This is a genomic window from Acinetobacter sp. YH12241 (assembly GCF_013417535.1).
In the GTDB taxonomy this organism is placed as follows: domain Bacteria; phylum Pseudomonadota; class Gammaproteobacteria; order Pseudomonadales; family Moraxellaceae; genus Acinetobacter.
In genome coordinates, this window is sequence record NZ_VPDQ01000009.1 from 1 (window position 1) to 115343 (window position 115343).

Below are 115343 nucleotides of genomic sequence, written 5' to 3' on the forward strand. Positions count from 1 at the left end.
AAGTGAAGGTAAAGAATGTTGAAGGGTGCAATCTAAATTTTCAGATAAAGTCATAAAAAAATGAGCGTATTTACATACACTCATTTTTACTACATTTTACTAATATTTGCTTAACTGACTGGCATTACCCATTAAGGGTGCTTTTTTATATAGCTTAAATTAACCCGCAGCAGCGTCAACTACTGGAATTTTGCCAATTTTCGCTTGCCAGATTTTTGGAGCAGTCGCATGTACAGATGTACCATTTACGTCAACTGCTACAGATACAGGCATATCTTTCACTACAAACTTGTAGATCGCTTCCATGCCCAAATCAGCAAATGCAACCACTTCAGCTTCACGGATTGCTTTAGATACGAGGTATGCAGCACCACCAACCGCCATGAGGTAAGTCGCTTTGTTGTCTTTAATTGCTTCAACAGCAGCAGGACCACGGTCCGCTTTACCAATCATGCCGTAAAGACCAGTTGCTTCTAATACCTGGCGAGTGAATTTATCCATACGAGTTGCAGTTGTTGGACCTGCAGGACCTACAACTTCATCACCCACTGGATCAACAGGACCTACGTAGTAGATAAATTTGCCTTTCAGATCAACAGGAAGTTCTTCACCGTTGTTCAGCATATCTACCATACGTTTGTGTGCAGCATCACGGCCAGTATAGATTGTACCGTTTAGAAGCAGCGTATCACCTGGTTTCCAAGAGTTCATTTCTTCTTGAGTGATGTTGTCGAGGTCAACACGTTTAGAAGATGAAGAATCCCAAGTAACTGATGGGTAGTCTTCAAGGCTTGGTGCTTGAATATGCGCAACGCCTGAACCATCAAGTGTGAAGTGTGCGTGACGGGTTGCAGCACAGTTCGGGATCATGCCGACTGGTTTGCCCGCAGCGTGACAAGGGTAATCTTTGATCTTGATGTCTAGAACAGTGGTTAAACCGCCAAGACCTTGAGCACCAATGCCCAATGCGTTTACTTTCTCAAAGATTTCGATACGAAGTTCTTCAAGTTTGCTTTGTGGACCACGACGAAGCAATTCGTCCATGTTGATCTCTTCCATCAATGCTTCTTTGGCAAGCATCATGGCTTTTTCAGCAGTACCACCAATACCGATACCCAGCATACCAGGAGGACACCAGCCTGCACCCATAGTTGGAACAGTTTTTAATACCCAGTCCACGATTGAATCAGACGGGTTCAACATTGCCAGTTTAGATTTGTTTTCTGAACCGCCACCCTTAGCAGCAACAGTGATGTCTACTTTGCTACCTGGAACAAGTTTGTGATAGATCACAGCAGGCGTGTTGTCTTTGGTGTTCTTACGGCCAAAAGCAGGGTCAGCCAGTACAGATGCACGAAGTACGTTAGAGTTTTCAAGATAACCTTGGCGTACACCTTCGTTGATCGCATCGTCCAGGCTCATGGTTAAATCAAATTTAACGTCCATGCCCACTTCAACAAATACGTTGACGATACCAGTATCCTGGCAGATAGGGCGGTGGCCTTCTGCACACATGCGTGAGTTAATTAAGATTTGCGCGATCGCATCTTTCGCAGCTTTGTTCTCTTCACGGTCGTACGCACGGCTCATCGCTTGGATGAAGTCTTGTGGATGATAGTAAGAAATGAACTGAAGCGCATCTTTAACCGATGTGATCAAGTCATCTTGCTTGATAATAGTTGTCATACAAATATCTCTTGAGCGGGCTGTTAGCTAGCGGGCTAAATTATAAGACAAATGAATCCGGTTGTGGGCGTTTTGCAGGGACATTGGCCAAAAGTTTATAGTTTAAGCAATAAGGAAAATTACTTTGGCTGAAAGATTGGTTAAAAATGACAGGTTTTTGTCATATTTACTGTCATATTTCAGCTTAAAATTTATTGGAATATAATTAAATATATTCTAAATATATGATTTTTATTAATTAATTAAAATTATGAAAATTTCATCATTGTCATATAACTGTCATAAAACTTTTACATAATGCGCTTATCAAATGAATGATGAGTTTTCTTTATGACCCTGACTAGTGTATTGATGGTAATTGCTTTTAGTCTTTATATCGCTGCTACTTGGTTCTACGGCCAGAAAGAAGATCAAGCTTAAGCTTTATCTTCTTTTTTACATTTTAAGAGCTAAAAAATTAGCCTATCTTCAAATCTTCAAATCTTCAAATCTTCAAATCTTCAAATCTTCAAATCTTCAAATCTTCAAATCTTCAAATCTTCAAATCTTCAAATCTTCAAATCTTCAAATCTTCAAATCTTCAAATCTTCAAATTACCTTAATAAAAAAACAATATTTCAATCATCTTGGCCTTGCCACAACACGCCTGTGACACAGTTATTTTTCTTCATTACATTATTAACCCAGAAAAACCCAAAGCCTGAAAACCCTTACACACAGCCAATTTTTTAGGGCTTAGACTGAGGTCTCTCAACTTCTATAAATAGGGCAATTGGAATGAGTAACTTTAATACAAATGACATCAAAGAACATGCTTCAGTAATTGCTTCAGATGGTACTCAAGTTGGTAAAGTGGATCATTTAGAAGGTCAGGACAAGATTAAATTGACAAGAAGTGATGACGAGAATAATGAGCATCATCTGATTCCGGTCAGCTGGGTAAGCGAAGTGAAAGATGACAGCGTGATCTTGAATAAAACAGCAGAAGATGTGCACAAAGAATGGACCACGGTATAAGCATGATCGTTGCCTGACTTGTTCTGGTTTGGCTTAAATAGTCAAACTGGATGCAAGCTTAAATAGGCACTCTGATCTGTTAAAGTGGTAAATGCCAGCCTGTTCGGCTGGCATTTATTTTGTATCATCAATCTTTTTATTTTAGTTTTATTTACTCATAGCGCGGATTACGAACCTGCATAATTTTTTGAGCTAGACGATCTGTAGATGATAGAACGCCTAATGATTACTGAGAAAACTTATAAATAGATCAATAAAAAAACCACCCGATCTTTTGACCGGATGGTTGTGGAGTAAGTAAAGAAAATTAACTAGCTTGCTGATCTGCCTGAATCGCAGTTAAGGCTATAGTAAATACAATGTCATCGACCAGCGCACCACGTGACAGGTCATTCACCGGCTTGTTCAAGCCTTGCAGCATCGGACCGACACTCACGACATTTGCCGCACGTTGTACCGCTTTATAAGTGGTGTTACCAGTATTTAGATCAGGGAAGATAAACACATTGGCACGACCAGCGACTTGTGAATCTGGTGCTTTCTGACGCCCTACACTTTCAACTGAAGCGGCATCGTATTGCAGTGGACCATCAATCAACAGATCAGGACGACGCTGTTTCGCAATCTCAGTCGCTTTCGCCACTTTTTCTACGTCTGCACCTGTGCCTGAAGTCCCGGTAGAGTAAGAAATCATGGCAATACGTGGATCAATGCCAAAGGCTTTTGCAGAGTCAGCAGACTGAATTGCAATTTCAGCCAGTTGTTCAGCATCCGGATCTGGATTAATCGCACAGTCACCATAAACATAGACCTCATCTGGCAGCAGCATAAAGAACACAGAAGAAACCAGTGAATATTCAGGCGCTGTCTTGATCAACTGGAAAGCAGGACGAACGGTATTGGCAGTCGTATGTACTGCACCAGAAACCAGACCATCCACCTGATCAAGTGCCAGCATCATGGTACCGAGTACGACAGTATCCTGTAGCTGTTCACGCGCCTGCAATTCATTGATTTTGCCTTTACGCAGTTCAACCATTTTTTCCACATAATTCTCGCGAATCAGGTCTGGATCAATAATTTCAAGATCGTGCGGTAATTCAATATTGCGTGCTTTAGCAACTTCAACCACTTCTTCCGGTTTTGCCAGCAAGATACAGTACGCAATCCCACGAGATTGACAGATCGCAGCCGCCTGAATGGTACGTGGCTCATCACCTTCCGGAAGCACAATACGTTTTTTCGCAGTAATCGATTTTTGTACCAGTTCATGACGGAATGCAGAAGGAGACAGACGTGGCTTATAAGAACCATTGATTAGCTGTGCAATCCATTCTTCATTTAAATGACTGGACACAAAACGAGTGACCTGTTCAGCACGTTCAGTATCATCACATGGAATTTCATTGCTTAAATTGGCCAGACTTTGGGCAGTTTCAAAAGTGCTAAGTGGCGTATGCAGAATAGGCAGACCATGTTTAATCGCTGTCTGGCAGAACTCCAGTACAGCCGAATTTGGCTCATAATGTTCAGTCAGTACCAGACCTGCCAATGGAATGCCATTGCTGCTCGCTAAGCTACTTGCCAGCAAGACATCAATACGGTCTGATGCACTAATAATCAGTTCGCCAGCTACAAATTTATGCAATTCATGTTCAATGTTGGACGCAATTAAACTGCTGTGTAAGACACGGCGCTGTTTTGCTTCACCCAAGTTCACCCAGTCTGCTGAAATATGCGCTGCCAGGTCAGAAATACGTGGCACACTTAAAGTATTACTGAATGGAACCAGACCAATGACTGGAAGCTTTTCAGACCCAATATGGGCATGAGTTTTCTGAATAGCTGCTATAAATTTGTTGGTATCACTAATCAGACGTAAACTAGGATCAATGGTCACCGGGATCTGTGCAGAATCTTCCGGTAAGCCTTTGGTGCGCATAAACAATACGCCAGCCATACGAGTAGAAGAGGACCCACCCAAATAACGTAATTGGCTTTCAACTTTTTCAGCTGCCACTTCAGGCTGGTTGATATCAGCATTGCTGACAATGATGACTTTGGCATCGAGTGCCTGCGCCAAGGCTGCATTAAAGCTTGGCGCGAAGGTATCGCGGCTATTGGGCACCAAACCTTCAACAATAATCAGGTCGTGATTTTTGGCAATCTCACGATGCAGGCGTACTGCATCTTCAAGCAATTCATCTGTTTCACCAAGATTAAAGCGCTGAATCAGACTTTCATAAGCAATCGGTTCAACGGTTTCACTTTGGGATAAATGACGATAGAGTGCTGTAGTGCGATCTGTATCCTGACTTTTTTCCTGTGAAAAAGGTTTCACAAAGCCTGCCTTTACCCCTTGGCATTCTAAAGCATATACCAAACCTAAACAGGCTGAAGTTAAGCCAACGCCTTCCCCGGTCGGCACCAATAAAATCGTTTTCATAAGTAATATCAGTCGCGCAATAATAGAAATTAGGTAAAAGGGAACCGGGCTTGCTTATGCAAGCGCAGCTTCAGGTTCAGACTTTTTTGCAGTGGCTTGCTCCACTTCATTCTCTACCACAGAATGAGTTTCTTTCGCGATTCGGCCTTCTTCATCAGTCGGAACTACCCAGATTTGTGGGCCTGTACCATTATCGATCCGGCCTTCAGTACCGCGCTTCAAACTGCTATTAGCGTCTTTATCCAGGTTGAAACCGAAATGTGGTAAATAAGCCATAGTTTTTTCACGGATATAAGCCGAGTTTTCACCAATACCACCGGTAAAGAACAGACCATCAATACGTGGCAGACCACAGCTTAAAGCAGCTAAAGATTTCGCCAGACGGTAGCAGAATACTTCAATCGCAAGAGTCGCATCTTCATTGCCTTGTTCTGAGGCTTCAATCAGAGTACGCATGTCATTAGACAGGTTGTCAGATAAACCAAGCAAGCCACTTTCTTTGTTGAGCATCTTGTCAATTTTATATACATCCCAGCCTAAGTTTGCAGCCAGGAAGCTATGCAAACTTGGATCAACATCACCACTACGAGTTCCCATCACCACACCTTCAAGTGGCGTCAGACCCATTGAGGTATCTACACTTTGGCCATTCCACACCGCACAGGTCGAACTACCATTACCGAGATGCGCTGTTAACCAGCCACCTTGCTTAAAGCTGCCCGCAAGTTCAGAACCGCGATCGGACACATAAGCATGGCTGGTGCCATGGAAACCATAACGACGTACGCCATATTCGGTATAAAGGAATTTAGGCAGGGCATAACGGTAAGCATATGCCGGCATGGTTTGATGGAAAGCAGTGTCGAATACTGCGACTTGTGGCAAGTCTGGGAATAAACGTTTAGTCGCTTCGATCCCGATCAGGTGAGCCGGGTTGTGCAAAGGCGCAAGTGGAGTTGCTTCGCGAATTTTTTCAATAATCTCGTCAGTAATTAGTTCAGCTTTGGTCAGGCTGCCGCCATGTACCACACGGTGACCAATCGCATCCGGCTTGTAGTTCGCCAGACGCTCTAAACCTACTTCTAACGCTTTTTTATGATCTGCAAAAGGAATATGAATATCGACTGGTTCATTGCCGACAGTCACACCTTTAATACGGGCATTTTCTGTGCCTAAGTTCTCAGCTAAGCCGTGAATACGGAAATTCTTTTCTTCAAGCAATAGGGCAAACTTGATTGAAGAAGAGCCACAATTAATAACTAATACTGATTTAGACACGATTGTTTACCCGATTCTAATTAAAATTCTCATCCATTTCGTTGACCTGTCTGCTGGCAAAAGCGACACAAGATAGGTCTGTGATCATGTTTTAACATGGGTTTTTTTACTGTCCTAGATAGACTTTAGCCGATTAGACTTAAGCATTATCGACCACAGCGACAATAATAATTAAAATTTATCAGTTCATAGTTTTCATTTATAAATAAAATACTGCTAAAAAATGATCTATTAAACTGTAGCTTATATTTCTTAAAAATAATGTTTATTTATTCTATCTTTTAGGTATGGATATGAAGAAATTATATGCAATTTTATAAAGGCTGCATATTTACTTGAGCATGTCTTTTATTCATTCAATGCATAAAAAATCAGCCTTGCGAACAAGGCTGATTTTATTATCTATTTACTGGCGAATCTGACCATCACCGAAGACTACCCATTTCTGGGAAGTCAGGCCTTCTAGGCCAACCGGGCCGCGGGCATGAATCTTATCCGTCGAAATACCGATTTCCGCTCCTAGGCCATATTCGAAGCCGTCAGCAAAGCGGGTAGAGGCATTGATCATGACTGAACTCGAATCTACACCAGCTAAAAATTCACGAGCGATACTGTAATTTTCAGTGATGATTGAATCGGTATGATGCGAGCCATATTTATTGATATGTTCAATGGCTTCCTCAACACCCGATACGATTTTAACTGCCAGAATCGGACCTAGATACTCGGTGTACCAATCTTCTTCTGTTGCGGCAACTACCTGATTGCCCAAGATACGCTGGGTTTCACGACAACCACGAAGCTCTACCTGTTTTTCCTGATACAGCTCAGCAATTCGAGGCAGGAAATCTTCAGCAACTTTTTCATCAACCAGCAAAGTTTCCATGGCATTACATACGCCATAACGATGGGTTTTGGCATTCAAAGCAATGGGTAGGGCTTTGAGCAGATCAGCCTGTGCTTCGACATAGACATGACAATTCCCGTCCAGATGTTTAATCACAGGTACACGCGCTTCTTCAGTAATGCGTTCAATTAAGCCTTTACCACCACGCGGTACGATCACATCGACATATTCAGTCAGGGTAATCAGCTGGCCAACCGCAGCACGGTCAGTCGTATTGATCACCTGAACTGACGCTTCAGGTAAGCCTGCCACTTTTAAGCCATGCTGGATGGCAGTCGCAATGGCCTGGTTAGATTCCAGAGCTTCTGAACCGCCACGCAGAATAATCGCATTTCCAGATTTCAATGCCAGTGAAGCAGCTTCCAGAGTTACATTGGGACGTGATTCATAAATCATACCCACTACGCCCAAAGGCACACGCATCTTGCCAAGCTGAATGCCTGTAGGACGATAAGCCATATCGGTGATTTCACCAATTGGATCTTTCAGGCTGATCACATCTTTCAGGCCCTGTAACATACCTTTAAATCGTGCGGGGTTGAGTTCTAAGCGATCAAGCAGGGCACTGTCCAGATTGTTCTGGTGAGCTTTATTCATATCAATCTGGTTAGCAGCCAGAATAGCAGCCTGACTGTTTTCTAAAGCGGTATAAATTGCTGACAATGCACTGTTTTTAGTTTGGGTAGACGCACGAGCCAAAATGCGAGAAGCCTGGCGTGCCTGCTGTCCTACCGTTTGCATGTATTGTTCAATAGACTCTTGCATAGCGGTTCAATCACTTAGAAATTTCACTTTGATATTAACAGTCTGATGCCGGACAATGAAGCCCAACACTTAAAAATCATAAGCTTTTCACTGTTTCTAAACATTTTGAAATTGTTTTATCTTTAAAAGCAGATAAGTGGTTGTAGAATCAGTTGCTTGTGAAAAGCCGCTCTGTATAGAATGAAATGTAGCGACATAGATGTCATTGATATAATTACTACAGCGCAGGATGCGTGTTCAGGATAATCGGAATAATCCTGAAGCATAAAATCTGTAAATAATGACTTGCACAATAAAAATAAGGCAAGGACGGAGGAAAGGAATATGAATTCCATTATCCAGATGGATGCCCAGGCATTGGACCAACATAGCCATTACGGTTTTTTTGATCTTTATGATAAGCACAGTTTTAAGCAACCAGCACGTACGACATGGATCGATGGCTGGAAAATCGAGTATATGGCCATTGCGCGTCCTGATACTTTGCATATGCGCCCAATGGTGATTATTGGGGGAGCTTTTCAGAACTTTAATTCTTACAAATATTGTGTAGAACAGTTATTTGATGCGGGACCTATTATTTTAATTGATTTACCTTCCATGGGGGCCAACCAGCAAATTACTAACGTTGATACCGGCTTATCCGCAGGAACACTTGAACTTGAAGATCTGGCAGCGATGCTAGGCCAATGGCTGGAGCAGATGCAACTGCCTAAGGTGGCTATTCTGGGAATGTCTCTGGGTTCAGTGGTGGCTTCCTGTCTGGCAGATCAGCGTCCTGAACTGGTAGACCGTATGATTTTAATGGGTGTGATGCAAAAGACCCGCAAAAGCTGGCGCATGCTGCTGGAAGAATCTCTGCATTTAATGAAAGAACAGCGCATGGATGAATTCGGCCAAGCGGTGATTCTGTATCTGGTCAATCATGCACGTTTAAAAGAAACCCGCATGTCGCCAACAGCAAAACGGCTGTTTTTTAAACAGATGTCCGAGTTTACTGCGACTGAGCAGGACCGCTATGATATCAACTGTAACCGTCTGTTACGACTGACCAATGTGCCAATTCCTCAATGCAAAGTTTTGGTGGCTTGTGGGCAATATGATAGCTTTACCTTGCCACATGAAAATGCCAATTTTGCCCTGCAATGTCCAAACATGCAGTATGTGCAGATTGCTTCTGCAGATCATGTGCCTCAGTTACAGCGCCGTAAAGAAACCATGCATCTATTTGCAACTTTCCTGCGTGATGAACCGGTTGATCAGCTCGAAGGTATTATCCCGTTCACCCGTGAACAGATGCAGCAGATCGAACGACGTGGTGAAGAACGGATTACGGTTCAGGATCCACAGCGTTATTTAAGTCATCGCCATTCTGATCTGGTGCTCAAGGCAGAAATTGTCGATATGAATTTCTTTGGAGTATTGCTGGAATTGGAGCCTGGATTAACCGATCAGGCAGCCGCATATCCACGTGATCTGGCTTTACATTTGGAAGATGAAGAAGGCGAGTTTAAGATCGAATGTTTAATCTTCGAGCATGATGGCACTCAGTTACGTGCTTTGTTCAAGCATGGCAGTTTTGATGTAGCAGAGCGTTTACTACGTTTTGTCCAGAAAGAGAAAGCACTTCAACAGGCTGAAGTATTCGATGCAGTCATCTAAACAATAAAATTCATAAAAAAAACAGCGTGATTAAACGCTGTTTTTTTTCACCGCATGAATCATCCAGACCAAATCGCCTAGATGTTCATCCTGTTCATAATGAGGATTCTGCTGTCGAGGTTCTGCAAAATAACGTTGTGGCTGTTCGACCTCCACCTGCATAAACCCAGCTTGCTGAAAAAACTGCTGTAGTTCTTGAGGTGATTTAAAATGAAAGGTAAATGCACTGCGTGACATGAATTTTAGCAGACGGCTACAAGCCCAGATAAAGCTTGCCAGTTTATTTTTGACCGGTTCAGGATAAATATCACTAAGATAATGCACTTCACTGAAACCTTGACCATATTCGTTAATACCTTTGAGCAAGGTAAACAGCATTTTTTGATCAAAGTAATTGATCAGGCCTTCACTAATAATGACTAAAGGCTGCTGCGGGTCAAAGACTTTAAAAATATTCGCCAGTTCTGCACTAAAAATATCGCCGCTCAATACTTCCGGGGCATCCTGATCAATCTGCTGCAAAGCATTAGTTTTGATCTTGGCCATATCGGGCAGATCCAATTCCCGATAATTAATCCCGGGAAATTTCTGTCTAAAATTCCAGCTGCGTGGAGAAAGACCGCTGGCAATTTCCAGTACCTGTAATTGAGGATATTCACTAATTAACTGACCTAAGTGTTCGTCAATCATTTGATGACGCTGTTTCAGGGTGGTGCGCATACTGCCACCTACATGACGCTCAGCCCATGACTCCAATGGATGAACCAGTTTGGCAAGGAATTTACCTTTAGAGGTGGCAAATACCGGATGTGAAATCCCCATTTTGTACCAGATATAGCCGGTATAGTGTGCAGTAAAAGAAATATGGCGATGTTGTGAAAGAGATTCTGTCATGTCGTCCTGACCTTATTGTTGTTTTAATTCAATGCTGCTCATCAATATAGCAGTCTTTTCAACATGATAATAAAAAAGGAACACCTTGTCGTGTTCCTTTGTCGTATTCAGATCATTTAAAAATTACAGAACCTGATCTTTAAACTGGCTGATTTCATCACGGATCTGGCGCCATTCATCTCCAATATCCAGTTCAGTGCCGATCTGAATCTCTGGAATTTTTCCGCGCATGCGTTCCAGGCGCTGCTGATTGGGCAATGGCAGATCCTGAATACCCTCAAGTGCAATACACTGTGCTGCGCGATCATTACAGACTAATCCCATATCACAACCTGCTTTTAATGCCGCCTGAATACGGGCATCAGCACCGCCAGCCACACAGGCAGCCTGCATGCTTAAATCATCCGAGAACAGTACGCCGTCGAAGCCAAGTTCTTGACGTAACACTTTCTGAATCCAGAATTCTGAGAAACCGGCTGGATTTGGATCAACCTGACTATAGATAACATGGGCAGGCATAAGCGCATCCAGTTGGGATTGTAACTGGATAAAAGTCTGCATATCCTTTTGCTGGATTTCTTCATAGCTGCGCATATCAATGGCAGCGGCCACATGCGAATCGGCCTTAACCGAACCATGTCCCGGGAAATGCTTACCGGTCGAAGCCATACCAGCACGTTTTATACCTTTCAGGAAAGCACCAGCTAGTGGAATAATATCCTGAATATTTCTGGCAAAGCTCCGGTCGCCAATTACATCGCTAATATCATTCAGATCCAGTACAGGCGCAAAACTGAAGTCAATTCCGACAGCCAGTACTTCAGTCGCCATCAACCAGCCACATTTCTCGGCCAGTTCCAGCGCTTTTTCACGATCCGTCTGATAAAGCTCACCAAATTTGCCCATGGCAGGCAGCAGGGTAAAGCCCTGTTTCAGGCGCTGTACCCGGCCACCTTCCTGATCCACCGCAATCAGAATATCTGGACGGACCTGACGCATATGATCAGTCAAAGCGCGGACTTGGGCAGGAGATTCAATATTGCGACCGAATAAAATTACACCACCGACTTGTGGTGCACCCAAGAGTTCAATATCTTCTTGAGTAAGGGTAGTGCCTGCGATGTCGAGCATCAATGCGCCAATCATATGCGGAATCCATTTTAGAATTTTCGGGGAAAACAATACCTGAATTCTGCAATGATTTGCTACACTTTGTCAGCACAGAATATGATAAAACTACACGACATAAACATATTAAGTTGTTTAAGATGCTGAATACTTTAAGTTCTGCTCGAAAAGCAACACGGTCAAATTGGTCTTGAGGCCAAGGAAGTACGAATTATTTATGAAATTTCAAACAATAGCTTGTGCAGTTGCGATTGCGACAGGCGGATTATTTTTTACCCATGTGGTGAATGATGCAATTGCAGCTGATGGTAAAGAAGTAGTCAGCAAAGCAGTGCTTCAACCTTCTCAAGAACAGGCATTGGTATCCCGACAACTGGCAACTCTCGTTGATCGCCAACATTATTTGAATATGCGTCTGGATGCTCAGACTTCACAGCGTATCTTTGATTTTTATATTGATAGTCTGGATGCAGATCACAGTCTTTTTCTGGCATCTGAAATAGAAGATTATAAAAAACGCTATGGCGCTACTTTCGGTGCCAATCTGAAAGCCGGCAATTTGTCTGGCCCTTATGAAATTCATGCGCAGTATCGTGAGCGTTTAGCCCAGTTCTATACCTTTATGCTGGAAGAACTGAAAAAACCGCAAAACCTGAATCAGAAGAATGTATATATTGAAACGGATCGCGAAAAAGCGCCATTCTTTAAAACTCAGGCTGAACAACGTGCTCACTGGTCAAAAATGCTGGTTTCTCAGCTGATTAACCTGACGATCAGTAAGGAAGAAGAGCAAGCTAAGCAGAATGCACTCAAAGCCAATCCAGAACTGGCAAATGGCCAGGATCTGACTGGGCCGGAAGATTTAACACCTGCTCAAACTCTGACTAAGCGTTATACCCGTCAGTTAGAACGTCTCAGCCGGATCAAGAGCGATGATGTACTGGACAAAACCCTCAACGCGATGATGCTGACTTATGATCCGCACAGTAATTATTTCCCGCCTGTAGATGCGATGGAGCTGAACCGTCAGACTACATTGCAGCTGGAAGGGATTGGAGTGTCGATTCGTCCGGAACGTGGTAATGAAGATTACACCAAGATTGAAACCATTGTAGAAGGTGGGCCTGCCAGCAAATCAGGACAGGTAAAATCAGGTGACCGTATTGTTGGCGTTGCTCAAGACGGCGAACAGATGGTTGATGTAATCGGCTGGCCGAGCAATGAAATTGTTGGCCTGATTCGTGGTAAGCGCGGCACCAAAGTAACGCTGAAGTTATTAGGCCCGGGTGCGACCATGGGACAGGCGCGTAATGTTAGTCTTGTACGTGATGTGATTCAGGAAGAAGATGCCGGGGTTAGAACCCGTACCGTTGAAATCCAGCGTGATGGTAAAAAATATCAATATGGTGTGATTGAAATTCCATCTTTCTATCTGAACTATCGTGCCCGTCGTGCGGGTAACGACTACCGTTCCGTATCAGAAGATACCAATAAGGCCCTGAAAGAGCTGGCTGCGAAGAATGTTGCCGGTATTATTGTAGACTTGCGCAATAACCCGGGTGGTTCACTTGAAGAAGTGGCACGTATGCTGGGACAGGTGATCAAGTCAGGTCCTGTGGTTCAGATTCGTGATGGTAACGGTAATGTCAGCGTCTTTGAAGATGATGATGGTGGTGCACAAACTTATGCCGGTCCATTGGCAGTAATGGTGAACCTGGCTTCTGCATCTGCAAGTGAAATTTATTCAGCAGCAATTCAGGATTATGAACGCGGTATCGTGATTGGTAGTACCACAACAGGTAAAGGAACTGCGCAGGTTCAGCTAGATAGCTTGGCACATGGTCAGGCAACGCTGACTCAGCGTAAGTTCTACCGTGTGACGGGGGGTAGTACCCAAAACAAGGGCGTGATTCCGGATATCAAGCTGGTCGATATCTATAACGAAGAGTTTGGTGAACGTAAGGCTAAAAATGCCCTAGAGTGGGATACGATTCCAACTGCGCCATTTAAACGTGAAGGTGTGGTACAAAAATATGTACCGGAACTGGCCAAGTTATCTCAACAGCGTGTCGCTCAGAATCCTCAATTCAAGTATCTGGAACAGCGTACAGCGGCTATGAAAAAAGTCGAAGACCAAAAACGTGTAGTTCTGGATCTGGAACAGCGTAAAGCTGAGTTGCTGGATATCGAGCGTAAAGCTTTAGAAGCTGAAAATGCCCGCCGTGCTGCAACCGGCTTAAAACCTTATCCAAACTGGGAAAGTTATCAGGCATCTCTGGATGCCATGGTTGAAGCCCGGGCGAAAATGAAAGCCAAAGAACGTCCGGCATTACCGGAAGAAGAAGCTTTTGTGCTGGAAGCCGCACATGTCTTGGCTGACTATGCTCAAGTACAGTCAAAACAGTAACTTTAACATAAAGTAATATAAGTTCTAAAAACAGCCTATTTCGATAGGCTGTTTTTTTGTGCAAATAAAATGCAATATCAATTAAATATAAAGTGCTATGTAACTAAATAAAAAAGAAAAATTTGTGATTTATGTCGAATAAAAAAGCTGGAATATTAAATTTAATCAATTGATAAAATCTCAAAGACTTCTAATATATAAGCTGAATTTTTTATTTTATCGATTCAGGGCAATTTTAAACTCCACTCCAGCTACTGAAGAGATAAAAATATTGCAATAAATTTTGTATATAGCTTCAAGTTTGAAGCAGTCGGGATGAACTCTGAAAAGAGTATTTTATTTTTTATAGGGCGTAAATTTAGCGGGGAATCGTGCGAATACAGCTGCGCAATAAAATAAAAATGATCGCCCAGATGGAACATTTTATATGATTCATGCTCATCATGATGTCAGTCTGCTCATTGGATCGATGGCTGTGGCATTTATTGCCTGCTATTTGACGCTTACGCTTGAGCAGATGCTATTTCGTAATGTATCGCTAAGGTTGAAAACCCTTATTTTACTGTTCAGCGGTGGCTTGCTGGGGCTAGCAATCTGGGGAATGCATTATGTCGGCATGACGGCAGCTCATTTTCCTGATGCTTATGATATAGATACTGCACTCACCTTAAGTTCTTATGTGATTGGCTTTGTGGGAGCAACCTTTGCCATCTGGCTCACCACCCGTAAAACTTTGCCTTGTGCCCGTCTGATTCTAGGGGCTGTCCTGATGGGGCTGGGTATGTCAGGAATGCACTATGTGGGCATGCTGGGCCTGAATGTTAAAAATCATGTGACTGCCTATCACCCTTTATTAATGATCTGTTCGATTCTGATTGCGACAAGTGGGGCTGGACTCAGTTTCTGGGTGGCATTCAAATATCGACAGGCAGTGCAAAGTACGATCCGGATGAAGCTCGTGGTCGCAAGTATGCTCACGTTGACCATTGTCGGGATGCATTATACGGGAATGGCGGCACTCAGTTTTTATGAAAATGCCCATCCATTGAGCAAGATCAGTCATTCCCACTATGACTTGCTATTTTCAGTCATCCTGATTAGTTGTCTGGTACTGGTGACTGCATTTGGCGTAGCCATGCTGGAGTTACGCTTTGAATCACGTAACCGTCAGCTGATGCTGGCCAATAAAGAGCTGGCGAATCAGGCGATTCAGGATAATCTCACCAAACTGCCAAACCGTTTATATCTGGTCAAATATGCACAATTGCTGTTTTCTGGCCGGCAGCAAGATGCTCAGCATGAAATCGCTTTTTTATATATTGATTTGGATCGCTTTAAAGCCGTGAATGATGTGTTTGGCCATCACGTTGGGGATCAGCTACTGATTCAGCTGGCTTATCGTATTCATCAAATTCTGGGAGATGATTCCAAACTGCTGCGTATCGGTGGCGATGAATTTCTGCTGGTGCTGGAAAATACTACAGTAGAACAGGCCTCGAAAATATCAGAAAAGATTCTGGAACTGATTCAGGAAAGTTTCCAGATCAGTGGCAAGACCATCAATATCTCGGGCAGTATCGGGATCGCCATGTATCCGAAGCATGGCCAGAATCTGCAGGATCTGCTGATCAATGCAGATGCCGCCATGTTGACTTCCAAGTATCAGGGACGGAATACCTATTCTGTTTTTAATTTCTCGACCGATCAGCATGAAAGCAAAAGCCAGAGTAAACTGATCAATGATCTGTATAAGGCAGTAGAAGAACAGCAATTTATCTTGGTTTATCAGCCAAAATTTACCCATGATGAGCAGATCTGTGGTGTAGAAGCGCTAATCCGCTGGAAGCACCCATTGCATGGTTTGCTGGGTCCGAATATGTTTATTCCCGGAGCAGAAAAAACCGGTTTGATTATTCCGATGGGCTACTGGGCTCTAGAGCAGGCCTGCAAACAGATTCAGCTCTGGGAAGCTGATCATGCTGATTTTTTCCCAATCGGCGTCAATTTATCTGCGGTTCAGTTTGAGCATAAGCATCTGATCAGCACACTGGAACAACTTCTGAATCAATATAAAATTGATCCTCAACATTTGATGATCGAGATTACCGAATCGACTGCCATGCATCATATTGATTCGAGTATCCGGACTTTGCAGCAGTTGCGTCAAATGGGCATCCAGTTGGCGATTGATGATTTTGGTACCGGGCATTCTAGCTTCCTGTATTTAAAAAACCTGCCTGTCGATGAGCTGAAAATTGACAAGGAATTTATTCAGGGTCTGAGTGCAGGTTCCAAGGAAGAAATGATTCTTGAAAGTATTATTCAGCTGGCCATTAAACTCGGTTTAAAAGTGACAGCTGAAGGAATTGAAACTGTGCAGCAGGCAGAAATTTTAACCCGTTTGGGCTGTCAGCAGATGCAGGGCTATCTGCTGGGTAAACCGATGGATGTCGAGCAACTTGAAGCTAGGGCCTTTGTTTCTTGAACCCGGTAAATCACTATTTAGAATTTTTTATGATTAAACTAATCAATTGTAAATTATAAAATTTATGTGGTTATCGATTTATAATTTCTAGATTGGGTAGTGAATTAAATCCGTTAAATCGACGAGCCAAAAAAATATCAGTTCAACCAGAAAAGAGAATGGGAAACTGCGATTTCTCCAGTTTATAGGGCTGCTTATTGGCTCTAGAAATCTGCTACAATATCGTCAATTTTTCATATTGATCGTATTTGATCTTGAGCACTGCGGTTCTGCAGTAGGTATTTTCCATGAGTTTTAAAGATGAGTTAGCGGCACAGGTCGCTCAGCGACGTACATTCGCCATTATTTCCCACCCCGATGCCGGTAAAACCACCATGACAGAAAAACTGCTGTTATGGGGTCAGGCCATTCAGGTTGCAGGTATGGTGAAAAGCCGTAAATCGGATCGTGCAGCCACTTCTGACTGGATGGAAATGGAAAAAGAGCGTGGGATTTCGATCACCACGTCCGTCATGCAGTTCCCGTTCAAGGACAAGATGATTAACCTGCTCGATACCCCGGGACATGAAGATTTCTCGGAAGATACTTACCGTACCCTCACTGCGGTAGACTCAGCGCTGATGGTGATTGACGGTGCAAAAGGTGTCGAGGAACGTACCATTAAATTGATGGAAGTGTGTCGTATGCGTGACACCCCCATCATTTCTTTCGTCAACAAAATGGACCGTGAAATCCGTGAGCCTTTAGAGCTGCTGGATGAAATTGAAAATGTCCTGAAAATTAAATGTGTGCCGATTACCTGGCCACTCGGTACAGGACGTGACTTTGCAGGTGTCTATAACCTGCTCGAAGAAAAGTTCTATGTCTATAAAGCCGGTTTTGGTTCAGTGATTACTGATATCGAAGTTCGTGATGGCTATGATCATGCAGACTTACGTGAAAAAGTCGGAGAGCTGGCTTGGGCGGCATTTGAAGAATCGTTGGAACTGGTACAAATGGCGAATGAGCCATTAGATCGTGAAGAATTCCTGGCAGGCCGTCAAACTCCAGTGCTGTTCGGTACTGCTTTGGGTAACTTCGGTGTCGACCATGTTCTGGATACATTTAGCGAATATGCACCACCTCCAAAAGCGCATCCAACTCAAGACCGTAAAGTAGAGGCGGATGAAGAAGGTTTCACAGGCTTTATCTTCAAGATTCAGGCCAATATGGACCCGAAACACCGTGACCGTATTGCTTTCATGCGAATCTGTTCAGGTAAGTATGAAAAAGGCATGAAAATGAAGCATGTGCGTATCGATAAAGATATCCGCATTAGTGATGCCTTGACCTTCCTGGCCGGTGACCGTCAGCATCTGGAAGAAGCATGGCCGGGCGATATTATTGGTCTGCATAACCACGGTACCATCCAGATCGGTGATACCTTCACTTCAGGTGAAAAACTGCAATTTACTGGTATTCCGCACTTTGCACCGGAAATGTTCCGCCGTGTCCGTCTGAAAGATCCATTGAAGTCAAAACAGCTGCAAAAAGGTTTGAAAGAGCTGTCTGAAGAAGGTGCAACTCAGGTCTTCATGCCACAAAACAGCAATGACCTGATTGTCGGTGCTGTGGGTGTGCTGCAGTTCGAAGTGGTAGCGTATCGTCTGAAAGAAGAGTACAAGGTGGACTGTATTTATGAGCCGGTGAGCATCAATACAGTACGTTGGGTATCTTGCGAAGATGAGAAGAAATTTAATGAATTCAAGAAAAAAGCCCATGACCAGTTATCTGTTGATGGTGGTGGTCATTTGACTTATCTTGCACCAAGCCGAGTAAACTTACAGCTGATGCAGGAACGTTATCCGGATATCGTATTCCGTAACACACGCGAACACTAAGCCTTCAGGCTTGGAAAATGTTAAACAGCTTCTCCGGAAGCTGTTTTATTTTGTGCTACATTTAGACGACTCATTACTTATATCTCTAAAAAATCATGAAGTTTAGTAAGGAAATCCTGCTCGGTTCAGTCATGGGCTGTAGTTTGTTACTTGGTGCATGTGATAAAAATGAAAAAGAACAGCCAGTGATAGAACAGAAAAAATCTGCAGCAGTCACCCCTGAAGAAAAAGCCAAAGTTTTGCCTTATCTGAATATTCAGGAGAAACCGGCCGATATTGCCTTGCCATTTTGTGAAACTAAAAACTGTATTAATCTGGATATTCAGACCTTAAAGACAGCCGATGCCTGGCTAAACCAGTCTATTGAAAAGCAGCAGGCGAAAGTGATTCAGGATCAAATTGGCCTAAAGCAGGATATGAGCCTGCAGCAGGCGGTTAATGCCTATGTAAAAAAATCCGATGCCTGGCAAGCCCAGCTCAAACTGAATAAGGCCTACGAATTATCTCTTTATACCCGTATTCCTTATCAGCGCAATCAATTTGTGTTAATGCAAATTGGGGTAGACAGCACTCAGGAAAATATCCGTGTCAATGAACGCTATTATTTCTTTGTGGCTGATCGTGTGCAGCAAAAAATACTCAGTCCTCTGGATATTATCAATCCTGAACAGCAGTTGCAGATGGACCAAATTGTGCAGCAGGCTTACCAAAAATGGTTAAAGGACAATAATGCGGAAGTCCAGCAGAAAGCTCCAAAAAAACTGTATTGGGGGCAGGCGGACTGGTTCTTTGATCAGGAAGGAATTGGTCTACATTATCGGAGTCAGGAAATTAGCAAAGATGCCAAACAACTGGACATCTATTTAACCAAAGAACAAACACAACAAGTCTTGAAAGTGGATATTTATCAGAATATGTTCTAACAGGTAGGTCCTGCAAGGATAAATGATGATGTTGAATAAAGGTTAATGCATGTCAAATTATAAGAATGTTTTATGTCTGTCAGTATTGGCATCAGCAGTTTTGCTGAGTGCCTGCCAGCCTAAGGAAAGAGAGCCGAAAGAACCTGCTGCACCTGAAGTGGTACAGGCTCAGCCTGAAGTGCTGAAGCTGAGCGGTGATACTGAGAAGCTGAAACTGGCCTTGCCTGAATGTGAAGGAAAAAACTGTCCTGAGATTTCTATTGAGCGATTGAAAAGCAATCAGTCATTTATTGATGAATGGATAGATCAGCAGATTCTGCAGCAGCTACAGGGTATTTTGTCTATTGATGCGATCGAACCGGCGAAAGCATCGGCTGCCAGTGAAGCTGAAGCCGCTGCTTCCGAACCGCAAACTGCATTAGCCAATGTCCAAACTCCGAAACAGCAGCTTGAACAGCAGATTCAGCCGCATATGCAGACTTTCCTGAATCTGGATAAGGAGTTGAAAGCACTCAGTGCCAGCCATAGTATCAGCCTGATGATCAAACCGAGAATTCTGCAGTCTGGTGATCCACTCGCGACTGTGGTCTTAAACAGTACCCATTATCTGGGTGGTGCGCATGGCGCTTCTGCTCAAACCTACTACAATTTTGATCTTGAGCAGAAAAAGCTGATTAAGCTGGACGATATCATTCTGCCTAAACAAAAGGCTCAGCTCGAAGCCAAAGCTTATGAGGCTTTTAAAACCTGGGTGATGGAATCTAAACTGGCCAATGATGTAGCCGAATATGAACAGGCCTGGAAATTCAAACTGACGGATAATTTCTATCTGTCTAAACAGGGACTGGCGCTGCAATATGCTGAATATGAGATTGGTCCTTATGTGGTCGGTTTGCCACGTCTGGTCATTCCTTATGAACAGTTGAATGGCATTTTGAAACCTGAATATCTGCCTCAAACAGAGAACGCTGCTTCAGAAGCCGAGCCTGCAACTCCTGCCAAAGCACGCTGATGGTTTCGTTATTTGATACCCATACCCATTTTGATGTTCCCGATTTTGATCATGATCGGGAACAGCTGGCTTATGCATCCAAAGCAGCAGGGGTGGAGCATCTGGTCTTAATTGGTTTTTTACAGAGCCGGTTTAAGGATTTATTGCAGACGCATCATTTTATTAATGAGTTGGCCAATGCACCACAAAGCCATCTGGCACCCGGCCTGCATCCATTCTATATTGAGCAGCATCAACTAGAGCATTTACAGGATCTGGAGCAGTTATTAAACACAGAGCCTTGTATTGCGATTGGTGAAATTGGCTTGGATACTTTTGATAAGCGGCATAAACAGCCGGAACTTTTTCAGAAACAGAAGGATTTTTTTGCTGCACAGCTGGAACTGGCGCAGCAGTTTGATAAACCTGTGTTACTGCATATCCGTAAATCCCATGCCGATGTTTTACAGATTCTAAAACAGCATCGGTTTAAGCAAGGTGGTATTGCCCATGCCTTTGGTGGCGGGATTGAAGAGGCGAAAGCCTTTATTAAACTGGGCTTTAAGCTTGGAATAACAGGGCAAATTACCAATCCGAATGCCAAAAAACTGCATCAGGTGGTACAGCAGGTAGGACCGGAACATCTGGTACTTGAAACCGATTGTCCGGACATGACGCCCTTATGTTGCCAGCATTCGACAGAACAGCGGACTCGCAATACGCCTGCCAATCTGCCTTATGTTTTGCAAGGCTTGGCCAAGAGTCTGCATATGGATCAGGATGAACTGGCACAGCAGCTCTGGAAAAACACCCATCAGGCTTTACATCTGGCGATCTAAGATAAAACCCTACATCGGTCGGAAAGCGTATTTCAATGTATGATCCAGTGAAAAAAGGTGCATTATGCAATTTCTAAAATGCTTGAGACTTGGCATCATGCATATAAATTATTTTGAGTGAGATTCACATGGCACAAGGACTATTGGCGGGTAAGCGCTTCTTGATCGCAGGTATTGCAAGTAAATTATCAATTGCTTTTGGTATTGCTCAGGCATTACATCGTGAAGGTGCAGAACTCGCTTTTACTTATCCAAATGAAAAGCTGAAAAAACGTGTAGATGATTTTGCTGCACAATTCGGTTCGGAATTGGTTTTTCCTTGTGATGTGGCCGTAGATGCTGAAATTGACAATGCATTTGCAGAACTGGCAAAACACTGGGATGGTCTGGATGGCGTCGTACATTCAATCGGTTTCGCACCAGCACATACCCTAGATGGTGATTTCACTGACGTGACGGATCGCGAAGGCTTTAAGATTGCCCATGACATCAGTGCTTACAGCTTTATCGCGATGGCACGCGCTGCGAAGCCATTACTGGCTGTACGTCAAGGCTGCCTGTTAACGCTGACTTATCAAGGTTCTGAGCGTGTGATGCCAAACTACAATGTGATGGGTCTGGCGAAAGCTTCTTTAGAGGCAGGTGTACGTTACCTGGCATCTAGCTTGGGCGCAGAAGGTATTCGTGTCAATGCGATCTCAGCCGGTCCAATCCGTACATTAGCAGCGTCTGGTATTAAATCGTTCCGTAAAATGCTGGACCTAAATGAAAAAGTGGCTCCACTAAAACGCAATGTGACCATTGAAGATGTCGGTAATGCAGCATTGTTCCTGTGCTCACCATGGGCGAACGGGATTACTGGTGAAATCATGTATGTCGATGCGGGTTATAACACAGTAGGTATGAGTGCTGAACTGATGCTGGATGCAGAATAAGTCGCTTTAAAAGATTAATTCTCAGCAGAGAAAAACCCTCAAGTTTTTGAGGGTTTTTTTATTTTTAACTCTAATTGTTAATGATGTAAGTCTGATGACAAAGGATACAAGAATTTGGATCAAAATAATTTATCTTTCAGGACTTTCCCACTAAGATGCTTAATATAAAAACAATACAGGACAATTAAGGATGTTTAAAAATTTTTTAATCAGCATGATTTTTGTGATGGGAACTGTGGGGATCACCACGTCGGGCATGGCAGCAGACAATCACTATCATGACAATATGCATGAACTTGACCATCATTTAAAAAATTTCAAATCTGCCAAGGATAGCAAAGAGGCGCGGGCAGCATTGCAAGGCATGCAAAAATCTGTGGAAGTCTGCCAGAAAAATTTACCATCAGGTCTACAAAAGCTAAAATCCAAAGATGCAAAAATTACGGCTTATCAGGGATTGTTAACTGACTTATTGAAAGAGATTAAACAAGCTGAGCAACTTGTTGCAGCCAATCAGCTAGCCAAAGCACAAACATTGACAGAGAAAATGGATCAGATTAAAAAGCAGGGGCATCAAGCCTTTAAATAAGCCATAAAAAAGACCGCAATTGCGGTCTTTTTTAACTTCAAGATCAAGTGATTAAGCTTGACCTTCAACAGCAGCAGCTTGCGCACGTTGCATGTTCGCTTCAAATTCAGCATCGAAGTTGATTGGAGTAAGCAGCAATTGCGGGAAGCTACCTTTAGTGACCATATCATTCACCGCTTCACGAAGGAACGGGAACAGAATATTCGGGCAGTAAGCACCAAGAATGTATGGCAGACGCTCTTCTTCCACGCCATCAATCAGGAAAATCCCTGCTTGAGTCACGTCAACGATAAACGCTGTATCACCTTCATTGGTTGCTTGAACCACAACTTTTAAAGCCACTTCAAAATGAGTCGGATCAATTTTTTCTGCAGAAGAAGAAAGGTTGATGTTTAACTCAGGTTGCCATTGCTTGGTAAAAACTTGTGCCCCAGGAACTTCAAAAGAAATATCTTTAGTGTAAATACGCTCTAATGCCAATTGTGGTTGAGCTTGTTGTTCTTCACTCATTCTTTAATCCTTGATATGAGGTAGGTTTTAGTAAATTAAGCCAATAATTCGTCTAGTTTGCCTTCACGCTCTAGGGCATAAAGTTGATCAAAACCGCCGATAAATTGTTCATTAATAAAAATCTGTGGCACGGTACGATGATTGGTGCGTTGCATCAATTCAAGACGCACTTCAGGGGCTTCATTCGATAAATTAATTTCTTTGAATGCAACACCTTTGCGCTCAAGGAGCTGTTTTGCACGGATACAATACGGACATACTGTCGTCGAATAAATAGTAACTTCAGCCATGATCAATCTCCTGTTCGCAGATTATTTGCTTTTCACCAAAGGTAAACCTTGAGCTTTCCAGTTTGTAATGCCGCCATCCAGACGGTAGGCATCTGCATGACCTACCTGTTGAAGCGCAGAACCTGCAACTTGCCCAAGATTACAAATGAACACCAACGGGCGATCAGATGCTTTTAACTCATCAACGTGTTTTGTAATTTGGCTATATGGAATGTTACGGCTACCACTGATGTGACCTTCACGGAAGTCTTTGGCATCACGTAAATCAATCAGCATGGCATTTTTTGCTTTAACTAAAATTCCCAGCGATTGCGGAGAGATTTTGCGACCATTACGTTGACCTTCGATGATGAAGAAGACAACCACGAGTACCGCGAGTGTTCCAAACAAGAAGGGGTGATTCCCCATAAACTCGAACCAACGTTCCACAATTCACCTAATTACAATTTTAAAATTGCCAAGAGTATAGCTCATAAATATGGTGATCAAAATCACCGCTTCAAGGGCTAAGCCTTAAGAAAATTAATTTTTTTGCTGTGCTTCGTTAATTTCGCCGATTAAACGTAAATAGCTTTCCAGTCGGCGCGGCAAAATTTCCCCTGTTGATGCTGCCTGACGTAAGGCACACTGCTTTTCATGCTTATGTGTGCAGTTACGGAACTGGCAGTGACCGAGCAAGTTTTCAATTTCCGGAAAACCACTTTGGACTTTATCCAAGGTCAGATGCCAGAGACCAAATTCACGAATCCCTGGTGAGTCGATGAGAGCAGCGCCATCGCCAAAGGAAATCAGACGTGTGGAGGTCGTCGTATGCTGACCCAGTGCCGAGTTTTCAGAAATGACATTAGTTTTCTGTGCAGCATCCGGGACGATGGCATTGATCAGCGTACTTTTACCTACACCAGACTGACCGACAAACGCTACAGTTTCCTCATTCAGACGAGCGGATAGTTCTGTCAGATCGCCATCGGACTGGGTTTGCATGACTTCATAACCCAAATCTTTATATTCTTTAAGCAGATCAAGAATCGGATCATTTTCCTTGAGCAAATCTGATTTATTGAGCACTAAAAGTGCTGGAATCTCTGCATCTGCACAAGCCACCAGATAACGGTCAATCAAACCTGGTGCTGGTTCAGGCAATGGCGCGAACACAATCACAATCAGGGAAATATTGGCGGCAACCGGTTTAACCTTGTGGTAACGGTCAGGACGGGTCAGCAAAGAAGTGCGCGGATGAATCGCTGTAATAATGCCGAGTCCGGTATTGGGATCAGCCTGCCATTTGACCCGGTCACCTGTTACCAGCAATTCCAGGTTAGTTCGGGTATGGCAGCGCCAGACACTCCCTAGTTCAATCGGTTTCCAGAATGGCTCAGGTTCACCTTCAGCCACGACCGGTTTTTCAGGATGCTGTTCAGGTACAGACAAGGCCTGGACTTCAAGCTGGCGGCCATAATGCTGCACGACCAGTCCTTCCAGGTCTTGAGAGGTATCGATCTCTTCCTGACGCGTTTTGTGCTGTTTTTGAATACGACGTTGTTGTTGTTCAGTTAAACGACGTTTACGTATTAAAGCCATTCAAATCCTAAAAAACCATGGGAGCGAGATGGCAAAAATAGCATGAAGCAGGGTGTCAGTTACAGCATCGACGTAATAAATTTGCTACTATAAATGTTTTATAGCCTAATAAGATTGCACATTTATGAGCAGCACCCCGGATAGCCGCCTGATTTGGATTGACCTGGAAATGACAGGTCTGGATACAGATAATGACCAGATTATTGAAGTTGCCACGATTGTAACGGACGATAACCTAAATATTCTTGCCGAAGGGCCCGTGCTAGCTGTGCATCAATCTGACCGTATCCTGAATGCGATGGACGAGTGGAATACTCGCCAGCATGGTCAGTCTGGCCTGATTGAGCGTGTACGCCGCAGTAAATTGACTGCTCAGGATGCAGAACGTGAAACGATTGAATTCCTGAAAAAATGGGTCAATCCAAAAGTATCGCCGATGTGTGGTAACTCGATCTGTCAGGACCGTCGCTTTCTGCACCGTTTAATGCCTGAACTGGAACAGTATTTCCATTACCGTAATCTAGACGTATCTTCAGTAAAAGAGCTGGCAAAACGCTGGCGCCCTGAAATCATGAGTGGTCTGAAGAAAAATGCTTCGCATCTAGCGATGGATGATATCCGTGATTCGATTGCTGAACTGAAATATTATCGTGAATATTTCTTCATTATGAATAAATAATCCGAGCAAATAAAAAAGAGGCGAAAGCTTCTTTTTTATTGCTTGGCAGAAAGTTTCTTGTGATAAAAGTTTTCACTGCTTTCAAACAGTACCCAGGTCAGAAGCACTAGAGCAAGATGGGTCTGGGTTTCATATTGATCCAGGATAATCAAGGCAAATAATCCCAAAGTCAGGATACGGATCATAATACTGAGATAATAATTTTTCTGCTTTTTAAAGGTTAAACCGTAAAGATAGAGCAGGAACAGTAAAACCATCAGGGCAAAAAGGGCGTTAAATAGCATACTGATCTGACTCCCTTTAGGACAATAATAATTGAAATATTGTGAAGTTTGTGCTGGTTGTAATTTGATCGATTTTACGTGTATTAGCGATGGCACAAGAAAGCTTTTTTGACTGATTTTGTATCTGGATTTTAGTGGCAGTAAAGTGCCCATGATTTTGCTAAAATGCTCTGGTGTTTTTCTTGCTATTGATGACCTATGACTGATCTGCTTCAAGATGATGAGTATGACCGCCGTTTTGCAGGTGTAGCTAAAATTTATGGTGACGATAGCTTTCATCATTATGAAAACAGTCACGTGATGGTGATCGGAATTGGCGGTGTTGGTTCATGGGCAGTCGAAGCATTGGCACGTACCGGGATTGGTGAGCTCACACTGGTCGATATGGATGTGGTCGCAGCATCGAATATTAACCGTCAGTTACCAGCTATGACGGCGACACTAGGATGTGAAAAAATCGAAATCATGGCAGAACGCTGCCGTTCGATTAATCCACGCATCAAGATCAATCTGATTGACGATTATCTGACGCCAGAAAATGTGAAAGAAATTCTGTCAGGAAATCCTGACATCATTCTGGACTGTATCGATGACGTCAAAGCAAAGTTTGCCCTGATGTTGCATTGCCGTTTTAACAAGATTCCATTGATTGTATCCGGTGGAGCAGGCGGTAAACTGGATCCTTTAAAAATCCGGGTAGCGGATTTATCCAGAACCGAACAGGATCCAATGCTGGCAAAATTACGTGCGCAATTACGTGCTAAAGGCATCTGTAAAAAGCCAAAAGAAAAATTTGGGATCACTTGTGTCTACTCTATCGATAATCCATTCTCGAGTGCGGATGTTTGTGCAAGTGCGGGTCTACGCTGTGGTGGTTATGGTTCTGCAGTGGTAGTGACCTCTAGCTTCGCCATGGTTGCGGTATCGGAAGTATTGAAAAAGCTTGATAGCAAAAGACTGAAAGCCTGATTGAGTCAACAAAAAAAGCACACGATCTGTGCTTTTTTTTATGCTAAGTTTAAAATGAATTTTTAAACATATAACAAAAACAATCTTTTGGTTTTGGAGCAGCTATGTGGTTTTTGCTAGTGCTGGTTTTGGGGATTGGGGCTTTAGTAATCTGGATGTGGAAACGTCCTGATCCGGTGAAACGTGATCAGGCCAAAGCCGTGCATCATGATCTATGGATTGAACAGATTGATGCTCAATTGAAGTATGCAACCCGTCTAAGTACGGATCCGCATCACCCGGACTATGGACGTGCCTATCAAATTTATCAGGGGCTGGCCCAGCAGCAGGAATTGCCACAGGCTTATGTAGGTATGGCCTTGATGCACTTAAACGGACAAGGGCGTGAGCAGAGCATAGAAAAAGCCATAAGCTTTCTTGAAAAAGCTTATAGTTTAGGTGGTGAGGATGCAGCCTATCATTTAGGCCAGATCTATGATGGTCATCAATACCAATTAAATGATCCTGAAAAAGCCTTGTACTGGTATCGGCATGCGGTCGCGCGTGGTCATCTGGATGCGCAGTATCGCATCACTGAGCTGGCTGAATCTGACCATGACACTGCAGAACAGCAACGTCTGCAACTGTTAATTCAAAATGCCGAGCAGGGACATGCCAATTCACAGTATCAGTTAGCCCAATATTATTTGGCGGATGGTACAGCGCAAGATTTAAGTCTGGGTATTCACTATCTGTTTCTGGCAGCACAGCAGGACCACTTGGCGGCCAATCAGGATATTGCCGAAGCCTATGCAAATGGCAAAATCTTGCCCAAAGATCAACAGCAGGCTTTGAGTTTCATTAAACGCTGTATTCATCTCGGTGATCAGAGTGGTTTATATGATTACTATGCCGGCGTGTTACTCGGTACTATTGATCCTGATCAACGTCAACGGGTGTTTAAGCATCTATTACAGCAGTCCAAAGAACATAAAGATGCACAGGCCAAAACCCTGATCGGTCTGGCTTATTTTCATGGCTGGTATGTACAAAAAAATGAAACCATGGCATTTCGCTACTGGTCTGAAGCAGCACAAACCCAGCATCCACAGGCCTTGAGTCTGATTGCCGCACTATATTTTGAATCCTATCTGGTCGCACATGAACCGCAGAAAGCATTTGAACTCTATCAACATGCCTTGCAAAGCGATCCTGATCATCGCTTTAGTCAGATGGGCCTGGCACTCTGCTATTTAAACGGAGTAGGTATAGCCAAAGATACGGCTAAAGCTACCCAAATGATTCAGGAAATTGCACAGCAAGAGCAACTTGCAGCACAGTCTGAAGCTGATCTGATTTATATAGTGGGACGTTTTTATGGCTTGCCTGAATATCCACTACCGACACGAGAAAAAGCAATTCAATATTTGAATCAGGCGGTGGCGAAAGGATCAAGTAAGGCTGCCTGGTATCTGTATCAAGCATATTCTGGTTTTTATCCAGTCTTTGAAGTGAATGAGGAACAGGCCAAACGTTATCTGCATCAGGCAGCTCAATTGGGCAATGCACAAGCCCAGACCGAATTAGGCTTAATGTATTTAAAGGGCAAGAAGGTGGAGCAGGATACGGCTTTAGGACTGAAATATCTGGAACAGGCTGCGAGCCAGCATAATGGTCTCGCACTAAATGCTTTAGGTGAGGCTTTGGAACAAGGAATTGGCATTGAAGCCAATTTGGATCAGGCAATCCAGTGCTATCGTAAAGCGGCTGCGCAGGTGAATGCTGATGCTTATAGTCATCTGGGGCGCTTATATACCAAAGGCATTGGTGTAGAACGTGATATTGCAATTGCCCGTCAATGGCTGGAAAAAGGCAGTCTGTTAGGACATGAGCCTTCTATTGAACAGCTCAACAATGTAAATGCTTATCTGCATATGTAAACTTCAAAAAAAAACCGCTGACTAACAGCGGTTTTTTATTGAGCTAAATACTTAAGGCAGTTGTTTGATCGGGCTACCACCCAAAGCTTGCATTAGGGTCACATAAGCATTGTATTGGCTTTGGCGGGTTTGCACTAAAGACAGACGGGCATTCCGCGTGGTTTCCTGTGCATCCAGCAGATTTTTCAATGCTACTGCACCATTACGATAACGTACTTCAGTCAAACGCTCAGTACGTTCAGCCAGTTCAACGTTACGCTGTTGTAACGCAACCTGTTTGGTGAGTTCAGTACGATTAGACAAGGCATTCTCTACATCGGCAAAAGCTTCGTACATGGTTTGACGATACTGGATAATCGCTTTTTCATATTCCAGCTCATTCACTTGCAAATCACGTTTCATATCATTCCATTGTAGGAATGGCAGGCTGAGTCCAGCACCTAAGGTCGCCACCGGATTTTTAAGTGCATCTGACAATGATGAACTGGTGCCCACGCCGGTACTTAGGCTGCCAGTCAGGCTGATCGAAGGATAATAACTGGCCTTATTGGCATCCTTGTTGGCCAAGGCTTTACGCAAACGCAGTTCAGTGGCTCTCAAGTCAGGACGACGGGAGAGAAGGCTAGCAGGCAAGCCAGCTTCAATTGCGGGCAAGGCAATATTCGGTAAACGTTTCGGTTCCTGAATCGAAAGCTGTTGCACAGGCATATTCATGAGTACTGCCAGCGCCGTACGCGTTTCCACACGCTGCTGCTCAATCTGACTTAAGGTCGCTTGCTGGCTTTGAATGGCTTGTTCAGCTTGGGTTAAATCTAAACCAGAGACAGCACCGGCACGATACTGGACATTGACCAGATCATAGGTACGCTGTGCAGTCGCCAGGTTTTGTTGAACCACGCTATAACGTTCATTTAGATAACCCAGCTGCCAGTACAGTTGAGCAGTCGTACCAATCAGACTTTGTGCAGTCGCTTGCAAGTCTTCTTCAGATGCCAGGGCTTCCCAGCGTGCTGCTTCAGTCTGATTGGCCAGTTTACCGAACAGATCCAGTTCATAGCTTAAGCCAGGGAAATTAACCCCAAAGCCGGATGAACTGCTGCCATCTTCCAGATCAAAGCTTCTACGCGTGGTTAACCCCGCATCACTGATACGTACACCTTGCTGGCTTTGTGTTTGTCTGGCCTGAATACGGGCTTGCTGTAAATTGATCCCGGCAACGGCCAGATCACTATTGGCTGCCAGTACGTCATTCACCAGATTATTCAATTGCGGATCTTTAAATAGAGTCCACCATTGATCTGCCAGAATATCAGCATGGATTTGCTGGCTTACAGCTTTACTGTTTTGAAAGTTGTTAGGCACCTGTACAGCAGGTTGTTCATACGGCGTTTTCACCACGGCTGCACAGCCGACCAGTGAACTCCCGAGGAGTAGGGCACTGGCAAGTTTGGTAAGAGTATGCATATCAGATTCCTTATTCTCGAGAAAGTGCATCGACTGGATTCAAACGGGCTGCATTACGTGCCGGGATAAAGCCGAACACAATACCGATCAGGCTTGAGCAGACAAAGGCCGCGACAATCGATGTGGTCGAGTATGCCATCTGGAAGGTTCCTCCAGCAAAATGGGTAATCAGCTGACCGATACCGAGTGACAGCAATACGCCTAAAATACCGCCCAGAATACAAACCAGAACAGCTTCAATCAGGAACTGCTGCAGAATGTCACTTTGGCGCGCACCGACCGCCATCCGTACTCCGATTTCCTGAGTACGTTCAGTCACGGAAACCAGCATAATATTCATTACGCCGATACCACCGACGACCAGAGAAATCACCGCAATCGCAGAGATCAGCAAGGTCATGGTTTGAGTCGTTTGCTGAATCGTTTCACGGATACTGTCTGCATTTTGCGTAAACACATCCTGCGCACCGTGACGTTGGACCAGTAAATTCAAAATGGCATTTTCCGCGGCTGCGCTTGGATATTCATCCTTAATACGCACAATGATCTGACGCACATTCGGTTGACCCAGCATACGGCTCATGACGGTAGAATAGGGCAGATAGACATTCAGGCTATCATTGTTTCCCATCATGCCTTTTTGCGCATCAATGACGCCAATCACCCGGCTTGGTACACTGCCTAAAAGCAGTACCTGACCGACAGGATTGGTGCCATCTGCAAAGAAAGTATTTTGGGTGTTGGTATCAATCACCACATCCTGCGCCTGCTCAGTAATACTTTCTTTATCAAATGGCTGACCTGATTTAAAGGTCATACCTTTGACATAGAAGAAGTCTTCACTGACGCCGTTGACGGTAGTTGATGCTTCAATCTCTTTGAAGCGTCCAGTGACACTGCTGTTGACCGATGGGCTGACCCCATCCACATAAGGCTGTTCTGCCAGTGCATCGGCATCAGCGGGAATTAGCGTCTTGGATTGGGAGGAACGTGAATTATCCCCGAAGCCCCGGCCCTGGAACACGGTAATGGTATTGGTCCCGAGACTGCTGATATTTTCCAGAATCTGCTTTTGTGAACCGTTACCCAGCGCAACGACCGAAACCACCGATGCGATCCCGATAATAATCCCGAGCATGGTCAGGAAGGTCCGCATCCGGTGCGCATTCATGGCCAATAAGGCCATACGGAAAGCTTCACCGAGACGGTCTACTGCAGAACGCCAGCTCGAGATTTTCTTCTGTTCATTTCGGACCAGATTTTTTTTCTCGAAACCATCATCAACTTCAGGCATATTCGGTTTATCTGAAATGATATTCCCGTCTGAAATCTCGATAATACGCGTCGCATTTTTTGCCACGTTATGATCATGTGTGACCAGAATAATGGTATGACCTTTGGCATTCAGCTCACGCAGAATCCGCATCACTTCAATACCGCTATTCTTATCCAGTGCACCGGTTGGTTCGTCGGCAAGAATCACGTCACCGCCATTCATCAGGGCACGGGCAATCGAAACACGCTGCTGCTGACCACCAGACAATTGACTCGGACGGTTCTGGGTTTTTTCACCCAAGCCCAAATCAGTCAGTAATTTGACAGCACGTTCGTGACGGGTATCTGAATCTGCACCGGCATAAATTGCAGGAACTTCGACGTTACCTGCCGCACTTAAATCACTGAGCAGATGATAACGCTGGAAAATAAAGCCGAAATATTCACGACGTAACTGCGCTAGTTCATCAGCTTCAAGTTCGCGGGTTTCACGGCCTTTAACTTTATAGCTGCCCTTGGTCGGCTTATCCAGACAGCCGAGAATATTCATCAGGGTGGATTTACCCGAACCGGACTGACCGACAATGGCGACCAGTTCGCCCGGATAAATCTCCAGATTGACCCCTTTTAAAATCTGGACCGTGCTTTCACCCGCAGGGAATTCACGAACCAGATTCTTGACCTCGAGTAGAGGTTGCTGTTGTTGATTCATGCTTACATTCTCATTGGGCCGGCGCCACCAGGACCACGGCCACTGCCGCCACGTTTAGCACCGTCATTAGAAGTATCAGAGCCATCTGCAATCACAACCTGATCACCACGTTTCAAGCCTTTGATCACTTGTGCGGTTACACGGTTATTCAGACCAATCAGGACAGGGGTTGGTTTTGCTGTTCCGTCTGCCTGCAATACACGAACCATGGCACGCTGAGCTTTGCCTTGTTCAATCAGGGCACGTTCAGCATCAGAAAGTTCTAAGCGAGGAGGACGGTCACCTGCCGGACGTTTACTATCGCCACGGGCTTGATCCTGACCTTCACCACGTGCAGATGGGTCAACGGCACCGCGAGAGCCTTCACCACGATTTGGACGTTGTGGACGGTTTGAACCTTGAATGGCAGCCGCCGGAACAGTCAGTACATTTCGTGCTTCATCAAGAACGATATAGACTTGCGCCGTCATATCAATACGCAGCTTGCCATCTTCATTCGGTACATCAAACAGGGCGTTGTAATACACTGCAGAGCCTGAAGTTGAGCTTGAAGTATTGGTTTCGGTATTAATTGAATTTGGTGCAGGTTCAACCTGACGAAGTTTGGCGTAAATTTTCTTATCAGTATTACCCAAAGTAGTGAAGTACACTGTTTGGCCTTCCTGAACTTTCATGACATCGGCTTCGGAAATCTCAGCCTTAATCGTCATGGTATCCAGTTGTGCCAGTTTCACAATCGTTGGTGCGCTTTGATTGGCGTTTACAGTCTGACCTTCTTCAGTCACGATCGCTACGATAGTTCCATCCATGGGTGCCACGATTTGGGTATAACCGAGATCTTCTTTCGCGGTTGCCAAGGTTAAACGTGACTGCTCAATCTGTGCATTAATCGCAGTGATATCTGCCTGAGCGGTTTTGTAGCTGGCTAATGCAGATTCCAGTTCTGAACGCGAGGTTGCATCTTGGGCATACATGGCTTGCTGACGCTTATACTCGGCTTCCACCTTGGCAAGGTTGGCCTGTTTCACGGCAAGCTGTGCCATCTGGTTTTTAATGCTGGCTTCAGCAGTCTTTAAATCATTTTCCTGACGAACAGAGTCAATTCGGGCAATCAGTTGGCCTTGTTTGACCTGATCGCCGAGTTGCACATACATTTTTTTAACCTGACCCGAAACCTGGGCACCGACACTGACCATTTTGGTGGCTTCAAGTACACCAGTTGCCAGTACCGAATTTTCAATATCCCCTTGGGTCACTTCAGCTGTAATGTATTGTGGCTGCTGCTCTTTTGGTTTCAGAAAATACCAGGCAGTGACTGCCATCAGGATGGCAATTACAATCGCCATAATGAGTTTCGCAGGTTTTATTTTTGGCATATGGATTCAGATTCGGGTCGTAGGATAACAGTTGATTATAAAAGCGAAATTAGGATAAAACGTGAATTTTTTTTATTTAAAATGAGAACTATTTTCCACTGCCTGGTTTAAAAAAGCATATAAGATAAAACCTGATTTTATATAAAGGATTCATTGACCTACTCATATTGGAATCATCTTTTTTAGGTGAAATTTTATACGATTTAGCTATCCAAAAAATATTGATCATATGATGAATTAATTAAAACTTCATGGGAGTATAAAGTACTTCTCAGACATACTGCATGCAAAAAGCTGGTCACTAAACTGCTGGTAAAAATACGCCATAATGCTGCTCAATATCATGGAAGTTTTTAATGATATTTGTTGTAAAAATAATTCTGCGCTAAAGCCAACCTCTTTCATTTTTAATCTAATTTTTCGAACGATGTGTTCTACTAAAATTTAAAAAATCTATGTTTTACATATAGATTTAAGCAAATAAAGTTTGTAATATCTAATTCCATAAAAAAAATATGGGTTTATTCATTAAGAGAATATGCTCATTTAATGAGCGGAAAAATAATACGACTTTACTAAGAAAATTAATGAGGTTCATAGATGGAATGGAATGAAAGTTACAATATTGGGATTGAGGTGATTGATCATCAACATCGCCAGATTCTGGACTATATAAATGCCTTAGAGCAGGTCAAAAGTACCGGAGATCGCGATAAAATCCGGGAGGTTTTAGACGATTTAATTGACTATACCCAGTCACATTTCAGCTTTGAAGAAAACCTGCTGGAACAGGTGAGTTATCAATATTTGACTTCACATCGCGGCATACATGAATTATTTGTCAAAAAATTAAATGATTATCGTCTGAAGTTTGAGCAAGGTCAGTCCATTGAAAAAGATTTATATCGTCTTCTGTCCAAATGGCTCATCAACCATATTCAGCACGATGATCAGGATTATGTAGAAGCAGTACGGGACAATATGCTGAGCTACCTGCGAACGCAGGAGAAGAAAAAAGGCAAAGGCTGGTTTGCGCGTTTCTTTAGTTAGGCACTCGGAGATGCAAACAAGCTTTGACCGCACATTTCAGCAATGGCCTGCAAGATCAGATGTTCAGGGTTCTCTCTGGACATCCCTTTGATTGCAGCATCGATCCGGATCAAAAGCTGAGGCCAGCTTAAAAAGCGCTGTGGACTTAAACGACGCAAGGCTTGCTGATATAAGCTCACTTTAGTCTTCCAGATACCGATTTGTAAGGCATTTTGTGGCTGTTCAAATAATTGCATCAATAGACGCATTTCTTTGCTGATACTCCACAAAATCAGGCTCATCGGTTCACCTGAGGCAATCAGATACTGAAAGATCTTAATTGATTGTGCCAAATTCCCATTCAGCAAGGCATCACTCAGATCATAGGTGCTGTAACGGGACTGATCCTGCAAGCAGGCATATAGATGGTCAATCTGGATAATATCTACTTCAGCAAAGGTATCTGCTACGCGCATCAGACTATTTTTGGCTGCCAGCAAATTGTGCTCATGATGCTGCTCTAGCCATTGCCAGGCGTCATTGGCCAGCTTAATTCCCAGTTTTTCCGCTTCAATTCCGAGGATCTGTTGACGATCTTTTGGGTAGTTCGCTACCAGTGATACATTTACGCCATTGGCATCAATGGTCTGGAAAAAACTGGATTTCAGGCTGCTGGCATCCTGTTTCGGCATGACCACCAACAGCAGGTTATCACTGTCCTGCTGCAGATAGCTTTTTAACAGTTTGAGACCGCTGGCATCCGGTTTGATATTGCCATGCACTTCAATTGCCAGTTGGCTAGAAAATAATGACAGGCTGTTTAAAGCATTGAAGACATTTTTCCAGTCAGAGGCAGAGCTAATATCATAACGCTGGCGTTCAACTTCACGGCTTTGCCAGCTGCTACGAAAGGCATCTACCAGATTCTGTTCCAGCAAAGGCTCCTGACCATGTAACACCCAGGCACCGCGAGCTTCATTGACACGTTTTAATGCCTGGAGGTAGTCAAGTTTCATTGGGTCATCTTATTGGGCTGGTTGAGTCGAAGTTTCTGATCTTGCCAATGGCAAACGATTCGATGAAATTTGACGGGCAATCTGCTGGGCCACATCATCAATCAGGACCTGATTTAAGAATTTCTGTTCCTGGTCATCTGTATTCACGGTTTCAATATCATATTGATAGGTACGGGTCGCAATTACCGTACGGGGTTCAGTCACCGGATTGCCTTGCGCATCTTCAATTCGGAAAGTTACATTCAGACGCAATAAGGTTTCTACAAGTTTGCCATTCAATTCTAAACGGCGAGGGGTGTAATCTAGGACACGTAAGACATAAGCATCAGGTGCATTACTCAGCTGTACTCCAGCAGCACCCAGATAAACAGCCAGTTTTTCCTGAAGATCTTCAGTATTGTCAGGGAGGGCCAGACTCATGACTGAGTAAGCTACAGGTACGGAACTCGGATTGGTTCCTTTTAAATGAAAGCCACAGCCGACGAGGCCTGCACTTAGACCACAAGTTAAAACAATTGCTGCTAAACGTTTGCCTAAATGCATGAGTATCCTCTTTTTCCCTCAGGGAAATATTTGAAATCCTGAACCGGATTGTAAAGTCAAAGCCCGTTGGCTGGCAACGGGCTTTGTTTGGAATTGTTTTTTAATCCCTCCCTACCTCCCTTTAAAAAAGGGAGGAGAACCCATTTTTTATATATGGACGGGAATTCCCCTCTTTATTAAAGAGGGGTTAGGGGAGATTAAATCCCTCCAAACCTCCCTTTCTTGCGCTTCAATATAAAGCAGTGCTTTATATCTTGCTCAAGGAGGCTTCAAGGAAATTAAACCACCAAATTCACTAACTTATTCGGCACCACAATTTCTTTCTTGGTTGGACCGGTCAAGAATTGCTGAACTTCAGGCAAGGCTTTGGCTTGAGCAAGAATGTCATCTTTAGATGCATCTACAGACACTTCAAGTTTGCCACGAAGTTTACCGTTCACCTGAACCACGATGGTTTGGGTATTACGAGTCAATGCAGATTCATCCACTTGTGGGAACTGCGCTTGAGTTAACTCGATTCCAAAGTGAGCCAATAAAGTCTGACTTAAATGTGGTGCAAATGGTGCAAGCAAAGTTAAAAGCGTAGTGATCGATTCACGAGCTACAGCAACGTCATTGTCATCTTTCGCTTCAAATTTGTTGTTCGCATTTAACAGTTCCATCATCGCTGCAATGGCAGTGTTGAATGCATGACGACGTTCAATGTCATCACCCACTTTCTGGATGGTTTCGTGAGTCTTACGGCGTAAATCTTGCGCAGCTGTAGAGAGTTTCGCTTTATTAAACTCAGTCGCGTTATTACCTTTTTCAAGGAAACCGGTTGCCAAACGCCATACACGTTTCAGGAAGCGGTTTGCACCTTCAACACCGGCATCAGACCATTCAAGTGATTGATCTGGTGGAGCCGCGAACATCATGAATACACGTGCAGTGTCTGCACCGTATTGGTCAATAATCGCTTGCGGGTCGATACCGTTGTTTTTCGATTTCGACATTTTTTCCTGACCGCCAACGATGACATCTTGACCATCACCTTTGTATTTCGCAGAAGTGATGCGACCTTTCTCATCACGCTCAAGTTCGATGTCGGCAGGGTTGAACCAGGTTTTCTTGCCTGATTCAGATTCGCGGTAATAAGTATCCGCAAGCACCATACCTTGAGTGAGCAAGTTAGTGAACGGCTCGTTACCTTGTACCACGCCTTCGTCACGCATCAATTTGTGGAAGAAACGTGCATAGAGCAAGTGCAGAATCGCGTGTTCAACACCACCGATGTATTGGTTTACAGGAAGCCAAGTTTGACCTGCTTCAGGTTTTACCATGCCATCAGTAAAGTCTGGAGATGCATAACGTGCATAGTACCAAGATGATTCTACGAATGTGTCTAGCGTATCTGTTTCACGACGTGCATCGCCACCACAGCAAGGACAAGTGGTTTCGTAGAATTCAGGCATCTTGTTCAGTGGGTTACCTGAACCGTCTGGAACAACGTCAGTCGGAAGTACCACAGGAAGTTGATCTTCAGGTACCGGCACTTGACCGCACTTGTCACAGTTGATCATTGGAATTGGACAACCCCAGTAACGCTGACGAGATACACCCCAGTCACGTAGACGGAATTGAACTTTTACATTCGCAAGACCTTGTGGTTCTAATTTTGCAAGGAATGCATCAAACGCACCTTGGAAGTCTAAACCGTCAAATTCGTCTGAATTAACCAGTTTACCGTCTTTAGAACCGTACCACTCTTGCCATTGTGTTGCGTCAAAGTCTGTATCTTCTGCACCTTTGGCATCAATCACTTGCTTGATGGTTAAGCCATATTTATTGGCAAATTCGAAGTCACGTTCATCGTGTGAAGGCACTGCCATCACCGCACCTGAACCGTAAGACATCAGTACGTAGTTTGCGATCCAGACAGGAACTTCTTCACCTGTGACAGGGTGTTTTACAGAAAGACCTGTTGCCATGCCTTTTTTCTCGGCAGTCGCAAGATCTGCTTCTGCCACAGAACCCATACGGCATTCTTCGATGAATGCTTGAAGTTCAGGATTGCCTGCTTCTGATTGGAGGGCAGCTGCTTTTAACGCCATTGGATGTTCTGCTGCTACTGCAACATAAGTTACACCCATCAATGTATCGGCACGCGTGGTAAATACAGTTAAACCGTCTGCATAGACTTCCGGATTCGCTGAAGGGAAGGTGATTTCCATACCTTGTGAGCGACCAATCCAGTTGCGTTGCATAGTCAGGACTTGTTGTGGCCAGCCGTCTTTCAGCGTTTCAAGATCGTCCAGTAATTCTTGCGCATAATCAGTGATGCGGAAGTAGTACATTGGAATATCACGTTTTTCAACCAAAGCACCTGAACGCCAGCCGCGACCATTTTCAACCTGTTCATTGGCAAGAACTGTTTGGTCTACTGGGTCCCAGTTGACTGTAGAAAGTTTACGGTAGATCAGGCCTTTTTTATAAAGCTGAACGAATAGCCATTGTTCCCAGCGATAGTATTCTGGTGTGCAGGTTGCGAATTCACGATCCCAATCTACAGACAGGCCAAGTTTCTTCAACTGATTACGCATGTAATCAATATTTTCGAAAGTCCATTTTGCAGGAGCGACCTGGTGTGCAATTGCAGCATTTTCCGCAGGAAGACCGAAAGCATCCCAACCCATGGGTTGTAATACAGTTTCGCCTTTTAGGCGATGGAAGCGGCTGATCACGTCACCAATGGTATAGTTACGCACATGACCCATATGCAGTTTGCCACTTGGGTAAGGGAACATCGAGAGGATATAACGACGTGGACCTTCTACAGTGTCGGCAACTTTAAAGGCTTTGCGAGATTCCCAGTCCTGCTGGACTTGAGGTTCAATCGCACTGGCTTGATATTCTGAGTCAATGTGAGTAGTCATATACGTAATACAAGAGAACGGTTAAAAAAAATATAAGGCACAGCATAGCGCAAAATGCACCTAAAAGTGAATTTTGCGTACGGGATTCTGCAGGAAAAATCTAAATTGGTAGACGAGTATGATTAGAAGGCTACACGCTCAGACTGACCATGTTGTAAAGCTTCATTGGCTTCACGCTGTTGCTGCTCATTTTCAGAAACGACAGGCACAGCTGCAGATGAGTTTGAGTTACCCGTTTCGGTCCGGTTCTCATTTTCGGTTGTTCTTGCTGGAGTAGGCGCGGAATTGGTCCAGCCATAGGTTTCTACTTTGCTTTTATGCTTGGCATTTTTAGGAGGCGGGGTTTTGGTATAGTGAGTCACGCCTTTGGCATCGACCCATTTATAATATTCAATCGCTAAAGCAGAGCTGCTTGCTACACCTAAAACAAACGTAGTGGCAAAACTTAATGCGGTCAGGAAAGATCTTTTCATGAGTAAAAGTCCTGAAAATTTCAAGCGGTTAAATAGGGTTGTTATTGTAGAGAATTTTTTGCCATAAGATGATTTTTAATTCAATTAATTTTGTGCTCAGTAGTGATCTTAATGTTTTGAGCTGATACCTAAAAAGAGTAATTTTATATAAAAAAATTTATTTATAAACAGTTGCATTGAATTTCTTAAAAATTCATTCAATTTTTTTATATAAGACATATTAAAAATTTATAAAATTAAAGTTCTAAGTATATGAAATTTATTAATTTAAATTAGAATTTTAAAGCTAACAACCAGAGTTAAAGTCGAAATTGCCTGTAAAAGCAGCAAATTTTAGACGTATAAACAATAATAGCCTGTTTTTTAAACTTGACTTTAAAGGCTGAAAACACAAGAATGCAGCAATAGTTTTATATGCCTTAGATCGATCACCCTTCGAATAAGTGTCATGTCATGCAATGGGCAATTTTTCTAGCCGAAAAATTGAACAAAGCGAACAAAATATGTTTACCCCAACATGTTTTAGATCTTGTATTGCTCGAACAGCAGGTAGATCGGATTTTTTATTCCTATTGCTTTGAAAACTATGAAATTTGTGTGCTATAACAGTGCAGACAGTTAATGAATGAACACTGCAAATGCCTCCCATTTGTGCAGTGAATAATATAGGGTGAATCACGTTGGAACTTCTATCTGGTGGTGAAATGCTCGTTCGCGCATTAGCGGATGAAGGCGTTGAACATGTTTTTGGATATCCAGGCGGCGCAGTACTGCATATTTATGATGCGCTATTTCAACAAGACAAAATTAATCATTACCTCGTACGTCACGAACAAGCTGCCGGTCACATGGCGGATGCTTACTCACGCGTAACAGGTAAAACTGGTGTTGTGCTGGTCACTTCTGGTCCAGGCGCGACTAATACCGTTACTCCAATTGCAACGGCTTATATGGACTCCATTCCAATGGTGATCCTGTCTGGTCAGGTTGCAAGCCATTTGATCGGTGAGGATGCGTTCCAAGAAACTGATATGGTCGGTATTTCTCGCCCAATCGTGAAGCACAGCTTCCAGGTTCGCCATGCCAGCGAAATTCCTTCAATTATCAAAAAAGCATTCTATATCGCGTCATCTGGCCGTCCAGGTCCAGTCGTAGTTGATATTCCTAAAGATGCAACCAACCCGGCAGAGAAATTTGCTTACGAATATCCTGAAAAAGTGAAGATGCGTTCGTATCAACCACCATATCGTGGTCACTCAGGTCAAATCCGTAAAGCGATTGATGAACTGATTCATGCGAAACGCCCAGTCATTTACTCAGGCGGCGGCGTGGTTCAGGGCAATGCTTCAGCACAATTAACTGAGCTTGCACATCTATTGGGTTACCCGGTTACCAATACCCTGATGGGCCTTGGCGCATTCCCAGGCGATGATCCACAATTCATCGGCATGTTGGGTATGCACGGAACTTACGAAGCCAACATGACCATGCACAATGCAGACGTGATTCTGTGTGTAGGCGCACGTTTCGATGACCGTGTAACCAATAACCCGGCGAAATTCTGTCCGAATGCCAAAGTCATTCACATTGACATCGATCCGGCGACCATTTCTAAAACCATCATGGCGCACATTCCAATCGTGGGTGCAGTAGAACCTGTACTGAACGAAATGCTGAACCAGTTGAAGCAAATGAATGTGTCCAAGCCAAATCCTGAAGCGATTGCGGCATGGTGGAAACAGATTGATGAATGGCGTCAGGTTCATGGCTTGAAGTTTGATGTACCGACTGATGGTTCTATGAAGCCACAGCAAGTGGTTCGTGCTCTAGACAAAGTCACCAATGGTGAAGCGATCATTACCTCTGACGTTGGTCAGCACCAGATGTTCGGCGCGTTGCACTATCGCTACAAACGTCCTCGTCAATGGATTAACTCTGGTGGTCTAGGTACGATGGGTGTAGGTCTGCCATATGCAATGGCGGCGAAACTTGCATTCCCGGATCAGCAAGTAGTGTGTATCACCGGTGAAGCATCAATTCAGATGTGTATCCAGGAACTTTCTACCTGTAAGCAGTATGGCTTGAACGTAAAAATTTTGTGCCTGAACAACCGTGCCTTGGGTATGGTGAAACAGTGGCAGGACATGAACTACGAAGGCCGTCACTCTAGCTCTTATGTAGAGTCTTTACCTGACTTTGCAAAATTGATGGAAGCTTATGGTCATGTAGGTATTCAGATTGACCACGCAGACGAGCTTGAATCTAAGCTTGAAGAAGCGATGGCAATCAATGATAAGTGCGTATTTATTAACGTAATGGTTGACCGTACAGAACACGTATATCCAATGCTGGTTGCGGGTCAATCGATGCAGGATATGTGGTTAGCAAAAGGGGAGCGCACGAAATGAGACATATTATCTCTGTACTCGTAGAAAACGAAGCAGGCGCGCTTTCTCGCTTGGTGGGTTTATTCTCACAACGCGGCTACAACATTGAAACATTGAACGTTGCGCCAACTGAAGACCCAACACTTTCACGTCTGACTTTGACGACTTATGGTGATGATCACAAGATCGAACAGATCACCAAACAGCTGAACAAGCTGGTAGAAGTGGTTAAAGTGGTGGATCTGTCTGAAGGTGCACACATTGAACGTGAATTGATGCTGATCAAAGTGAAAGCTTTAGGCGCAACCCGTGATGAAATCAAACGTACGACCGATATTTTCCGTGGCCAGGTGGTTGACGTAACGCCAACAACTTACACGATTCAAATCGCAGGTACGACTGAAAAAATCGACGGTTTTATTGACGCATTAGCAGAAAACACGATTTTGGAAGTGGTGCGTTCAGGCGTGTCGGGTATTGCACGCGGCGAAAAAGTACTAACCATCTAAATTTTTTAAATTATTTCCTCATTCTAATAAGAAGGGGGCTTCAGGCAATGTGATCAAGGATCATTGCCTGATGAAACGGACACACAAGCATTTAAGCGGAGACAGCAATGCAAATTTTTTACGATAAAGACTGCGACTTATCTATTATCCAATCTAAGAAAGTAGCAATCATTGGTTATGGTTCACAAGGTCACGCACACGCGCTTAACCTTAAAGATTCTGGTGTTGACGTAACTGTTGGTCTACGCGCGAATTCTACTTCTTGGAAAAAAGCTGAAAACGCTGGTCTTAAAGTTGCTGAAGTTCCTGCTGCTGTAGCTCAAGCTGACGTAGTAATGATCTTGACTCCAGATGAGTTCCAAGCTCAACTTTACCGCGACGTGATCGAGCCAAACATCAAAGAAGGCGCGACTCTAGCATTTGCTCACGGTTTCTCTGTTCTTTACAACCAAGTTGTTCCACGTAAAGACCTAGACGTAATCATGGTTGCGCCTAAAGCTCCTGGTCACACTGTACGTTCTGAATACCAACGTGGTTCAGGTGTTCCTGACTTAATCGCGATCCACCAAGATGCTTCTGGTAATGCACGTAACGTAGCTCTTTCTTACGCTTCAGGTGTAGGTGGCGGCCGTACTGGTATCATCGAAACTTCTTTCCGTGAAGAAACTGAAACTGACCTGTTCGGTGAGCAAGCGGTTCTTTGTGGTGGTGCTGTTGAACTGGTTAAAATGGGCTTCGAAACTCTGGTTGAAGCTGGTTATGCTCCAGAAATGGCTTACTTCGAATGTCTACACGAACTTAAATTGATCGTTGACTTGATGTTCGAAGGCGGTATCGCTGACATGAACTACTCAGTATCTAACAATGCTGAATACGGCGAATACGTAACTGGTGTTGAAGTAATCAACGAACAGTCTCGTGAAGCAATGCGTAATGCACTTAAACGTATCCAATCTGGTGAATATGCGAAGATGTTCATCCAAGAAGGTGCGTTGAACTACCCATCTATGACTGCTCGTCGTCGTCAAAATGCTGCACACGGTATCGAACAAACTGGTGCTAAATTGCGTGCGATGATGCCTTGGATTCAAGCAAACAAAATCGTTGATAAAGAGAAAAACTAATTTCTCAAATCAATTGATTTGAATGCGAAAACCCACTCACTAGAGTGGGTTTTTTTATATAGTCGAATAATAATTTAAATAAATATAAAAAGATAAGATGAAAGATCGAACTGAATTTTTAATATAGAAAATCATATCTATGTTTGGATTGAAGTAGGAGCAGGTGATCAAGAGTTTGAGCAATATGCATTCGAATTAAAAAATACCAAAACTTCATGGCAGCAAATCCAAACGATTATTTATCGTGATGTATGGTGGGGGTAGTTGGCTTTCATTAAGTTTGTGGTTAGCTGTCTTAATTTTAATTTTATTGCTTGGAGCAGCTTTGTTGGTTGACTGGGGATTTGAAGATAAAAGGTTATCTCAAAAAATAAATCATATTCAAAAATGGCAACTATTTTACAAGTTGAATTCATTGGCATGGATCAGGTATTTAATCGGTTATTGGTTGAGCATAAGTATAGTAAAGAAATTGAAAAGGTAGATGGAACAGACATAAAGCATCAGCAAGTTTGATAATGTAAGAAATGCTAAGCTCCCATAAATCAATTCATAAAACAGTCACACCCGAGCCCCATACTTAAAAGTATAGATAGTTATATCTCATTAACTTTTAAATGCTTGGAAATAGCCGAATTTTGAGTAAGAGCAAGGCAAGAAGCGGCTTACAGATACATTTTCACCAAAGTCTTGTGCGCTATAACTGCACTATACTCAAAACACATTCGATCCTTCTCAGGTTTTGTTAAAGGCTAGTATTCTCAAAGAATGAATTGAATGTAGTGATCCAGACGTATTTCAATGAATGCCAGTATACATAAATCATCTATTAACAGTTCAGATAGGTCGGATTGAAAGGTTAGAAAATATAGTGCAGGAGGCGATGGCCAGCGGTGGAGCAGTGATCGCTAATGATCATGGATGTACTTGTTTACAGCTGCAACATGATCGGAAAAGTTGGCTGATTGGGTTGGGATAGTAGTAAGAATTCATCTTTAGATGTCTGAATTAAGCGATTTATAACGATTACAGAAGGATGCGGACATTAACAAACTAAAAAGGTGAATAGCGATTATCTCATGTGTCAATTTGAACAAGCTCTATTTTTCAGTCGTGCAAAACCTGAAATACAGGGCATAAAACAATAAGAGCTCTACAATGAAATTTCAGAATGCAAAACTAAAATTTTTAGAAATTGATTTAAAAGGCTGTATTTATCTTAATCATTTTTCACATTCAGAACGCATTGCAGCTTTTTTTAAAATCATTAGCCGGTTGGGCAATGGCGTATTCTGGTATTTGATGCTCATTGCCGTCTGGCTGATTCAGGGCCTGATGTATACCTTGCAGATTGTTTATCTGGTGTTTGGCAGTATGGTCGGAACCCTGATTTATAAACTTCTAAAAACCAAAACAGTACGTCCACGTCCTTATCAGGTGCATCAGGTGATTCGGCTCTGTGAGCATCCGCTGGATCATTTTAGTTTTCCTTCGGGACATACCTTGCATGCAGTGATGGTGACCATTGTGCTGGGCTATATCGTACCTTTTTTGCTGTTTTTAATGTTGCCATTTGCCATTCTGGTCGCGATCTCCCGAATGGTTTTAGGCTTGCATTATCCAAGTGATGTGGCGGTAGGAGCCATATTGGGCGCGCTGGTGGCCACCATGATTGTATTTACGGCACCTTTTTTTAATATCATGTTGTAAAAAATCACGAGATGATCCGGCAAAGACTCGCAGAATTTTGCAGATTTGCTAAAGTACTACATCACAGTAAATAGGCTTAGGAATAGACATGGGTTTACGTTGGACAGATACCCTCGATATCGCGATTGAATTGTATGAAGCGCATCCAGACGTGGATCCGCAATGGGTTCGCTTTACCGACCTGCATGCCTGGGTATGTGCGCTTCCTGATTTTGAAGACGATCCAACCAAATCAACCGAAGGGCTTCTGGAAGCCATTCAAATGGCATGGATTGACGAAGCACGTTAATTGCCAGTTGAAAAAAGCAATTTTTTTACAGTTTAAAGGCAGAAAAAAGTCCATTATTCGGTATAATGCGGCAAATTTTCATGTCAACAATTGACTTAAGGAGCCAATCATGGCTATTGAACGTACATTATCTATCGTAAAACCAGACGCAGTTGCTAAAAACCACATCGGTGACATCTTTGCTCGTTTCGAAAAAGCAGGTCTTAAAATCGTTGCGACTAAAATGAAACACCTGACTCAAGCTGAAGCTGAAGGCTTCTACGCTGAGCACAAAGAACGTGGTTTCTTCGGTGACCTAGTTGCATTCATGACTTCTGGTCCAGTTGTTGTTTCAGTTCTTGAAGGCGAAAACGCTGTTCTTGCTCACCGTGACATCCTTGGCGCGACTAACCCTAAAGAAGCTGCTCCTGGTACAATCCGTGCAGACTTCGCTGTAAGCATCGACGAAAACGCTGCTCACGGTTCTGACTCTGTAGCATCTGCTGACCGCGAAATTAACTACTTCTTCGCGCAAACTGAGATTGCTCCACGTACTCGTTAATACGCAGTATTCAAACCAGATAAGTGTTATTATACTTATCTGGTTTTTTTATTCTCTGAATAATTCTTTGCTCAGATATTGAGCTTCTCCTTTCATCTTTAGACATGGTTTAGGTATACACATGAGTACTGAAGTGGTCGCTACATCAGCAGTTTCTGATGCACAGCAACAATCTCCGTCCACTCCTGCACAGCAAAATTCTGTGGAAAAAGTGAACTTACTAGGCATGTCACGTCCGCAAATGGAAAAATTCTTCGAAGATATGGGCGAGAAGAAGTTCCGTGCCGGTCAGGTGATGAAATGGATTCATCAGTATTTCGTGACTGATTTTGCCGAGATGACCAATATCTCGGGCAAACTGCGTGAAAAACTGGAAAAGATTTGTGAAATTAAAGCGCCAGAAGTGGTGCATAAAAACTATTCTAAAGACGGTACCCGTAAATGGGTGTTCCGTGTCGGTGATGGTGATGGCTCTCTGGTTGAAACCGTGCTGATTCCGGCAGAGGATAAAACTGGTTCACGTAAGACCCTGTGTATTTCTTCACAAGTGGGCTGTGCCCTAGACTGTTCATTCTGTTCAACCGGTAAGCAAGGTTTCCAGCGTGACCTGACTCAAGCTGAAATCATTGGTCAGTTATGGATGGCCAACTACTCCTATATGGAAGAAGTGCCTGTGGCTGAGCGTGAGCGTTCAGTGACCAATGTGGTGATGATGGGCATGGGCGAGCCATTGCTGAACTATGATGCTGTATTAAACTCTATGCGCATTATGCTGGATGATTTTGCTTATGGCATGTCTAAACGTCGCGTAACGCTTTCAACTTCAGGTGTCGTGCCGAAAATTGACCAGTTGGCGCAAGATATTGATGTGGCTTTGGCGATTTCATTACACGCAACCAATGACGAGCTGCGTAATGAACTGGTGCCAATCAACAAAAAATATCCGCTAGAGCAGCTTATTGCCGCTTGTCAGCGCTACATCACTAAAGATGGTAATGAAAGTGCGCGTAAGCACGTGACTATCGAATACGTAATGCTGGATGGCGTAAATGACAAACCTGAACATGCCCAGCAGATGATCAAGCTGCTCAAAGATCTGCCAAGCAAGATTAACCTGATTCCATTTAACCCGTTCCCGCATGCGCCATATGGCCGTTCAAGCCGTAACCGGATTATTTCTTTCCAAAAAACTTTGTCTGATGCCGGTTTTGTGTGTACGATTCGTCAGACACGTGGTGATGATATCGACGCTGCGTGTGGACAACTGGTAGGACAAGTTGCTGACCGTACCCGTCGTGCGGAACAGTGGAAAAAGAAAATTGCGCAGTCCAATGAGATTATGCGCTCACAAGGATAACAAGAGGTCGCCAATTGAGTAATCTGACATCTAAACTTGCTTTGGTTTCAGTAGTATGTGGGTCTTTGGTTTTAACTGCGTGTCAAACGCCAGATCTGGGTCAGAAGGATCCGGAAAAAGCCACCAAGGTTCGTACTCAGTTGGCGGTTGAATATCTTAAAAACGGTGATCTAGATTCAGCCAAACGTGCGCTGGATCAGGCACTGGAAACTAATCCGCGTGATTCGCAAGCCAATATGATGATGGGGGTGCTGCTTCAGCAGGAAGGCAGTAAACCTAATCTTGAAAAAGCCGAAGGTTATTTCAAGCGTGCAATTTCGGCAGATCCAAAGAATGCCCAGGCACGAAATAACTACGGCACCTATTTATATCAGCTTGAGCGCTATAAAGATGCGATTGAGCAGTTCGAAATTGCTGGCGCAACTTTAGGTTATGACCAGCGTTTTCGTGCCCTTGAGAATATGGGACGGATTTACCTGAAACAGGGTGATCTGGTGAATGCTGAAAAATCATTCAAACAGGCACTACAGGCTAATCGCGCTTCGTATATATCAATGTTAGAGTTGGCAGAAATTTTTTATCTGAACCAGCAGTTCCCGGCCGCGACTCAAATGTATGAACAGTTTGTACGTGGCGTGGGGCAGAAAAACCAGAGTGCCCGTGCGCTCTGGATTGGCATTCGCACTGCGCGTGCCAGTGGCGATCAGTTAGGCATGCAGGTATTGGTGAATCAATTACGTGCATTGTTCCCTGAAAGCCCGGAATACCAACGTTATTTGCAATTACAGTACAGTACTGAGGCCGTATGGAAGTAAATCCTAATTCAGATTCGAATAATTCGAGCGTAGCTCCAAACGCGTTAGGAAATGTTCAGCGTCCAGGCGAGTACTTACGCAAGATTCGTATTAATCAGCAACGTGAGCTTGAAGACGTTGCCAAAGAACTCAATATTCCGGTAAAAACCCTGAATGCCTTGGAAAAGGATGATTATAAATCCTTGCCTGAAGCGACTTTTATTAAGGGTTATTACCGCACCTATGCCAAATATCTCGGTGTCGATGCTTCTAGCCTGATTCAGCGTTTTGATGAAATTTATGCCAATGATACCGGTATGGTTGCAACGCATGCTCTGAAAGATTCTCCAATCAAGATCATGGGTAAATTGCCAGGATCAAAGCGTGATCGTAACCGCAAATGGTTAAAACGCGGTCTGATTGCGCTGGTCGTAGTACTGATTTTGGGTGCGCTAGTGGCCATGATCCAGAACTGGTCAGAGAGCAGCGAGAATAGTGCTGAAGTTGCTGACACTTCTTCTGATGTTGAGATTTTGAATCTGGATGCCGGTGCTGCCATGTCCGGTGATCAGCTTAAGCTTGATTTTAGCCGTCCAACCTCTGTGCATATTGTAGATGCAGGCGGTAACGTGCTGGCCACTGGCCGTCAAGCGTCTACTATAGAGCTGAGCGGTGAAGCGCCATTCCAGATCCGACTGGATGATGCGACAGCAGTATCACTCAGTTTAAATAATGAAAGTATTGCATTGTCACCTTATACGGTTAACGGAAAAGCAGATTTCCGTTTATCACGTTAATGGTGAGCAGATAGGGCGAAATCATGATCGTAAATCCAATTCAGCGCCGTCCAACACGTAAAATCCGTGTCGGTTCTGTCTATGTCGGTGGTGATGCACCGATCACTGTTCAGTCAATGACCAATACTGAAACCTGCGATGTCGCAGCAACTGTTGCACAAATTCAGCGTTGTGTAGATGCAGGTGCAGACATTATGCGTGTCTCTGTGCCGAGTATGGAAGCAGCAGCGGCTTTCGGTGAAATTCGTAAGCAAGTCGATGTACCACTGGTTGCAGATATTCACTTCGACTATAAGATTGCGCTGGCTGTTGCTGATCTGGGTGCAGACTGTCTGCGTATTAACCCGGGGAATATCGGCTCAGAAGCCAAGATTCGTGAAGTCGTGGCGGCTGCACGTCATAACGACATTTCCATGCGTATTGGCGTGAATGCCGGTTCACTGGAAAAAGATATTCAAAAGAAATATGGCGAGCCAACAGGTGAAGCATTGCTGGAATCTGCGATGCGTCATATCGACATTCTGGATCGTCTGAATTTCCATGAATTTAAAGTATCGGTCAAAGCATCAAACGTGTTTTTGACTATGGATGCCTATCGTCTGCTGTCTAAACAGATTGATAATCCATTGCACTTGGGTGTGACGGAAGCGGGTGTATATCGTACCGGTTCAGTGAAATCAGCGATTGCTTTGGGTGGTCTGCTGATGGAAGGTATTGGCGATACCATGCGTATTTCTCTGGCAGCTGAGCCTGAAGAAGAAATCAAGATTGGTTTTGATATCCTGAAATCGCTGGGCCTTCGTTCTAACGGAATTAACTTCATTGCCTGCCCAAGCTGTTCACGTCAGGAATTTAACGTGATTAAAGTAATGCAGACCCTTGAAGAACGTTTGGAAGATGTCCGTGTTCCGATGGATGTGTCTGTAATTGGCTGTAAAGTGAATGGTCCGGGCGAAGCCAAAGAAGCCGATATCGGTGTAGTAGGTGCAAGTCCGCGCTCACTGGTGTATCGTAATGGTGAAAAGAGCCATTTAATCGATACCAATCAACTGGTTGATGAAATCGAATCAATGGTTCGTCAACGTGTTTCCGAGCTTGAAGAAGCCAAATCAAAAGAAATTATTCGCACAAGTTTTTCTGAGTAGATCATGAGTTCAATCGTCGCAATCAAAGGTTTTAATGACATTCTCCCAACGCAAACCCCAGCTTGGAGACGTCTTGAACAGCATCTGTCAGGTCTGATGGATGCCTATGGCTATCAACAGATCCGTTTGCCGATAGTTGAACAGACCAATCTGTTTAAACGTTCAATCGGTGATGCCACAGATATCGTTGAAAAAGAAATGTACACCTTCCTGGACAAAGGTAATCCGCCTGAGTCTCTGACTTTACGTCCTGAAGGAACAGCGGGCTGTGTACGTGGGATGCTGGAACATAACCTGCTTCGTGGTGCGACCCCGAAAGTCTGGTATATCGGACCGATGTTCCGTTATGAAAAACCGCAAAAAGGCCGTTACCGCCAGTTTCACCAGTTTGGTGTGGAAACATTTGGTGTGGCAACGCCTGATCAGGATGCAGAACTGATCCTGATGACAGCACGTCTATGGAAACGTATGGGTGTGGCTGACAAGGTGCAGTTGGAGCTAAATACTTTGGGCGAGTCTGATGAACGTGCAGCGTATCGTGCGGCGCTGGTAGACTTCCTACAAGCGCATAAAGCGGATCTGGATGAAGATTCTCAACGTCGTCTGACGACTAATCCGCTGCGTATTCTGGATTCCAAAGATGTCAAAACTCAAAGTATCCTAGAAAATGCACCAAAACTTCACGACTTTATGGGTGAAGAAACACTGGCGCACTTTAACCAGTTACAACAGTATTTGTCAGATGCCGGTATCAGCTTTGTCATCAATCAGAAACTGGTACGTGGTCTGGACTACTACAACAATACCGTATTTGAATGGACCACTACTCACTTAGGTTCGCAAGGTACTGTGTGTGCCGGTGGTCGTTATGACGGCTTAGTCGGTCAATTGAAAGGCAAGGCAGATCAATCTGTGCCTGCAGTTGGTTTCGCGATGGGGATGGAGCGTTTATTGCTTCTACTGGAACAGGTTGAAGATAATACTCCAGTACGTGATTGCGAAGTATTCCTGGTTGCCGATCCTGCTTCACAAGGTAAAGCACTGGTATTGGCCGAACAGATTCGTGATCAATTGGAAGCTGCAGGCAGTAATATTCGTCTGAAAGTCGGCTCACAAGGTTCAATGAAGTCGCAAATGAAAAAAGCCGATCAAGCCGGTGCTTTATATGCGGCCATTATCGGTGAGCGTGAACTTGAAGCACAAAGCTTTACGGTGAAAGAGCTGGCGACTGCAGAGCAATCTACTGTGCCATTTGCAGACTTTGTCGCATTTTTCAGTACTAAAATTTCTTCAAAATAATCGATAAAACATTAGGAAAAAGGTAATCGCATGAGCGCAATGACTGATGATGAACAACTTGAAAGTTTAAAATCCTTCACGAAGAAGTATGGTTCTTCGATCATTATCGGGATTCTGGTTGCGCTGATTGCCTTTTTCGGATGGGAATATTGGCAGAAGAAAAACCTGGCGGAATCGCAAATGCAGACTGCCAAGGTTCAGCAACTGATGGATGAAGCACAGGCTGCAGATGGTGATGCTTTTGCCAAGCTATCTGAAACTGCAGACAAGATTGTCAAAGAAGCGCCAGATTCAGCTCAAGCGATTCAAACCCAGTTGGTCATGGCGAAACTGGCTTATGACAAGCAGGATTACGCTGCTGCTGAGAAAGCATTACAAAAAGTTGAAAACTCTAAAGTTGATGATAAAGGCCTGGTTCAGGTCGTTAAATTGCGTCTGGCTTATGCACAATTAGCACAGAAAAAATATGATGCAGCCCTGAAAACTTTGGATGCAGTGATTGAACCTGCATTTAAAGCAACCGCCGATGAAGCACGTGGCGATATCTATGTTGCCAAAAATGATATTGAAAATGCCAAAAAAGTATATCAAAGTGCATGGGATGCTTTGATTGAACGTAAAGAAGAACGTCAAATTTTACAAATTAAGCTCGAAAGCGTAGGCGTGTTGGTCGATGACCCGGAAATCGAACGCCCAATTATAGAAACACAAGTGGAAGAAGCTGAATGAACAGAACATATAAAATCACCTGTGCTTTAACTGTTTTAACTCTTGCACTCGCTGGCTGTGCGGGTAAGACCAATAAAGTACCAGAAGTAAAACCGAATCCACTTCCAAAAATCAGTCAGACTAAAACACTTGTTCCTGTATTTTCGACCAGTGTTTCTTCAACAGAGAAGGCTGATCCGCTACGTCTACGTCTGGATGCGGATAACGGAGTCGTATTTGCGATCGACCCTAAGGGTGAAGTCACTGCTTTTAGTGGCAAGCAGCGCCTGTGGCAGAAAAAAGTCAGCAAAGATACTTTAAGCTCTGGCGTTGAAGCCGCTGATGGGATCGTGGTGGTTGGCAGCAACAAAGGCCAACTGATCGCACTGGATCAGCAGACTGGCGAACAACGCTGGACTGCACAATTGACTGGTGCCATCTTGGCGCCTTCACTGATTCATGCAGGTCGCGTAATTACTGTCACTAATGACGGTACTGTATATGCTCACGAAGTGGCCTCAGGCGCTCAGGTCTGGACCTATGATTTACCGAATGTCCAGTTTAGCCTGCGTGGCATGGCGGCTCCAGTGCCTTTAGATGCGCGTAATGTATTGATTGCGACTTCAAATGCTTATATTTATGCAATCGATGCCTTAAGTGGTGTGCCTAAATTGCAGCGCCGTGTTGCAATCTCGGATGGCCGTTCGGACATTCAGCGTTTGATTGATATTGACGGTGATCCTGTCGTAGCAGGTCAGTTTATTGTGACCACCAGCTATCAAGGTCAGGTGACTGTATTTGATCTGGCTTCACAACAGGTGATCTGGAGTGAAGATGCCAGCAGTATCCAGCGGCCGGAAGTGGTGGGCAATGGCGTCTTCGTTGCCCAAACTGATGGTAAAATCAGCGCGTATGAAATTACCACTGGCCAGCCTTTATGGGAAAATGATCAGTTGTTGAATCGTCAGCTGAGCAATCCGGTAATGCTGGGAACTGAGCTTGTCGTAGGTGATCTAGACGGAGTATTGCACCTGCTGGATCCATCAACAGGGCAGATTATTGGCCGTGCTAAAACTTCTGGTGAAGTGCGTCATTTACGTGTAATTGACAACCAGCTCTATGTTTCGACTCGCAAGGGTGCATTAAGCATCTGGCAGAATCGTTAATTTTTGTTTGGCTTATGCTAAAATAAGCCAACCGTATTTTTTACGCGGGGTGATTGAATGTTCAATGCCCCGTGTTTTTATTTATTTTAGGCTTTAATCCTATTCCCTTTTTCTTCCAAAACTTTCTGATGTTCAGGCCATTTTTAGACAGCCTGATATTGAATAAAGGTTAATCTATGAAACCCGTAATTGCGCTCATTGGTCGTCCGAACGTCGGAAAATCAACTCTGTTTAACCAGATAACCAAGAGCCGTGACGCATTGGTAGCAGACTTTGCAGGTCTGACACGCGACCGTAAATATGGTGATGCGATCTATCAAAACAAATCTTTCATTGTCGTGGATACTGGTGGTATCGGTGAAAATGAAGGCGGTATTGACTCCTACATGGCTGAGCAGTCTAAAACTGCGATCCATGAAGCCGACATGATCATTTTTGTGGTCGATGCACGTGCCGGACTACTGGCATCTGATGAACAGATCGCTCGTGAACTGCGTACTTTGGGCAAGAAAGTTTTCCTTGTAGCTAATAAAGTTGATGGCGTACATGCTGAAGCTGCTCTGGTCGAGTTTTATAAACTCGGTATGGGCGAGCCTATGCAAGTGGCTGCTAGCCACGGCCGTGGCGTACAGCAAATGCTGGAAGAAGTACTTGAAGATGTGCCTGAAGATGAAAGTCCAGAAGAACATGACAAGAATACTGGTCTACGTCTTGCAATTATTGGTCGTCCAAACGTAGGTAAATCGACACTAGTAAACCGTCTATTGGGTGAAGAGCGTGTTGTAGCGTTTGACCAGCCAGGAACGACGCGTGACTCAATCTATATTCCTTTTGAGCGTGATGGTCGTCAATACACCCTGATTGATACCGCTGGGGTACGCCGTAAAGGTAAGGTTGATGAAATGATTGAGAAATTCTCAATTGTGAAAACCTTGCAGGCGATGAAAGATGCACACGTAGTGGTGATCGTGGTGGATGCCCGTGAAGGCATTGTAGAGCAGGACTTGCACCTGATCGGTTATGCACTGGAAGCTGGCCGTGCCATGGTGATTGCGATCAATAAATGGGACAACATGTCCGAATATGATCGTAAACAATGTAAGCTCGATGTAGAGCGTCGTTTTGACTTTATTCCTTGGGCGAAAATCCACCTGATTTCTGCGCTACATGGTACAGGTGTGGGTGAGATGTATCCATCGATTCACCGTGCTTATGATTCTTCACATCTGAAAGTATCACCAGCGAAGCTAACCCAGATTCTAAATGATGCCACTGAAGCGCACCAACCACCTACTGTACAAGGTCGTCGCATCAAGATGCGTTATGCGCATATGGGCGGACAGAATCCACCTACTATCGTGGTTCATGGTAATAAGGTAGATAAGACACCTGCAGATTATCGCCGTTACTTGGAAAATGTATTCCGTAAAGTTTACAAACTTGAAGGTACACCAGTAAAAATTGAATTTAAAACCTCAGAAAACCCATTTGAAGGTCGCAAGTCACAGCTGGATGAACGTACTGCTGCGCGTCGCCGTCGTTATGTACAGAAATTCAAGAAAGCCGAGAAAAAATTTAAACGTGGTTAATTGCCATAGTTAAATAAAAAAGCCTGCGAAAGCAGGCTTTTTTATTTATTCATTTTTTAGATTGAGCATTTTTTTGCTTTTTGATAAATACGGATATTTTCAAGATTAGCTAAAGCTACGTCAGCATCGGCTTGAGACGCGGCAATATTATTTTGATTATTATTGCCAGTAAAAGCATTGGTAATTTCAGTTGCGCGCGCAACTGTTTGTGATTGACCTGCAAAAGCAGATAGCGCACCACTTGCAATACCTGCTAATTTAGAAACAGGATTATTGGCTTGAGCATTCGCCTGGTTGAGTGCATTTTGACTTGCTTCTAAGGTGCGTTCAAAACTGCGCGCTTCTACTGCCAAATCCGTACAATCTAAACCTTTTAAATATGTTGTTGAGTAGACACCGTTATTTTGATTTGAAGCATTATTATAATTAGAAGCATAGGCACGGTCTGCACGTGCAACAGCAGCATTCGCCTGTGCACGGCTGCGCTCCATATTTGCTTCAGCCTGATCCATGATGGCGCCGTTTCTAGCTCCCATAACTGCAGTAGCAGCTTCTAGCCAGGAGCCAGCTTGTGTTGAAAATGATAGTGCAGCAATTGTCGTACTGAATATGATTCGCTTAAACATATGACCCTCTGTTTTTCTATGTATAAAATTGTAGCTGGATTGTAACTATTTTTTATTCGATTAAAAATAGCTTGAAAGCTCAATTATTTATTTTGATTTACAGTATATTTTATTGTTTTAATTAAGTTTTATTAAAATATATTTTAAGATATTACCTATAGTTTGTCAGAGAGGCAATCAGGTTGATTTATACTGAAGGCCTTAAAAGTAACATTTTTTATAAGGGCGACTATTTTTGAAGTCTATTATTCATATTGATTGGATCGCGCTGGCACCACGACTTAGACATTTACAAGACTTAGATCGGAAAACCTATATTCAGCAGCGTAAACAATTAATTTATAACTATCGTAATCAGTTGCTAGCTGCACATTTAGGTTGTGTTATTGACCAGCAGGACTTTACTACAACCGAATACGGCAAGCCTTATTTTCCAGCCCATCCAGACTTTGGTTTTAATCATACCCATAGCCAAAACTTCTATGCATTAGCAACAAGCAAACATATTCAGAATTTGGGGATCGATATCGAAGAACTTAATCGAAATGTACGTTTTGAAGCCCTAGCCCAACACGCTTTTCATCCTGAAGAGCTGAAACAGTGGCAGGCATTAGATTACGATCCTGAATACTGGTTTAAAGTCTGGACCACCAAAGAGGCGGTCCTAAAAGCGTCAGGCCTTGGAATCCGGATAAACCTGAATGAGCTGAATACCCAGATTCATCCACATCAAGATGGAGGACGTTGTGAACATCCAGAAATTGGAATTTATGCCTATCAAAACTATATTTTAGCGGGTTGCATGCTCACTGTGGCCTGGCAAAGCGAGTATTCTTGTAAAGGCCTAAGATTTCCAACGATTCAGATTCATCAAGCTGTTTGAAAGTAGAGTAAGCCCAAAATATTTCTTATTGTTTGGCAATCATTAAATTACTCAGCCGGTTAACGAACTGTGGACTCATTCGAGATAAGTGAAATAAAAACTTACTCTTGAATCCGACTGGATGATGGGTCACTTGCCAAATTGAATCTTTTAGCTGTGCCAGTTTGAAAATATCCTGCGCTACATCCTCAGCTTTTAGATGCACGCCCATTTTTTTGATACTTTCGGCCTGCATATCTTTCACCATTGCAGTGCTAACAAAAAGCGGCATCACATCAAATACCCGAATGCCATATTTTTGCCATTCGATATCTAGTCCTTCAGTCAAACCACGAACCGCAAATTTGCTGGTTGCATAGGAAGCCAGATCCGCTTGGCCATAAATCGCCGATGCTGAAGACAGGTTAATGACCCGGGCAAAGGAAGCCTGCTTTAAGTAGGGTAAAGCAGCATGACAGCCATTCAGGACGCCTTTAATATTCACGTCAAGGGTGCGATGGTGATTAGTAATATTCGTTTCTTCAAAAGGACCAGAATATAAAATCCCGGCATTATTTACCAGAATATTGATTTCACCTGACCAGGATGCGAATTCAGATAGAGTAGTTTCCCATGATGCATAATCGGTTACATCCAGAAAGCCAGCTTTGGCATGTTCACCGAGTTGCTGGGCCAATTGTTCTGCCTGTTCAAGATTAATATCATAAATTCCGACTTTATAACCTTGCTGGTAAAATAGCCTGGCTGTCGCGGCACCAATTCCTTGTGCTGCACCACTAATCAATATACTGTGCATGTGCTTGATCTCCTTATTGTCTTTTTTTCTTGAGCATAGCAAGAGACAGGCAAAATAATGCGGCTATTTGGTAAAGAAGAGGTTTTACGGTGGAACAATTACTCCAAGTCATGCGTGAGTTACGTGAAAAATGTCCATGGGATCAGCAACAGACTCCCGAATCTTTAACCAAATATGCGATTGAGGAAGCCTATGAAGTTGAAGCAGCAGTGCGCTCTGGCCAAGCTGATGAGGTGCGGGATGAACTGGGTGATTTGCTGTTACAGGTCGTATTTCAGTCACAAATGTATAGCGAGCAGGGCGCTTTTGATTTTCACGATGTAGTTCAGGCGATTACGGATAAGCTGATTCGTCGTCATCCGCATGTATTTCAGGCTGAACAGTTTGCACAGCTGAGTCCTGAAGATGTCTCGGTACTCTGGAAAGAAATCAAGCAGAAAGAAAAACAGGGTAAGCCACGTTCACGTTTGGATGAGACCAAGCATGCACCTGCACTGCAACAGGCGGATGAGATCCAGAAAAATGTCGCCAAAATCGGCTTTGACTTTCCAGATGTCGCGGGTGCCTATGGCAAGCTGGAAGAAGAACTGGCTGAATTAAAAGAAGCCGTTGCTGGACAAAATTCCGATGAAATACGCGAAGAATTTGGCGACTGCTTATTTTCACTGGTGAATGTTGGTCGTAAACTTGGTGTCTCAAGCGAGATGGCATTATTGGGCACGATCCATAAATTCCGGACTCGCTTTGCCCTGATGGAAGATCGGGCAGAACAACAGCAACTCAATCTGGAAAGCCTGTCATTGGCTGAATTGGATCAGCTCTGGGAACAGGCCAAATTAGAATTAAAACAAAGAGCCGCTCATGAACAAAGTACAACATCGCATAGGTCCAGCATGGATTAATACTGTCCTGCTAGGCATTTGGCTGGCCTATACTTCAATTGGAACAGTACACGCAACTGCAACCGATTATGCAGAATGGAAAGTACGTCAGCAGCAGCATGATGCACGCCTGAAGAAGAAAATTGCTGCTGCTACCCCCGTTTCTGAAAACAATCATTATCTGGCTAAACCTGCATTATCCGCCTCTTCAGCTGCTGATAAAATCAGTCTGAACCAGGCCAGTATTGAGCAGTTACAGCAGTTAAATGGCATCGGGCAGAAGAAAGCGGAAGCGATCATTGAATACCGGCAGAAAAACGGTAAATTTAAAACAATTGAAGATATTCAACAGGTCAAAGGCATCGGGCCGACCTTATTTGCCAAAAACAAGGATAAACTGGCTTTGTAACCCTGCTGAATTTATTGTAAATAAGCCATCCATCTGAACCATGAGAATGACATAATCAAATTGCCCTTTAGCGGTGTAAGCGATATGATTAGCGTCATCTTAGAATTTTACGTTCAGACGTAGGAGACAGCGTCTTTTGCAAACTTTGCGCGCGTCAAAATGTGGTTTATCAACCGCTCAATTACCTTCTTATATTCTCGATGTGATTGATGCCTTAACCAAGGCAGGCTATGAAGCTTATATCGTAGGTGGTGGTGTCCGGGATCTGATGCTGAGTTTAAATCCCAAAGATTTCGATGCAGTGACCAATGCTACACCAGCTCAGGTTAAAGAAGTGTTCGGACGGCGTTGTCGGATTATCGGACGACGTTTCGAGCTGGCGCATGTCTATTCGGGCCGTGAACTGGTTGAAGTGGCAACTTTCCGTGCGCCTCCTAAAAAAGCGGTGACCTCTGCAGCAGGGATGATTCTGCGCGATAATAACTGGGGCACCATTGAGCAGGATTTTGCTCGTCGAGATTTTTCGATCAATGCCATGTATTACCAGCCACGCAAAGGTATCGTGCTGGATTTTTGTAATGCAGTAGATGATATTAAACACAAAACGCTGCGTTTACTGGGTGATCCGACTCTAAGATTTGAGGAGGATCCAGTCCGGATGCTGCGAACTTTACGTTTTGCAGCCAAACTCAATTTCAGTATTGATGAAGCCATTCTGGATATTTTCACTCCGGAAATGACCCAGCTTCTACGTGATGTGTCTCCACACCGTCTCTATGATGAATCGCAAAAGCTATTCACTATGGGACATCTGAATCGTGTGATGCCAATGCTGATCGATTTTGGCATCTGGCGTCAGCTGTTTGCCGATATCAAGCCAAACATTACCGCGTTTATTGAACTGGCAGCGAAAAATACCGATCAGCGTATTTCAATTGGTAAGACCATCAATCCGGCTTTCTTCTATGCGGTATTGTTGTGGCAACCGTTCCTAGAGCGCTGTGATTTTTATCTGTCTAAAGGGGCCGTGCCTGCAGAAGCACGTGCACAGGCAGGACTGGATGTACTGAAACGTCAGGCTACCCGTACTGTGATTCCACGCTTTGCGGAAACTTTCATTCGTGAAGTCTGGGAAATGCAAACCCGCTTGCTCAATCCAAAACCGCAACAGATTGAAGCATTATCAGGTCATGCACGTTTCCGTGCCGGCTTTGACTTTTTGTTGCTGCGTGAAAAATCAGGCGATGAAACTGCACAAGGTATGGGAAGCTGGTGGGAAGCCTATCAGCAAATGGGTAGCGATGAAAAAGAGCGTGCCATTGCCCAATATAACCGTCAGCGTGCCAAGAGCCGTCGTAAGGCTTCTCAGGAAGAACACTTGGAACAGCGCCTGGCTGCACAAGATGTAGCAACCGAGATTGAACCTCTGGTGAATGAGCCGGAACCACGTAGCCGTCGTGCGCGTAAAGCCAAATTTGAGAATGAGCGTAGCAAACCGGTTTCTCATGTGGCGGCCAGTGCCGGCGGCGACATTGGTGCAGACCATCCAATTACCAAGCGTAAACGGGTGCAGCGTGATTTAAGCCAGGTTATTTTTGGGCCTACACAATGACAGTGACCTATATCGGTTTAGGAAGTAACCTGGGCGATTCACGCCAGATTCTGGCTGAAGCCGTGCAAAAGCTAGCAAGTTTGGGGCAGGTAAAAACCTCACACTTGTACCAAAGCCCACCCATGGGGCCACAAGATCAGCCGAATTATTTTAATGCTGTCGTACAGTTAATTACGGATCTGGCACCGCTGGATCTGTTGGATCGTTTGCAAGCCTTCGAACAAGAGGCTGGGCGTGTACGTCTACGTCATTGGGGTGAACGTACCTTGGATCTGGATCTGCTCATTTACGGTGATGAACAGATTCAAAATGAACGGTTAACCGTACCGCATGTGGGCGTGCTGGAACGTGATTTTGTATTGGTGCCATTACTGGATATTGATGCCAACTTGCAGCTGGATGGAAATACATTAAAAGACCTGGACATCGTCAAGCAATCAACCTTAACGGTTTTTGACCGCACGAATTGGGCAAATATTTAATTTTTATATTGGCATGTTCGAGAGAACTTCAATAATAGAGGAACATCTTCATGATCAGTCTCAGTGATTTAAGACGATATAAAGCGGAAGGACGCAAATTTTCTTGCCTGACTTGCTATGACGCCAGTATGGCCAAAGCCATGGAAATTGCTGAAGTTGACAGTATTCTGATTGGCGACTCTTTGGGTATGTCGATTCAAGGTCGTGATTCAACCTTGCCTGTGACTGTAGAAGATATGGCTTACCATACCGCAGCGGTACGCCGTGGCAATCAGCATGCACTGATTATGACTGATCTGCCATTTATGAGTTATGCCACTCTGAATGATGCATTACAAAGCTCAAAAACGGTGATGCAGGCCGGTGCACAAATGGTCAAGATGGAAGGTGGTGCCTGGTTGGCGGAAACCGTTCAGGTTCTAACCCGTAACGGGATCCCAGTCTGTGTTCACTTGGGTCTCACACCGCAGTCGGTGCATGTCTTTGGTGGCTATAAGCTACAGGCCCGTACCCGTGAAGCGGCCGATCAACTGATTGCTGACTGTAAGGCAGTGGTTGAAGCCGGTGCAGCAGTGCTGTTGCTGGAATGCGTGCCTGCACAATTGGGTCAGGAAATTACTGAACTTTTCCCACATATTCCAGTGATTGGTATTGGAGCAGGGGCAGCCACTGATGGCCAGGTATTGGTCGTTCAAGACATGCTTGGTCTAACCTTTGGCCATACCGCGAAATTTGTACGTAACTTTATGAAAGAACAGTCTGGTGCGACTGCAATTCTGGATGCATTTAAAGCCTATCATGCGGCTGTTTTAGATGGTTCATTCCCAGCACCTGAACAAACATTCCAAGTCGAGTTGTAACATGAAAACAGAAACAACCATCCAAGGATTATCTGCTTCGCTCAATCCTGCACGTTCTGCGCGTAAAATTATTGGTTTTGTCCCGACCATGGGCAACCTGCATCAGGGGCATCTGAATCTGGTGCGTGAGGCGCGTAAACTGTGTGATGTCGTTGTTGTGAGTATTTTCGTTAATCCGATCCAGTTCGGACCTAATGAGGATTTTGATAATTATCCACGTACTTTAGAGCAGGATCAGCAGTTACTGGCAGATGTGGGTTGTGACATTGTCTTTGCCCCAACTGTAGAGCAGATGTATGGTAACAAGCCACGTCTAACCAATATCAGTGTGTCTGGTATCACCAATGACCTATGTGGCTTACAGCGTCCGGGTCATTTTGATGGTGTAGCGGTCGTGGTGACCAAATTATTTAATATTGTTCAGCCCAACTATGCCTTCTTTGGTCAGAAAGACTATCAGCAACTGGCTGTGATCCGTCAGTTTGTTCAAGACCTCAATATTCCGCTGGAAGTGATTGGTGTACCGATTGCTCGTGCTGAAGATGGTCTGGCACTTAGTTCGCGTAATGGCTATCTAAGCGAGCAGGAACGTGCAACAGCACCAGTCATTTTCCAGAGTCTGAAAACTGCTGAGCAGCAGTTACATGCAGGTAAAACTTTGGAGGAGGCACGGGCAGGTATCCGTCAAACTTTGACAGATGCAGGTCTGGTAGTGGACTATGTAGAAGCCCGTACACCGGAATTGCAAAAAATTGATGAGTTTAATCAGGATGTCGTGATTTTAATCGCGGCAAAATTAGGAAAAACTCGTCTGATTGATAATCTGCAGATCAAATACGCAGCTGGATAAGTAAAAGGATCGTAAGGCATGAAGCGCATTTTAATTGTGACAGGACAATCTGGCTCAGGTAAATCTTCTGCATTGCAGGTACTTGAAGACTTGGGTTATTACTGTATTGATAATCTGCCTTTGGCCTTACTTCCTGAAATTGTGGCGAAGCTGGACTGTGAAAATAATCTGGAACAGTTGGCGCTTGGGGTGGATGTACGTAGTACCCGTGCAGATTTGCAGGAATTCGACCATGTGTTTGAACAGCTGCAACAGCATGGTACGGTGGATGTCATCTATCTGACCACGCAGGATCAGGAGCTGATTGCCCGTTTTAGTGCATCACGCCGTCCGCATCCTTTGGCTGCCCGTTTCAAGAGTCTGCATCAATGTATTCAGGAAGAAAAAGTCCTGCTGATGCCAATCCAGCTCCGCTCTACAGTGCATATCGATACCACCGATAAAAGCGTACATGATCTGAAACATACCTTGCTGTACAAGCTGGGGCAGACCGATAACCTGATTGTGATTCTGCAATCTTTTGGCTATAAGCATGGCATTCCTTTAGATGCTGACTATGTTTTTGACGTCCGTCATTTGCCGAATCCGCATTGGGAACTCGAACTGCGCAAATATTCAGGCCTCGATCAGCCGGTACAGGAATTCCTGGAAAAAAGTGATCAGGTCGAAGACATGTTCCAGGATATTTATCACTTTTTAGACAAATGGTTGCCGACCTTTGCTGAGGGTCATCGTCATTATATGACCATCTCGATTGGTTGTACTGGCGGCCAGCATCGTTCTGTTTATATTGTGGATAGACTAAAAAAAGCGCTTGAGGCAAAATGGTCTATTCAAGTCCTCCACCGAGAAATGAAGCACTGGTCATGATTGATACGACTGTTGACGTAATTAATAAACTAGGTTTACATGCGCGTGCATCAGGTAAACTCATTGAAGTTACCACCAAATTTCGTTCCAGTATCCAGATTGGCAAATCGGACAAATTGGTTGATGCCAAAAATATTATGTCCTTGCTGATGCTTGGTGCGGGCAAAGGAACAACTTTACGCTTGGTGATTGAAGGTGCAGATGAGGAAAAGGCCTTATCTGAAATTCAGGCACTGTTTGCGGCAAAATTTTATGAGGCAGATTAATCGTGGCACGTCGACCGAGCAGTTTAACTGAAGAAGACTTTGAATCTTTAGAGGGACGCGCAAGTAAAACCGAACAGAAAAAAGCAGTTCAGCGTATGGCTGCTTTAGGCGCACAGTTGGCAGAACTGAGTGCGAAACAAATTAAAAATTTACCCGTTGAAGAACGTCTGATTGAAGCTTTGCTGGATGTCCAGCAAATCAGTTCACATGAAGCACGCCGTCGTCAATTTTCACGTATTGGTAAATTACTTCGTAATGAAAATGAAACCGTGATTCTGTCTTATCTGACTCCGAAACAGGGTTTGAAAAAGACAGCACAATTGCAGCGTTGGGTTGACCGTATCGTGAAAGATGGTGATCCTGCAATTAATGAATTTACCAAAACCTATAATGCGACAGAACGTCATACCTTACGTCAGCATTATTTACGTGTGCATCGTGATCTAAAAAATCAGGCACCGGAAGAAGAAGTGGCAGCCTCAAAGCAAAAGCTGTTTAACTATGTGCAGCAAGTTGCCCTGATTTCAGATAACTGATTATAATGAATAAAAAAGCGACATTTTGTCGCTTTTTTATTCACTCTAATTAATTTTTATTTTCCATGAAAATTCAAGAATGTTCCTATAAGTCATTGTTAACTGTAAAAAAATGTAAACTTTTAATATTTTTGATTACGTAAAAAATTGGTTTTAGTGCATAAATAAACTATTTAAATCACTCAATATTTTATGATTATTAAGAATATTTAAAAAATAGAAATAAATTTAGGTCAAAGTTAATATGATTGGCGATCTATTTTTTCAGAAGGTGACAATAAGTATTTTCTATATATTTGAAAATTCAAAAGCTTTTATTTACCTAAAGATCAGAAGAAAAATGAGCTGTTTTTATCTTCCTCGGATTTCAGAACTCAGATGATATTGAAACAATTTGAAATGAATTCAGGAATTTCAAATAATTATATGTAATTTTTTATAAGAGGAATATTTTCTCAAGTAATTCTTAATATTTAAATATCAAGGTATTGAAGCTATCAATGTATCTTTAGAGAAATAAGTTAACAAATCCTTTGGTCGATAAATGAGATTTTAACGTTGAGTAAATATAGAATCTTTGTTATTGATTGTATTAATTTAGTCGGTTGTAATTTTTATTCTATATTCCATAACATCCAGAGAGGCAGATATGGAACTAAAACTGCTAGAGATCGGTCAGAATACGGAGCAGTTAAGCTCGTGCCGTATATCTCTCATTTTAGGTGTCTATACCTCTGACAATTTATTAGACACCTTCTGTAAGGTCGCCCGTAAAGTACTCGGCGTTAAGACCTGTATCATCGGATTCCATATGGAACCCTATATCTGGTACAGCTGTCCGCTCGGTTTTCGCGGTTTGCACGTACCACAGAATGTGGACATCCCTAAATATCTACAAGAAATGGATGTGATCGATCAAAATCATCCTGCATATCTAGAACTATCAGATCATGTGAACAGCCTTGGCGTAGTCCATCAGCGGCTCGTAGCATTCAATTTGAAATCAGCCCAAGGACAGTCTTTGGGGCAGGTGGTTTTCTTTGACGATCAGACTGAAGTATTTGATCAGGAAGCTATTATTATCGTCCAGCAATTTGCTGAATCTTTAGTAAAACGAGTTAAACTGAATGAGGAACATACACAGCTGAAAGAGTTATACGAACAGCAATGTGCACAAAACTTCAGTAAAACCAAATTCTTCCAGATTATTGCTCATGACCTGCGTGCACCTTTCCATGGCTTGTTAGGCTTCTCGGAAGTGCTGGCACAGGAACGTGACACTCTGGATGAATCCAGTATCCAGAGTATTTCTGATTATTTATATGATACGGCTCAATCGACGTATAACTTGTTAGAAAGTCTGTTGACCTGGGCGATGGCCGAGGGTGGACGTTTCGTTTATCATCCGATTAACTATGAATTAAAACAGTCTACTAAAATTGTCTGTGATGTACTGAAAAGTCTGGCGTTGAAAAAGAATATTGAGCTGATTGACCAGGTTCCTGAAGATATTAAGGTGCATGCTGATATCAATATGATTACTTCGGTCTTGCAGAACCTGGTATCGAATGCGCTGAAATTTACTCCAGTTGATCAGGGTGGCCAGGTGATTCTGGCTGCTGAAATGGAAGGTGAGCAAGTCAAGATTACTGTTCAGGATACTGGTCTCGGTATGACTGAAGAGCAAATGGAAAATCTGTTTAGACCTAATCTCACAGTGAGCTTAAAAGGCACAGACAATGAGAAAGGCGCAGGTCTGGGTCTGGTACTGTGTAAGCGTTTTGTAGACCTGAACCATGGACAGATTGTCGTAGATTCTAAAGAAGGCGCTGGAACCACCTTTACTGTGCATTTACCTAAAGTGACCAATGATCATCAGGCATTGGTACTTGAAGACCTGCATACTGAAAAGTCCTGAAAATCATAAATTTCTATTAAAACCGTTCCCACTCGGCCTGAACTCCTGCTATAACTAAATAAAAGTTTTGAGGGAATCACCGAGTGATGGATGCGGTACAATTGCAGAAAACCTTAAGAGCCAGTCAGTATGCAGAACAGGTATTGGCCAATCATCAAGATCTATTGAATCAGGATTATGCAATTGATCAGTTTCAGGGATCACTCGGCACTGAACAGATTCAAGACTTAATCTATTCCAATCTATTAAATATCAGCGATGAAACCATGTGGATGCGTAGTTTACGTATTCTGCGTGCTCGCCTGATGTTCCGCTGGATCTGGCAGGATGCCAATCAACTCACCGATGTCATCACACTGACCCGCGAGCTGTCTGATTTCGCTGATGCCTGTATCTGTGCTGCCAAAGAGTTTGCCCGTATTCCTCTAGTCGCCAAATATGGCCAGCCAATTGGCTATAACGGTAAAGTTCAGGATCTCATTATTATTGCAATGGGCAAGCTGGGCGCTCAGGAACTCAACCTTTCCAGTGATATTGACCTGATTTTTGCCTTTGATGAACAGGGTGAAACGGATGGGCGTAAATGCATTGACGTTCAACAGTTCTGTATTCTGTGGGGGCAAAAGTTAATCTATCTGCTAGACCATATCACCGCTGAAGGTTTTGTATTCCGCGTTGATATGCGTCTGCGACCATGGGGTGATGGTTCTGCTCTGGCCATCAGTCATGCCGCACTAGAAAAATATCTTAGCCAGCATGGGCGTGAATGGGAACGCTATGCTTGGATCAAAGCCCGCATCGTCAATCCGAGTCCAGAAGGTGATGAACTGCTGGATATGACCCGTCCTTTTGTATTCCGCAAATATGTCGATTACAGTGCTTTCGAAGCGATGCGTGAAATGAAAGCAATGATTGAGCGTGAAGTACAGCGCCGCAATATTGAAGACGATATCAAGCTTGGGGCAGGCGGGATTCGTGAAGTTGAATTTATAGTGCAGGTTTTTCAGCTGATTTATGGCGGAGCCAAGCTGGAATTGCAGGATCGGCAATGTCTGGTCAGCCTGAATCATCTGGATGAGGCTGAACTGCTGGATGAACAGGCGGTGACTGACCTCGAAGATGCCTATTTATTCCTTCGTCGGGTAGAGCATGCTATTCAGGCGCTGCATGATCAACAAACCCAATGTTTGCCGACTGAGCCAGATTTACGTCAACGTATTGTGGATACTTTGGGCTTTTCAGACTGGTCCGCCTTTATGGAAGTGCTGGATCAAAAACGCGCTAAAGTGATTTACCAGTTTGAGCACTTGATCAAGGAAAATGGACCAGAGCCTCAAGGCAAAAGTTTTTCTCAGTTGGAACAACAGCTGAATGAAGTCTTGGATGATCATGCAAAAAATCTGGTGCATGAATTCTGGCATGGTCATGCCTTAAAAAAATTGCCAGCTAAAGCCATTCAACGTTTAAAAACGTTTTGGCCTTATCTGATAGAGGCGATTCTAGAATCAGATAAACCGCAAGTTGCACTGGTTCGCCTGATGCCATTGGTTGAATCAGTCATGCGTCGTACGGTGTATCTGGTGATGCTGATTGAAAGCAAAGGCGCTTTACAGCGTTTGGTCAAGATGGCGACTGTCAGCCCCTGGATCTGTGAGGAACTTACCCATTATCCGGTATTGCTGGATGAGTTCCTGTCGATGGATTTTGAATTACCTAAACGTCAGGATCTGGAAGATAGCCTGCGTCAGCAATTGCTCAGAATCGAAATTGATCAGGTCGAAGACCAGATGCGGGTGCTACGCCTGTTTAAAAAATCCAATGTACTTGCGGTAGCTGCCAGTGATGTGCTGGCGGAAAGCCCTTTAATGAAAGTCTCGGATGCCTTAACAGATATTGCAGAAGTCTCAGTGAATGCTGCGTTGCATCTGGCCTATCAGATTGTGGCCAAACGACATGGTTTTCCGCTGGATGCAGAAGGGCAGCGCTGCTCGATAGAACATACGGCTTTTGCCGTCATTGGCTATGGCAAAGTCGGTGGCATTGAGTTGGGCTATGGTTCGGATCTGGATCTGGTCTTCATTCATTATATGGGTGAGCAGGCAGATACGGACGGTCTCAAGCCGATTAGCGGTTTTGAGTTTGCCATGCGTGTGGCACAGAAGTTTATGTCGCTCATGACCACACAAACACTGGATGGACGTGTCTATGAAGTCGATACTCGTCTACGTCCTTCTGGAGAAGCAGGGCTGCTGGTCACTAGCCTGAAAGCATTTGAGCAATATCAGTTGAAAAATGCATGGCTATGGGAGCATCAAGCCTTGGTACGCGCACGTTCCATTGCCGGAGAAGATAGCCTGAGAGAGACATTTGAAGCACTACGCTGTAAAATTCTTACCCAGAAACGCGATATCTGTCATGTACGTAGTGAAGTTCTGAAAATGCGTCAGAAAATGAAAGATCATCTGGGTTCTTCCAAAGAGCAAAAAAAAGATGGGATTTTTCATTTAAAACAAGATGCAGGTGGTATCGTTGATATCGAATTTATGGCACAGTATGCGGTGTTAGCTTGGAGTGGGACGAATAAAGATCTCGCCCATTACTCCGACAATGTAAGAATCCTTGAGGATGCCGCAAAATCAGGTTGCTTATCCAGCGACGATGCGACTGCTCTGATTCAAGCTTATCTCCGTGAACGCGCCGAGAGCCACCGCTTAGCCCTTGCAAATCAATCCATGCAAGTGTCTGCAAGCGACTGGCACGATACCCGAAAGACCGTTTGCAAGTTATGGCAAAGACTGATTGATCCAAGTGCAGTATTTGCACCGGATAGTGAATAATTGTGAAAAATTGGAGTTTGTGGCATGAATTTGGCTGATCGTGATGGTTTCATTTGGCAAGATGGACAACTAGTAGACTGGCGTGAGGCGAAAACTCACGTATTAACACATACTTTGCATTACAGCATGGGTGTGTTTGAAGGTGTCCGTGCTTATGAAACCCCGAATGGAACGGCTATTTTCCGTCTGAAAGAACACACCAAACGTTTGCTCAATTCTGCAAAAATTTATCAAATGAAAGTTCCATTTGATCACGCAGCTTTAGAACAAGCTCAAATTGATGTGGTTCGTGAAAATAAATTGGCATCTTGCTATTTACGTCCAATTATTTTTATTGGCTCTGAAAAATTGGGTATTGCTGCTACTGACAATACTATTCATGCTGTAGTTGCAGCGTGGAGCTGGGGTGCTTACCTTGGTGATGATGCGATGGCGAAAGGTATTCGTGTAAAAACTTCATCATTCACACACCATCATCCAAACGTGACTATGTGTAAAGCCAAAGCATCTGGTAACTACACATTATCGATTCTTGCTCACCAAGAAGTGGCACATTCTGGTTATGACGAAGCAATGCTGCTTGATCCGCAAGGCTATGTATGCCAAGGTTCAGGCGAAAACGTATTCCTGGTACGTGATGGCGTAATTCATACTCCAGACATCGCTGGTGGCGCATTAGACGGTATTACTCGTCAATCGATTATTACCATTGCTAAAGATCTTGGTTATGAAGTGGTAGAACGCCGTATTACCCGTGACGAATTCTATATTGCAGATGAAGCTTTCTTCACTGGTACTGCTGCTGAAGTAACACCAATCCGTGAATATGATGACCGTCAAATTGGTGAAGGCGTACGTGGTCCAATCACAACTCAAATCCAGAAAGCTTACTTTGATGCAGTTCAGGGTAAAGACCCTAAATATGCGCACTGGTTAACTTACGTAAAATAAGTTAAATCTATGAAAAAGGGACTCATTTGAGTCCTTTTTTTATTTTAGTGACTCTTTCTCAAAATATTAAACTATTAGGTTGTTAGGTAGAGAAGCCAATAAATTGCAGAAAAAATGACGACTCTCATATTTTGGAAAGTTATATATTCACTATAAAAATAAACGAATAAGCGTAACGAACAACTAAAATTAGTGTTGCTCTATACTTATCATTCAAATATGAACTTTATTTTGATATAAGTTGCTGGAAAAATATTCAATTCTTGTGATGAAAAAATGAAGATTATATTTCTTTATGAGATTTGCGGTAAACTGTGCAGAAATGAAAAGCAATAGGCTCAGTCAGTACCAGTAATGGTATGATACTGATATTGCATAGGTGGATGATGGGTGCATGAACGCAAAGCAAAATGACCTTAAGACTCAGGGTGAACAGTCACCTGAACAAAATATTGTGATCTGTATGAAATGGGGCACAAAATATGGGTCTGAATATGTCAATCGTCTTTACAATATGGTGAAGCGACACACAACTGTTGATTTTCAAATGGTGTGTTTAACTGACCGTACTGAAGGGATTGATCCAAATGTGCAATGCTTTCCTATTCCACCGTTGGCTTTGCCAGAAGGTGCACCAGAACGTGGCTGGAATAAGCTCTCTACCTTTGAACCTGATCTCTATGGTTTGAAAGGCAATGCTTTATTTTTAGATCTGGATGTTGTCATTGTCGATAATATTGATGAATTCTTTACGCATCCGGGTGAGTTTCTGATTATCCATGACTGGAAACGACCATGGCGTATTACGGGTAATAGTTCAGTTTATCGCTTTAAGCTCGGAGCTTTTCCTGGTCTTTTGCCATATTTCCGCGAACACTTTGATGAAATCCGTCAAAAATTCCGTAATGAGCAGGCTTATCTTTCTTGGTATGTAGACCAGGAGAAGAAACTTGGTTATTGGCCGGATAGCTGGTGCAAAAGTTATAAATACCATTGCCTACAAAAAATTCCGATGGCTTATTTCAAACCGCCAGTAAAGCCTGAGGGCGTAAAAATTATTATTTTCCATGGGGAGATTAACCCACCTGATGCCATTAATGGTGGTGGTGGTAAATGGTATCGCTATGTGTTGCCATCCCAATGGATCAAGGATGCTTGGCAGTAAGTCCTAAGACTTACATAATCTGATTATTGATTAGAAAAATTATGGAAAAAATAGATTTTGTTATTACTTGGGTTGATGGTAAGGATGAAAAACATCGACTTAAAAGACAACAGTTTCAGCCTGCTAATATTGCCAAAGGTGCTGCCGAGGAAACTCGATTTGCCAGTAATAATGAAATCTACTTTTCAATTGCTTCAATTCTTAAGTATGTTCCTTATTGTGGAACAATTTATATTATTACTGATGAACAACAACCAGCAAATATTTATGATTTCGTCGAACAGGGGTTATGTAATCCGGATCAGATAAAAATAATTGATCATCGAACAATATTTACTGGGTATGAGCAATACTTGCCTACATTTAACTCTTTAAGTATTGAAACTATGCTTTGGAATATTCCAAGCTTATCTCGGTATTTTATTTATTTAAATGATGATTTCTTCTTCAATGCACCTTCTGAATTTGAGGATTTTTTAGCGAATGATCAAATTAAAATTTATGGGCATTGGGAACGCAGTTCGTTAGTTAAAGCAAAATTTAATCTGCGTAAAGGCCTTAATAAATATTTTGGTAAGTCTTTACAGCCTAAATATACAATTGCCCAAATGCTTAGTGCTGACCTTTGTGGATTAAATCAATATTATGAAATTCATCACCGTCCCCATATACTAGATCGTGAATTTTTGAAAGAGTATTTTACAAAGTATCCTGAAATATTACATCAACAGATTAAATACCGTTTTAGAAGTGCTTTACAGTTTTTACCGGTTGGATTAAATAATCATTTAAAAATTCAAGCTAGTAAAGCGATATTATGTGATGATATAAATATTGCTTATCTTAAAAATGAAGCCTCATTATCTTCATTTCTATCTGACTTGAATGACACAACTATTAAATTTGGCTGTGTACAAAGTTTAGATCAATTAAATCCTGAACAATCGTTAAAGATAACCTCTGCTTTAATAACTAAATTTAAAGATTATTTGCCTTTATTTATTCATCATTACTAAGAGCTAGCCATGAAAGTTATAACTTATTTAATTAATTTAGACGGAAGTGATAAACGGCTGGCTGATGCAACTCTACAACTTAATAGTGTCGGTTGGGAATTCGAACGTTTTGCTGCATACGATGGGCGAGGTCAAGCTCTCTCTGAATTTGCACATTATAATGATGATGAAGCTAACCAGATATTAGGTCGTAGTCTAATGAGTTCGGAGTTGGGATGTTATCTAAGTCATTATGGTTGTGCAGAAAAGTTTCTTGCTACTGATGCGGATTATCTTATCGTACTTGAAGATGATATGAAGATTGAACCAGATTTTAAAATAAAACTTGATTGCCTGATTGAGTATCTAGACCAGCATAAAAACTTAGATTGGTATTTAGTGAATATTGCAGCTAAAAAGAAAAAGCTGGCAAAAAATATTACTCAAATTGAGAATATGAGTATATGGCATGCTTATTATTTTCCAATTCGTGGCTTGGGATTGATTTGGTCTCGTCAGGGAGCACAGGCTTTCGTTAACGCTGGAAAAACTATAAATATGCCAGTAGATATTTTCTTTCAAACTTGGTTAAGTAAAAATGGTAAAGGATTAGGAGTTTGGCCACCATTAGTGAAGCCAGCGGGGGTAGATAGTGATATTTTGGGGACAGTTGCAGCTCAAGGGGTGTCACGTAAAGAGAAAGAAAATCGTGATCTATCGTATGGTTTAAAAAAACAGAAACGTATGTGGCGTGATCGTTATTATGCGGTTAAGCATTTATTAAAATCAAAAAAAGTTATGTGATATGAAAAATTTTGTTATTAGTTTAAAAACAGCTACTGCACGTCGTGAACACATTTGTAAGGAATTTGGAAAGCAAAATATAAATTTTGATTTTTTTGATGCTTTGACACCAGATTTAGCCAAACCTTTAGCGGAAAAAATGCACTTGAATGTTGGGGATGAGTATTTAACAGGTGGCGAGTTGGCATGTTTTATGAGCCATGTCTCTGTTTGGCAAAAGATGGTCGACGAGCAGATTCCATATATTGCAGTATTTGAAGATGATATTTTTTTGGGTCAAGATGCATTCTCAATTTTTAGTACATCTGCATGGATTCAAGAAAACTGGCATATTATTAAAACTGAAGCATTCTCCAAAAAAGTTTTATTAGCGAAAAATACATATAATATCGAAAATACTGACCGTGAAATTAAAAGGTTAACTAGTAAAAATTTAGGAACGGCTGGATATATTTTGTCCTTAAAAGGGGCAAAGGAATATCTAAGTTACATCAAGAAAAATTTTTTAGTTCCTTTGGATGAGGTGATGTTTAGAGACTTTATTCAAACTAAGCAATGTGATGTTTATCAAATGTCACCAGCTATTTGTATACAAGAAATGATGTTATATCCAGAGAAGAAGACAGTTCTTTCAAGTGATTTAATAGATGAACGTAAAGCAAGAATGAAAAAATATAAGAAGAAGGGATTGAAAAAAATAAAAAAGGAAATTATACGTATTGTTCATCAAATTAAATATTATTTATTTGGAAAAGAAGTTGATTTTAAATAAAGGAACTAAAAATAAACTTTATAAAAATTCAAATTTAGAGAATTTTTAAGGTTGCTAAGTTATAAGTTAAAGGATTGAATAACTTTCGTAACTGTATGTTAAGGAGTATAATGTTATTAAATTATGGGTTTAGGTAGACCCTAGATTATTTAATAAATCATAGAATTGAATTGCGGTTTAAAATGAATACTTTTGTAATTACCCTCTCGGAAGCTTTATTGCGTCAAAATCATATAAAGAAAGAATTTGCGAAAGAAAATATACCATTTAAATTCTTTGATGCAATTACTCCAAATAGAATTGATCTCATTTCTAAGTCACTAGGTATTGATATTAGAGATTCTGATTTAACTTTAGGTGAACAAGCGTGTTTTTTAAGCCATGTTTGTCTTTGGAAAAAAATAATTGATGAAAACCTGAACTATGTTTGTATTTTTGAGGACGATATACATTTAGGGAATAGTGTTTTTGATTTTTTAAGCCATATAGATATTTATCCTGATGATTTTGATATTATTAAGTTAGAATGTTTTAATGATGTTATATCGGTCGACTCTATTTTTTCAAAGAAAATTTTAGATAGAAAAATTCTAAAATTGAAGTCTAGAAATCTTGGCACAGCTGGATATATTTTGAATAAAAAATCCGCGATTAAACTTATAAGTATTCTTAAAAGTAAAAAAAAATTTGAACCTATTGATCGTTTTATGTTTGAAGTCCTAATTTGTAACAGAGATATTAATATTTATCAAATAGAACCAGCAATTTGTAAGCAAGATTTTCTTATTAATAATAGTGATAAAAATTTGCTTAGTTTTATTGAGGGTGAGAGAAAATTAAGAGTTAGCGAACAATTAAAAAAAGAAAAGATTAAAATCCCATTCAGAAAAAAAATTATTAGAGAAATTTTACGTATTTTTAAAATCTTTGATTATCGGTCAAAAAAGATTTTCAGCACTTTTAATTAAATAACCTATGGAAATTTAGCAAGATATGATTCCTAAAATTATACATTATTGTTGGTTTGGTCCAAATGAAATTTCGGAAAATCAATTGAAGTATATTAACCAGTGGAAAGAATTATGTCCTGAGTGGGAAATAATTCTTTGGAATGAGACTAATTTTGATGTAAATTCAATTCCTTTTACAAAAAAAGCATATGAACTGAAAAAGTATGCTTTTGTTACAGATTATGTAAGGGTATGGGCTTTAAATAAATTCGGTGGTGTATATTTAGATACAGATGTTGAACTCAAGAAAAATATAGAATATTTTTTACAGTATGATGCTTTTAGTTGTTTTGAAACTGAAGGTATACCCTTTACCTCTGCCGTATGGGGAAGTAAAAAAAATCACTCATTACTTACAAATCTCCTTTTTTATTACGAGAATAAGGAATATAGTTTATCGGAGGAACCTAATACATTACTTATCGGTAGTATTTTGAAAAAAGAATTTAATATAGATCCTAATTTAGATATTGATCAAGTTGGATACGATGGTAATGATAGAATTAATATATTTTCTTCAAATTACTTTTGTTTAGATTTACCTGAGAATTATGCATCACATCATTTTTTTGATTCTTGGGCCTTATCTGAAAAGAAAGTTCCATATAAAAAGTTGGTTCATGATAAATATTACTTGAGTAAATTAAATTTTGATTCAGATACTAGCAAAAACATTATCAAACAATTTTCTGGAAATTTGACTTTTAAGAATTTGTTATTGATTATTAGATATTATTTAAAAAGCAAGTTTAAATAAAATTTATCTTTTATATTAAGGCATAGTAATAAATTTAACTGAAAGTTAGTTCTTATATATCCTTTCCTTACCTGCAAGTTTCCTAAACCTTTTGTACCCCCACAAATACTGCTCTGGAGCAATGTTAATCATTCGCTCCATTTCCTTGTTTAAGGTATCTACAGAAAGCTGTAAGTCTTTAGAGAGAATATCTGTTGATAATTTAGTTACATGAATATCAAAGCCGTTTAGATCATCATGACGTAGACAACTCAAGCCAATTACAGAGCATTGGGTTTTTGCAGCCAATTTAGAGAGCAGGGTGGAAGATAAAGCATTCTGTCCATAAAAAGGTGAGTAAATACCACCACTTTCTTTGGGCACATGATCAGGAAGAATAGCAGCGAAGCCACCCTGTTTTAAATGCTTGAATAAAGCCCTTACTCCCGTTTCATCAGTCGGAACAAGGGTAGCATTTAAACGCTGCCGTGCTTCGAGCATAAACCGATCGACATCAGGATTTTTGCTCGGTTTATACATGATGACAGGGCTAGTGTGTTGATTCACCCAGGCATTAAGTAACTCCCAAGTACCAAAATGAGGAACGACTGCTAAAGTTCCATTCGGGTTTTTCAGTGCATCAGTAAAAATTTCCGGATGATGAATATTCCGAATCTGTTTTAATGCAAATTCAGGTTCAGAACCCCAAATTTTGACTGACTCGGCATAGGTCATGCATTGGCTCTGAACACTTCGTTTTGCCAGTCGTGTGCGTTCCGATGCTGACAGTTCAGGATAGGCAATCCCTAAATTAATTTCTGTAGTACGGCGAATCGATGAATTTGTAATATAGAGAAGTGATCCAACACTTTTCGCTAAATTTTGAATGAATCTTAACGGGAGTTTGGAGAAGTTCTTGAGTAATGCGTACATGGTGTGCAGCTTGCCTGATTAAGATTCTTGATCAGGATTGCCTTTAAGCACCATATAAATCAAACCTACAAAAATGACAAGTGCACCTAAAATACTGCTCAGGCAGAAGTACACAATACGGTCATTGGTGTCCAGGTTAAACAGGTTGTTTGCAAGGATATAGCGCATGAACAGCCATTGTACGACTGAAAACACGATCAGCATGATGCCACGGTTACGAACAGCAGGACGCATCGCCATTGCCAAATTACCTAAAAATAGAAACTGAAGCTATTATGCCACTGTCGTGCAGGCTTCTCAATGCAATAAAAAAGCCCTGTTAGAACAGGGCTTTTTTACTCAAATCATCAAGAAATTATTCTTGAGATTCGGCTTTTGGTTTTTCACGTAAGCGAATACCCAAATCACGCAGTTGAGTTGATTCAACTGGTGCAGGTGCTTGAGTCAATGGACATTCAGCAGTTTTGGTTTTCGGGAATGCAATCACATCACGGATTGAAGATGCACCAGTCATCAACATCACCAGACGATCCAGACCGAATGCCAAACCACCATGCGGAGGCGCACCGAATTTAAGCGCATTTAGCAAGAAGCTGAATTTCTCTTCTGCCTCTTCTTCAGAAATACCCAGCGCTTCAAAGATCGCCTTTTGCATTTCTAAAGTATAAATACGCAGTGAACCACCACCGATTTCAGTACCATTCAATACCATGTCATAAGCAACAGACAATGCTTCGCCTGGATTATTCTTCACATCTTCAACGCTTGATTTAGGAAGCGTGAACGGATGGTGAACAGAAGTCCATTTGCCATCATCAGTTTCTTCGAACATTGGGAAGTCAACTACCCAAAGCGGAGCCCATTCGCAAGTTGCAAGGTTCATATCATGACCAATTTTCACACGAAGTGCGCCCATTGCATCATTCACAACTTTGGCTTTGTCTGCACCGAAGAATACGATGTCGCCATTTTCAGCACCAACACGTTTCAACAGATCCAGCACGATAGGCTCGATGAATTTTACGATTGGAGATTGAAGACCTTCGATGCCTTTTTCAAGTTCATTAACTTTGATGTAAGCCAAACCTTTCGCACCGTAGATACCAACGAATTTAGTATATTCATCGATTGCGCTACGTGGCAGTGAGCCCGCACCTGGAACGCGAAGCGCAACGATACGGCCTTTAGGATCTTTAGCAGGACCTGCGAATACTTTGAACTCGACGTCTTGCATCAAGTCTGCAACGTCAACAAGTTTCAAAGGAATACGTAAGTCTGGTTTGTCAGAAGCATAGTCACGCATTGCTTCTGAATAAGGCATACGTTGGAATTTGTCGAATTTGATGCCAAGAAGTTCGTCGAACATCTTAACAGTCATGCCTTCCATCAAATCCATAATATCGTCATCGCTCATGAACGATGTTTCGATGTCGATTTGAGTGAATTCAGGCTGACGATCCGCACGTAAATCTTCGTCACGGAAACATTTAGCGATCTGGTAGTAACGATCTACACCACCTACCATCAACAACTGTTTGAACAGCTGTGGTGATTGTGGAAGCGCATAGAAGCTACCATTAGATACACGGCTTGGAACTAAGTAGTCACGCGCACCTTCAGGGGTCGCACGAGTCAAGATCGGAGTTTCAACGTCTAGGAAACCGTGATCGTCTAAATAGTTACGGATCAGGTTGGTCACTTTAGAACGGAAACGTAAACGATCGATCATTTCAGGACGACGGATGTCCAGGAAACGATATTTCAAACGAATTTCTTCAGAAATGCTTGTATTTTCGTCATTTAATGGGAATGGAGGAGTTTCAGACTGAGCAAGAACTTCAATTTCTTTACCCAATACTTCGATTTGACCACTCACCATGTTGGCATTTTCAGTACCCGCATAACGGCGACGTACACGGCCTGTAATTTTTAATACGTATTCAGAACGTGCTTTGTCTGCTGTTGCAAACGCTTCAGGTGTATCTGGGTCGATAACCACTTGAACAAGACCGTCACGGTCACGCATGTCAAGGAAAATGACACCACCGTGGTCACGGCGACGGTGTACCCAACCGCATAATGTTACGGTCTGGTCAATTTGAGCTTCGGTTAAAGAACCGCAGTAATGAGTTCGCATCATAGCGTTAAAAATCCAACTATATGGGTTAAGGAAGCGTATACGTAAACAGCGTACCGCCTTTAGCAAAGGTAGGATTATGCCTCTTTGGGCATGTTGTCACAAGAACTTGAGGCAAAAACAGTATCATTTTAAAGTGAATAAGCAGGAAGTGGGAGATTTTCCTAGCCCATACGCCGATCACGATCCAGAAATAAAAATAGCAGACAGCCCAGACTAAAAGTGATTAAAAAGCCCTGACTAAATTCATTAATAGATCGTCCAGTAAAATAGTAGAGATCTGATTGCCAGACGTCTGTAGGAATATAGCGTGCATAATCCCAGACTGAAAACAGAGCGGTTAATATAGAAAAGAAAAATAAGCCTCCGGCAAATGATTTGATTTTCAGACTGACTGCGAGATATTGGCGATGCTTTTTATAGTAGTGCACACTCATCCACAGCATAAACGGCAAAACAATCACGGACGTACCGATCTGTAAAATCCGATGCAAGGGATAACTCTGTCCAAACAACTGAAACTGTTGTGCTAAAACTTCATGGAAGGCAAAAGTCCGAAAATCGACGTGGGTCAGACCATCCCAGATTAAATGAGTGGCTGTGCCGATGATCAGTGCTAGACACATCGCCAAGATGAATCTTAAAGCTGAAAGGATGCTGTAAATATTTAAATCATGCTGAATGCCCATGAAACGGTAAATTACTGGCCGGTAAACCAGATACCAGATGCTACAGAAAGCCAGCCCAATCAAGAGGTCTGGATGAATCAGCGAAGACCATAAATGCGTGATATTTGAATTGCTCGAAGTAAACAGTCGATGTAAATCGGGCACCATACAGCCAATCGCCAACGCAGCAATCGGTAGCCGATTACCGCTTAAACGTGAAATAGGTGGAGCAAGCACAGCATGCGATAAGGTAAAGGGCATAAAAATAATGTTTTAATGTAATAAAAAATATTCAAAGAGCATTCTAATAAAATATATCACTGGTTATCGTAAACGATTGCAAAAATAATGAAATGTTATATTATAACATTATTCTATTTTAGTCATTTTGAGCTTGGGTCATGTCTTTTCATAAGAATTTAATAACACTCTCTATTTTTGCGGTTATTACACCATCAGCATTCGCACAACAAGAAGAAGCGACAGTAGCTGTACAAACGCTGGAAACCATCCAGGTTCAGGCCCATCCATTGATACAAACCGCAGCAGATTTTGCGGTTGCGGATCATGTGGTGGATCAAAAAGCATTATCTGAGCGTGCGACGACTATTGGTGATGCACTGGCAGATGAATTGGGTGTCTATTCAAATCAGTTTGGTACAGGTGCAAGTCGTCCGGTCATTCGAGGTCAGGATGGCCCACGTGTGAAAGTGTTGCAGCATGCTTCAGAAACTGCTGATGTTTCGACCTTGTCTCCGGATCATGCTGTCACCGTTGATCCGATTCTGGCGAAACAGGTAGAAGTGATTCGCGGTCCATCTACATTACTTTACGGTGCCGGTACAGTCGGTGGGTTGGTGAATGTCACCGATCAAAAAATTCCGACCCAAATGCCGGCAGATGGTCTGGAAGGTACAGTCGGCCTGCGTTATAACTCAGGTAGTGACGAAAAACTGGCAAGTGCTGGTGTGACAGCGGGTATTGGTGAAAACTTTGCTCTACGTGTAGAAGGTTCAAAACGTAAAGCTAATAACTATATTGCTCATGCAGGTTATTTCACAGAACATTCTCATCATGAAGAAGATGAAAATGGAAATGAAATTGAAGAAATTCATCGTGAAAAAGCCCGCCGTGTAGATAATACCTTTGCAGAAGGACAAACAGTCAATATTGGTGGATCATGGATTCATGATCGTGGTTTTGTTGGTCTATCTTATAGCAACCGTCAAGACCAATATGGTTTGCCAGGGCATAGTCATGAATATCATGACTGTCATCCACATGGTAATGAATTGCACTGTGGCGGACATGGCCCAGCACCGCAACCAGATCCAAATGCAGTTGAAGAAGAACACGCACATGGTGGTCCATGGGTTGATCTGGAATCACATCGTTATGATATGCGCACTGAGTTAAATAACCCATTTGCCGGTTTTGACAAGTTGCGTGCCCATGCCAGCTTTACTGACTATGAGCACGATGAACTGGAAGAAAATGAAGTCATTAGTAACTTTAAAAGTAAAGGTTATGATGCTCGTTTAGAACTTGTGCATAAACCAGTCGCTGGTTGGGAAGGGGTCATTGGTACTCAATATAGCCAGCAAAAAATTAATCTTGCCGGTGGTACAGAGGAACATGAGGGCCATTCCCATAGTAGTGTTCTGATGGCAGATACCAAAACTGAAAAATATAGTTTATTTGGTCTTGAGCACAAACAGATCGGGGATGTGCATGTTGAACTGGGTGCACGAGTAGAACATCAAAAAATTGATGTGGATTCAACTCAAAAAAATTACTCAGATACCGGTGTTTCAGGTTCAGCAGCAGCCAATTGGGAATTTGCGCCAAACTATAAGCTTTCTGTGGTTGGCTCGCATCAGCAACGTTTGCCTTTGGCGCAAGAACTTTATGCAGATGGGGTTCACTTTGCCACCAATACTTATGAGCGTGGGAATCAGGATTTAGATGTTGAGAAATCAAATAATCTTGAATTAGGTCTGCATTATGAAGGCGATAAGCTAGACTATCATGTGCATGTCTATCACAACTGGTTTGATAACTACATTTATGGTTCAACGACTGATAGTGAAGGTGACTTCCGCTTGGTCGACTATACACAAGACAAAGCTCGATTCTATGGTACGGAAGCACAAGCTGGTTATCAGATCAATGACATGTATAAGCTCAGTGTCTTTGGTGACTATGTGCGCGGTAAAATCGAAGGCGAGAATGCCCCACGTGTACCGGCAGGTCGCTTAGGCACCAAAGTCGAAGCAGACTTTGCCGATGGCTGGTCAGGTCTGGCTGAGTATTATCATGTCTTTAATCAGGACAAGATCGCCAGTTATGAAGATGAAACCCAAGGCTACAATATGGTTAATCTTGGCCTAAGCTATGCCAATACGATTGCCGATAAAAATGCTTATCGGGTGTATTTCAAAGCCAATAATCTGCTGGATGATCAGGTCTATTCGCATAGCTCATTCCTGTCGAATATTCCGCAAGTCGGACGTAATTTCACAGTCGGCGTAAAATATGATTTCTAGGATTCAGATGAAATAACTGACCGAATCCAAGTACTGTCACTGAAATAGACTTGAAAAATCATCAGATTAAACCTAGCCTGAGCATATTGGGTTAGGTTTTTTCTTATGCGTATCTTTCAACGAATTCACAATAAACTGAACTGGTCAAACCGCCGTTATGCGGCCTTGATCATTGGTGTGCTGATGGCCAGTTATCTGGCTTCAGCAATTTATCATACTTATAAACCCTTACCTGAAGGGCTGAATTACACGGGTAAGCTGCGCCATGCACAGGTGAAATTTCTGGTCGATCAGACTTATCTGGATGCACAGGGCAAGCAACAACTGGATCATCAGATTTTTAATGAAATGCTGAAGATGGTTGAGGAAGCAAAATCCCTGATCGTGCTGGATATGTTCCTGTTTAATCAGCAAACCGGTGCCTCTAAACAGGAACATCAGGCACTCAGCAAACAGCTCACAGAGGCCTTACTTAACAAGCGATTAATGCAGCCTGAAGTGGAAATCAAATTTATTACCGATCCGATTAATTCTGTCTACGGTGGAATTACAGCACAGCATTATCGTGAACTGCGTCAGGCGGGAGTAGATGTAATCGAAACCAATCTGACACCGCTGCGTGCTTCTAATCCAAGCTGGTCAGGTTTCTGGTATCTGTGCTGTCAGGGGATTGGCAATAATCCGGAGAAAGGCTGGTTGCCGAATCCATTTGGTCCAGAAAAAGTGACCTTACGCAGTTATTTCGACCTGTTTAATTTCAAAGCCAATCATCGTAAAACACTGGTCGTGGATACAGATCAGGGCTGGAAAGCACTGGTTACCTCAATGAACCCACATGATGGCAGTTCACGGCACTCCAATATTGGTCTACTGGTCTGGGGCAGAACAGCGATTGATATTCTTGCGACAGAACAGGCGGTCGGGATCATGTCTCAAGCCAATATGCCGGCTGTGATTGCAGGTGAGTTTGAAGCAGAAAAAAAACAGCCTCAAGTTCAGGTGCTAACTGAAAAAGCCATTTATGAGGGAGTTCTAAAGCTGCTTGAAACGGCGAAAGCAGATGAGCAGATTGATCTGGCCATGTTCTATCTGTCAGAACGTAAGATTGTGAAAGGGTTAATTGCAGCGCATGAGCGCGGAGTGAAACTTCGGGTTTTACTTGATCCAAACAAAGATGCATTTGGTCGTGAAAAAAATGGCATTCCTAACCGCCAAGTGGCTTCAGAACTGCATAAAGCTGGTATTCCGGTACGCTGGTGTAATACTCAAGGCGAGCAATGTCATAACAAAATTCTGATGAAATATGGTGCCCAGCAATCTGAAATGATTTTAGGTTCCGCCAATTTCACGGCACGTAATCTGAAAAATTATAATCTGGAGACCAATCTGCGTGTGGTGGGACAACCTCAGGCGGAAGTCTTTAGCGATGCGCAGCAGTATTTCAATACGGCCTGGTCTAATTTGAATGGCCGTTCCATGAGCGGAGACTATGCTCAATATGCTGAAGAGTCATTCTGGAAATACTGGTTATACCGTTTTATGGAATGGAGTGGCTGGTCGACGTTTTGATTGGCCTCTCCCTAGCCCTCTCCTGAAAGGAGAGGGAACTCCTTCTCCCTATGGGAGAAGGTTGGGATGAGGGGAGTTATTTTTCTGGATTCGGCGGAACCAGTTGATCCAGTTCTTTATCTGTCAGCTCATCCAGTTCAGAAATATCAGTTTTGATTTTCCATTGTGCTTCATCATCCACCGGATTTGGTAAACGCGCCTCTAGCCAGTCACATACTACATCTGGTGGGAAGTCAGCATGATTGCACTGGATCACCCAAGACAGGAAATCTTTGGCTACACCATTCATATAAGGCGGTGGAGAAACTGGAAGAAACTGAGTCGGCAGGCGCTCATTTTTAGAAATATAGTTCAGGACATGACCCAGTTCCTGCACAGTTTGCCATGCTAAAGGATGATCAACGTTGATCTGAAATTTAAACCACCAGGCCTGTTTCCCATCCGAGCCATAGCTATCAATCAGTCCTTTTTGAACACTAGGTACCTTGCAAAAATATTCATATAAACGATCGAAATTTAAATCAGACACAGTATGCAACTCAAAGCATTAAAAAAAGTGATATTAGCATACGCACTTCAGCGTTCATCACGCAAGCCTGTTAAAGTCATGGAATCAATTACAAAACTTTGCAGCAGCAGGGAATTTATCCATATTTTCTGCATGGATTTTGGTTAAAATATGGTCAGAAATCTTTGGAGGACGCACTTATGAAAACATTAGCTTCAGGTGCATTGCTGGCTTCATTCCTGTTTGGTATTGCGGTGCCCGCTTGGGCGGATAATGCCTGGGTAGGCTATACTGGTGTTGATCGTTCTAAACCTCAACATCGTCCTCCATCGCGTCCTCATTATGCACCACAGCCGCCTCATTCGCAGCGGCCTTATTATCCGCAACGTCCATCCCATGGCGGATATTATCCTCCTGCACAGAGCCAAAGCGGGTTCAATATCCAGTATCAGGCACCGACCACGATTTACCAGAATTCCAATAGCTATAGTTGGGTTAATGGTGATCCAAATGTGGCCTACATTGAAAGTTCGAGATATACAGTGATTACTGACTGGCAGCGTTTGGGATTACCGGCACCACCACGCGGAAGTTACTGGATTTATGAAAATGGACGTTATGTGTTGATGAATAACCGTTAAAAGAAATTCCCTCTCTTGTTAGGAGGGGTGATTAATTACCCTCTTGCGAAGCAGTGCTTCTCACCTTTTGCAAAGGGGGACTTTTCTATGACTATGCCAACTCATCATCCTCAGGTCGTGGAGTTTTACCTTCTGGTAATGGCTTTTCGCTATGCTTGTCACGAATAACAGATGGATAGGTCCAAGACGCATAACGGACCACCAGAATGGCAAAAGCCAGAATCAGAATCGAACCGGTAATAATAACCTGATCCATGCTGGCTTTGTGCGTATGTTGAATATCAGAAATCAGTAAACGGGTCAGGGCAGTAATCGCAATATAAATCAGGAACCGAACTGGCATATGATTGGTCTTGAAATAAATGCCGACCATGGCACCAAGTTCCAGATAGATAAACAGCAAAAGAATATCATCAATGGTGGCAAACTGTTTGACGGTCAAGATGTCAAATACGGTATGACCTGCGGACCAGATCACCATACAGCCAATAATAAACAGCGCAAGATAATGGAAACTTTCAACGGCAAGGTTGCCAAAACGGTCGAGGAGAGTTTCTATTCTTTTTACTTTAGACTCAGATTTACTCATGTTCTCCTCCAGATTTTTCATGTGAAATAACATATGAACAGGAAAGAACTAGCAAAGATCATGCACAAAAAGAGAAAAATAAAATAAAAGTGAAATTATTCGAACTTTTGCACTTTTTTTGCACTAACTTGTTATATTGTATGAGAACTACATTGAATAAATAGGAGAAAAAAATGTTGGACAAAATTCAAACAAAAATTAGTCAATTAGAAGCAGGAAAAAAATTAATCTTGGGCACGGGGATCAAGGCTGAAGAGATGCAGAAGGTACTTGAACTGTGTGAATCTTTAGAGTCGCAAGGGGGAATTAAAATAGTGAATAAGCATTTCAATCCTAAAATAACGACGCAACCAGATACGATCTTGATTGAAAAAGTATAGTGCATAAAAAGCCCTGCAGATGCAGGGCTTTTTATATGGATTCACGTCAAGATTAAGCTTGAGTCGTGAAGTAATCTTCAGAGAAATTCATCACTACTTCGCAACCAGCTTTCACTTTAGTGATACGCAGTGCAAGTTCAGGCAAGATGCGTTGCGTGAAATAACGCGCCAGTGCCAGTTTGTTTTGGTAGAACTCGCCATCTTTGTCTTTTGCAGCATTGGCAATGCGCGCAAACATATAAGAGAAGCTCAATAGGCCTACTGCATGTAGGTAATCAACCGCTGCAGCATTCGGGAATTCTGCATTTTCGCCAGCAGCTTCAAGCACAAACTGAGTCAATGATTCTACTTCAGTAGCTGCATCTAAAGTTGCATCTTTAATGAAGTTCAGGTCTGCATCTAACTGGTTCGCAAAGTCGCGGATTTCTTCGATGTATTCACCGATGTACGCACCGCCACATTTAATGGTTTTACGGCCGATTAAATCTTGTGACTGAACGCCATTGGTTCCTTCGTAAATCTGTGAGATACGCAGGTCACGGATACATTGTTCCATACCCCATTCACGTATATAACCATGTCCACCAAAGACCATTTGTGCATCTAGGGTTGCCTGGAATGCCGTATCAGTCAGGTAAGCTTTCGCAATTGGTGTTAACAGCGCAACACGGTCATTGGCTTTTTTCACGGCTTCAGGATCAGTCGAGAACTTGGTGATGTCCAGTTGCTGACCTACATAAACTGCAAATGCACGCGATGCTTCGTTGTTCGCACGGGCATTCAGCAACATACGACGTACATCACCATGTACTAAAATGCTGTCTGCCGGTTTAGCTGGTGATTGGGCACCAAGAGCACTACGACCCTGTAAACGGTCTGTCGCATATTGCGCAGCATTTTGATAAGCAAATTCTGAAGCGCCTAGGCCCTGGATGCCCATAGACAGACGTTCGTAGTTCATCATCACGAACATGGCGGCCAGACCTTCATTTTCTTTACCCACCAGGTAACCTTTGGCACCGTCAAAGTTCATTACACAAGTCGCAGATGCCTTGATCCCCATTTTGTGTTCGATTGAACCTGGACCTACCGGGTTACGTTCGCCAATTGAACCATCTTCATTGACCAGGAACTTCGGTACGATGAACAGGGAAATACCGCGAGAGCCGGCAGGCGCATCAGGCGTTTTTGCCAGTACCAGATGAATAATATTTTCAGCAAGATCGTGGTCACCACCCGTGATAAAGATTTTGGTGCCGGTAATGCTATACGTGCCATCTTCATTACGTTCAGCTTTGGTTTTGATAATACCCAGATCAGTACCGGCATGTGGCTCAGTTAAGCACATGGTGCCTGACCATTCACCAGAATAGATTTTAGGAAGATAGGTTTCTTTTTGCTCTTGAGATGCATAGCTGTTTAAAGCCATACCTGCACCCACAGAAAGAAGCGGGTAGAGCATGAAAGATGGGTTAGTTGCAAACAGCATTTCATCAGAAAGTACGGTAAGCATTTTCGGCATTTCCTGGCCGCCCCATTCTGCATCGGCACCCAGACCGATCCAGCCACCTTCAGCATATTGTTTGAATGCTTCTTTAAAGCCAGCAGGTGTGGTGACATTGCCATTTTCATATTTTGCGCCTTCTTCATCACCGGTACGGTTCAGAGGAAGCATGACGTTTTGCGCAAACTTCGCCATTTCTTCAAGAATGGCTTCTGCTGTGGCAGTATCCAAGTGGGCAAGATTTTCATTCGCCTGCCAGAACTGTTCTGCATTGAAAACATCATTCAGGATGAATTTCATGTCAGCAAGTGGCGCGTTATAAATTGGCATAGTATGTCACCTGTTTTATTGTTTAATTGGATTGTTTTGGCTCAGTCTAAAGCATTAAAAATCTGAATGTTAGACGACTAAAGGTTAATTCTGTAACTCTTTATAAAGAAAAAGGACTGCCTGAAGATGGCCGTCCTTTTTCTTATTATGCATTTAAAACTGCATCAGCTTAGAATGCGAAATGTTCAGCATCTAAAGACATAAGCGGTTCTACACCAGTTGCAATCACGTCAACGTGTGAACGAACACGTGGCAGGATTTTCTTGAAGTAGAAGCGTGCAGTCGTCAATTTAGCATTGTAGAAGTCTGCATCAGTGGTACCTGCAGCAAGAGTCTCTTGAGCAACCAGTGCCATACGAGCCCACAGGTAAGCCAGTGTTACATAACCAGAGAAGTACAGGTAATCTACTGCAGCTGCACCCACTTCTTCAGGGTTTTGCATCGCACGCATACCAATCTGCATGGTCAGGTCACCCCATTCTTTGTTCAATGCCGCAAGCGGTTCAACAAATTCTTTCATTGCAGAATTGTCTTTGTTCGCTTCCGCAAATTTGTGGATGATCTTAGTGAAGTCTTTCAACATCGCACCTTGAGTACCCAGTACTTTACGGCCTAACAGATCCAGTGCTTGAATCTCAGTCGTACCTTCGTACAGGCAGGCAATACGTGTATCACGTACGATTTGTTCCATGCCATGCTCAGAGATAAAGCCGTGACCACCGAAGACTTGAACACCATGTTTCGCAGCTTCTGAACCAGTTTCAGTCAGGAATGCTTTTGCGATTGGAGTTAATAGCGACAGGATATTGTCAGCGAACTTGCGCTCTTCTTCAGAAGTACCTTGTTCAACCACATCAGCATATTGAGCCAACAGGTAAACCAGTGCACGACCACCTTCAGCAAATGCTTTTTGAGTTAAAAGCATGTTACGTACAGCTGGATGAACAATAATTGGATCAGCTTCTTTTTCAGGTGCCTTAGGACCCGAAAGAGAACGCATTGCCAGACGGTCTTTGGCATAAGTTAAAGCGCCTTGGAACGCCGCTTCAGATGCAGACAGACCTTGTACAGCAGTACCGATACGTGCAGTGTTCATGAAGGTGAACATGCAGTTCAGACCACGGTTTTCAGGACCGATCAGGAAGCCTTTGGCGTTATCGAAGTTGATGACACAAGTTGCGTTACCATGGATCCCCATTTTGTGTTCGATTGAACCACAACGTACGCCGTTACGCTCACCGATTGAACCGTCAGCATTCAGGTTAAATTTTGGTACGATGAACAGAGAAATACCTTTAGTACCTTTAGGCGCGCCAGGCAGACGAGCAAGTACGATATGGATAATGTTCTCTGCCATGTCGTGTTCACCAGCAGAGATAAAGATTTTCTCGCCAGAGATTGCATAGCTACCATCAGCTTGTGGTTCAGCTTTAGTGCGGATGATGCCGAGGTCAGAACCTGCATGAGATTCAGTTAAACACATGGTACCTGTCCATTCACCTGAAACCAGTTTAGGCAGATAAGCGTCTTTTTGTTCTTGAGAACCGTGGTGTTCTAAAGTACGGACTGCACCATGAGACAGACCAGGGTACATGCCCCATGCCCAGTTCGCAGTACCCACCATTTCAGAAAGAGTGATACCTAAAGAATTTGGTAAGCCTTGACCGCCGTATTGCTCTTCAGCAGAAAGAGAAGGGAAGCCTAGCTCGATGTATTTTTGGTACGCTTCTTTAAAGCCAGTCGGTGTTGTTACAACGCCGTCATTCCAGGTACAACCTTCACGGTCGCCTACTTGGTTTAGAGGAGATAATTCATTTTCACAGAAGTCAGCTGCAGCTTCTAGGTACTGATCAACCAACTCACGGCTTACGTTTTCTTGAAACGCAGGAAGTTTTGCGTAATGTTCTTCAGCATTTAATAATTCGTGTAGAACGAATTGCATGTCACGTAAGGGCGCTTTGTATTGTGGCATATCGGTTTCCTCAATACTGGTTTAGACCAGCGTTATCATCCTAAATTAATTGAAACGTGCCTTCAGTGACACGTATTGCTATGAATCTAATCGTGCAACATCTTGCCCAGCCATACAAGCTTTCAGGCGGCTTTCTTGGTGACTATAAAGTCAAAGATTAATCTGCACAGAACAGTAAACATATTGACTGCAAAGACTTTTGTAGAAATTAGCAGAACATGAATGGTCAAAAGAGGACTGAGGAGTCAGCTATAAAAAAAAGGCACCCGAAGGTGCCTGAATTTGAAGGAATAAGAAACGTAGAAGAAGATTAAGATGCAGCTTCAGTCATCTTAATGGGTGCATTCGGCTGGAAGTGCACGATACATTGACCATCAATAGTTTGAGTACCCGCTTTCACTTGAACGGCCTTGCCGTGGGTTTGACCTTTACAAGCGTTGGCAAACGCAGTTTGTAGAGCCTGACGTTCTGATAAACGCTGATCATACTGTTTAACCATTTCTGCACGTTGACTATCCGTTAATGCTTCTCCACGGTTCATACCACCTCGGAATTCACCACGCATTGGACGATGTTCACCGCGCATACTACGGAATTCACCACGTTGACCTGTGATGCCTTTATTGTCAGGTTTGAAAGAAATCTTGCATTGCCCATCAATGGTTTTATCACCCGCCTTGATTTGGACTGCACTACCTACAGCTTTACCGTCACAGGCCTGTTGAATCTGTTTATGCAATTGCATGCGTTCTGCACGAGCGGCTTTGAATTGTTCGCGTTGCTCTGGAGTGAGACGATGCTGTTTTTGACCTTCATGATGTTTCATCATACGAGAATGATCTTTCTGCTCATTCACGTTACTAGTAGATTGACAGGCGGTCAATGCACCCATCGATAAAACACTGGCACTGATTAAGGCGATTTTTGTCATTGCTTTCATGTTTTTACCCCATTCAAGAGCTGATTCTTTTTGATGAGAAAAGATTAAATAATAAAGATGAAGAAACAATGGAGAGTTTTTTAAGTCTGTGTTCGCTACAATAATGAATATAGAGAAGAAAAACTGAGATTTTTACTTTGAAGATTCGCCGTATTCCGATTGCATTACGTCTGTTTTTGACTGTTTTATTGACCACCCTGGTAATTACCACGGTGAGTCTGGGCGTATTGCATCTGAATATGCAGCGCAACTTTACCCGCTATGTGGCGGATGTAGAAATGCAGAAGCTGGATCATGTGATCGAGAATCTGGCTGATGTCTATACGGTATATGAAGACTGGGGTAACGCCATTCAGGCGCAGATTCTGCAAATTGAAGGTGAAGCTGCACCGGATGATTATGACCGTTTATCGCGCTGGTGGTTGCGCCGTCAGTATGATATTGCCTTACAGCAGCGTTACTTTCAGGAGCAAACTTTAGCCACTGTAGCGCCTTCAAGTATGGTTGAACCAAATCTGACACCGCGTTCAGTGAATGAAGAAGAATTGCGTATTCTGGCATCTAACCTGCCTTCACAATTCCAGCCCTTTGAAGGTTTAAGATTTCCACTTAGTTCCAATCAGAACCTGTTTAGAACCGACCGTAAAGACAATAATGGCGGTCAACAGCCAGTTCAGCAGCCTACCGGCAAGAAGCAGTTTATTCAGATGCCAGACCGTCTGGGTCTAAGTTCGCGTCTGTCACTCTATGATGCCAAACGTCGTTTTGTAGTAGGCGAGGCATCAGATGAGCAGATTTCCTATCGTCCGATTATGGTCGAAAACCAAGTGGTTGGTTATCTCGGTTTGAAACCGGTTTTAGACCAAGATGATGCTTTAAGTATTAATTTCTTTAGTAACCAGAAACGTTACTTATTTTTAGTTTATGGTTTAAGTATTCTAGCCAGTCTGATTGCTGCATTATTACTGGCAACTTATTTTAAAAAACCGATTCAGCGTTTGTTGAACGGGACACGTGAATTGACTCGCGGTAATTATCAACATCAAGTGAAAGTGAAACGTAATGATGAGCTGGGTGATCTGTCTAATGAGCTGAATCAATTGGCAGTGATTCTGGATCAGCATGAAACTTCACGCCGTCAGTGGGTAGCAGATACTTCACATGAATTGAAAACTCCGCTGGCAGTCTTGCAGGCACAGATTGAAGCGATGCAGGATGGAATCCGTAAACCGACACCAGAGCATTTTGCGTCGATGTTGGCACAGGTAACCAGCCTGAAAAAACTGACTCAGGATCTGGCAGCTCTAGCGCAGGCTGATGCACAGCAATTACAGTTTTACTATGCAACTGTAAATCCATGGGAGGTGGTGCAGCAGGAATTGATGAACTTCCAGCCTAAATTTGAACAGGCTGATCTGAAAGTGACTATTGAAGGTGACGGTGCTGAAGTTGATCTAGATCTGGACCGTTTCAAGCAGATTGTAGCCAACCTGCTCAGCAACAGTATTCGTTATACAGAAGCCGGTGGACAGGTACATATCCATACCGAACAGAATGAGAAAGAATGGACCTTATATGTCGATGACAGTCCATTCGGTCTGACTGATGAGCAGCTGGCTCGCATTGGTGAACGTTTCTATCGTGTCGATGATTCGCGTACTCGTGCCACCGGTGGGACAGGCTTGGGTCTGGCCTTATCTTGTAAAATTACTCAGGCTATGGGTGGTAGCTTAAGCTTTGCACATTCACCATTAGGTGGTTTACGATGCAAGCTGAGCTTTCCTAAACAAATGAAACCATAAAGGAAAATATATTCATGAAACATATTATGCTGGTTGAAGACGAAGTCGAACTTGCCCTGTTGGTGCGAGATTATCTAGAGGCTGCTGGTTTTGAAGTCAGCGTGTTTCATGATGGGCAAGAAGCATATAACAGTTTTACCCAGCGTAAACCGAGCCTGATGATCTTGGACTTGATGGTGCCGCGTATGGATGGTCTGACCATTTGCCGTAAAGTGCGTGAACAGTCAGACTTGCCGATCATTATGGTGACTGCGCGTACTGAAGAAATTGACCGTGTACTTGGCCTGAATATGGGCGCGGATGACTATATCTGTAAACCATTTAGTCCAAAAGAACTGGTTGCCCGTGTACAAGCCGTATTACGCCGTTTAGACCGTAAAGCTGAGCCGGAAAGCAATGATTTATTCCGTATGGATAAATCACAACAGCGTATCTGGTATCAGCAAAAAGCCTTGAACCTGACCCCGACTGAATTCCGTTTGCTGGAGCTGTTCCTAGAGCATGTCGGCCAGGTGTATTCACGAGCACAATTACTAGATCATATCAATCCAGACAGTTTTGATGTGGCAGACCGTGTGATTGATAGTCATATCAAAAATTTGCGCCGTAAAATTTCAGATGCTGCGGAAACCGGAAACCGTCATGAATGGATTCAGGCCGTTTATGGTGTAGGGTATCGTTTTGAATATCCTGAAGACTGATATTCGAATTCGTTAAAGAAAAGCGGATAGACTTCTTGGTTTGTTCGCTTTTTTATTTCTGAAAATGATCAATATAAGAGAGCCAAAATAATGAAAATCATCATTCGGGATGAACGGCTAGAAGATATTCTAGCCATTGCTAAATTGACCCGAGCGGCTTTTCAAAATACTGACCATTCAAGTCATACTGAACAATTTATTGTCAATGCTTTGCGCACGCATGGGCAGTTAACGATTTCTCTAGTTGCACTTGAAAATAATCAGCTGGTTGGCCATGTGGCTATTTCACCTGTCACTATCTCTTCAGGTGAAACTGGCTGGTACGGTCTTGGCCCAATTTCGGTATTACCTGCAAAACAAGGACAGGGAATCGGCACTTTACTTATGCAGGCAGCTTTAGATCGCCTGCAACAGTTGAGGGCTGAAGGATGTGTAGTGCTCGGTGATCCTCAATATTATGGTCGTTTCGGGTTTAAGGCTTTTCCAGAACTTTACCTAAAGGATGTTCCTCCAGAATATTTTCAAGTCATTGCATTTAATGGATCTATTCCACAGGGAGAAGTGGTCTACCATGAGGCGTTTAATGCGACACAATAATTCATCAAAAAAGAGCTATTTCTATTGAAAAGTTATGGAGTTTTGAAATGTAAAATAGCTTTTAACTAGTATCTATTATGAAATCAATTATTTATATTTCTTTTTATCTGAGTAGATACAAAAAATAAAAGTTTAATAATTAATAACTTAAATTTATGTATTAGTTGATTAGTTGGATACCCGCTACAATTCGGTTTTTTATTCATCATGAGAGCGTGTCTTGGAGAGTGAAACACCGCAACTACAGCGCCGTTTAAAGAACCGTCATATCCAGCTGATTGCTATGGGCGGGGCCATTGGAACCGGATTATTCTTGGGGTCCGCACAGATTATTCAGTCCGCAGGACCTTCCATTATTCTGGGCTATTTGATTGGTGGTTTGATTGCATTTCTGATTATGCGCCAGTTGGGCGAGATGATTGTGCATGAGCCTGTGAGTGGTTCATTCAGTTATTTTGCATTTAAATACTGGGGTAAATTTGCAGGCTTTTTAACCGGCTGGAATTACTGGATTTTATATATTCTGGTCGCAATGACAGAGCTGACCGCCATTGGCAAATATATCAATTACTGGTGGCCACATATTCCAGCCTGGGTATCTGTACTCATTTTCTTTTTGGCGGTAACCCTTGCCAACCTAGCCAATGTCAAAATTTATGGTGAGTCTGAGTTCTGGCTATCGATGATTAAAGTCTTTGCCATCATTGCAATGATTATCTTTGGCATATATTTGCTCCTCACTGCTGATGCAACCTCAACTGCTTCGATCAGCAATTTATGGATTCATGGTGGATTTTTTCCGAATGGCTTTGATGGGCTGTTTTATATGCTCGCCTTTATGATGTTTGCCTTTGGCGGCATTGAGCTGATTAGTATGGCAGCGGCAGAAACCGAAAATCCTGGCAAGAACATTCCACGTGCCGTGAATCAAACTGTGATTCGGGTATTTTTATTTTATATCTGCTCGCTTGCCGTATTACTTTCACTTGTACCATGGAATCAGCTGAATTTAGGCGATTTAGATCATAGTCCATTTGTAATGATTTTCAGCCAGATGGGGATTGAATGGGCTGCACATTTACTGAATTTCATTATTTTAACTGCTTCACTTTCAGTCTGTAATAGTGGCATGTATGCCAATAGCCGTATGTTGATGGGGCTGGCTCAACAAGGGAATGCACCACAATTATTTAAGAGCGTAAATAAACATGGTGTGCCTGTAGCTGCGGTATTGTTCTCCGCATTTCTGATCTTTGGTTGTGTGATCCTGAATTACTTTGTGCCTGAAAAAGCCTTGAGGTACCTGATTTATATTGTAGTAGCAGCTGCGGTATTGAACTGGATGATGATCAGTTTGATTCATTTGAAATTTAGACAAACCATCAAACGAAAGGGGATTCAAACCAGATTCCCAGCGATCTTTGCGCCGTTTAGTAACTATTTTGTTTTAGCTTTTATGCTGATGATTTTATACATCATGTGGACGCAAGGCTTTATGTTGTCAGTGTTGATGTTGCCGGTGTGGATTGCGGTGTTGTTTGGCGTGTTTAAGTTTCTGAATAAAAGAAATGCTTAAGCCTAAAATCTCCAATCAGAAGAAGCCCGACCAGAAATGATTGGGCTTTTTTCATATTGTCGCAATATCTAAAGCTTTTAGATGAGTTAAGGTTTATTTTGATCTTAGTGGCAGAATATACTGAATACAGTCTTTAAGGTCATTTCCCAATAAAGGAAAGATGGTCCAAGCATGAAGCAGTTGCTGTTTATGAAAACCTGTTTTTTCTAATACTTGTCTTGACGCTAAATGTTCAGTAGCACAAAAGGTTTCAATTTTCGTTAGTTTTTGGCTTTGTTTTAGAAATTGGATTACCGAAGTCATCGCTTCACACATCAAACCTTGTCTCTGATAAGAAGTTCCAAGCCCGAAGTGAATTTCCCCAATGTCATGCCTTTGTATAAAGATCAAAATACCTATGGGTTGCTGAGTTAAATGATCTGCAATAATCCACATAAACTCAGGATCTGAGTTTTCCCACTTTTGCCTTGCCCAGTTTTCTATAGTTTGTCGAGTTTGAGTTTGGTTCTGATGTGGATGTCTTTGCAAATATTTTGAAGCTGCTAGATCGCTGAAATAGTTTTGAAATAAATTGATTTCATCACCACAGTGGTAGGAGCGGAGAATTAAACGCTTTGTCTTTAATGTTATTGGCTTGATCTTAGTCATCGGTGGTATCTGCACTTATTTTTCTAATGTTCGTAATAACTTAATTCGTACTTTTTCTGCTTTCTTTAATTTCGATACTACCAGCTCATAAGAATTCTGTACTAGGTCCTCAACCAGAGATTCATCCAGTTGATTATCTTCATACACTGAAATCCAGTGTTGTTTATTCATATGCCAGCCAGCATGGATATAAGAATAAATATCTCGCAGCATAGCACCATGATCAGGCGCTACTTTTAAATTAATGACAGCTTTGCCTTGAAGATAGAACTGAAGCATAAAGACTTTATCTAGCACTTTGAATACATCACAACCTTCACCGAAAGGCTGAGTCACAGTGACTTCAGGTAAACTTATCGCTATCTGTGTTGAGATTTGATGTAAGGTCATAAGTTATGAATAAACCGAAATAAAACTGTGGATAATGCTTAAATTATCCACAGTTTTTGGTTGTCTTGTGAATAAATTAAGATGAACAACTCACCATGACTTCAGGCACATCACTCGGCAATGGTCCTAGATCTTCAGGGTGTTCCAGATCTGGCTGTTTTAAATAAGGCTGACTTAATAATTTAAACAGGCGATCGACTTCGGAAAAGTCATCCCGCTCAGCTAGTTCAATGGCTTTCTGTGCCATATGATTGCGCAGGATATAGTGTGAATTGACGAGTTGCATGGCGGCATCTAATTCTCCAGTATCCTGATGTTCGCGGATCGCTTCATATTGAGTCAGGAATGCTTCAAACTGACGGCGATCCAAACAATCATCCTTGATTGCTTCATATTCATGATTCTGCAGGCGAATAAAGCTTTGCGTATAGTCGAGTTGCTCGCTTTGTAAGATTCTGAGAAAAGCCATGGCGCAGTCAAAGCTGTCTTTGTGAAAACTCGGTAAACCCATTTTCTGGTTTAGGCCATGCTTATAATGTTCCAGGAAGGTCGGTTCATAATGTTCCAGACATTGGGCCAGATCCTGTTTCCATTGTTCTTCATCATAGTTTTCAGGACATAATGGAATCAGGTTATTCAGCCACATCCACAAGTTCCAGTGGCCGATGCTTGGTTGCTGCTGATAAGTATAGCGACCCTGATAATCCGAGTGGTTATTAATCCAGTTGGGACGGAAACGCTCCATAAACCCATACGGGCCAAAGTCTAGCGTTGAACCGGTAATATTCAGGTTGTCAGTGTTCATGACACCATGCGCAAATCCGACCAGCTGCCATTTGGCAATCATCACTGCCGTGCGCTGAATCACTTGGGTAGCAAATGCCAGAATAGGCTGTTCTGCTTGCAGACATTGCGGGTAATGCCATTCCATACATTTTTGTGTGAATACAGGCAATAGGTCTGGCTGATACTGATTGATCCATTCAAAATGTCCAAACCGGATATGACAGTCAGACGTCCGTAATAGCATTGCACCCGGTTCCAGTTTTTCACGCTGTACACCTTGAGCGGAAGAGGTAAAACCAACCGCATTACTGGACTCTACACCTAGTGCATTTAAGGCGTGTCCGGCTAGGTATTCCCGAATCACCGAGCGTAACACTGCACGACCATCTCCCATACGCGAATACGGCGTTGCACCAGCACCTTTCAAATGCAGGTCAATGGTCTGGTTATCTTTATCTAGAATCTGGGCGATTAATAAACCACGTCCATCACCCAGTTGTCCTGCCCATTGTCCAAACTGATGGCCAGCATAAACCATGGCCAAAGGTTCAAACTCGGCAAAGGTTTTTTGACCACTACAGATTTCGACCCATTGTGCTTTATCTTCCTCAGACCATTGCAGTTGCTCAGCAAGCGCAGCATTAAAATGTCCCGCTTTAACACCTTTTAAAGGTAGTGGGGGCTGATGATGATAAAGACGAGGAGGGAGAGTCTGATATCGGGAATTAAAATACATGGCAGTTAAAATACTTAGGCAATAGAAGCAATATAACAAAGATCTCTGTTTAAAACTGTTGTAAAAGGAAAGTATAAGTAAGACGAGTAGAAATAAAAAAAAGCCCCTGATTTCAGGAGCTTTTTTGAGAATCTAAATCTTATTGAGAGACAGGCGCTTTTTTCAAATTACGTACTAACAGATTCAGTGTTTCACGATGATGGGAAAGACGCTGTTCAACCAGCTGGAATTCAACTTTAAGTTTGTCATCCATCTGGTGAATCTTTTCTGCTACAGCCGCCTTTTTCACCTGTATTTCCTGTTCTTTCAGTTTGGCCCAGTCATTCAATGTTTGAGTAAAGGCTTCATACTCCTGAGCAATTTTACTTTTCACATTGATAATGTCTTCATTGACATTATGGCCGTATACCGCCAGATCCTGCTCGGCATATTTAAACTTCATTGCCAGTTCAGCTTTTTTGATATTAAAGCTTGGAATACGGCGCAGATTTTTAGCCAGACCCAGTTTAGAGCAAGTCCAGATTAACCATTTAGTTGGGTCATATTGCCACCATTTTACGCCATTACGGTAATCGTACTGGAAGATGTGATGGTAGTTATGATAACCCTCACCCCAAGTTGCAATTGCTAACCAGAAGTTGTCACGTGCAGTGTTTTCATCCGTATAAGGACGTGAACCCCACATATGGCACAGTGAGTTAATGAAGAAGGTCACGTGATGGCTCAGGATTAAACGAACCAGACCACCCAATAATAATACACCCCAGACATCGCCTACAGCCCAGCCAATTGGCAATAGAATCGCAGCATGTACTGCAATTACTAGAGGCACATAGTATTTGTGCTGGAACATAACGACTTTGTCGTTTTGCAGGTCTGGTGCATTCTTGTAGTTTGGTTCTGCAGCAGGATAGTCACGCAGCATCCAGCCCAGGTGTGCATACCAGAAGCCGTTATTAATTGAATATGGGTCTTTTTCCACGTCATCGACATGACGATGATGGGTACGGTGACCTGAACCCCAGTACAGAATACTGTTCTGCACGGCAAAGGTACCCATGATCATTAAAATGATTTTTAAAGGTAAAGTCGCTTCATAAGCACGATGTGCCCAAAGACGATGATAGCCCGCTGTAATCCCCAGGCTGCTAACGCCGAGCAAAACAAACATACTGATCCAAGCGGCAAGGCTAAAATCATGGTGATACGCATATAACGGAATCGCGATAACAGCTACAATGGGTAAAACTACCAGAGCAAACACAGCGACCCAGTTAATTGGGGCTTGAGGTAGGGGAGCATTCATCTCCAACAGCACTCCTGGAACCTGGGAAGGTATAACAAAAAGCAGAGGCCGCTATTGTTTATTTTAACAGCGGTTAAGTCATTCATATTAGCACGCCCCCTAGGGCATCACTAGCATTATTGTACGGTTGTATTGTACTTATCGGTAACAGAATAAGTAGGATGAAAACTACCATTTTCGCGGGCTAGACAGGCTCTGATTTCCGAGTAAATCACTGAGATTTTTGAAGCTTTTAATCAAATTTATTTTCTTAAAATGAGTTAAGTGAATGTTCATTTTTTCTACTAGATTGCAGAGAAATAAATTTGTAAGCAAACCCGTAACCCAAAGTTAAACAAGATTACAGACAGGCATTCTTCTTTAAATGATTTTTCAAGGCTTAAAGAAAAATAATCTATATAAAGAATCTTGCATTTTGGGTCATTTAAAGATGTTGCATCATTAACTTCGGATAATCGGTAATGAGACCCTGAATACCCCAGTCGCGTAATTCTTTGGCACGATTAACATCATTTACGGTCCAGACGCTGATGGTGAGTTCGGCAGCTTGTGTGGCCTGAATAATATCTTTGCTGGCCAGTTCATTCATCCAGCCAATCTGACAACAGCCAAGTTCTAAAGCTTGATCAATCGCCTGATATTTCACATCTGTTTCAATCAGAAGGCCGCGTTTTAAACTGGAATTTTGCTGTTGCAAAGCCTGATGGATTTTAGGATCAAAACTGGTAATCACGACTGACTGCTCATAACCCTGTAACTGCTGTTCAAGCTCAAGCGTGATTTTTTCAGCATCGGCCTGGCTCGCTACACTTTTGACTTCAACTTCAATATGGTCAAAGTTATGAATCACGGTTAAGGTCTGATCCAGCATAGGAGTGGCTTCGACCTTGTTCCATTCTGACCATTTTACTGCGTGATTATATTGACTGAGATCCTGACGGCTACATTCGTAGAGGGGCTTTTGCAAACCGGTAGTGCGTACAAAATTATCATCATGCATGATGATCAGGGCATTGTCTTTAAGCTGGCGTACGTCAAATTCGACTGCGCGAATCCCGATATCCTGAATATATTGAAAACCGCCTAGTGTATTTTCAGGTGCTTCCCCACGCGCACCGCGATGTCCAATTATGCGCATGCTGCGATAACCTGAAGAAGTGAAGATGAAAACATAATGATGAAGAGTTGTGACAGGAGTATTGCAATATTCTGCGCCTGAAACACTTTGTTGCAAATACTGTTGGCGCAGAATTTTCCGTGCAATTTAATACATTTTAGCGGATTTATTGATCAATGGTTTCGTTGATATTTTTTTGCCATAACACCTCAGAACCACCTTCAACACGTTGCAAGGTGCGTGAAGCCACAAACAGCCAGTCAGATAGGCGATTTAATAGCTGCAGGGAAGTCGCCTGAATATTCTGGTCGCGTGAGTGAACTGACATCACGCTGCGCTCTGCACGACGGCACACGGCACGGGCTTGATGAGCAAAACTGCAAACTAAAGTACCCGCAGGCAAAATAAAATCTTTCAGCATCGGCAAAGCTTCATTCATACGATCGATGTCATTTTCCAGAAAATCAATCGAGACTGGTTGAACCAGGTTAAAGCCAGGGATACACACTTCACCACCCAGATCAAACAACCAGTGCTGGATCAGGCTTAAAGATTTATCCCAAGTCGCTTTATCCTGAATGCTGCTTGCCGCGATTTGTGCACGTAAAACCCCAATGATGGCATTCAGTTCGTCGACATCACCCAGCGCTATGATACGCAAATCATCTTTGGCTACACGTGAACCATCACCCAGTCCGGTAGTGCCCGAATCGCCTGTGCGCGTGTAAATTTTACTTAAACGGTGACCCATGAGAGTTCCTTAAATGATTAAATGCTGTAAATAAAAAGAATCATGCCATAGGCATGACATGATTCTCAAAAGTATTTATTTAGATTGGCTGGTTCTAGTATTTGAAAGTGACACCAGCGGAAGCCAGACGGCCACCATTGATATAGTATTGGTCGCCCGCACTATGCACAGTTTTGTATTTCACATCACCGATATTTTCAATATTGGTAAAGAGCTTCACGGTTGGATTGATATTCCAGTAAGCATTCAGGTTGACACGTGCATAGCCTGGAATGTCACGAGCAAAATCTTTGGCTTTTGATTTCGCAACCAATGCTGCACTTAGACCATAATCGGCATTTTGCAGACCTGTGGAAACAGTGAAGGACTGACGCGGACGACGCAGCAGCTCGGTATTCTGTTTGCTATCTTCAGTCTTGACGTATGTGTAACCGGCATTAATGAAGAATTGATCTTTTTTCCATTGTGCCGTTAATTCACCACCTGTCATTTTGGCTTCATCAATATTCTGGTTTTGATAGACAGGGAAGGTGTTGACCCAGTCACCGTCACAAGTGCTGATACAGGTTGAATTGATCAGGTGATCGACTTCCGTATGAAAAGCTGATGCGCCAACCAGAATATTGAATGGTAATTTTTGATCAATTCCCAGTTCATAAGAAATACTTTCTTCAGGTTTGAGCTGATCATTGCCGCCAAAGGCATACATATCATTTAAAGTGGGTGCCTTGAAAGCTGAACCGATATTGGTATAAATGCTGGTATTCGGAAGCAGCTGATAACGAATCCCGCCTTGTGCCACCGTATGCGTACCAAATTTTTCATTATCTTCGACACGCAGACCGAGTTGGGTACTGAAACCATGATTCTGGTATTGATGCTGGAGGTAATAACCGGTTGAATTGATATCTTCATCAAGTGCTTGAGTCTTGGCATCTGTATTACGCTGGGTCAGACCTAATAAAACATTCTGTGCCGGGCTAAAATTCCATTTACCATAGATTTCAGCTTCTTGTGTCGTGCTGTGCACAAAGCTGTTAGATGTCACTTGATTCAAGTCATCTTTAAATTGGGAAAGTCGTGCATGAATGGCCGTGGTTTCAGTAGGATGGATCTGGCCTTTTAAATTGACGATTTCATTTTTGAAATTCTGGCTGGAAAAGGCACCCCAATCGCTATATTGGCCATTTCCTGAATTCTGGCTGTAATCTAGAGATGCAGCATAACGCTCTTTTTCAACACCGAATTTTGCACTATAGCCTTTCTGGTCATAGCTATAGTCACGGCTGTCATTCATGTTGAATACGGGAGTGCCATCAGTTTCTAAAATCTGGCCACGAATCTGTGCATAGATTCCGTCTTCTGTGAGGTCTGCACCGACCAGTGATTTATAAGTCTGGTTTTCACCCATCTCGCCAGATACAAAAGCACCGGTTTTTTCAGGTGTTTTGGTGACGAACTGAATTACACCACCAATCGCATCTGTCCCATACAGCACGGATGCGGGACCTTTTAATATTTCAATCTGCTTGAGGTCTGTAGTATCCAGAAACGGAATAGAAGCTGCACCGGTAGTTGCGGTATTTAAACGAACGCCGTCACGTAAAACCAAAGCTTGATTGGAGTTAGTCCCGCGTAAGAACAGAGAAGTTTGCTGGCCATACCCACCTGACTGCACCACATTTATGCTGGGATCTGTTTGTAATAAATCCGGAAGAGCCTTAATCGGTGATTGCTCAAGAACAGCCGGTTCAATAATCGCAATCCGGGCTGGCACATTTTCAATTTTTTCTTCAGATCGGGTAGCGGTCACCACAATGGTATCTAAAGCTGCTTGTGCAACTTTTTGCTCTGCAGCATGAACTGCTGAGGAAAAACCCAACGCAAGTGCGATCGCACCTACCAAGGTAGTAGGTTGAAATGGAATAGACATGAGATGTGCTCCATACATTCACTCCCCGTGAATGATTGAGTTAAAGAACACAACAAGCAGGTATCCGGACTTAAATGCAGTATTGAAACATACTTACTTATCCACCTTCCCACATATTGATGCAGTGGTGTAAATCCTGAGGATTTATAAAGACAAGCTTTTCATTTTTTACCGTTGCGGGGGCAGCGTTGGATTTGCACCAACTTCCCTAAAGCCTTAAGGCCTTGACTCGTTGCAAATTGTGGCAAGTATAAAGTCTGCTTATGACTTAAACAATCAAGATCAAGAATAATCCGTATGAACTTTACGCAAGATCGATGATTTGCATTACAATGATTCACCCCAATCTCATAGATTACTTGATATCTTGGTAAATCAGAGTCAACACTATATGCGAACCCGTGCCAAAATCTGTGGAATCACCCGAGTTGAAGATGTCCGAGCTGTTGCTGATGCCGGCTGTGATGCCATTGGATTCGTGTTCTATTCACCGAGCCCACGTAGCGTGACTCAGGCACAGGCTGAAGTGCTGGTCAAAGCAGTGCCAGCTTATATTCAAGTGGTGGGCTTATTTGTTAATAGTACGGCAGATGACATCCAGGATATTTTAAAAACTGTTCCGCTGGATATTCTGCAGTTTCATGGTGATGAAAGCCCTGAACAATGTCAGGTTATCGCAAAGCAGATTGGGCGTCGCTGGTATAAAGCGATTCAGGTCAAACCTGATCTGGACGTAGTCGCTGAGATTCAACGTTATCAGACAGCAGGGGCCAGCGCAGTACTGTTAGACGCATGGCATCCTGATTTAAAAGGTGGTACCGGCCACAGCTTTGACTGGAGCACCTTTCCTCAATTAGATATTCCCTTGATCCTGGCTGGGGGCTTAAACCCGGACAATATCGAGCAAGCAATTCACACCACACAGGCTTACGCTGTTGATGTTAGTGGTGGTGTCGAATCCGCAAAAGGTATAAAAGACCAACAACTCATAGAACGCTTTATGCAAGGAGTCCATCGTGGATCAGCAAAGTACTAATCACAACAAGCCCGTGATTGACTATACCCAATTCCCGGATGAGCGTGGACATTTCGGTATCCATGGCGGGCGTTTTGTGTCAGAAACTCTGATGGCGGCTTTACAAGATCTGGAAAAGCTTTATTTCCGCATGAAAGATGATGAACAGTTTCTGGCAGAATTCGACCGTGATCTAGCCTACTACGTAGGTCGTCCTAGTCCTTTATATCATGCTGAGCGATGGTCAAAAGAGTTGGGTGGTGCGCAAATTTACTTGAAACGTGAAGATCTGAACCATACCGGCTCACATAAAGTAAATAACACAATTGGTCAGGCTTTACTGGCTAAACTTTCAGGCAAAAAACGCATTATTGCAGAAACTGGTGCCGGTCAGCATGGTGTAGCAACGGCAACCATCGCAGCACGTTTAGGTCTTGAATGTGTGGTGTTCATGGGTGCTGAAGACGTGAAACGTCAGGCGATGAACGTTTACCGTATGCGTCTACTGGGTGCAACAGTTGTCCCTGTAGAAAGTGGCTCTAAAACATTAAAAGATGCCATGAACGAGGCAATGCGTGACTGGGTCACCAATGTTGACTCAACTTATTATGTGATTGGTACCGTGGCAGGTCCACATCCATATCCACAATTGGTTCGTGACTTCCAGTCCATCATTGGCCGTGAAGCACGCCGTCAGATTCAGGAACAGGCAGGTCGCCTTCCAGATGCGTTAGTCGCTTGTGTCGGTGGTGGTTCAAATGCGATGGGCTTGTTCTATCCATTCCTGAACGATCAGGATGTGAAAATGTATGGTGTTGAAGCCGCAGGTTTAGGGATTGAAACTGGCAAGCACTCTGCACCACTAAATGCGGGTCACGTCGGTGTACTGCATGGTAACCGTACTTATCTGATGTCTGATAAAGAAGGTCAGATCATTGAAACGCATTCGATTTCTGCCGGTCTGGATTATCCAGGTGTAGGGCCGGAACACAGCTTCCTGAAAGATATGGAACGCGTGAACTACGTGCCGATCAATGATCAGGAAGCGTTACAAGGTTTCCGTGATCTAACCAAGATCGAAGGGATCATTCCTGCGCTTGAAAGCTCACATGCGATGGCTTATGTCACTAAACTTGCCCCAACCATGGACAAGGATCAAATCATTATTGCGACCGTTTCTGGTCGTGGTGATAAAGACTTGATGACTGTTGCCCGTATTGATGGCGTAGAAATGGTTGAGATGTAAAATTTTCTCCGACCCCTCTTTTTCAAAGAGGAAAGAAAGCCCTCCTTTCTAAAAGGAGGGCAGGGTGGATTAAGAAAAATCGTATTGAAGCTATTCAGTACGATTTTTTTATTTTTATAGATAAGAAAATTTTTAAAGATGAAGAGGAAGAAGCAATCTGGTTCAAAATAGAATAAAATTTATTCAAGTTCTGGATAAAACAGCAAAAAATCAGTTTCTCATTCAGAAAATTAAAATGGTTGTTTTAAGCAGAATTGGCCGGAAGAGCTGACGAACGGTTTTAAAAAATTCTTTATCAAATCTCAATAATCGGCATAATAGCTCCAAGCAAAAATAGTTTTTGATTGAGATGGAATGTCTTAATGGATTTAATTCAGGAAAATGGACAACCACGTTACGGACGTTTCAAGGAAATTCCAAAAAGTATTGATTACCATGCGTACCAGTACAAAAATCCCTATGGTGATGTACTGACTGGCTGGCGTAAACAACTAAAATATAAAAAATTTAAATTCTGTAGTATTCAACACGAGCATTATACGATTGGCCTTGCAATTGCGGATATCGCTTGGGCCGGGCACAGTTTTTTCTATATCTATAACCATAGCACCAATGAAGTGCAGGAATGGAATGCGATCAATTTCTTCTCGCGCAATACGGTGCTAGATGAACAGCCATTGTTTAATCATAGTTATTTTCACAAATCTCCCTTTCAGATTGATATCCAGCATGCCAATGGGGTGCGTTATATCCATGTGACCAAATATGGTGAAATCAAGCTTAGTGCCCGAATTTTCTGTGCAGGTACAGATCCGCTGAGTATGTGCAGTCCGACCGGAATTAATGGCTGGACCTATACCCAGAAATTGACCACTTTGGGTTGTGAAGGTTATTTCGTAAATAAGCAAGGTGAAACCATCCAGTTTAATGAGCGCACCTTCGCCTCTCTGGATGATACCTGTGGCTTTTTGCGTCCTGAAACTGCCTGGTTCTGGTTGTCCTGTAATTTCTGGGATGCCAATCGTAACCGTATCGGGATCAATCTCGCTTCCGGTGTCAATGAAAGCTTTGGTAATGAAAACTGTTTGTGGGTAAATGGCAAAATTTATCCTGTGGCGGATGTGTTATTTCAGCAGGAATCTGACGAACGCTGGAACATCCAGTCATTGGATGGCTGCTTGAACCTGAATGTACACACAGGCTGGCGCCGTTATGAAAATCTGAATCTGCGTCTGGTCGGCAGCCAGTTTAGCCAGTGGCAAGCAAAAGTATCCGGTACTATCCGACAAGATGGCCAAGATATTGTACTGGTCAATGAATATGGACTTTTAGAACAGCACTATGCTAAATGGTAATTCATTTTTCCAACTTCTAAATCTAAAAAAGCCTTCGATTATGAAGGCTTTTTGATTTCTAGATTTAATCTTCTGCAGCTTGCCAGAAGGCTTCTCCTGCCTGAATCGGGTCACCGGTTTCTGCCAGCGTTTTTACCCAAACCTCATATTGAGCAATCACTGGGTGCTGGGATGGATGGAAATCCTTTTTAAACCAGTCACGATACTGTTTACCCATACGAGTCAGAGTCCCTTTTTTGCCAAAGAACCAAGGTAGGCCACGGATATTCATTTGCAAGCGTTGCAGCGAACTAAAGCCATCATGTTTAAGCATGACATTGGCACGGTAAATGGTAAAACCAAACATCAGCAAAGTCGTAATGAGCAAAGTATATTGACGCAGCCATTCTGGCGTTTTTGCCACATCTTTCATCACATCAAAAGCAACATCACGATGTTCCATTTCCTCAATCGCATGCCAGGCAAACATGGCGCGAACAAAAGGATGGGCATTTCTTAAAGTATCTTTTTGTCCATAAAAAGTTTCAGCCATGAGCGCGGTCAGATGTTCTGCGGCTGCAGTGACTGCAATATTGTACTCAGGTGAACGGTTCTTCAGGTCATAGTCCATCATGTAGTTCAGACGCTGAATAAACTGATCAACCGGCATGCCTTGTTCCCGCATCAGGTTATTCATCTTGTCATGGGCAATACCATGCTGTGCTTCCTGACGGATAAAATCAGCTACCCGTTTTTGCAGATCTGGATCTTTGATCTGGTCATGGAACAGACGCACACTCTGAATGAAATAACGTTCACCGTCTGGAAAGGTCAGACTCAGTGCATCAAACATACGGGTCAGGAATGGATCGCCACCAAACCAGTAACGCGGAATTTCACTCAGCTTAAAATCAAGATTACTGCGTACCATAGGCTGTACAGAAGATTTTAAAGGTGCGTTCATCTGCTTTCATTCTTTTTCTGGAGATGCTGACAGTATGTTCAGAATTGCACAAATTGTTTTGACAGATATGGCCAATTTTTATACATTTTACGCCAGAGAAAAATAAAATATACATTCGCAGCGGAGACAGGGACGCGCTCATGCAGGACATCAAAATCTCCAATGGCTATATCCAGCTATGGGCCACCTATTTACGTAGCTTAAATATAGAACCTTTAACCGCAAAGTTTCTTGCAGATCTACGACCTCAGCTCATTGGACTGATTGATCAGCCTTTTGATGCACAAGTTCCGCTGGATTTTCTCAATAGCATCCTGTTAAGAACCCAAAAACAGCTAGCGTGTCCACAGTTAATTTTTGAAATTGTGCAGTGCATTCGGCCAGAACATTTTGGTGTGCTGGGCTATATGGTATCTAAAAGCAGCAGTATTCCTGAGATCATCGGCTACATCATGCGTTTTCAGCGACTGGTCATTGATGGGAGTGAATTTGTCCCATTGCAACTAAGACAGCATGCGCAGAGTATTGAATTGTATTGGATTTATCAGGATGAGCGTTATAACCTGCTGAATGAGCTAACTATCGCAGCCATGGTGCAATTGGGACGTTTTATTTTGCAGGATCATCCTTTGCTCTTGCGTCGGGTGCGTTTTGCTCATGCGCCAGAAATTGCCCGAATTCACTATCAAAAATTCTATGCTGCGGAAGTGCAGTTTTCACAGCAGGATTATGGCTTTGAACTGGATATACAGGGACTGAGCCTGAAATCGGAACAGGCCGATCCAATGTTATTACAGTTATTGATTCGTCAGGCTGAAGAAGCGATTGCAGCCAAACCACCTGTAGAAAGTATTTTGACTCAGGCTCAAAAAGTGGTTGCGGAGCATCTAAGAAGCAGACAACAGGCGATTAAAATTGAACAGCTGGCCGAGCAACTGTTTGTATCGACTCGAACCTTGCAGCGTCAGCTAAATGAGCAAGGTAGTTCTTTTAAAAAATTGTTGGAACAGGAAAGGATCAGGCGTTGTGAAAGCTTATTGCATCAGCCCCTAAGCCTGACCGAAATCGCCCAACAACTGGATTATTCTGACCAGTCCGCTTTAGCCCGCGCTTATAAGGCAGCAACAGGCAGGACTTTATTGCAATATAGAAAACAATTAAAACAGGATCAGGCATAAAAAAACGGCCATCATTGGCCGCTTTATCTCATGACTTAATTTAAGCTGTTTTTAATTTAGGGTATCGGAAAGCAATCGCGATCACTGCAAAGATTGCCAGAATCCAGCAATAATACACGCCTCCGATTAGCTCGACTGGAGAAAGTTTGGCAATCGAACAGGCCAGTAATAATTGTGCGCCATAAGGGATCAGCCCCTGTACCACACAGGAGAAAATATCCATCAGGGCGGCGGCACGTTTCGGATCAACCCCATATTCTTTCGCCACTTCACGTGCCATATCACCAGCCAGAATAATCGCGACAGTGTTATTTGCTACAAACAGATTCGAAAATACGACCAAGAAACTGATCCCGATTTCACCGGCCCGCTGACGGCCCACTTTAAATAAGCGGGTCAGCGCGTAGATGCGTTCGATCAGCCAGCGTAAACCACCTTCACGTTGCATGATCGCAGACAGGCCACCCAGGAACATGGATAACAATGCCACTTCAAACATGCCGACAAAGCCATCATAAATGGAAGTGTTCAGCTTGAGGATATTGAAATCTGGCGTAGCAAATAGCCCGAATAAACCCGATAACACGACACCGATGGTTAAAACCGCCAGAACATGCAGACGGCTAAAAGCCAGTAAAAAGACCGCAATATAAGGCAGGACTAGAATCCAGTTAAAGTCCTTGTATTCGACTGGACTAGAACTACCAGTATTGAAGATATAGATCAAAATCGTGACGATAGAAGCCGGCACAGCAATCCAGACATTGACGCTGAATTTGTCACGTAACTGCACTTTCTGGCTGCTGGTTGCAGCGATGGTAGTATCCGAAATCATGGACAGGTTATCACCGAACATCGCCCCACCGACCACGGCGCCAATTGCATAAACCACCGGAATCTCGGTCACTTGTGCAAAGCCAAAGGCAATGGGTGCACAGGCGGCAATGGTTCCCATAGAGGTACCCATCGCCGTCGCAATAAATGCCGAAATCACAAACAGCATCGGTAAGACAAAACTCGGAGGAATGACAGACAGGCCCATCTGTACGGTGGCATCAACACTGCCAATCGCACTGCTAACACTGGCAAAAGCACCGGCCAGCATAAATACCATGAACATCAGAATCAGGTTAGGATGGCTGGCACCTTTCAGAAATTCTTCAATACCCTGATTGAGTTTGCCACGATACACTAATGCAGCCAAGATAATCGCGGGCAGGGCAGCAACAGGCGCTTTAATCTGATAAAACGCAAATTCAGTTCCGATCAGAGAATGATAGATCCCGCTACCTAAAAAGATGGTTAAAAATACAATAAGCGGCAACAGTGCAATGGCGCGTGCCTGCACTGTACCTTCAGAGTCAGTCTGCATAGGAGATAAAAAAATAAGAGAATGGGGCTAGTATAAAACAGGTTTTGCAATTTCAGAAAACTTTAAATGAATGCGCTAACATCTGCATTTTTATTAATTTTTCCATGATAAAAATAAGTTTATCTAAATATTCAACATTTTAGGGAATGCCAAAATTAGGCATCTTTGATCATTGAGAAAAAAATCAAAATAATCGTAAATAGATCCCTTCGGGTTGTTCTGAAATCCTCGCACAGGAAATGAAATGCCAGAGGTCGATGTTGCACACTGTTCAATGTACAAAAAATAGCGTTACAATGCGATGTCTTGTATTTCTACATAGTCAATGTCTCAAGTTTGAAACACCTTAAGGAAAGCTCAGCCCTATGTCACGTTTAGCCACACGATTTGGACAACTTAAATCTCAACAGCGTAAAGCTTTAGTTTCTTATGTTATGGCTGGTGACCCGCATCCAGAGGTAACCGTACCTTTGCTGCACCAGATGGTGGACGCTGGCGTCGACGTGATTGAACTGGGTCTTCCTTTCTCAGATCCAATGGCAGATGGTCCGGTGATTGCTCTGGCCGCTGAACGCGCGCTGGCCGGTGGCACTAATACCTTGGATGCCCTGCACATGGTGAAAGAATTTCGCTTGAAAGACCGCGAAACACCAGTGGTACTCATGGGTTATCTCAATCCGGTTGAAGTCATTGGCTATGAAAAGTTTGTGGCTTATGCCTATGAATGCGGTGTCGACGGCGTGCTTCTGGTCGATCTTCCTCCTGAAGAAGCTCAAGATTTGGGGCAGGTGCTGGAAAAATATGAAATGGATCAGATTTTCCTGTTGGCTCCGACCTCAACTGATGAGCGTATTCAGCATGTAGTGAAACAGGCCAGTGGCTTTATTTACTATGTGTCGTTGAAAGGTGTGACGGGTGCTGCAACATTAGATGTATCTGAAGCAGCTGCACGTATTCAGAAAATTAAGGCAGAGACAGATGTTCCTGTAGGCGTGGGTTTTGGTATCAGTGATGCTGCATCTGCGAAAGCGATGGGTGTTGCTGCCGATGCAGTTATTGTGGGAAGTGCGTTTGTAAAACAGTTTGCAACCCTCGCGCCAGAACAAGCCGTTATTGCGACGGTGAATAAAGTCAAGGAGCTTCGAGCAGCGCTCGATGAGTTATAGTATGAGTCAACAAGTGAAATCAGGCAAAATTCTGAGCCCATCGACCCCATGGACGGAGCGTATTGTTCCGGGCATTCATGTACCTGATGAGCAAACTACCCTAAAAGCGACATTCACAGAGCCAACCATTGAGTGCCCTGAATGTCATGCTTTGGTGACACGTACTGCAATGTCATTTAATGCTTATGTTTGTCCACAATGCGATGAACATCTGAAAATGAAAGCACGTGACCGTCTGAACTGGTTCTTTGATCAGGTACAGACTGAAATGGGTCAGGAATTTACGGCCAAAGATCCACTGAAATTTGTCGACAGCAAAGCTTATCCTGAGCGTATGTCGGAAGCACAAAAGAAAACGGGTGAAACTGAAGCACTGATCGTGATGCAAGGTCTGCTGAAAGGCGTGCCAATGATTGCAACTGCATTTGAATTCGACTTCATGGGCGGCTCTATGGGTACCGTAGTGGGTGACCGTTTTGTGCAGGCAGCCGAGCGTGCGATTGAAACACATCAACCTCTAATCTGTTTTGCAGCTTCTGGTGGCGCGCGTATGCAGGAAGGCATGCTGTCTTTGATGCAAATGGCACGTACTTCAGCAGCGATTCAGCGTTTGAAAGAAGCAGGTCTGCCTTATGTGGTGGTATTGACCCATCCAGTCTACGGTGGTGTCACTGCGTCTTTAGCTATGCTGGGTGATGTACATCTGGCTGAACCGAAAGCCATGATCGGCTTTGCGGGTAAACGTGTGATCGAACAAACTGTACGTGAAAAGCTGGACGAACCGTTCCAGCGTGCTGAATATTTGCTTGATCATGGTGTAATCGATCAGATTGTTCACCGTCATGCATTACGTGATACAGTTTATCGTATTATCACGAAATTGATGAACCTGCCTTGAACACAGCACCATTAGCAACTGATTCACTTGATACATGGCTCGATTATTGGAGCCATGTTCACGTTACGGGGATTGATTTAGGCCTGGAACGTGTTATTCCTGTGGCTGAAAAGCTGGGCGTGATCAATCCGGAGGCTAAAGTCCTGACGGTTGCCGGAACCAATGGTAAAGGTTCAACGACCACGACTCTGGCTGCCATTCTCAATGCTCAGGGTTTTAAGGTCGGACTGTATCAGTCTCCTCATGTATATCGTTTTAATGAACGGGTGAAATTACGTGGGGTTGAGGTCGAAGACCAGTTGCTGATTGATGCTTTTGTTGAAGTCGATCGGGCACGTCGCGAATGCGATTTAAGCCTGTCATTCTTTGAAGCAACCACACTTGCTGCATTTGTGATTTTTAAACATGAACTGTGTAATGTGTGGGTGCTGGAAGTCGGATTGGGTGGTCGTCTGGATGTGGTCAACGTGGTCAATCCGGATGTTGCAGTCATCACCAATATTGGGCTAGATCATACCGATTGGCTCGGTGACACCATTGAAAAAATTGCTTTTGAAAAAGCTGGCATTATCCGTCCGAATATTCCTGTGATATTTGGTGGTCAGCAAGATATTCCGCAAGCCATTCTGGATAAAGCTGCTGAATGCAATGCGCCGTTATATGCAGTTAACCGTGATTATTTCTATGAAGCCTTTGAAGATGGCAAAACCTGGGCCTTTGCATCGTCAGGTACGACTTTAAAATTGCCGACAGGTTCACTGGCGTTGGATAATATTTCGACAGCGGTTGCAGCGATCTTGCTGAGTGGTCTGGAAGTCAACCAGACAGCGATTGTGGGAGGAATTCAGGCAGCTAAATTGCCGGGGCGTTTTGAAGTCCGAGAAATTCAGAATAAGACCGTAATTTTTGATGCCGGACATAACCCGCATGGGGTAGAGTTCCTGTTAAAACAATTACGCAATTATTTAAATTACAACAAGAAATATAAAGAAGTCATTTGTGTATTTTCCATGCTGGCAGATAAAGATATAAATTCTGTCGTCAAGTTGTTGAAAGACACTGTTCATTTGTGGAAAATTGCACCATTATCTGTACCACGTGCGGCAGAGGTCACACTTTTGACTGATGCATTGCAAGGTGAATTGATAGAACAATTTGACAATGTAAAATTAGCTTTTAAATCAGCGCTGGATGAAACAGAGAATAATCAGCTGATTTTGGTATGTGGATCATTTCATACCTTAGAAGCGGTATGGGAGTATTTGGAAGAATGTCAATGAATAACAAACAACGCTGGATGGGTGGCGTTGTTTTACTAGGTGGTGGTGTTTTATTGGCAGCATTACTCCTGAAAGGCCAAAATGAAATTCATCAGGATCGTCAGCAAAACCCGGCACTGGCTGCAGAAGTAGAATCAAAAGATACAGTCAACAATTCATTAGGTTCTTTAACAGTCGATGTGGAAACAGAAAAACGTCTGCTGGAACAGCAGCGTCGTGACCGCGAAAAAGCAGTAGCTGAACAGGAAGCTCGTGCAGCTGAATTTTTAGCCATGCAACAGCAGGCTGAGGCAGATGCAGCACGTCGTGCGGCTGAAGAATATGCTGCTTTGAATGCCCATCGTATGGGACAGCAAAGTTCAGACAATATTCCACCTGAGCTGGCAGAAGATGAACAGACGAAGCAAAAACGTCTGGCTGAAGACAAGGCTGCTACACAAAAAAAGTTAGAACAGCAGAAACTTGAGCAGCAAAAAGCCCAAACTTCAGCTGATACTGCCAAGAAACAGGCAGAGCAGAAGGCTGCAGAAGAAAAACGTAAGCTAGAAGAGAAACGTAAAGCTGAAGAAGCGCATAAGGCAGCTGAAGCAAAACGTAAGGCCGAGGAAGAGCACAAAGCGGCTGAAAAGAAAAAAGAAGCTGAGCATAAAGCTGCTGAAGAAAAACGTAAGGCAGAAGAAAAGCGCAAAGCTGAAGAGAAACATAAAGCAGAAGAGGCCAAGAAAAAGGCTGAAGCTGAAAAAGCCCGTAAACTTCTTGAAGGTGAAAGTGATAAACAGTGGATGGTGCAGGTGGCATTGGCTGCCAATGAAGCCAATGCTGATGCCATTGCGGCCAAACTGCGAGCCAAAGGCTACAAGGTCACCAAGAGCCAGACATCTAAAGGTGTGCGTATCATGGTCGGTCCATCTAAAGACCGTGAAACAGCAGATGCACTGCGTAAGAAAATCGCGTCTGATGCCAGCCTGAACATGAAATCAGCCTGGGTGAATGACTGGGTGCCGCTAGATAAGCGTTAATTCTCTTACTTAACCGAAGTTTCTGTAGATGGATTCGTGAGTTGCTCGCGAATCCATCTTACATTTTCAGGGATAAATAATTTTTCAATATTGCGCCAAATGGAATGAAAGCCATAACCGCCATGCTTCATTTCCCGTACTGCGTCTTCAATGCGCCAGTTCTGGAAAATAATCCGGTACATGGCCACACTGGCACCGGTACGGTCTGAACCATGATAACAGTGTAAAAGTATTTTTTCATTATTTTGTCGTGCCTGCTGGATTAACTGCATCACATTCAGTAAATCCTCGCGATTCATAGCCCAGGTATGAATGGGAACATGTTTAAGCTTGAGGTCTTCATTTGACAAAACATTCGTATCTTTATCGCGTGAACGCAGGTTGATCACCATATTAATGTCATATCGTTTTAATAAGGGTGTCAGTTCATCGCTCGGCTGTTCACTCCGGTAAAGTTCATCACTGATCTGATAAAAATTATGTTCTTCATGCAGTTCCTGTCCCCAATGCATTGGGCGTTCCTGTTCAGGCAGCGCTGGAGTACAGCCGGATAAAACAAGCGTGGAAACCAGAAGAAGTACATAATTATTTTTCATTGAAACCTAACTCACCTTTTTAATCATTCTCTTCAACAGCATATCGGCTTTTTCAAAAAAAAGCCTGTCCGAAGACAGGCTTGATGGAAAAGTTCGAAAACCCGGCTCGTCGGTGGGTATCAAACTAAGCATGAAATTGATGGTTGATGCATGACGACTAGCATTTTCATGGTGGAGAGTTGATTGCGGTTTTTTAATATTTAAAAAGGATATAACAGCATTTAGCTTATCCTCTTGCACCCACGGCATAGCCGTGGGACTTCTTGCGGAATATATTCCTCAGGGCGGAGCAGTGCTCCGTTTTAACTTGAACTACGCGCTTGGCTTGTCTTGCGCCAAATTAAGGCAGCGTTTCAAATACTGCGCACTTCGTTTGCCTTGCGCAAAATTAAAAAGGAGTCCTTTTAATTCCTTACCAGCCATAGCATAGCTATGGCTCTTGCGCTCGGGCGAAGCAGTGCTTCGCTTATCCTCGCTCAGGCTGTGGTGTCAGACGTAGGTATGGAGTTACTGCCTTATAACCTTTAGGGAAGCGTTGTTTGATTTCTTCCTCATCTTTTAATGAAGGCACAATCACTACATCATCGCCATGTTGCCAGTTAGCCGGGGTTGCGACTTTATGGTTGTCGGTTAACTGAAGAGAATCAACTACACGTAATACTTCATGGAAGTTA

At 43.0% G+C, this 115343-nt stretch carries 103 protein-coding genes and 1 riboswitch (1 of these 104 running past the window's edge); of the genes, 63 read left to right on the plus strand and 40 right to left on the minus strand.

What is annotated here, in order from left to right:
* Nucleotides 1-159 precede the first annotated feature (159 nt).
* A complete protein-coding gene (locus tag FTV18_RS07035; RefSeq protein WP_159124561.1) occupies nucleotides 160-1686 on the minus strand; it encodes a fumarate hydratase in 1527 nt (508 codons plus the stop codon).
* A 777-nt stretch (nucleotides 1687-2463) separates the two neighbouring features.
* Between FTV18_RS07035 and FTV18_RS07040 the strand changes: the two genes are divergently transcribed.
* Nucleotides 2464-2703: a DUF2171 domain-containing protein gene (locus FTV18_RS07040; protein WP_166136309.1), complete on the plus strand. Its 240-nt coding sequence runs from the start codon at nucleotides 2464-2466 to the stop codon at nucleotides 2701-2703.
* A gap of 307 nt (nucleotides 2704-3010) precedes the next feature.
* On the opposite strand, the gene pta is transcribed toward FTV18_RS07040, so the two are convergent.
* From pta to FTV18_RS07055, 3 genes are all read right to left on the minus strand, one after another.
* Nucleotides 3011-5149, minus strand: a complete 2139-nt coding sequence (gene pta / locus FTV18_RS07045; protein ID WP_180017231.1) for a phosphate acetyltransferase — start codon at nucleotides 5147-5149, stop codon at nucleotides 3011-3013.
* A 54-nt stretch (nucleotides 5150-5203) separates the two neighbouring features.
* On the minus strand, nucleotides 5204-6427 hold the full coding sequence (locus FTV18_RS07050; RefSeq protein ID WP_180017229.1) for an acetate kinase: 1224 nt from the start codon (nucleotides 6425-6427) through the stop codon (nucleotides 5204-5206).
* 406 nt (nucleotides 6428-6833) lie between these two features.
* Nucleotides 6834-8099 (minus strand): glutamate-5-semialdehyde dehydrogenase, encoded by a 1266-nt coding sequence (locus tag FTV18_RS07055; RefSeq protein WP_034703231.1) that lies wholly within the window; start codon nucleotides 8097-8099, stop codon nucleotides 6834-6836.
* Between the two features lie 324 nt (nucleotides 8100-8423).
* On the opposite strand from FTV18_RS07055, the gene FTV18_RS07060 reads away from it, so the two are divergent.
* Entirely contained in the window at nucleotides 8424-9761 is a 1338-nt protein-coding gene (locus FTV18_RS07060; protein WP_180017227.1) for an alpha/beta fold hydrolase, read from the plus strand.
* Nucleotides 9762-9791: 30 nt separating this feature from the next.
* Here FTV18_RS07060 and FTV18_RS07065 read toward each other — a convergent pair whose 3' ends face one another.
* Together FTV18_RS07065 and nagZ are read right to left on the minus strand one after the other, a co-directional pair.
* Nucleotides 9792-10655 carry a class I SAM-dependent methyltransferase gene (locus FTV18_RS07065; protein ID WP_180017224.1) on the minus strand — a complete coding sequence of 288 codons (864 nt, stop codon included), beginning with the start codon at nucleotides 10653-10655 and terminating at the stop codon, nucleotides 9792-9794.
* Nucleotides 10656-10778: 123 nt separating this feature from the next.
* Nucleotides 10779-11801: a beta-N-acetylhexosaminidase gene (gene nagZ, locus FTV18_RS07070; protein ID WP_180017222.1), complete on the minus strand. Its 1023-nt coding sequence runs from the start codon at nucleotides 11799-11801 to the stop codon at nucleotides 10779-10781.
* A gap of 199 nt (nucleotides 11802-12000) precedes the next feature.
* On the opposite strand from nagZ, the gene FTV18_RS07075 reads away from it, so the two are divergent.
* From FTV18_RS07075 to FTV18_RS07110, 8 genes are all read left to right on the plus strand, one after another.
* Nucleotides 12001-14190, plus strand: coding sequence for a carboxy terminal-processing peptidase (locus FTV18_RS07075; RefSeq protein ID WP_180017220.1), 2190 nt, complete (start codon nucleotides 12001-12003; stop codon nucleotides 14188-14190).
* 427 nt (nucleotides 14191-14617) lie between these two features.
* Complete coding sequence (locus FTV18_RS07080) at nucleotides 14618-16675, plus strand: EAL domain-containing protein (protein ID WP_180017218.1); 2058 nt, start codon at nucleotides 14618-14620, stop codon at nucleotides 16673-16675.
* 287 nt (nucleotides 16676-16962) lie between these two features.
* On the plus strand, nucleotides 16963-18555 hold the full coding sequence (locus FTV18_RS07085; RefSeq protein WP_034703223.1) for a peptide chain release factor 3: 1593 nt from the start codon (nucleotides 16963-16965) through the stop codon (nucleotides 18553-18555).
* A 95-nt stretch (nucleotides 18556-18650) separates the two neighbouring features.
* The gene (locus FTV18_RS07090) at nucleotides 18651-19478 is read left to right on the plus strand and encodes a hypothetical protein (protein WP_180017201.1); all 828 of its coding nucleotides are present in this window, start codon (nucleotides 18651-18653) and stop codon (nucleotides 19476-19478) included.
* 49 nt (nucleotides 19479-19527) lie between these two features.
* Nucleotides 19528-20490 (plus strand): RsiV family protein, encoded by a 963-nt coding sequence (locus tag FTV18_RS07095; protein ID WP_180017199.1) that lies wholly within the window; start codon nucleotides 19528-19530, stop codon nucleotides 20488-20490.
* Nucleotides 20487-21308, plus strand: coding sequence for a TatD family hydrolase (locus FTV18_RS07100; RefSeq protein WP_180017238.1), 822 nt, complete (start codon nucleotides 20487-20489; stop codon nucleotides 21306-21308). Before FTV18_RS07095 ends, FTV18_RS07100 begins: the two co-directional genes overlap by 4 nt.
* Nucleotides 21309-21436: 128 nt before the next feature.
* Nucleotides 21437-22243: an enoyl-ACP reductase gene (locus FTV18_RS07105; RefSeq protein ID WP_005232173.1), complete on the plus strand. Its 807-nt coding sequence runs from the start codon at nucleotides 21437-21439 to the stop codon at nucleotides 22241-22243.
* Between the two features lie 190 nt (nucleotides 22244-22433).
* Nucleotides 22434-22832: a cytochrome b562 gene (locus FTV18_RS07110; RefSeq protein WP_180012638.1), complete on the plus strand. Its 399-nt coding sequence runs from the start codon at nucleotides 22434-22436 to the stop codon at nucleotides 22830-22832.
* Nucleotides 22833-22883: 51 nt separating this feature from the next.
* Here FTV18_RS07110 and secB read toward each other — a convergent pair whose 3' ends face one another.
* The 4 genes from secB to rsgA form a co-directional block, all read right to left on the minus strand.
* Nucleotides 22884-23342 (minus strand): protein-export chaperone SecB, encoded by a 459-nt coding sequence (secB, locus tag FTV18_RS07115; RefSeq protein WP_004782070.1) that lies wholly within the window; start codon nucleotides 23340-23342, stop codon nucleotides 22884-22886.
* A gap of 35 nt (nucleotides 23343-23377) precedes the next feature.
* Nucleotides 23378-23632, minus strand: a complete 255-nt coding sequence (gene grxC, locus FTV18_RS07120; RefSeq protein WP_004782071.1) for a glutaredoxin 3 — start codon at nucleotides 23630-23632, stop codon at nucleotides 23378-23380.
* Nucleotides 23633-23653: 21 nt separating this feature from the next.
* Complete coding sequence (locus tag FTV18_RS07125) at nucleotides 23654-24061, minus strand: rhodanese-like domain-containing protein (RefSeq protein WP_005232169.1); 408 nt, start codon at nucleotides 24059-24061, stop codon at nucleotides 23654-23656.
* Between the two features lie 93 nt (nucleotides 24062-24154).
* Complete coding sequence (gene rsgA, locus FTV18_RS07130; RefSeq protein ID WP_179992385.1) at nucleotides 24155-25213, minus strand: ribosome small subunit-dependent GTPase A; 1059 nt, start codon at nucleotides 25211-25213, stop codon at nucleotides 24155-24157.
* A gap of 124 nt (nucleotides 25214-25337) precedes the next feature.
* Between rsgA and orn the strand changes: the two genes are divergently transcribed.
* Nucleotides 25338-25892 carry an oligoribonuclease gene (gene orn, locus FTV18_RS07135; protein WP_004782074.1) on the plus strand — a complete coding sequence of 185 codons (555 nt, stop codon included), beginning with the start codon at nucleotides 25338-25340 and terminating at the stop codon, nucleotides 25890-25892.
* Nucleotides 25893-25927: 35 nt separating this feature from the next.
* On the opposite strand, the gene FTV18_RS07140 is transcribed toward orn, so the two are convergent.
* A complete protein-coding gene (locus tag FTV18_RS07140; RefSeq protein ID WP_180017196.1) occupies nucleotides 25928-26176 on the minus strand; it encodes a hypothetical protein in 249 nt (82 codons plus the stop codon).
* A gap of 198 nt (nucleotides 26177-26374) precedes the next feature.
* Between FTV18_RS07140 and FTV18_RS07145 the strand changes: the two genes are divergently transcribed.
* Together FTV18_RS07145 and FTV18_RS07150 are read left to right on the plus strand one after the other, a co-directional pair.
* Nucleotides 26375-27145: a ThiF family adenylyltransferase gene (locus FTV18_RS07145; RefSeq protein ID WP_005232164.1), complete on the plus strand. Its 771-nt coding sequence runs from the start codon at nucleotides 26375-26377 to the stop codon at nucleotides 27143-27145.
* Nucleotides 27146-27249: 104 nt separating this feature from the next.
* Nucleotides 27250-29064 (plus strand): tetratricopeptide repeat protein, encoded by a 1815-nt coding sequence (locus FTV18_RS07150; RefSeq protein WP_180017193.1) that lies wholly within the window; start codon nucleotides 27250-27252, stop codon nucleotides 29062-29064.
* 51 nt (nucleotides 29065-29115) lie between these two features.
* On the opposite strand, the gene FTV18_RS07155 is transcribed toward FTV18_RS07150, so the two are convergent.
* Genes FTV18_RS07155 through FTV18_RS07165 form a run of 3 tightly spaced genes read right to left on the minus strand, consistent with a single transcriptional unit; the run spans nucleotide 29116 to nucleotide 33891 of the window.
* A complete protein-coding gene (locus FTV18_RS07155; protein ID WP_180017191.1) occupies nucleotides 29116-30528 on the minus strand; it encodes an efflux transporter outer membrane subunit in 1413 nt (470 codons plus the stop codon).
* Nucleotides 30529-30538: 10 nt separating this feature from the next.
* Nucleotides 30539-32515 (minus strand): MacB family efflux pump subunit, encoded by a 1977-nt coding sequence (locus FTV18_RS07160; protein ID WP_180017189.1) that lies wholly within the window; start codon nucleotides 32513-32515, stop codon nucleotides 30539-30541.
* Nucleotides 32516-32517: 2 nt separating this feature from the next.
* On the minus strand, nucleotides 32518-33891 hold the full coding sequence (locus tag FTV18_RS07165) for a MacA family efflux pump subunit (RefSeq protein ID WP_180017187.1): 1374 nt from the start codon (nucleotides 33889-33891) through the stop codon (nucleotides 32518-32520).
* A 600-nt stretch (nucleotides 33892-34491) separates the two neighbouring features.
* On the opposite strand from FTV18_RS07165, the gene FTV18_RS07170 reads away from it, so the two are divergent.
* Entirely contained in the window at nucleotides 34492-34941 is a 450-nt protein-coding gene (locus FTV18_RS07170) for a bacteriohemerythrin (protein WP_180017185.1), read from the plus strand.
* Here the strand turns inward: FTV18_RS07170 and holA are convergent.
* From holA to FTV18_RS07190, 4 genes are all read right to left on the minus strand, one after another.
* Nucleotides 34938-35936, minus strand: a complete 999-nt coding sequence (gene holA / locus FTV18_RS07175) for a DNA polymerase III subunit delta (RefSeq protein WP_179992379.1) — start codon at nucleotides 35934-35936, stop codon at nucleotides 34938-34940. The genes FTV18_RS07170 and holA overlap by 4 nt on opposite strands.
* 9 nt (nucleotides 35937-35945) lie before the next feature.
* Complete coding sequence (locus FTV18_RS07180) at nucleotides 35946-36479, minus strand: hypothetical protein (protein ID WP_180017183.1); 534 nt, start codon at nucleotides 36477-36479, stop codon at nucleotides 35946-35948.
* 278 nt (nucleotides 36480-36757) lie between these two features.
* Nucleotides 36758-39394, minus strand: a complete 2637-nt coding sequence (gene leuS / locus FTV18_RS07185) for a leucine--tRNA ligase (RefSeq protein WP_180017181.1) — start codon at nucleotides 39392-39394, stop codon at nucleotides 36758-36760.
* Nucleotides 39395-39516: 122 nt separating this feature from the next.
* On the minus strand, nucleotides 39517-39867 hold the full coding sequence (locus tag FTV18_RS07190; RefSeq protein ID WP_180017179.1) for a DUF4124 domain-containing protein: 351 nt from the start codon (nucleotides 39865-39867) through the stop codon (nucleotides 39517-39519).
* A gap of 680 nt (nucleotides 39868-40547) precedes the next feature.
* On the opposite strand from FTV18_RS07190, the gene FTV18_RS07195 reads away from it, so the two are divergent.
* The 14 genes from FTV18_RS07195 to der all read left to right on the plus strand — a co-directional run bounded on the left by FTV18_RS07195 (nucleotide 40548) and on the right by der (nucleotide 55282).
* Nucleotides 40548-42275 carry an acetolactate synthase 3 large subunit gene (locus tag FTV18_RS07195; protein ID WP_004782089.1) on the plus strand — a complete coding sequence of 576 codons (1728 nt, stop codon included), beginning with the start codon at nucleotides 40548-40550 and terminating at the stop codon, nucleotides 42273-42275.
* A complete protein-coding gene (gene ilvN / locus FTV18_RS07200) occupies nucleotides 42272-42763 on the plus strand; it encodes an acetolactate synthase small subunit (RefSeq protein ID WP_004782091.1) in 492 nt (163 codons plus the stop codon). Before FTV18_RS07195 ends, ilvN begins: the two co-directional genes overlap by 4 nt.
* Nucleotides 42764-42870: 107 nt before the next feature.
* The gene (gene ilvC / locus FTV18_RS07205; protein WP_005232140.1) at nucleotides 42871-43887 is read left to right on the plus strand and encodes a ketol-acid reductoisomerase; all 1017 of its coding nucleotides are present in this window, start codon (nucleotides 42871-42873) and stop codon (nucleotides 43885-43887) included.
* A gap of 1158 nt (nucleotides 43888-45045) precedes the next feature.
* Complete coding sequence (locus tag FTV18_RS07210) at nucleotides 45046-45597, plus strand: phosphatase PAP2 family protein (protein WP_004782094.1); 552 nt, start codon at nucleotides 45046-45048, stop codon at nucleotides 45595-45597.
* An 88-nt stretch (nucleotides 45598-45685) separates the two neighbouring features.
* Nucleotides 45686-45886 (plus strand): Fe-S cluster assembly protein IscX, encoded by a 201-nt coding sequence (iscX, locus tag FTV18_RS07215; protein ID WP_005232138.1) that lies wholly within the window; start codon nucleotides 45686-45688, stop codon nucleotides 45884-45886.
* Between the two features lie 109 nt (nucleotides 45887-45995).
* Nucleotides 45996-46427, plus strand: a complete 432-nt coding sequence (gene ndk, locus FTV18_RS07220; RefSeq protein ID WP_004782097.1) for a nucleoside-diphosphate kinase — start codon at nucleotides 45996-45998, stop codon at nucleotides 46425-46427.
* Nucleotides 46428-46548: 121 nt separating this feature from the next.
* Complete coding sequence (rlmN, locus tag FTV18_RS07225) at nucleotides 46549-47784, plus strand: 23S rRNA (adenine(2503)-C(2))-methyltransferase RlmN (RefSeq protein ID WP_005232136.1); 1236 nt, start codon at nucleotides 46549-46551, stop codon at nucleotides 47782-47784.
* 14 nt (nucleotides 47785-47798) lie between these two features.
* Nucleotides 47799-48599 carry a type IV pilus biogenesis/stability protein PilW gene (pilW, locus tag FTV18_RS07230; protein ID WP_005232134.1) on the plus strand — a complete coding sequence of 267 codons (801 nt, stop codon included), beginning with the start codon at nucleotides 47799-47801 and terminating at the stop codon, nucleotides 48597-48599.
* A complete protein-coding gene (locus tag FTV18_RS07235; RefSeq protein WP_180017177.1) occupies nucleotides 48590-49375 on the plus strand; it encodes a helix-turn-helix domain-containing protein in 786 nt (261 codons plus the stop codon). The genes pilW and FTV18_RS07235 overlap by 10 nt, the downstream gene beginning before the upstream one ends.
* A gap of 23 nt (nucleotides 49376-49398) precedes the next feature.
* Nucleotides 49399-50520 carry a flavodoxin-dependent (E)-4-hydroxy-3-methylbut-2-enyl-diphosphate synthase gene (gene ispG / locus FTV18_RS07240; protein WP_004782104.1) on the plus strand — a complete coding sequence of 374 codons (1122 nt, stop codon included), beginning with the start codon at nucleotides 49399-49401 and terminating at the stop codon, nucleotides 50518-50520.
* A gap of 3 nt (nucleotides 50521-50523) precedes the next feature.
* Nucleotides 50524-51819, plus strand: coding sequence for a histidine--tRNA ligase (hisS, locus tag FTV18_RS07245; protein WP_180017175.1), 1296 nt, complete (start codon nucleotides 50524-50526; stop codon nucleotides 51817-51819).
* A 30-nt stretch (nucleotides 51820-51849) separates the two neighbouring features.
* Complete coding sequence (locus tag FTV18_RS07250; RefSeq protein ID WP_180017173.1) at nucleotides 51850-52548, plus strand: tetratricopeptide repeat protein; 699 nt, start codon at nucleotides 51850-51852, stop codon at nucleotides 52546-52548.
* Nucleotides 52545-53693: an outer membrane protein assembly factor BamB gene (gene bamB, locus FTV18_RS07255; RefSeq protein WP_034703513.1), complete on the plus strand. Its 1149-nt coding sequence runs from the start codon at nucleotides 52545-52547 to the stop codon at nucleotides 53691-53693. The genes FTV18_RS07250 and bamB overlap by 4 nt, the downstream gene beginning before the upstream one ends.
* A 176-nt stretch (nucleotides 53694-53869) precedes the next feature.
* On the plus strand, nucleotides 53870-55282 hold the full coding sequence (gene der / locus FTV18_RS07260; protein WP_004782108.1) for a ribosome biogenesis GTPase Der: 1413 nt from the start codon (nucleotides 53870-53872) through the stop codon (nucleotides 55280-55282).
* Nucleotides 55283-55338: 56 nt separating this feature from the next.
* On the opposite strand, the gene FTV18_RS07265 is transcribed toward der, so the two are convergent.
* Nucleotides 55339-55908, minus strand: a complete 570-nt coding sequence (locus tag FTV18_RS07265; protein WP_159124108.1) for a hypothetical protein — start codon at nucleotides 55906-55908, stop codon at nucleotides 55339-55341.
* A gap of 262 nt (nucleotides 55909-56170) precedes the next feature.
* Here FTV18_RS07265 and FTV18_RS07270 point away from each other — a divergent pair, with 262 nt between their 5' ends.
* Entirely contained in the window at nucleotides 56171-56791 is a 621-nt protein-coding gene (locus tag FTV18_RS07270; protein WP_180017236.1) for a 4'-phosphopantetheinyl transferase superfamily protein, read from the plus strand.
* A gap of 25 nt (nucleotides 56792-56816) precedes the next feature.
* Here FTV18_RS07270 and FTV18_RS07275 read toward each other — a convergent pair whose 3' ends face one another.
* Complete coding sequence (locus FTV18_RS07275; protein WP_179992370.1) at nucleotides 56817-57587, minus strand: SDR family oxidoreductase; 771 nt, start codon at nucleotides 57585-57587, stop codon at nucleotides 56817-56819.
* A gap of 89 nt (nucleotides 57588-57676) precedes the next feature.
* Between FTV18_RS07275 and mazG the strand changes: the two genes are divergently transcribed.
* The 18 genes from mazG to FTV18_RS07365 all read left to right on the plus strand — a co-directional run bounded on the left by mazG (nucleotide 57677) and on the right by FTV18_RS07365 (nucleotide 75562).
* Nucleotides 57677-58489 carry a nucleoside triphosphate pyrophosphohydrolase gene (gene mazG, locus FTV18_RS07280; protein WP_180017171.1) on the plus strand — a complete coding sequence of 271 codons (813 nt, stop codon included), beginning with the start codon at nucleotides 57677-57679 and terminating at the stop codon, nucleotides 58487-58489.
* On the plus strand, nucleotides 58449-58877 hold the full coding sequence (locus FTV18_RS07285) for a ComEA family DNA-binding protein (protein ID WP_180017168.1): 429 nt from the start codon (nucleotides 58449-58451) through the stop codon (nucleotides 58875-58877). The genes mazG and FTV18_RS07285 overlap by 41 nt, the downstream gene beginning before the upstream one ends.
* Nucleotides 58878-59013: 136 nt before the next feature.
* On the plus strand, nucleotides 59014-60489 hold the full coding sequence (gene pcnB, locus FTV18_RS07290) for a polynucleotide adenylyltransferase PcnB (RefSeq protein ID WP_180017166.1): 1476 nt from the start codon (nucleotides 59014-59016) through the stop codon (nucleotides 60487-60489).
* Nucleotides 60486-60971, plus strand: coding sequence for a 2-amino-4-hydroxy-6-hydroxymethyldihydropteridine diphosphokinase (gene folK / locus FTV18_RS07295; RefSeq protein ID WP_180017164.1), 486 nt, complete (start codon nucleotides 60486-60488; stop codon nucleotides 60969-60971). Before pcnB ends, folK begins: the two co-directional genes overlap by 4 nt.
* Nucleotides 60972-61021: 50 nt before the next feature.
* On the plus strand, nucleotides 61022-61831 hold the full coding sequence (panB, locus tag FTV18_RS07300; protein WP_004782128.1) for a 3-methyl-2-oxobutanoate hydroxymethyltransferase: 810 nt from the start codon (nucleotides 61022-61024) through the stop codon (nucleotides 61829-61831).
* 1 nt (nucleotide 61832) lies between these two features.
* Nucleotides 61833-62681: a pantoate--beta-alanine ligase gene (gene panC / locus FTV18_RS07305; protein ID WP_159124101.1), complete on the plus strand. Its 849-nt coding sequence runs from the start codon at nucleotides 61833-61835 to the stop codon at nucleotides 62679-62681.
* Between the two features lie 18 nt (nucleotides 62682-62699).
* The gene (gene rapZ, locus FTV18_RS07310; RefSeq protein ID WP_004782131.1) at nucleotides 62700-63551 is read left to right on the plus strand and encodes an RNase adapter RapZ; all 852 of its coding nucleotides are present in this window, start codon (nucleotides 62700-62702) and stop codon (nucleotides 63549-63551) included.
* Nucleotides 63548-63817: an HPr family phosphocarrier protein gene (locus FTV18_RS07315; protein ID WP_034169914.1), complete on the plus strand. Its 270-nt coding sequence runs from the start codon at nucleotides 63548-63550 to the stop codon at nucleotides 63815-63817. The genes rapZ and FTV18_RS07315 overlap by 4 nt, the downstream gene beginning before the upstream one ends.
* A gap of 2 nt (nucleotides 63818-63819) precedes the next feature.
* Nucleotides 63820-64353, plus strand: coding sequence for a ribosome biogenesis factor YjgA (gene yjgA, locus FTV18_RS07320; protein ID WP_005232100.1), 534 nt, complete (start codon nucleotides 63820-63822; stop codon nucleotides 64351-64353).
* Nucleotides 64354-65002: 649 nt separating this feature from the next.
* Nucleotides 65003-66271, plus strand: a complete 1269-nt coding sequence (locus FTV18_RS07325; protein WP_180017161.1) for a sensor histidine kinase KdpD — start codon at nucleotides 65003-65005, stop codon at nucleotides 66269-66271.
* 86 nt (nucleotides 66272-66357) lie between these two features.
* The gene (gene glnE / locus FTV18_RS07330; protein ID WP_180017234.1) at nucleotides 66358-69108 is read left to right on the plus strand and encodes a bifunctional [glutamate--ammonia ligase]-adenylyl-L-tyrosine phosphorylase/[glutamate--ammonia-ligase] adenylyltransferase; all 2751 of its coding nucleotides are present in this window, start codon (nucleotides 66358-66360) and stop codon (nucleotides 69106-69108) included.
* A 24-nt stretch (nucleotides 69109-69132) separates the two neighbouring features.
* Complete coding sequence (locus FTV18_RS07335; RefSeq protein WP_005232095.1) at nucleotides 69133-70059, plus strand: branched-chain amino acid transaminase; 927 nt, start codon at nucleotides 69133-69135, stop codon at nucleotides 70057-70059.
* A 394-nt stretch (nucleotides 70060-70453) separates the two neighbouring features.
* A complete protein-coding gene (locus FTV18_RS07340; RefSeq protein WP_180017159.1) occupies nucleotides 70454-71224 on the plus strand; it encodes a glycosyltransferase in 771 nt (256 codons plus the stop codon).
* A gap of 41 nt (nucleotides 71225-71265) precedes the next feature.
* A complete protein-coding gene (locus tag FTV18_RS07345) occupies nucleotides 71266-72240 on the plus strand; it encodes a Stealth CR1 domain-containing protein (protein WP_166139023.1) in 975 nt (324 codons plus the stop codon).
* 9 nt (nucleotides 72241-72249) lie between these two features.
* On the plus strand, nucleotides 72250-73023 hold the full coding sequence (locus FTV18_RS07350; RefSeq protein WP_180002347.1) for a glycosyltransferase family 25 protein: 774 nt from the start codon (nucleotides 72250-72252) through the stop codon (nucleotides 73021-73023).
* 1 nt (nucleotide 73024) lies between these two features.
* Nucleotides 73025-73795: a glycosyltransferase family 25 protein gene (locus FTV18_RS07355; protein WP_180017157.1), complete on the plus strand. Its 771-nt coding sequence runs from the start codon at nucleotides 73025-73027 to the stop codon at nucleotides 73793-73795.
* Nucleotides 73796-73977: 182 nt separating this feature from the next.
* The gene (locus tag FTV18_RS07360; protein WP_180017155.1) at nucleotides 73978-74763 is read left to right on the plus strand and encodes a glycosyltransferase family 25 protein; all 786 of its coding nucleotides are present in this window, start codon (nucleotides 73978-73980) and stop codon (nucleotides 74761-74763) included.
* Nucleotides 74764-74788: 25 nt separating this feature from the next.
* A complete protein-coding gene (locus FTV18_RS07365; RefSeq protein ID WP_180017152.1) occupies nucleotides 74789-75562 on the plus strand; it encodes a glycosyltransferase family 32 protein in 774 nt (257 codons plus the stop codon).
* 45 nt (nucleotides 75563-75607) lie between these two features.
* Here the strand turns inward: FTV18_RS07365 and FTV18_RS07370 are convergent, their stop codons facing one another.
* From FTV18_RS07370 to FTV18_RS07385, 4 genes are all read right to left on the minus strand, one after another.
* Complete coding sequence (locus FTV18_RS07370; RefSeq protein WP_180017150.1) at nucleotides 75608-76474, minus strand: lysophospholipid acyltransferase family protein; 867 nt, start codon at nucleotides 76472-76474, stop codon at nucleotides 75608-75610.
* A gap of 18 nt (nucleotides 76475-76492) precedes the next feature.
* Entirely contained in the window at nucleotides 76493-76714 is a 222-nt protein-coding gene (locus tag FTV18_RS07375; RefSeq protein ID WP_005232078.1) for a hypothetical protein, read from the minus strand.
* Between the two features lie 115 nt (nucleotides 76715-76829).
* Nucleotides 76830-78614, minus strand: a complete 1785-nt coding sequence (aspS, locus tag FTV18_RS07380; RefSeq protein ID WP_034704264.1) for an aspartate--tRNA ligase — start codon at nucleotides 78612-78614, stop codon at nucleotides 76830-76832.
* Nucleotides 78615-78775: 161 nt separating this feature from the next.
* The gene (locus tag FTV18_RS07385; RefSeq protein ID WP_180017148.1) at nucleotides 78776-79540 is read right to left on the minus strand and encodes a DUF4184 family protein; all 765 of its coding nucleotides are present in this window, start codon (nucleotides 79538-79540) and stop codon (nucleotides 78776-78778) included.
* A gap of 140 nt (nucleotides 79541-79680) precedes the next feature.
* On the opposite strand from FTV18_RS07385, the gene znuD reads away from it, so the two are divergent.
* Nucleotides 79681-81825 (plus strand): zinc piracy TonB-dependent receptor ZnuD, encoded by a 2145-nt coding sequence (gene znuD, locus FTV18_RS07390; RefSeq protein ID WP_180017147.1) that lies wholly within the window; start codon nucleotides 79681-79683, stop codon nucleotides 81823-81825.
* Between the two features lie 105 nt (nucleotides 81826-81930).
* Nucleotides 81931-83394: a phospholipase D family protein gene (locus FTV18_RS07395; protein WP_180017146.1), complete on the plus strand. Its 1464-nt coding sequence runs from the start codon at nucleotides 81931-81933 to the stop codon at nucleotides 83392-83394.
* Nucleotides 83395-83470: 76 nt separating this feature from the next.
* On the opposite strand, the gene FTV18_RS07400 is transcribed toward FTV18_RS07395, so the two are convergent.
* Entirely contained in the window at nucleotides 83471-83923 is a 453-nt protein-coding gene (locus FTV18_RS07400; protein ID WP_180017145.1) for a hypothetical protein, read from the minus strand.
* A 179-nt stretch (nucleotides 83924-84102) separates the two neighbouring features.
* Between FTV18_RS07400 and FTV18_RS07405 the strand changes: the two genes are divergently transcribed.
* Complete coding sequence (locus FTV18_RS07405; RefSeq protein WP_180017144.1) at nucleotides 84103-84543, plus strand: RcnB family protein; 441 nt, start codon at nucleotides 84103-84105, stop codon at nucleotides 84541-84543.
* A gap of 91 nt (nucleotides 84544-84634) precedes the next feature.
* Here FTV18_RS07405 and FTV18_RS07410 read toward each other — a convergent pair whose 3' ends face one another.
* Entirely contained in the window at nucleotides 84635-85132 is a 498-nt protein-coding gene (locus tag FTV18_RS07410) for a phosphate-starvation-inducible protein PsiE (protein ID WP_005232065.1), read from the minus strand.
* 173 nt (nucleotides 85133-85305) lie between these two features.
* Between FTV18_RS07410 and FTV18_RS07415 the strand changes: the two genes are divergently transcribed.
* Complete coding sequence (locus FTV18_RS07415; protein WP_125279369.1) at nucleotides 85306-85512, plus strand: hypothetical protein; 207 nt, start codon at nucleotides 85306-85308, stop codon at nucleotides 85510-85512.
* A gap of 52 nt (nucleotides 85513-85564) precedes the next feature.
* Here the strand turns inward: FTV18_RS07415 and FTV18_RS07420 are convergent, their stop codons facing one another.
* From FTV18_RS07420 to FTV18_RS07430, 3 genes are all read right to left on the minus strand, one after another.
* Nucleotides 85565-87346 (minus strand): acyl-CoA dehydrogenase C-terminal domain-containing protein, encoded by a 1782-nt coding sequence (locus tag FTV18_RS07420; RefSeq protein WP_159124144.1) that lies wholly within the window; start codon nucleotides 87344-87346, stop codon nucleotides 85565-85567.
* Nucleotides 87347-87515: 169 nt separating this feature from the next.
* A complete protein-coding gene (locus tag FTV18_RS07425; RefSeq protein ID WP_159124145.1) occupies nucleotides 87516-89318 on the minus strand; it encodes an acyl-CoA dehydrogenase C-terminal domain-containing protein in 1803 nt (600 codons plus the stop codon).
* Between the two features lie 310 nt (nucleotides 89319-89628).
* On the minus strand, nucleotides 89629-90258 hold the full coding sequence (locus FTV18_RS07430) for a hypothetical protein (protein ID WP_180017143.1): 630 nt from the start codon (nucleotides 90256-90258) through the stop codon (nucleotides 89629-89631).
* A gap of 137 nt (nucleotides 90259-90395) precedes the next feature.
* Between FTV18_RS07430 and baeS the strand changes: the two genes are divergently transcribed.
* From baeS to FTV18_RS07450, 4 genes are all read left to right on the plus strand, one after another.
* A complete protein-coding gene (gene baeS, locus FTV18_RS07435) occupies nucleotides 90396-92060 on the plus strand; it encodes a sensor histidine kinase efflux regulator BaeS (protein ID WP_180017142.1) in 1665 nt (554 codons plus the stop codon).
* A 14-nt stretch (nucleotides 92061-92074) separates the two neighbouring features.
* Nucleotides 92075-92761: a response regulator gene (locus FTV18_RS07440; protein WP_034704234.1), complete on the plus strand. Its 687-nt coding sequence runs from the start codon at nucleotides 92075-92077 to the stop codon at nucleotides 92759-92761.
* Nucleotides 92762-92851: 90 nt separating this feature from the next.
* Nucleotides 92852-93358 (plus strand): GNAT family N-acetyltransferase, encoded by a 507-nt coding sequence (locus FTV18_RS07445; protein ID WP_180017141.1) that lies wholly within the window; start codon nucleotides 92852-92854, stop codon nucleotides 93356-93358.
* A gap of 220 nt (nucleotides 93359-93578) precedes the next feature.
* A complete protein-coding gene (locus FTV18_RS07450) occupies nucleotides 93579-94934 on the plus strand; it encodes an amino acid permease (protein WP_180017140.1) in 1356 nt (451 codons plus the stop codon).
* Between the two features lie 93 nt (nucleotides 94935-95027).
* Here FTV18_RS07450 and FTV18_RS07455 read toward each other — a convergent pair whose 3' ends face one another.
* The 7 genes from FTV18_RS07455 to FTV18_RS07485 form a co-directional block, all read right to left on the minus strand.
* Complete coding sequence (locus tag FTV18_RS07455) at nucleotides 95028-95582, minus strand: GNAT family N-acetyltransferase (protein ID WP_179993259.1); 555 nt, start codon at nucleotides 95580-95582, stop codon at nucleotides 95028-95030.
* A gap of 15 nt (nucleotides 95583-95597) precedes the next feature.
* A complete protein-coding gene (locus FTV18_RS07460) occupies nucleotides 95598-95972 on the minus strand; it encodes an MmcQ/YjbR family DNA-binding protein (RefSeq protein ID WP_180017139.1) in 375 nt (124 codons plus the stop codon).
* 76 nt (nucleotides 95973-96048) lie between these two features.
* Nucleotides 96049-97494: a YdiU family protein gene (locus FTV18_RS07465; protein ID WP_180017138.1), complete on the minus strand. Its 1446-nt coding sequence runs from the start codon at nucleotides 97492-97494 to the stop codon at nucleotides 96049-96051.
* A 139-nt stretch (nucleotides 97495-97633) separates the two neighbouring features.
* Entirely contained in the window at nucleotides 97634-98800 is a 1167-nt protein-coding gene (locus FTV18_RS07470) for an acyl-CoA desaturase (protein WP_104495369.1), read from the minus strand.
* A gap of 424 nt (nucleotides 98801-99224) precedes the next feature.
* Nucleotides 99225-99938, minus strand: coding sequence for a glycerophosphodiester phosphodiesterase (locus tag FTV18_RS07475; RefSeq protein WP_104495371.1), 714 nt, complete (start codon nucleotides 99936-99938; stop codon nucleotides 99225-99227).
* A gap of 145 nt (nucleotides 99939-100083) precedes the next feature.
* Nucleotides 100084-100668 (minus strand): cob(I)yrinic acid a,c-diamide adenosyltransferase, encoded by a 585-nt coding sequence (locus FTV18_RS07480; protein WP_179993255.1) that lies wholly within the window; start codon nucleotides 100666-100668, stop codon nucleotides 100084-100086.
* 94 nt (nucleotides 100669-100762) lie between these two features.
* Nucleotides 100763-102601, minus strand: coding sequence for a TonB-dependent siderophore receptor (locus FTV18_RS07485; protein WP_179993254.1), 1839 nt, complete (start codon nucleotides 102599-102601; stop codon nucleotides 100763-100765).
* A gap of 37 nt (nucleotides 102602-102638) precedes the next feature.
* Nucleotides 102639-102849, minus strand: a riboswitch (cobalamin riboswitch).
* 143 nt (nucleotides 102850-102992) lie between these two features.
* On the opposite strand from FTV18_RS07485, the gene FTV18_RS07490 reads away from it, so the two are divergent.
* The 3 genes from FTV18_RS07490 to FTV18_RS07500 all read left to right on the plus strand — a co-directional run bounded on the left by FTV18_RS07490 (nucleotide 102993) and on the right by FTV18_RS07500 (nucleotide 106217).
* A complete protein-coding gene (locus FTV18_RS07490) occupies nucleotides 102993-103637 on the plus strand; it encodes a phosphoribosylanthranilate isomerase (protein ID WP_180017137.1) in 645 nt (214 codons plus the stop codon).
* Nucleotides 103618-104862 (plus strand): tryptophan synthase subunit beta, encoded by a 1245-nt coding sequence (trpB, locus tag FTV18_RS07495; RefSeq protein WP_004782182.1) that lies wholly within the window; start codon nucleotides 103618-103620, stop codon nucleotides 104860-104862. Before FTV18_RS07490 ends, trpB begins: the two co-directional genes overlap by 20 nt.
* A 362-nt stretch (nucleotides 104863-105224) precedes the next feature.
* A complete protein-coding gene (locus tag FTV18_RS07500; RefSeq protein ID WP_180017136.1) occupies nucleotides 105225-106217 on the plus strand; it encodes a DUF2804 domain-containing protein in 993 nt (330 codons plus the stop codon).
* A gap of 64 nt (nucleotides 106218-106281) precedes the next feature.
* Here FTV18_RS07500 and FTV18_RS07505 read toward each other — a convergent pair whose 3' ends face one another.
* Nucleotides 106282-107160 (minus strand): metal-dependent hydrolase, encoded by an 879-nt coding sequence (locus tag FTV18_RS07505; RefSeq protein WP_180017135.1) that lies wholly within the window; start codon nucleotides 107158-107160, stop codon nucleotides 106282-106284.
* A gap of 140 nt (nucleotides 107161-107300) precedes the next feature.
* Between FTV18_RS07505 and FTV18_RS07510 the strand changes: the two genes are divergently transcribed.
* Nucleotides 107301-108338: an AraC family transcriptional regulator gene (locus tag FTV18_RS07510; RefSeq protein ID WP_180017134.1), complete on the plus strand. Its 1038-nt coding sequence runs from the start codon at nucleotides 107301-107303 to the stop codon at nucleotides 108336-108338.
* A gap of 40 nt (nucleotides 108339-108378) precedes the next feature.
* Here the strand turns inward: FTV18_RS07510 and FTV18_RS07515 are convergent, their stop codons facing one another.
* A complete protein-coding gene (locus FTV18_RS07515; RefSeq protein ID WP_159124158.1) occupies nucleotides 108379-109710 on the minus strand; it encodes a Na+/H+ antiporter NhaC family protein in 1332 nt (443 codons plus the stop codon).
* A 365-nt stretch (nucleotides 109711-110075) separates the two neighbouring features.
* Here FTV18_RS07515 and trpA point away from each other — a divergent pair, with 365 nt between their 5' ends.
* Genes trpA through FTV18_RS07535 form a run of 4 tightly spaced genes read left to right on the plus strand, consistent with a single transcriptional unit; the run spans nucleotide 110076 to nucleotide 114073 of the window.
* A complete protein-coding gene (gene trpA, locus FTV18_RS07520) occupies nucleotides 110076-110876 on the plus strand; it encodes a tryptophan synthase subunit alpha (RefSeq protein WP_004782187.1) in 801 nt (266 codons plus the stop codon).
* Nucleotide 110877: 1 nt separating this feature from the next.
* On the plus strand, nucleotides 110878-111774 hold the full coding sequence (gene accD, locus FTV18_RS07525; protein ID WP_034169942.1) for an acetyl-CoA carboxylase, carboxyltransferase subunit beta: 897 nt from the start codon (nucleotides 110878-110880) through the stop codon (nucleotides 111772-111774).
* Nucleotides 111771-113054 carry a bifunctional tetrahydrofolate synthase/dihydrofolate synthase gene (gene folC, locus FTV18_RS07530; RefSeq protein WP_180017132.1) on the plus strand — a complete coding sequence of 428 codons (1284 nt, stop codon included), beginning with the start codon at nucleotides 111771-111773 and terminating at the stop codon, nucleotides 113052-113054. Before accD ends, folC begins: the two co-directional genes overlap by 4 nt.
* Entirely contained in the window at nucleotides 113045-114073 is a 1029-nt protein-coding gene (locus FTV18_RS07535) for an SPOR domain-containing protein (protein ID WP_373683637.1), read from the plus strand. Before folC ends, FTV18_RS07535 begins: the two co-directional genes overlap by 10 nt.
* Before the next feature lie 5 nt (nucleotides 114074-114078).
* On the opposite strand, the gene FTV18_RS07540 is transcribed toward FTV18_RS07535, so the two are convergent.
* Entirely contained in the window at nucleotides 114079-114669 is a 591-nt protein-coding gene (locus FTV18_RS07540) for a dual specificity protein phosphatase family protein (protein ID WP_180017130.1), read from the minus strand.
* Nucleotides 114670-115135: 466 nt separating this feature from the next.
* Nucleotides 115136-115343: the end of a peroxiredoxin gene (locus tag FTV18_RS07545; protein WP_104426585.1), read on the minus strand. It continues 434 nt past the right edge of the window; 208 of the gene's 642 nt are visible here — the last part of the coding sequence; its start codon lies beyond the right edge, outside the window; the stop codon is at nucleotides 115136-115138.

Coding starts and splice junctions, on each gene's coding strand:
- FTV18_RS07035 (WP_159124561.1), bottom strand. CDS start 1,686: ATGACAACTATTATCAAGCAAGATGACTTGATCACATCGGTTAAAGAT.
- FTV18_RS07040 (WP_166136309.1), top strand. CDS start 2,464: ATGAGTAACTTTAATACAAATGACATCAAAGAACATGCTTCAGTAATT.
- pta (WP_180017231.1), bottom strand. CDS start 5,149: ATGAAAACGATTTTATTGGTGCCGACCGGGGAAGGCGTTGGCTTAACT.
- FTV18_RS07055 (WP_034703231.1), bottom strand. CDS start 8,099: ATGCAAGAGTCTATTGAACAATACATGCAAACGGTAGGACAGCAGGCA.
- FTV18_RS07060 (WP_180017227.1), top strand. CDS start 8,424: ATGAATTCCATTATCCAGATGGATGCCCAGGCATTGGACCAACATAGC.
- FTV18_RS07065 (WP_180017224.1), bottom strand. CDS start 10,655: ATGACAGAATCTCTTTCACAACATCGCCATATTTCTTTTACTGCACAC.
- nagZ (WP_180017222.1), bottom strand. CDS start 11,801: ATGATTGGCGCATTGATGCTCGACATCGCAGGCACTACCCTTACTCAA.
- FTV18_RS07075 (WP_180017220.1), top strand. CDS start 12,001: ATGAAATTTCAAACAATAGCTTGTGCAGTTGCGATTGCGACAGGCGGA.
- FTV18_RS07080 (WP_180017218.1), top strand. CDS start 14,618: ATGATTCATGCTCATCATGATGTCAGTCTGCTCATTGGATCGATGGCT.
- FTV18_RS07085 (WP_034703223.1), top strand. CDS start 16,963: ATGAGTTTTAAAGATGAGTTAGCGGCACAGGTCGCTCAGCGACGTACA.
- FTV18_RS07090 (WP_180017201.1), top strand. CDS start 18,651: ATGAAGTTTAGTAAGGAAATCCTGCTCGGTTCAGTCATGGGCTGTAGT.
- FTV18_RS07095 (WP_180017199.1), top strand. CDS start 19,528: ATGTCAAATTATAAGAATGTTTTATGTCTGTCAGTATTGGCATCAGCA.
- FTV18_RS07105 (WP_005232173.1), top strand. CDS start 21,437: ATGGCACAAGGACTATTGGCGGGTAAGCGCTTCTTGATCGCAGGTATT.
- FTV18_RS07110 (WP_180012638.1), top strand. CDS start 22,434: ATGTTTAAAAATTTTTTAATCAGCATGATTTTTGTGATGGGAACTGTG.
- secB (WP_004782070.1), bottom strand. CDS start 23,342: ATGAGTGAAGAACAACAAGCTCAACCACAATTGGCATTAGAGCGTATT.
- grxC (WP_004782071.1), bottom strand. CDS start 23,632: ATGGCTGAAGTTACTATTTATTCGACGACAGTATGTCCGTATTGTATC.
- rsgA (WP_179992385.1), bottom strand. CDS start 25,213: ATGGCTTTAATACGTAAACGTCGTTTAACTGAACAACAACAACGTCGT.
- orn (WP_004782074.1), top strand. CDS start 25,338: ATGAGCAGCACCCCGGATAGCCGCCTGATTTGGATTGACCTGGAAATG.
- FTV18_RS07140 (WP_180017196.1), bottom strand. CDS start 26,176: ATGCTATTTAACGCCCTTTTTGCCCTGATGGTTTTACTGTTCCTGCTC.
- FTV18_RS07145 (WP_005232164.1), top strand. CDS start 26,375: ATGACTGATCTGCTTCAAGATGATGAGTATGACCGCCGTTTTGCAGGT.
- FTV18_RS07150 (WP_180017193.1), top strand. CDS start 27,250: ATGTGGTTTTTGCTAGTGCTGGTTTTGGGGATTGGGGCTTTAGTAATC.
- FTV18_RS07155 (WP_180017191.1), bottom strand. CDS start 30,528: ATGCATACTCTTACCAAACTTGCCAGTGCCCTACTCCTCGGGAGTTCA.
- FTV18_RS07160 (WP_180017189.1), bottom strand. CDS start 32,515: ATGAATCAACAACAGCAACCTCTACTCGAGGTCAAGAATCTGGTTCGT.
- FTV18_RS07165 (WP_180017187.1), bottom strand. CDS start 33,891: ATGCCAAAAATAAAACCTGCGAAACTCATTATGGCGATTGTAATTGCC.
- FTV18_RS07170 (WP_180017185.1), top strand. CDS start 34,492: ATGGAATGGAATGAAAGTTACAATATTGGGATTGAGGTGATTGATCAT.
- holA (WP_179992379.1), bottom strand. CDS start 35,936: ATGAAACTTGACTACCTCCAGGCATTAAAACGTGTCAATGAAGCTCGC.
- FTV18_RS07180 (WP_180017183.1), bottom strand. CDS start 36,479: ATGCATTTAGGCAAACGTTTAGCAGCAATTGTTTTAACTTGTGGTCTA.
- leuS (WP_180017181.1), bottom strand. CDS start 39,394: ATGACTACTCACATTGACTCAGAATATCAAGCCAGTGCGATTGAACCT.
- FTV18_RS07190 (WP_180017179.1), bottom strand. CDS start 39,867: ATGAAAAGATCTTTCCTGACCGCATTAAGTTTTGCCACTACGTTTGTT.
- ilvN (WP_004782091.1), top strand. CDS start 42,272: ATGAGACATATTATCTCTGTACTCGTAGAAAACGAAGCAGGCGCGCTT.
- ilvC (WP_005232140.1), top strand. CDS start 42,871: ATGCAAATTTTTTACGATAAAGACTGCGACTTATCTATTATCCAATCT.
- FTV18_RS07210 (WP_004782094.1), top strand. CDS start 45,046: ATGAAATTTCAGAATGCAAAACTAAAATTTTTAGAAATTGATTTAAAA.
- iscX (WP_005232138.1), top strand. CDS start 45,686: ATGGGTTTACGTTGGACAGATACCCTCGATATCGCGATTGAATTGTAT.
- ndk (WP_004782097.1), top strand. CDS start 45,996: ATGGCTATTGAACGTACATTATCTATCGTAAAACCAGACGCAGTTGCT.
- rlmN (WP_005232136.1), top strand. CDS start 46,549: ATGAGTACTGAAGTGGTCGCTACATCAGCAGTTTCTGATGCACAGCAA.
- FTV18_RS07235 (WP_180017177.1), top strand. CDS start 48,590: ATGGAAGTAAATCCTAATTCAGATTCGAATAATTCGAGCGTAGCTCCA.
- ispG (WP_004782104.1), top strand. CDS start 49,399: ATGATCGTAAATCCAATTCAGCGCCGTCCAACACGTAAAATCCGTGTC.
- hisS (WP_180017175.1), top strand. CDS start 50,524: ATGAGTTCAATCGTCGCAATCAAAGGTTTTAATGACATTCTCCCAACG.
- FTV18_RS07250 (WP_180017173.1), top strand. CDS start 51,850: ATGAGCGCAATGACTGATGATGAACAACTTGAAAGTTTAAAATCCTTC.
- bamB (WP_034703513.1), top strand. CDS start 52,545: ATGAACAGAACATATAAAATCACCTGTGCTTTAACTGTTTTAACTCTT.
- der (WP_004782108.1), top strand. CDS start 53,870: ATGAAACCCGTAATTGCGCTCATTGGTCGTCCGAACGTCGGAAAATCA.
- FTV18_RS07265 (WP_159124108.1), bottom strand. CDS start 55,908: ATGTTTAAGCGAATCATATTCAGTACGACAATTGCTGCACTATCATTT.
- FTV18_RS07275 (WP_179992370.1), bottom strand. CDS start 57,587: ATGCACAGTATATTGATTAGTGGTGCAGCACAAGGAATTGGTGCCGCG.
- FTV18_RS07285 (WP_180017168.1), top strand. CDS start 58,449: ATGAACAAAGTACAACATCGCATAGGTCCAGCATGGATTAATACTGTC.
- folK (WP_180017164.1), top strand. CDS start 60,486: ATGACAGTGACCTATATCGGTTTAGGAAGTAACCTGGGCGATTCACGC.
- panB (WP_004782128.1), top strand. CDS start 61,022: ATGATCAGTCTCAGTGATTTAAGACGATATAAAGCGGAAGGACGCAAA.
- panC (WP_159124101.1), top strand. CDS start 61,833: ATGAAAACAGAAACAACCATCCAAGGATTATCTGCTTCGCTCAATCCT.
- rapZ (WP_004782131.1), top strand. CDS start 62,700: ATGAAGCGCATTTTAATTGTGACAGGACAATCTGGCTCAGGTAAATCT.
- FTV18_RS07315 (WP_034169914.1), top strand. CDS start 63,548: ATGATTGATACGACTGTTGACGTAATTAATAAACTAGGTTTACATGCG.
- FTV18_RS07325 (WP_180017161.1), top strand. CDS start 65,003: ATGGAACTAAAACTGCTAGAGATCGGTCAGAATACGGAGCAGTTAAGC.
- glnE (WP_180017234.1), top strand. CDS start 66,358: ATGGATGCGGTACAATTGCAGAAAACCTTAAGAGCCAGTCAGTATGCA.
- FTV18_RS07335 (WP_005232095.1), top strand. CDS start 69,133: ATGAATTTGGCTGATCGTGATGGTTTCATTTGGCAAGATGGACAACTA.
- FTV18_RS07340 (WP_180017159.1), top strand. CDS start 70,454: ATGAACGCAAAGCAAAATGACCTTAAGACTCAGGGTGAACAGTCACCT.
- FTV18_RS07345 (WP_166139023.1), top strand. CDS start 71,266: ATGGAAAAAATAGATTTTGTTATTACTTGGGTTGATGGTAAGGATGAA.
- FTV18_RS07350 (WP_180002347.1), top strand. CDS start 72,250: ATGAAAGTTATAACTTATTTAATTAATTTAGACGGAAGTGATAAACGG.
- FTV18_RS07355 (WP_180017157.1), top strand. CDS start 73,025: ATGAAAAATTTTGTTATTAGTTTAAAAACAGCTACTGCACGTCGTGAA.
- FTV18_RS07360 (WP_180017155.1), top strand. CDS start 73,978: ATGAATACTTTTGTAATTACCCTCTCGGAAGCTTTATTGCGTCAAAAT.
- FTV18_RS07365 (WP_180017152.1), top strand. CDS start 74,789: ATGATTCCTAAAATTATACATTATTGTTGGTTTGGTCCAAATGAAATT.
- FTV18_RS07370 (WP_180017150.1), bottom strand. CDS start 76,474: ATGTACGCATTACTCAAGAACTTCTCCAAACTCCCGTTAAGATTCATT.
- FTV18_RS07375 (WP_005232078.1), bottom strand. CDS start 76,714: ATGGCGATGCGTCCTGCTGTTCGTAACCGTGGCATCATGCTGATCGTG.
- aspS (WP_034704264.1), bottom strand. CDS start 78,614: ATGATGCGAACTCATTACTGCGGTTCTTTAACCGAAGCTCAAATTGAC.
- FTV18_RS07385 (WP_180017148.1), bottom strand. CDS start 79,540: ATGCCCTTTACCTTATCGCATGCTGTGCTTGCTCCACCTATTTCACGT.
- znuD (WP_180017147.1), top strand. CDS start 79,681: ATGTCTTTTCATAAGAATTTAATAACACTCTCTATTTTTGCGGTTATT.
- FTV18_RS07395 (WP_180017146.1), top strand. CDS start 81,931: ATGCGTATCTTTCAACGAATTCACAATAAACTGAACTGGTCAAACCGC.
- FTV18_RS07405 (WP_180017144.1), top strand. CDS start 84,103: ATGAAAACATTAGCTTCAGGTGCATTGCTGGCTTCATTCCTGTTTGGT.
- FTV18_RS07410 (WP_005232065.1), bottom strand. CDS start 85,132: ATGAGTAAATCTGAGTCTAAAGTAAAAAGAATAGAAACTCTCCTCGAC.
- FTV18_RS07415 (WP_125279369.1), top strand. CDS start 85,306: ATGTTGGACAAAATTCAAACAAAAATTAGTCAATTAGAAGCAGGAAAA.
- FTV18_RS07420 (WP_159124144.1), bottom strand. CDS start 87,346: ATGCCAATTTATAACGCGCCACTTGCTGACATGAAATTCATCCTGAAT.
- FTV18_RS07425 (WP_159124145.1), bottom strand. CDS start 89,318: ATGCCACAATACAAAGCGCCCTTACGTGACATGCAATTCGTTCTACAC.
- FTV18_RS07430 (WP_180017143.1), bottom strand. CDS start 90,258: ATGAAAGCAATGACAAAAATCGCCTTAATCAGTGCCAGTGTTTTATCG.
- FTV18_RS07440 (WP_034704234.1), top strand. CDS start 92,075: ATGAAACATATTATGCTGGTTGAAGACGAAGTCGAACTTGCCCTGTTG.
- FTV18_RS07445 (WP_180017141.1), top strand. CDS start 92,852: ATGAAAATCATCATTCGGGATGAACGGCTAGAAGATATTCTAGCCATT.
- FTV18_RS07455 (WP_179993259.1), bottom strand. CDS start 95,582: ATGACTAAGATCAAGCCAATAACATTAAAGACAAAGCGTTTAATTCTC.
- FTV18_RS07460 (WP_180017139.1), bottom strand. CDS start 95,972: ATGACCTTACATCAAATCTCAACACAGATAGCGATAAGTTTACCTGAA.
- FTV18_RS07465 (WP_180017138.1), bottom strand. CDS start 97,494: ATGTATTTTAATTCCCGATATCAGACTCTCCCTCCTCGTCTTTATCAT.
- FTV18_RS07470 (WP_104495369.1), bottom strand. CDS start 98,800: ATGAATGCTCCCCTACCTCAAGCCCCAATTAACTGGGTCGCTGTGTTT.
- FTV18_RS07475 (WP_104495371.1), bottom strand. CDS start 99,938: ATGCGCATAATTGGACATCGCGGTGCGCGTGGGGAAGCACCTGAAAAT.
- FTV18_RS07480 (WP_179993255.1), bottom strand. CDS start 100,668: ATGGGTCACCGTTTAAGTAAAATTTACACGCGCACAGGCGATTCGGGC.
- FTV18_RS07485 (WP_179993254.1), bottom strand. CDS start 102,601: ATGTCTATTCCATTTCAACCTACTACCTTGGTAGGTGCGATCGCACTT.
- FTV18_RS07490 (WP_180017137.1), top strand. CDS start 102,993: ATGCGAACCCGTGCCAAAATCTGTGGAATCACCCGAGTTGAAGATGTC.
- FTV18_RS07500 (WP_180017136.1), top strand. CDS start 105,225: ATGGATTTAATTCAGGAAAATGGACAACCACGTTACGGACGTTTCAAG.
- FTV18_RS07505 (WP_180017135.1), bottom strand. CDS start 107,160: ATGAACGCACCTTTAAAATCTTCTGTACAGCCTATGGTACGCAGTAAT.
- FTV18_RS07510 (WP_180017134.1), top strand. CDS start 107,301: ATGCAGGACATCAAAATCTCCAATGGCTATATCCAGCTATGGGCCACC.
- FTV18_RS07515 (WP_159124158.1), bottom strand. CDS start 109,710: ATGCAGACTGACTCTGAAGGTACAGTGCAGGCACGCGCCATTGCACTG.
- trpA (WP_004782187.1), top strand. CDS start 110,076: ATGTCACGTTTAGCCACACGATTTGGACAACTTAAATCTCAACAGCGT.
- accD (WP_034169942.1), top strand. CDS start 110,878: ATGAGTCAACAAGTGAAATCAGGCAAAATTCTGAGCCCATCGACCCCA.
- FTV18_RS07535 (WP_373683637.1), top strand. CDS start 113,045: ATGTCAATGAATAACAAACAACGCTGGATGGGTGGCGTTGTTTTACTA.
- FTV18_RS07540 (WP_180017130.1), bottom strand. CDS start 114,669: ATGAAAAATAATTATGTACTTCTTCTGGTTTCCACGCTTGTTTTATCC.